This is a genomic window from Streptococcus atopicus, assembly GCF_049166725.1.
In the GTDB taxonomy this organism is placed as follows: Bacteria; Bacillota; Bacilli; order Lactobacillales; family Streptococcaceae; genus Streptococcus; species Streptococcus hominis.
In genome coordinates, this window is the sequence record NZ_JBMHFC010000008.1 from 1 (window position 1) to 96,357 (window position 96,357).

The window sequence follows — 96,357 nt, forward strand, 5'->3', positions numbered from 1 at the left end:
AGTCGCCTGCACATTGGTTCGTCTTGTTCAGTTTTCAAAGGTCTTTGTCGCCCCTCAAGCGACAACTATCTTAGTATATCATCTCCTTTGACTCTTGTCAATACCTTTTTTCATCTTTTTTTATTTTTCTTGTTTTTAAGTTTAAGCTTTTTTAGTTTAAGGTAGCAAAAAAGGATTCCAAATGTTATCAGAATCCTCATTTTTCTTTTATTTCGCAACAATATTCGCCAATTTAGGTGACTTCAATAGCCTGAGAAGCTATTGAAGGTTGGGGTTACGGCTAACAGAACCTATTACTTAACAACAATATTAACAAGTTTGTTAGGGACTACAATCACCTTGATGATTTCTTTGCCAGCGATTTCTGACTTGATTTTTTCGTTGGCAAGAGCAAGTTTTTCAAGTTCTTCACGGCTGGAATCTTTTGCTACAACGAGTTTCGCACGAACTTTGCCCTTGATTTGGAGAACAATTTCAATCTCGTCTTCAACGAGTTTTGCTTCATCCCAGGTTGGCCAAAGAACGTATGAAATAGACTCGCCTGATTGTGTCAATCCTTGCCAAAGTTCTTCTGCCAAGTGCGGTGCAAATGGAGCTAGGAGTTGGATCAAGCCTTTTGCATATTCCACATAGAGACGGTCTTCCTTGTTGGCGCTATTAACAAAGACCATGAGCTGGGCAATGGCTGTATTGAACTTGAGTTCTTCAATCTGCTCAGTTACAGCTTTGACTGTCTGGTTGTAGACTTTATCAAGCGCACCACTGTTTTCTGCCACAATTTTCTTGCTAGTCAGCAAGCGGTAAACGCGGTCGAGGAATTTACGCGAGCCTTCAAGACCCTCTTCAGACCAAGCGATTGACGCATCAAGCGGTCCCATGAACATTTCGTACACGCGCAGCGTATCCGCACCATAACGGTCAACCACATCATCAGGATTCACAACGTTTTTAAGTGATTTAGACATCTTCGCCGGAGCTTGCTCCAGCTCTTCACCTGTTTCGATATTGAAGAAAGAACCGTCACGTTTTTCAACTTTATCACTGGCAATCAGAGCTCCTCTGCTGTCACGATAGCTTGTTCCCAAAATCATCCCTTGGTTAAAGAGCTTTTGGAATGGTTCCTTGGTTGGAACGATACCTAAATCATAAAGGAATTTATGCCAGAAACGAGCGTAAAGAAGGTGAAGCACAGCGTGTTCTGCACCACCGATGTAAATATCAACTGGTAACCAAGCCTTGAGCAATTCCTCATCTGCTAACTTTTCATCGTTGTGTGGATCAATATAGCGCAGATAATACCAGCTGGAACCAGCCCATTGAGGCATAGTATTGGTTTCACGGCGGCCCTTCACCCCGTCTTCACGAGTCACTTCCAGCCAATCGGTCAAGTTAGCAAGTGGGGATTCCCCTGTACCGGAAGGTTTGATGTCTTTGGTTACTGGCAATACAAGTGGTAATTGCTCTTCTGGAACAGCTGTTGTTGTGCCGTCTTCCCAATGGATGATTGGGATTGGTTCACCCCAATAACGTTGACGTGAGAAGAGCCAGTCACGCAAGCGGTAAGTCACTTTCTTGTTACCAACGCCTTCTGCTTCAAGCCATTCAACCATTTTGTCAATAGCTTGCGCTTTATCAAGACCGTCTAGGAAACCAGAATTGATATGAAGTCCGTCTTCTGTGTAAGCTTCTTCTTCAACATTTCCGCCTTCAAGAACTGGAATAATTTCCAAACCGAATTGTTTTGCGAATTCCCAGTCACGTGTATCGTGAGCAGGAACCGCCATGATAGCACCAGTACCGTAGCTTACAAGAACATAATCAGCAATCCAGATTGGCATTTCTTTACCATTTACTGGGTTAATGGCATAGCTACCAGTCCAAACACCTGTTTTTTCTTTAGCAAGGTCTGTACGAGCAAGGTCAGATTTAAGGCTTGCTTGGTGTTTGTAGTCAGCAACTGCTTGCGCTTGTTCTGGTGTTGTAATAGCTTCAACAAGTGGGTGCTCAGGCGCTAAAACAGCGTAAGTCGCACCAAATAATGTATCTGGACGAGTTGTAAATACGCTGAAATCTTTGTCAGTACCCTTAATTTTAAAGGTAACATTAGCACCAGTTGATTTACCAATCCAGTTACGTTGCATGTCCTTGATAGACTCTGGCCAATCAAGGTCTTCTAAATCTTCTAGCAGACGTTCAGCATAAGCTGTGATTTTCAGCATCCATTGACGCATGGGTTTGCGGACAACCGGGTAGCCACCACGTTCAGATGTCCCGTCAGGAAGGACTTCTTCGTTGGCGATGGCTGTACCTAGTTCTTCAACCCAGTTAACTGGCACTTCGGCTTCGTATGCCAAGCCTTTTTCGTATAATTTTGTGAAAATCCACTGAGTCCATTTGTAGTAGTTAGGATCCGTTGTATTCACTTCACGGTCCCAGTCATAAGAGAAGCCCAGTGCATTGATTTGGCGTTTGAAATTGGCAATATTTTCTGCCGTAAACTCAGCTGGGTCATTTCCTGTGTCCATCGCGTATTGCTCAGCAGGAAGCCCAAAAGCATCCCAGCCCATTGGGTGAAGAACGTTGTAGCCTTGAGCACGTTTGAAACGGCTGAGAATATCAGTCGCCGTGTAGCCTTCTGGGTGTCCTACGTGTAGACCTGCTCCAGATGGGTAAGGAAACATATCCAGCGCATAAAAGTTTGGTTTGTCAGCATCTGTTCCTGTCTTGAAGGTATGATTTTCAGCCCAATAATGTTGCCATTTTTTTTCAATTGATTTGTGATTATAAAAAGTCATTGATTCACTCCAATTTTGTGATGTTATTATTATACCATTTTTAGGCGATTTTAAAAGGCATAATTAGGGAAAGAGGAAACATAATCAAAAAAGAATACTTTACTAACTGGATTTGTTTTCTAGCTCATTTTATTGAGAAGTTTTAACTCCATAGCTAAATGGAAAATCCTAAAATATGAAGCCTAGCATTTATTCTACCCTTTTTATTGCAGTCGTTTTAACAGCGATGCGTCCAATTCATAGATTTCACCTGCAAATGCCACTGTTGACGTACGGTGTGAAATCATAAAAATCATTCCTTGGCATTCTTCTTTTACAATAGATAGAAACGCCGCTTCGTTGAGCGAATCAAGATTGCTAGTCGGCTCATCAAAGATATAACAATCCGCCTTTTTCAAGAGTGCCCGCATAAGCTCTAAACACTGTCTTTCTCCAGCTGAAAAGTCACGTTCACCGTCAATAATTGTATCCAATCCATTCGGCAATCTTTCTAGGCACTCTTTTAGTCGGCATCTTTCTGCCAACTTCCAGATACTTTCATCACTAATGTCGTTTCTCCCCAGTAAGAGATTTTCTCTCAAAGATTGATGAAAAAGCTGAGCTATCTGTGGTACATAGGCAAATGAAGCCTGCAAATGCTGACGATTAACTTCTCTGGAGTTTACACCAGTAAGAAAAACTGAACCAGCATTGCTGTCATACCAACGCATAATGAGCTTCATCAGGGTTGATTTACCACTACCACTCTTACCAATCAAGCCAATAATCTTCCCTTTTTCAAAATGTGCAGAGAAATTATTAAACAGCTTTTGCTGATGATTGTCGTAAGCAAAATCCATATTCTCAATCAGAATATCGTCTAAAGTGACAGCTATTTCCTGACCAGTTTGGACGGGCTCTACCTCATCTAAGAGAGCAAAAACAGTACGACCAGCATTCATAGCACGTTTAAATCCTAAAGGCAGGCGGCCTAATTCTAAAAAAGGAGCAAAAGAGCTAGAAAAAGCAACTAAAACGAGAACCGCTCCCTGCCAAGATAACTGATGATTTTCCACTTGATAGAATGCAAAAAGAGCAACGCTTGTAAGAGACAGTCCCACCACCAAAAAGGTTACCGTTTGCTGTAGATATTGTTTCTGAGTAACCTGTCTTTCCAACTGGTTCACAGTCTGACTTTTGCCCGTCAATTCTGCAAATCGTTCGTGACTCTTGCCAAATTGAGACAAATCGCCCATCGCTTTCAGACTTTCCAAGAAAAAAGAAACATAATTCGAGCGTTCCTGATTTTGCTTCTGCAAAATATCTTGTAAACCGAGAGCAAACATTCTCGGTAAAATAATAGCTAAAATCCCATAAGTCATTAAAGTCACTAAAGCAAACCAAAACGAGAAATATGCAAAATACATTCCCATCAAAAGAGCTGTCAAGAACCCTGTACAAATAGGAGCTATCGTATGTGCAAAAAAGATTTCCAGCGCTTCAATATCTTCACCAATCATCTTGAGCAATTTGCCGCTGTCCTGACGATCCAACTTTGCTGGTGCCAAACGACGTAGCTTCGCAAAAATGAGCTTACGTAAATCCGCTAGAGAATGGAAGGCAACAAAATGCCCGAAATAATGCTCGCCATAACGAAAGGCGCCCCGAGCTAGGGCTAGTCCAATCAGTAAAATCAGACTCCACCAAGCAGGCTGCTGACCATTCAAAGCATGAAAACCTGATACAATCACAAGAGTTGGAATTGCCACCGTTGTGACAAAGCCCAGTACCGCAAAGAAAACCGCTAGAGCGATAAAAGGGAGCAAATGGTTCATCACCTGAAAAAGTCTGCTGAGGATAACACGAGTTGTGTAACGTTTTTTAGTTTCCATACGTTAATTCCTCCAACTCTTGCTGGGTATTTGCCAATTGACGGTATTCTTCACTCTGTTCATAGACTTCTGTCGGTGTTCCCAAAACCGTTTTTTCTTTTCCTATAAAGAGAACTTGACTTGCTTTAGCGACTTGTTTCATCTTGTGAGTAATCTCAATGACAAGTGCGTCTTGCGCTACCAAATTTAGCAAATCATAGATAGCCACTTCATTGTCTTTATCTACACTGGATGTCACTTCATCAAACAGATAGAGTGAACGCTTGGCCAAGATAGCTCGCACACAAATGATCTGCTGGCGTTGCCCCGGTGACAATTGACTGCCGTTTTCCCCCACAAGAGTATCGAGACCTTGAGGCAGATCTCTTACAAACGCTAAAACTCCTTTTTCAGCCAGCCAGTCCTCTAATTCAACCCGCGACCAATTTACCGCCAACTGTAAATTCTCAAGAATGGATGCGTTTAAAAGGACACTGTTTGCTGACACATACATGACTTCCTGATAAATAGTTGATTTGGATAGGCTTTCGATTTCTTTTTCTCCTAAGAAAATGGAACCTCTGTCCGCCTGTCGTTTCCCCAACAACAGCTTGGCTAACGTCGTTTTCCCACGGCCGCTTTCTCCTGCAATGGCTAAGATTTGTCCTCGTTTCATTTTAAAACTTAGATTTTCAAATAATTTTCTATCCGCAAAAGCAAAATCCAAGCCATTAACTGTCAATTCACTAAAAGGAGGCAATTCCTGCCGTTCCTCTTTTGCTTCTTTTTCAATCGAATCCAAAAACCCAAAAATTCGATCAGCCATTTTGGTATTCATCATAACTAAATGCATTCCATAACCAGCTTCACGAATCGGCGTGAAAAACTCAGTCGCAATAAAAACAAAGTAAATCATAGCAAACAGTGATAAATGCCCTGCTTGTAACATGGAAGCTGCAACGAATCCTGACACGCCAATCCCCAAGTACATGACTGCATCCATGTAGCCAACTGACTGCAGCTGAAATCCTAGAAGTTCCATAGTTGCATCACGGAAATCCTCTGCCTGCGCTGCAAATTCCTTTTCATATTTTGCATCTGCCTGATAAGAATAAAGAGTGTTCAGCCCCTGAAGATCATCTAAAAAGAGATTGCCAACGTCCATATAAGAAGCCCAGTAACGATTCATAATCCTGCGCGAACGCTTCTGCATGAGAATGATAGACATAGGAATCAAAGGCAGCGAGAGAATAAAAATCAAACCGCCAGCAGGGAACAGAAAAAACACAATCACCAACACTGTCAAGCAATTCAAATACGTTCGTAGATTTAAGGGGAGATAATAAGAATAATACGTATCCAAACTGTCAATTCCTTGTGACGCTACCGTCAAAACATCTGCAGCCGTCTTACTATCCTGAAATTCTCCGTCTTTATCTACGAAAGCCTGAAAAAATGCTGATTTTAGTTTGTTGCGAGCAAACTGCGAAGCTACTCCTTGGAAATTTTTCGCCAGAAGCGAAAGCGCAAAACCTAAACAAGAAAAGAAAAATAGCCAAAAAAGAACCGACAAAAAATCCAATGGTATTCCCTCATATAAATCCGACAAAACTTTTGCTATCAATGCAAAGCTCAAAATCCGCATGATGAATTGAAGCCAAGCTAAAAAAGCCGATAGATAAATCAGTTTCATTTTAGGCTGGATCAGTTCTTTCAAACGAGCAATCAGCACTTTCTTTCTGCCTCGCGATATTTTTTCTTGCTCTTCTGTCATCACTTTCTCCTCATATTCTTTATTCTGTTCTATATTTATTCATTATAACACTCCCAAGCAGAGAAATAAATTAAATTTTCAGTTTTTTTAATTTGTGCAGTCCATGAAAACTTTCCTTCCTTGTGAAATTTATTCATAAGACAAATCAATTAGCCAGCCTCTCTACGCTAAATACACAAAAAACCAGCTGACCATTCCAACTGGTTTTGAATAAAGTGATGCCATTACCAAATAATCACGCGGTCTTCTGGTTTGCGCCACATGCCATCACCTTCTTTAACATCAAAAGTCGTAAAGAAATCATCAAAGTTTGGCAATTGAATATTTGTCCGGAGTTTTCCGGGAGCATGCACGTCCACGCTGGCTAGCATTTGCATGTATTCTGGACGAGCTTTCATGCGCCAGATACGAGCAAAATTAGTAAAGAATTCTTCTGCAGAGAAGTCTGCTTCTTTCTTAGCGGCTTCCAGTGCTGCCGCAATACCACCAAGGTCTGCAATATTTTCTGAAACAGTTAGTTTCCCATTGACTTTAGCACCGTAAGAATCCTGTCCGTCAAATTGCTCAATCACCTTTTGAGTACGTGCTTGGAAGGCCTCGTAATCTTCTGGCTTCCACCAATTGTTCAAACTTCCGTGTTCGTCAAATGAAGCTCCATTTGAGTCAAAGGCATGAGAAATTTCATGAGCAATCACCGCACCGATGCCGCCATAGTTGGCTGATGAAGATTGATGTAAATCATAAAATGGCGCTTGGAGAATAGCTGCTGGGAACACAATTTGATTTTGCTGTGGGTCATAATATGCATTGACCATATGAGCTGGCATGTGCCATTCACTGCGATCCACTTCCTTGTTCCACTTGCTCCATGTATGCGCAATAGAAATTTTTGCTAAGTTTCGAGCATTCTCAACTAAGCTCAAATTCTCATCAATCACTTTTTTCTCATAGGTTTCTGGCAATTTCTCTGGATAGCCGATATGCGGTGTGATGACATTGAGCTTGACAATCGCTTTGTCACGTGTTTCCTTAGCGAGCCAATCCGCCTTTTCCAGACGCGACTTATAAACATCAATCATAGCAGCAACTTTGTGCTCTACATCTGCTTTTGCTTCAGGTGAGAATTTTTCTCCCGCATACCAAAGACCAAGTGCTTGGTTATACGGACCTTGCGCTAGCTGGTAAGCTGCCTTTTCTTTTGGACGGGGTTCTGGGACACCTGAGATAGCGCGTGCATAGGTCCCTGAAAGGACACGAATTTCTTCAGTGAGTAAAGAAGTCCATGCTCCAGCCGCAAACAATTTCAATCCTGCATGGATAGCAGCCCAATTCTTTTCTGAATAATATTCCGCCGCAAACTCTTTCCAGAAGCGCTCTTGCGGAACAATCACCTTGTTCGGGATTTGTCCCAAAATCTCTGTAAAAATCGCATCAAGTGGCAATTCTGGAGCTAGCTTCGTGAAATCTGCCCAATCATAAGGATGATATAATTTCACATATTCTGAGCTTTCTTCATTTGACAGGACATACTTGGCTAATTTAGCATCCAATTCCAGATATTTATCTAAAATATCTTTTGTTTCTTCTTTCGAAAAGCCAAATTTAGGCAGCAGTTCTTCCTGCATTTTCCGCCAGATTGCCAGCAATTCCTTACCTTTTTCATTTCCTTCTTCATAGTAGGTTGTATCTGGCAAAATGATTCCAGGTGCATCAGCCCAGAGAACATTCATTTGCGCATTCATAAAGTCTGGAACAACATCAAAAGTAAAGAAATTTGGCTTTCCAGCCATTTCATATTCAGCAATCTTATCTGCAAATTCCTTAAAAGAGCCAAGCGCTTTATATTCTTCTACCAGCGGCATTGCCGGAGCAACTCCTGCTTGTTCCCGTCCGTCAAAATCTGCTACCAAACGGTGGTATTTCACAAAATTTTGCAAGATTGAATCATCCGGTACATCTTGACCTGCTAACCATTTATCAGTTGTAGCCAGCATCAATTTTTCAATATCTTGATCCAAATCCATAAATCCACCTGTCATAGGTTTATCATCAGGAATAACTGCTGTTTTTTCCCATTCACCATTAACATAATCAAAAAAATCATCTTGTAAACGTGTCATCTTGTTCTCGCTTTCATTGTTTTACCTTAATCCTATCAAAAAAGTTCTGAATAATCAAACTTTTATCAAAAGGGAGTTTTCTGGCAAACCCTGCTTCTGATTTTTCTTAAAAATTCTAAAAATTAACTTGACTTAATTTTTATTTTAAGGTATATTAAAGGTAGGGGTGTATAAAAATGATACGTATCGAAAATTTAAGTGTCTCTTATCAGGAAACGCTTGCTCTCAATCAGATTTCTTTGGAAATCCAAGGCCCAACTATCATGGGAGTTATTGGTCCCAACGGAGCTGGTAAATCAACCCTTTTAAAAGGAATGTTGGGCATCATTGATCATGTTGGACAAACTTATCTTGATGATAAAGAATTCTCAAAGGTACTTAGCCATGTAGCTTATGTGGAACAAAAAGTTCACATTGACTACAACTTCCCTATCAAAGTGAAAGAGTGTGTGTCTCTTGGACTGTATCCAAAAGTGAAACTCTTCCACAGACTAACAAGCACAGACTGGGACAAGGTGACAAATGCGTTACGCATTGTCGGCTTAGAGGATTATGCTGAACGCCAAATCAGCCAATTGTCAGGAGGGCAATTTCAACGGGTCTTGATTGCGCGCTGTCTAGTACAAGAAGCTGACTGTATCTTTCTGGATGAACCATTCGTTGGAATTGATTCAATCAGTGAAGAAATCATCATGACAACGCTACGCAGTCTAAAAGAACAAGGAAAGACGATTCTCATTGTTCACCATGACTTAGGAAAAGTCCCACATTACTTTGATCAAGTTTTAATTTTGAATAAAGAACTCATTGCCATTGGAGAAACTTCATCAACTTTCACAGAAGAAAACTTGAAAAAAGCCTATGGCTCTCAGCTTTTTGTGAATGGAGGTCTTTAATATGTTTTCAGAATTTATTGATGGACTACAAAATTTCCATTTTCTACAAAATGCGCTGATTACAGCCATTGTCATCGGGATTGTTGCTGGAGCAGTTGGTTGCTTCATTATCCTAAGAGGCATGTCTTTGATGGGCGATGCCATTTCACATGCGGTCTTGCCGGGAGTTGCACTCTCCTTTATTTTAGGAATCAACTTCTTTATCGGAGCCATTGTTTTTGGACTTTTAGCTTCGGTCATTATTACTTATATTAAAGGAAATTCAATTATCAAAAGTGATACTGCCATTGGAATAACTTTTAGTTCCTTTTTAGCTCTTGGAGTCATTTTGATTGGAGTTGCTAATAGTTCAACCGACCTTTTCCATATTCTTTTTGGAAATATCTTAGCTGTGCAAGACATTGATATGTGGATTACAATCGGTGTCGGAATCGCTGTTCTAATTATTATTGGACTATTCTTCAAAGAATTATTGATTACATCTTTCGATCCACTTCTGGCAAAAGCGATGGGGATGCCAGTCAATCTTTATCATTATCTCTTAATGATTCTCTTGACGCTGGTTGCAGTTACAGCTATGCAAAGCGTGGGAACAATTTTGATTGTTGCTATGCTGATTACACCTGCTGCTACGGCTTATCTTTACGCTAACAGTCTTAAAACGATGATTATCTTGTCTTCTAGCTTGGGGGCAATTGCATCTGTCTTAGGACTTTTCATTGGCTATACCTTTAATGTTGCGGCTGGCTCAAGTATTGTACTGACATCCGCCATTATCTTTGCCATTAGTTTCTTTATCGCTCCAAAACAACGATTTAACAAACTTAAAAACAAACCCAAGCTAAAATAAAGTTAGTATTAAATTTATCAAAGGAGAACCTTATATGAAAAAATTAGGTTTTGTCGCCGTTCTGTTTTTGGCTGTTGTAGGACTCTTTGCCTGCGCTGGTCAGAAAGGAACATCTACTAAGAATTCAAAATTGAATGTTGTTGCTACCAACTCTATCATTGCTGATATTACAAAAAATATCGCTGGTGATAAAATCAATCTGCACAGCATTGTTCCAGTCGGAAAAGACCCACATGAATACGAACCATTACCAGACGATGTCAAGAAAACTTCTAATGCTGATTTAATCTTCTATAATGGTATCAATCTTGAAACAGGTGGAAATGCTTGGTTTACAAAATTAGTTAAAAATGCGAAAAAGACTGAAAACAAAGATTACTATGCTGTAAGTGACGGTGTTGAGGTCATTTATCTTGAAGGTCAAAGCGAAAAAGGAAAAGAAGACCCACACGCTTGGCTCAATCTTGAAAACGGAGTTATCTATGCTAAAAACATTGCAAAACGTTTGATTGAAAAAGATCCTAAAAACAAAGAAACTTATGAAAAGAATCTGAAAGCTTATACTGCAAAATTAGAAAAATTAGACAAGGAAGCAAAGGAAAAATTCAACAACATTCCTGCTGACAAGAAAATGATTGTTACCAGCGAAGGTTGCTTCAAATACTTCTCTAAAGCCTACGGCGTGCCTTCTGCTTACATTTGGGAAATCAACACCGAAGAAGAAGGAACTCCAGACCAAATCAAAACACTAGTTGAAAAACTTCGTAAAACAAAAGTCCCTTCACTCTTTGTCGAAAGTAGTGTCGATGAACGTCCAATGAAGACCGTTTCAAAAGATACGAAAATTCCAATTTATGCTAAAATTTTCACTGACTCAGTCGCTGAAAAAGGAGAAAAAGGCGATAGCTACTATGACATGATGAAATGGAACTTAGATAAGATTTCAGAAGGTCTTAGCAAATAAGAAATGGAAAAAGGAGCCGGAATTGATTGCCAGTTCCTTTTTACTTAAAATTCTTCTTGAATAATAAGCCTTACATTCTCTGAAACAAGCGGTTATCGGCTGTATTCTTAAGTTATTTTTGATATACTAGTAAGATAAGGAGTAAAAAGACAACATGACCCCAAACAAAGAAGATTACCTCAAATGTATTTATGAGATTGGTACGCATACTCAAAAAATTACAAATAAAGAAATTGCCGCCCAAATGCAGGTATCTCCCCCAGCTGTTACAGAAATGATTAAAAAGATGAAAGCCGAAAAATTGATTGTAAAAGATAAAACAAGTGGTTATTTACTGACAGATCTTGGTTTACATCTTGTTTCTGAGCTATATCGCAAGCACCGACTCATCGAGGCTTTTCTCGTACATGATTTGGGATATACGACTGATCAAATCCATGAAGAAGCGGAAGTCTTAGAACACACCGTTTCAGAATTATTTGTCGAGCGCTTAGAAAAAATGCTGAATTTCCCAGAAACCTGTCCCCACGGCGGAACCATTCCTGCAAAAGGTGAATTATTGGTCGAAAAATACCAATTGACTTTAGATCAAGTCGAAAATGCTGGAACCTATCGTTTAGCACGAGTTCACGATGAATTTGAACTATTAAAATATTTGGAAAAACACGATTTACATCTGGGAGATACGCTGATACTGGAGCAATACGATCCTTACGCTCAACTGTATGCGCTCAAGGTCAATGGAAAAGAGCTGCAAGTCAACTCTGCTATCGCTCAACAGCTTTATGTGGAAAAAATATAAAAGGAAGTCGCAACTGATAACATTAACACATTGGAGACTGCTCAATGCGTATTGAGTTTTATCCTAGAAAGCAAACAAGTCTGGAACAGTTTTGTCCAGACTCGTTTTTATTTATCATTTTCTCAACGATTCTTCGTATCTAACACAATCGTCACCGGTCCGTCATTGACTAACTCAACCTGCATATCAGCTGCGAAAACACCTGTTTTGACAGGTATATCTTGACTTAGCAATTCGTTAAAATCATCATATAACTGACTAGCCAAGTCTGGTTGCGCAGCGCCAGTAAATGCAGGACGATTCCCTTTTTTGGTATCTGCGTAAAGGGTAAATTGAGAAATAGAAAGAATCTCTCCCTTTACGTCTTTAATGGACAAGTTCATCTTGTCTTCATCATCTGAAAAAATCCGCATATTGGCAATTTTTCTCGCTGCATACGCCACATCTTCTTGATCATCATCTGGGGCAACACCGACTAACAACAGCAGTCCTTGCTGAATTTGATTGTAAAGTTTGCTATCAATCGATACCGAAGCCCGCTTCACACGCTGAATCACTATTTTCATTTTGAACTTTCTAATTTCTGTTACATTTTGTGAATAAATTTACAAGAACGCAATTCCAGCAAAACATTTCCGCTCTGTTGTCCTCACTTAGCCGTTTGTCCGTTTGACAGAATAAACTTCTGGCACGCTCTTAATCTTATCTACAACTGTCGTGAGCATAGATAAATTAGCGATTCCGAAAGAAACATGGATGTTTGCAAATTTCATATCCTTCGTTGGCTGTGCATTGACAGTAGAAATATTTTTGGTTGTATTGGACAAGACTTGTAGCACATCGTTCAAAAGACCTGCTCGATTCAAACCATAAATATCAATGTGTGCTGTATATTCTTTCGTAGAGGTATTTTCTTCCCATTCGACATCAATCAAACGCTGCTCATAATTTTCCTGCGCCCGCAGATTCATACAGTCCTTACGGTGAATTGCTACCCCACGACCTTTGGTAATGTACCCGACAATCTCGTCACCAGGAACTGGATTACAGCATTTGGCAATCCGTATCAAAAGCCCCGACGCACCTTGGATAATAACGCCGCCCTCATGCTTGACTTTCAGCGTTTCTTTATTCTCCCGTTTCACTTCGCCGCCCTTGACAAGCTCTTCTGCTTCAGCTCTCGCTTTAGCGCGTTCTTCCTCACGGCGTTCTTTTTCTGTCAAACGATTAAAAATAGAAATCGCACCAATCTCACCAAAACCAATTGCCGCAAAAAGAGCTTCTTCTGTTTTGTAGCTTGTTTTTTGCAGGACTTCTTCCATGTGCTTTTTATCCATGTATTTATTGGCTACACAGCCATGTTCTTGAAATTGTACCTGTAAAAGTTCGCGCCCTTTAGAAATGGACAATTCCTTGTCTTGGTTTTTGAAAAATTGACGAATCTTATTCCGTGCCTTGCTCGTTTTTACAACATTTATCCAGTCACGGCTTGGTCCAAAGGAATTGGAACTGGTGATAATCTCGACCTGATCCCCTGTTTTTAACTTCGTAGTCAGTGGCACCATGCGACCATTTACCTTGGCACCGACCGCTTTTTCACCAACTTTGGTATGGATTTCATATGCAAAATCAATCGGCCCAGAGTCTTTTGGCAACGAGCGGACAGCTCCGTCCGGTGTGAAAACATAGATTTCCTCAGCCAGGTAATTTTCTTTGACAGAATCCACAAAATCTTGCGCATCGTTTGATTGGTCTTGGAGTTCCATCATCTCCTTGATCCAGTTCATTCCAATCGCAGATTCTTTGCTATCAACTTGACCTTTAATGCCTTTTTTATAAGCCCAGTGAGCGGCAACCCCGTATTCAGCCACTTCGTGCATCTCTTTCGTCCGAATTTGAAACTCAATCGGACCTTTAGGTCCATAAACGGTAGTGTGGATAGACTGATAACCGTTCGCTTTACGATTGGCAATATAATCTTTAAAACGTCCGGGCATTGGTCGCCAAAGTTCATGAATGTAACCCAGCATGGCATACACATCACTTTGCGTATCTAAAATGCAGCGAATAGCAATCAAGTCATAAATTTCATCAAAACGCTTTTTCTTGTCCTGCATTTTCCGATAAATGGAATAAATATGTTTTGGACGACCGTAAATTTCCCCATGAAGATTACGCTCAGACGCATAGGTTTCAATCTTATGAACCACTTCGTCCACTAATTCCTCACGTTCCCGACGCTTTTCCTTCATCAGGTGAGAAATCTTATAAAATTCTGTCGGATTCAAATATCGAAAAGCTAAATCTTCCAATTCCCATTTAACACTCGAAATCCCCAAACGATGAGCTAATGGAGCATAAATTTCCATGGTTTCGCGTGAGATGCGTTCCTGTTTGTCTTTGCGCAGGTGCTTAAGTGTTCTCATATTGTGCAAACGGTCTGCTAGTTTTACCAAAATGACACGGATATCCTTGGACATCGCCATTAGCATTTTGCGGTGGTTTTCAGCCAACTGTTCCTCGTGAGACATATACTTGACTTTACCAAGTTTGGTCACACCATCGACAATCACGCGCACATCATGTCCAAATTCGCCTTCCAAATCGTCCAAAGTTGCAGCTGTGTCTTCTACAACATCATGTAAAAAACCGCAAGCGACACTGACCGCATCCAACTTTAGCTTAGCTAAAATCCCTGCCACTTGAATCGGATGGATGATATATGGCTCACCTGATTGGCGAAATTGCCCCCGATGCCGATCTACCGCATAGAATAGAGCTTTTTGCACCAAGGTGACATCTTCTGATGATAAATACTTTCTAGTAAGAGCGACCACTTGATCGCCTGTTAAATTCACTTCTTTTGGCATGTTCTCTCTCCAGTTCTTCCTACCATTTTATCACTTTTAAGGCAATATGAAAACAAGGAAACACAGAAGAATGCAAAGCTTCTGTGAGAAATGACCGATTTTTTTCAAACTGCGATTACATATAAGCCATACCCCGTAAATAGTAATTACTCTAAGTTTAGAAAAAGCCCGCCTTTATATAGGCGGGTTGTGATGGAAGAGGTGATGCTTTTCTGCATGTAGCATATCTCCGATAAATTCAACATAAGCATAAATGAGATAGCAAGCTGATACAACACCTAAAATAGCAATAAACAGCTCAAATAAGGTAGATAAAGATATGATGAACCTCCTCTCCTTACCAAGCAAAAGCGGTTTTCGCAATCTAGCCAGCAGATTTGTTTCCGTGCTTCCATCCTTTCTAGCTAAACTAGATATTTCGCTTATATTATACCAAAGTTAGGAGTTAAGAACAATAGAAATGAGAGCTATTAAAGCTACTTTTTCCTACTGTATCAATTCTGTCAAAACACTAACTGCACTTAATGCGTAAAGTGGAGCTGTCTCTGTCCGCAAGATACGTGGACCTAGCCCTGCAAGTATAGCTCCTGCTTCTTCCAATGTAGTAATTTCTGCTGGAGACAGACCGCCTTCTGGCCCAAAGACAAATAAAATCCGACTTCCTATTTCGAGTCCTGTCACAGCCTTGACTAAAGCAGCAGACTCCCCCTCTTTGGCAGATTCCTCATAAGCTACAATGACGCGGTCAAACTGGCGCAAACAATCTAAAAAGTCAATTTTCTTCTCAAAAAGTCGGACTTCTGGTACCCGATTGCGTTTGCTCTGCTCGGCTGCTCCCAAAACAATCTTTTCAAGTTTTTCTGCCTTTTTGGCTAATTTCTTACCGTCCCACTTGGCTACAGACCAGTCTGCTGGAAAAGCCCAGATAGCAGCTGCTCCCAGTTCTGTCGTTTTCTGAGCCACCCATTCCAGCTTGTCTCCCTTGGGAAAGCCAGAAGCAACCGTCACATGAAGCGGCAGCTCCGCGTTATCTGGAAATGCTTCTACCAGATTCAACACGTGGCGCTCCCTATCCGCAACTCTTGCTAGACGTTTAATGCCATCTTCAAAAACCAGCACCACTTCATCATCTTCTACCAAACGCATGACAGAAAACATATGCTTAAGGGTATCTTTATCTCTGATAATGACAGGATTTTCAACCTGTCCCTTCACAAAATACTGCTGCATCTAGCCTCCTATCACTCCTGAAATCTCCTTGGTTTTCTTAAAGACACAGGCATTCCACTCGCCCTGAATCATGTGGGTCTCAAGGAAAAATCCAGCAGTTTCTGCCGACTCCCGCACCAGATTCCATTTCTCAGAGATAATCCCGCTCATAATCAGATAGCCCTCATCCTTAAGCAAACGGTAAGCATCGTCCGTCAGATTTACCAAAATATCCGCCAGAATATTAGCTACAATGACATCCGCCTCGATGTCAACGCCTTTGAGAAGGTCGCCAGCTGCCACATGAATATTTTCAGTCCCAGCATTCAAGGCAATATTTTCCTGAGCAACACGGACAGCCACATCGTCCAAGTCATAGGCATAGAGATCCTTAGCGCCCAAGAGAGAGCTAGCAATGGAGAGGACACCACTTCCTGTGCCTACATCCAGCACCGTTTCTCCGCCCCGCAAGACCTGCTCCAGAGCAAAGAGGCTCATCTTGGTCGTCGGGTGAGTGCCCGTACCAAAGGCCATGCCAGGATCCAGCTTGATGACTTTCTCACTCGGACCAGCCTCATAGTCCGTCCATGACGGCACGATGGTCAAGTCATGGGTAATGCGAGCTGGCTCAAAGTATTTCTTCCAGTTGTCCGCCCAATCTTCCTCCGTCAGCTGCTGAGTGGTTAGCTGAGTTTTTCCAATCTCCAAACCAAAATCCCTCAGCTGAGCCAACCGCTCTTTCACTTCCTGACGAATCATTTCAAGATTCTCTGTTTCTGGATAATAAGCCGTAATGCCAACCGTATTCAGCTGCTCTACCTGAGGCAACACCTCCCCAAAAGGACCAGCTTCCCCCAGATAATCCGCACTGTCATCAATCGCCACACCTTGACTGCCTAAATCAATCAGAATATTGCTGACTGCTTCTTCCGCCTCACGGCTGACCGTAATGGTTAGTTCTTGCCAAGTGTTCATATGTCATTCCTTTCTTTTAATACTCTTCGTCATATAAACCATATCCATGCCCTCTTGCTCTGGTTCAGTATGCGTTTGATGATAGCCGCATTTTTCATAAAATTTGACCATAGGCTCATCTTGGAAAACCGTACATAAATCCCACTGAGTAATCGTCGAAAATGTTTTCTCAAGCAGGTGAATCCCTTCATAACCATAGCCTTTTCGCTGATACTGAGGTAAAATCGCAGCTGTCCCAAGCCAACCTTCTGTTCGCGCATCGTTGGTCTGCAAGCGAAGAAAGCCAACAATTTCCTCTTCGTCTTTGACAAAATAGTAAAAACTATTAGGACGTTCCACCAACTTCCACTTAATCCGCTCCCTATCTTCCAGATACGGGTCATACTGGTCATGATATTTTTCGTAGACAGCTTTAAAACTAGCACGTTGAATATTGATAATGGTTTCTAAATCTGTAGCTTCTGCTTGTTCTATATGAATCATATCTGCACCTCCAAATAATCTCCCAATCTACTTTTCAACTGCGGGATGACGTTTTCATCCGCTAATAATTCTTCTATATTTACCAATTTGTAGCCCTGTCCTTCGTCACCAAAGACAATCTGATCTATCAGTTCTTGACAGATAGAGGCCACCATGAAAACAGAAACTTTCTCAGGATGAACAAATCCCTGATAACATTTGACCCATGTAATGGAATCCTCCACGAGTTCAATGCCCAGCTCCTCGAAGACTTCTCTTTTGATGCACTCAAAAGGCGTCTCGTCCTTTTCTCTCCCACCGCCGGGAAAATCCCACATATTCGGGTAAGGAATTGTCGGAATATCGTCTCTTAAAATGGTCAAAATTGTATCGCCATACAGCAAAGCAATTTTACAGCCTGAGAAATCAAACGTTTGATGCAAAACAGTCATATCGCTCATTCTTACCTTCCTCCGTACAATTAGTCGTCTTCTTGGACACCCTTGTGTTTTAGTACCTCGGATATGGATAAAATTCCGTCTCCGTCAGCCCTGCTCTGCCTTTTTCAAAAACTTCATTATTCCAGACAATTTCAAAGTCTTCTACCGCTGGATCTGCTAGAAAGTCCATGAGAGCATCTAACCCTTCTTCGGCCGTCTGCTTCAAAAAGTCCACAAAGTAGGTCAGGAATTCACGAGACAAACCTTTCTTTGGCTCATAAGGGACAACTGTTAGATAATCCTCTATTTCAAAGTGAGACTTAGCAGGGTTATAAAAGAGAACGCTTTCTTCAAAGAAAATATCTTCTGCACTACTTTCCCCATCTATATCTAAAAGTTCTATGCTATTTGCATTTTGCACTTCTAAGAGAAATGACAGCTCTACTGCATGGTTTTTCTTGTCCCAATTGATTTCATAGTCAAATGGAAAGCTTTTCTCCATTTCTTTATCTAATATATCCAAAAATCCATACTTCGCCATAGCCAGCCTCTCTCTAATCCTTTAAAATGTGTTAAAATAGATACAACTATAGTAACATAAATCAGAACAGTTGAAAAGAATACCAGTAAGGAGGAAAATGTATGCCAGAAAATTTAGCGATTCGCATGCGACCTAAAAATATCGATCAGGTCATCGGTCAAAAACATCTGGTCGGTGAAGGAAAAATTATTCGTCGCATGGTGGAAGCCAATCGTCTGTCTTCTATGATTCTCTATGGTCCGCCAGGGATTGGCAAGACTTCCATCGCCTCTGCCATTGCAGGAACTACCAAATTTGCTTTTCGGACCTTTAATGCTACCGTTGATAGTAAGAAGCGCCTGCAAGAGATTGCAGAAGAAGCCAAATTCTCTGGTGGTTTGGTGCTGCTTTTAGATGAGATTCACCGTTTGGATAAGACCAAACAAGACTTCCTCCTACCGCTCTTAGAAAACGGTCTGGTCATCATGATTGGCGCCACGACAGAAAATCCTTTCTTCTCTGTCACTCCTGCCATTCGCAGCCGGGTACAGATTTTCGAGCTGGAGCCTCTGACAAATGACGATATTAAACAAGCCATTCAAACAGCCCTGACGGACACCGAACGAGGTTTTGATTTTCCTGTCCAGCTAGATGACGACGCACTGGATTTTATTGCCACTTCCACGAATGGCGACTTGCGCTCAGCCTTTAACTCTCTAGATTTAGCAGCCCTCTCTACCTCAGCGGATAATTCAGGCGTTCGCCATATCACTCTGGATATTATGGAAAACAGTCTGCAAAAGAGCTACATCACTATGGACAAGGACGGAGACGGTCACTATGATGTCCTATCCGCCCTACAAAAGTCTATCCGTGGGTCTGATGTTAATGCCAGTCTCCATTATGCAGCTCGCTTGATTGAAGCTGGAGACCTTTCCAGTCTCGCACGACGTCTGACGGTCATTGCTTATGAAGACATTGGTCTGGCAAATCCCGACGCTCAGATTCATACAGCGACTGCACTTGAAGCCGCTCAGAAAATCGGCTTCCCCGGAGCTCGCATCCTCATTGCCAATATTGTCATTGACCTAGCGCTTTCTCCTAAGTCTAATTCTGCCATAGTAGCTATAGATAAAGCTCTTTCTGATTTGCGACAAAATGGGAACTTGCCTATCCCTCGCCATCTACGAGACGGTCATTACGCTGGCAGCAAGGAGCTGGGAAATGCTCAGGATTACAAATATCCGCATAACTACCCTGGTAATTGGGTTCAGCAAGACTATCTTCCTGAAAAAATAAAAAATGCCGATTATTTCACTCCGAACGAAAACGGCAAGTACGAACGAGCCCTTGGCATGACTAAAAATAAGATTGATCAACTAAAAAATAACTAAAAAATCATGGTATCGTTTGCAAAAAATCAATTTTTCCTCTTGAATTTTTCAAAAATTGTGGTATCATAATTATAGAAACGCTGTGGTGTACGACTTCACACTTAAGTGTTGACCGACTATTTTTTGTATTATTAGGGAAACAAAAGACTTCTAACAGCTTGCAGGCCGTTTCACGCGGAAGCAGCTTCAGTTAGAGCGAGTTGCCCACCTGCTTAATTGTGCGGGTTCAATACAAATCGTGAAGGTCCGGCACCAATACAGCTTTTTCTGTTGCCTCCTTAGCTCAGTTGGTAGAGCAGTGGACTCTTAATCCATGGGTCACAGGTTCGAGCCCTGTAGGGGGCATAATAAAATTTAAGTAGAAAGCCTATATGATAGGCTTTTTTGTTGTTCTCACTTATAATCTTCTAACCTTGTTATAGTTACAAAAAATAATAAAACAGCCTTTTTTGTTCCACAAAAAGCCATACTAAAATTCTCAAACTATCTATTCCCTTTCTTGACATCTCCCATCAAAAAAGTTAAAATGCTTTCATCCTCAAACTATACTATATAGGGGGGTATTGAAATGAAATTTTCTAATCGTTTATTGCTATTCCTTGCAGGAGTTGTTTTTGTCCTTTTAGCACTTTTTCTATTTACAAACCCAGCAGCTAATCTTGTTGCTTACAGCTGGTGGATTGCATTTGGTTTACTGGTTGCTTCTATAGCAACTATTTTAGGCTATTTCTCTGTACCAAAAGAGCTTCGCTCACCTGTTTATCTTTTCCAAGGGTTTGTTAATCTTCTCTTAGCTCTTTACCTCGTTGCTTATGGCTTTGTGACCTTGCCAGTCGTCATCCCAACCATTTTAGGAATTTGGTTAATTGTAGAAGCCATTATTGCTTTCTTTAAAGGCAATCGTCTGGGATTGATTTTCCCTATTATTGGTAGCCATATCATATAGATAGCCTTGCTTGCATTTTTACTAGGTCTAGTGATTCTGTTCAATCCAGTAGCTACAAGTGTCTTTATCGTTTATGTCGTTGCCTTTGCATTTTTAGTTGCTGGCTTCACCTACATTATTGATGCCTTTCGTAAATAATCTAGTTGCTATTTCTATCGCATTCAAAAAAGCTGGGAAATCATATTCTCAGCTTTTTCGTCTCTTTAATTATCACTTTTTCGCATCCCATTCTGCGTAGAATTGCTCTAAGTATTCTTCCAAAAAGTGATGGCGACCTATTGCTATTTGCTTAGCATAGTCTGTATTCATCAAATCTTTTAACTTCAACAACTTTTCATAAAAATGTAGAATTGCTGTTCCTTGATTGCTTCGATATTCTTCTATCGTCATATCTTCTCGTGGTCGCAAGGCAGGGTCATGAATGGGTCTGCCCGTATATCCAGAATAAGCCATAGCTCGCGCTATTCCAATCGCTCCAATCGCATCTAAACGGTCGGCGTCTTGAACAATTTTCCCCTCCAAAGTGCTGACATTCTTCTCTTGATGACCACCTTTAAATGACATCGTTGCAATAATCTCCAGTACATGAGCTGTTTCCTCATCTGAAGCCTGATGATTCTGTAGCCATTGCTTGACCTTTTGCAAGCCCACCCCTTCATTCTCATTTAATTTCCCGTCAGCTATATCATGCAGCAAGGCAGCTAGCTCACAAATAAAAACATCTGCTTGTTCTTGTTTGGCAATTTCTACAGCATTGTTTGTGACACGCACAATATGCCACCAGTCATGCCCACTCATCTCGTCTTTCAATTCAGCATAAACAAAATCTCTTGCTTCTTGAAGAATTTTCGCTTGTCTATCCGTTATCATCTATCTCCCTTTTTATTTATATATACAAAAATCTCGAAGTGATTTCGAGACTTTCTTGATTGAATTTATTTCTCAAGCCCAATTGTTCTCATTTTTTCTTGAATTTGTTGGTAGACTTGATTCCAATCATTTGGATCTGCAATATCCAAATTATCTGTTGCAATTCTCATTTTAGGACTGTAATTGTAATCCTCATACCAATTTTGATAATGCTTGTAAAGCAGTTGATAGTAGTCAGCGAGTCCATTTTCTTCATTTGGTTGCTCATAATCGCGACCACGTTTTTTGATATTGTCCATAATGTGATCGAAGCTACCGTCTAAATAAATCAACAAATCTGGCGCTTTCTTAGGCAGACCTTGGATTTCTTCCATCATATTGTCCAAAAGTTCCAAGTAGATATCATACTCTTGCTCACTGATACTTCCCTTGAGTGTATTGATATAAGTAAACAAAGCGTCTTCATAAATAGAACGATCTAGAATATTGTTGTCATCATGATAAGCCGCTTTGATCATTTTAAAGCGTTTATTTAGAAAATAAATCTGCAAAGCAAAACCATACTTATCAGGGTCTTCATAATACTTATCCAAAATAGGATTTTCTTCTACAGGCTCAAAAAAAGGCTGTGTTCCTAATTCCTCGGCTAATCGATAAGTGTAGGTCGTCTTTCCTACCCCAATCATGCCCGCTAAAATAATCACTATCTTCCTGCACCTCCCAAATCTATCCAATATCAGGTTATCAGCCTCAGCCAAACCACCATATATTGTGCCAAAGAAGATGATAACACAATATATTGATGACGTCAAGATATAAAACTTCTAAATGTATAAACAAAAATAACCTTGTACAAAGAAGCACAATTAGCTCCAATACAAGCGTTATTTTTAGGATTCTCCATTCGTGACAGTAAATTTAATATGCGAATAATCTTTTTCTAAATCTTTCCCTTTCAAAAAAGCTGTCGCATCTTTTTTAATCTGAATGAGGTCAATTCCTTGCGCTTGTGCTGCAAATACACAACCACAATAGCATTGGCGGTAAATGTCGTACTCCTCGCACATTTCGACCGAGCGCTTATAGCCTTGATTTTTCTTGAAATCACTAGGAAGATACTGCGTTGCGTAAACTTTCTGCACTTCAATTCCAACGCTATTGATCGTCTGCGAATTTTTATGAGGGCTGATTGTCAAGGCGCTTCCAAAATAATCAAATCCCAAATCAACCGCCACTTGCGCTGTCTTATCCAAGCGATAATCATAGCAAACTTTACAACGATCGCCACCTTCCGGCTCTTCTTCCAAACCGTGTACTGTTCGGAAAAATTCTTGTGGCTCATAGGGGGCTTCTAAATATTGAACATGATTACCAGTATTTTCATTAAAATCGTGAACAAATTTTTGGGCAACATAGGCACGGCGCTGGTATTCAGCTTTGGGATGAATATTTGAATTAGCAAAATAAACCGTCACGTCCGCATACTGGGTCAAATACTCCAGCGTATAAGTGGAGCAAGGCGCACAGCAGGTGTGCATTAAAACCGTAGGACGCTTCTGGTCCGCCTCCCAAACTTTGACCATTTTTTGCATCACGCGGTCGTAATTGATCTTTTGATTGGGATTCATCTTGCTCAGAATGGCTTCAACATCAATCATCGTTTTCTCCTTAGAAATGTATCACTATTTTACCACAGAAAGAGAGTAGTGACAAATAGACAGAATAGAATATCATTCTCAGGCAACACGAATTTATTCAGCAAGAGAGAATAAATCTCTAATATTCAATGAACAATCATTCTGTTTCGTTTGTCTTCTCTGTACCTACCTTATGTGCCCAAACTAAAAAATAATAAAAAGGGAAGCGAGCTTGGATTTATTGAATCCATCACCACTTCTCTTTTTAATATCCTTGAGGACACGCTTACACTTTAATATAAAAGTAATCTTGTACAAAATTGAACATGATTAAGAACGGTATTTCTTAAACTACATCATGCCGCCCATCATACTTGGATCCATTGCTGGAGCGGGGCTAGCTGGTTCTGGTTGGTTAGCAACAACTGCTTCAGTTGTTAAGATGAGGCTCGCTACTGAAGCTGCATTTTGAAGAGCAGAACGAGTAACCTTGACTGGGTCAATAATTCCTGCATCAATCATATTCACCCATTCACCGGTAGCAGCATTGAAACCAGTCCCTGCTTCCGAATTTTTCAAGCGGTCAATGACGATAGAACCTTCAAATCCTGCATTTAGAGCGATTTGACGAACAGGTTCTTCCAATGCTCGAAGAACGATGTTGCGACCAGTTGCTTCGTCACCTGACAAGTCTAGTGCTTCAACGGCACTTAAAACATTGACAAAGGCTGTTCCACCACCTGAAACAATCCCTTCTTCGACAGCTGCACGAGTTGCATTGAGGGCATCTTCAATACGGAGTTTCATTTCTTTGAGTTCTGTTTCTGTTGCAGCACCAACTTTGATGACAGCCACACCACCTGACAATTTCGCTAAGCGTTCTTGGAGCTTTTCACGGTCAAAGTCAGATGTAGAACTTTCGATTTGTGACTTAATGACAGCCACACGGTTGGCAATCGCTTCTGCATCACCAGATCCTTCAACGATAACAGTGCTATCTTTGTCGACAGTCACTTTTGAGGCTTGACCAAGTGCTTCAATGGTTGCATCTTTCAACTCCAGACCAAGGTCTTCTGTAATCACTGTACCGCCAGTCAAGATAGCAATATCTTCTAGCATCGCTTTACGACGATCCCCAAATCCTGGTGCCTTCACAGCGACTACATTGAAAGTACCGCGGATTTTATTCAACACAAGAGTTGGAAGAGCTTCACCGTCTACATCATCTGCGATAATCAAAAGCGGACGGCTTGTTTTCAAAATATTTTCCAACAAAGGAAGAATTTCTTGGATATTGGAAATCTTCTTATCTGTAATCAAGATATATGGATTATCTAAATCAGCAACCATTTTTTCATTATCTGTTACCATGTATTGAGAAAGATAGCCACGGTCAAACTGCATACCTTCAACAACATCTAGCTCTGTTTCCATTCCTTTTGATTCTTCAATAGTGATGACACCGTCGTTGCCAACTTTTTCCATGGCTTCAGAAATGTATTCTCCGACTTTTTCAGAACGTGATGAGACAGCTGCAACTTGCGCAATGGCTTCTTTATTAGAAACCGGAACAGAGTTTGCTTTTAAGGCTTCAACAGCTGTTGCAACAGCTGTTTCAATACCACGACGAATGCCAATTGGGTTTGCACCAGCCGTTACATTTTTAATCCCTTCGCGGACAATTGCTTGGGTCAACACAGTCGCAGTAGTTGTTCCGTCACCAGCGATATCATTGGTTTTTGATGCAACTTCTGACACCAACTTAGCTCCCATATTTTCAAAATGATCTTCGAGTTCAATTTCTTTTGCAATGGTGACACCGTCATTTGTGATGAGTGGTGAGCCAAATGATTTTTCAAGAACGACATTGCGCCCTTTAGGGCCTAAGGTTACTTTAACGGTATCTGCCAAAATATCAACACCACGCACCATGGCGCTTCTTGCATCCGCTGAAAATTTAATATCTTTTGCCATTTTTACAATTCCTCTTTCTATAAATTTTTATTTATTCAACAATCGCTAGAATATTTGCTTCATTGACAACGAGGTACTTTTCTTCGCCGTCTTTAACATCAATTCCCGCGTGGCTTTCAACGAGAACGGTATCACCAGCTTTTACGCTTGGAGCAACGAGTTCACCGTTGAGTGTACGAATCCCTTCCCCGACAGCCACAACTTTTGCCGTCTTTGTGGCGTCTTGCCCTGCACCTGCAATGACAAAACCACCAACTTTCTGTTCTTTTTCTTCTATTTTTAAGACCACACGGTCACCTAATGGTTTAAGCATTTGTTTACCTCCAATATCTTGTTTTAGCACTCCATTAGTGCGAGTGCTAATATTTACATTTTCTATTGTATCACTTGGTCAGAAATAGTCAAGAAAAAAACTCTGTCAAACGACAAAGTTTTTAGGGGGAAAGCAAATAAATTTTTATCGAACCAATCTTAATTTTTCTTCAAAATCATCAATGACTTTTTTGAGATTCAATCGTCCTTTATAAATACCATAGCCAAAAACGAGCATGGCTAATATTCCCAACACTGCTAGGATTATTCCAAGAACAAAGGCAATGAGATTGATTTGATGGAAAAAATAGACCAGAACAAGACCGATACTAGCAATGGTAAAGAAGAGACTAAACCAACGTCCGAGATTTTCAATCATGTGTTTTTGATATTGAATTTCCGTTTCATATCCTTGAATCAATTCTTGTTCTGTCATAATTTTCTCCTATTTTTAGTATTTCAATCCTGGGTTGAAGAATCCAACCAATACACCAAGGAAGGCTACTACAACAAGAAGCAACATTACTTTGATTGGTGAAAAGTTTTTCTTCGCCATCAACCACCAGCAAAAGACGATAAACAAAGCTGTCAATAGACCTGGATAAACACCATCTAATTGATCTTGCAGTACCAAGAAAGCCTTTCCTGAAGAGTCTTTCAATTTGAAAGCTGTCTTAACAGGTACCCATGTCGCTGCAACAGCACCGATGACCATACCACCAATGATAGACACAGACTTACGGATAGCTTGTCCTTGAGGGCCTACAAGAAATTCAACCGCTTTATCTCCTAGTTCGTACCCTTTAAAGTAGGCGAATTTCATACCAAAGTAGGCGAGCAAGTTCCAAACCACGATATAGAAAATCGCACCAAGTGGCGAACCACCATTTGACAAACCGAGAGCAATACCTAGTATAATCGGAATCAAGGTACCAACAATCAGTGAATCACCAATTCCTGCAACAGGTCCCATCAGACCAGCACGAAGACCGTTGATTGTTTCATCATCTACTCCATCAGCCCCATTCGCACGCGCTTCTTCTAAACCCGCTGTAATCCCTACAATCAATGCACCTAATTGAGGTTCTGTGTTGAAGAATGCAGTGTAAGTGTGCATTGCTTTGGCTTGGTCTTCTTTTTTAGGATATAATTCTTCCACGATTGGCAGCATTGAAGCTAGGTAACCAAATGTTTGCATATGTTCTTGTGAGAAGCAAGTTAAGTTCCCATAATACCAATGATGGAAAGATTTTCCTAATGTTTTTTTCGTTAATTTAACCATTTTAAATATCCTCCTCATCGTCGTCATCATCAAAACTTGCACTTGCGGCTGCTTGTGCTCTTACATTTTTAGCCATTTGAATTTCATAGAATAATACTGCGAAAATCAATGAAATGACTGCACAAGATACAAGGTTAAGTCCTAATGAAGCTGCTAATGTAAATCCAACAAAGAATGGAATGAAATCGACAGCTTTTTCAACAATTTGTTTCAAGAGGATTGCAATTCCGACACATGGAAGGAGAGAACCGACTGTAAAGAGGGTTTTCATTGGAATACCATCCAATGGAAGTGCCGTTTTTAAAGCCGTAACTGCATCTGCACCTAATTTACACATAATGAGGGTTGGCAAGAATGAGAATACCAAGTGTGAAATCCAAGGGAAGCCCCAGTCTACTACATATAAGCGTTTAAACTCACCTTTTTCAACAGCTTTCCAACCAATATGTTGCCAAAGCAAGTTCATGGTAGCTGTACCATAGAAAAGAACTGTACCGACTGTACCAACGAGTGTTCCCATTGATTTAGCCAAGTTAGCAGCATCTGCAGAGTCAAGTGACAGTCCTTGTGATTGAATAGCAACCATTGCCAGAGGAATCCCAATATAAGAAACCGCACGAACGTCAGCTGAAACCGTACCACCAGGTGTTACCAAAGCGATATAAACGAGCTGCATTGCAACCCCACAGATGACACCTAATTTCACATCTCCTAGGATCAGTCCTGAAACTAAGCCACCTACAAGTGGGCGTCCAAGAGTATAGTTACCAATGGAAGTACCACCTAAACCAGGCATAGATGACAGACAGGCAAATAACCCTAGTAAAGCGGCTTGAAACCACGAAATTGTCATAATAAAGCCTCCTTAATGCTTATTATATTTTTTTAAAAACCAAATTTAGATTTGAAATCGTCCCAGTAGCCAATAGACACATCTGGCAAGAGTTGGAATTTCACTTTATAGCCAGCTTTTTGAATCGCTTCAAGCGCTTCCGCTTCCTCTTGTGTGATGGATTGGTTATTTCCTAATTTAATAGCTCCTGGACGGTCATTGGCTGGACCAACAATAATTTCTTTGATATCGCCAGGCACAAAACCTTGATCAACTAGTATTTCTTTCATGTCAATTGGATTTTTAGTAATCAAGAAATAGCGACTATCGGAATCCAATACCTTTTGTGATTTTTCTTTCCATGCTTCTTTTGTCCAAACGAATGTTTTTTTATCAGAAGCTGCTTTGTAGGCTTGTTTCAAAACTGCATTTCCTGCTGCAGCATTATTGACAGCAACCAAGCCGTCACAAGGATATTCTTTTGCCCAACGAGTTACTGTTTGACCGTGAATCATACGGTCATCAATACGTACAAATGAAATTGTCATGATAAATCTCCTTTTATTTCTTCTTAAATGTCATCTTCGTCATCTTCATCACTAGCAATCACATCAAATTCTTGCAGAGCTGCGGATGCTTCTGAGAGAATGGCTTGTGCCAAGCCTTTTCCTTCCAACATATCTTTCATTACTAAGCCTGTGAGTGCCATTGTCAAATTGAGACCACCAAGTACGACTGCCGTGTTTAACTTGCCAAGTTCTGACAAAACGTTGCAAGCTGTCGTCAAAGGGCTTCCTCCGACAATGTCTGCCAACACCAAAACCGTATCTTCTGTTCCCAGATTTGCTAACGCTTGACGAAAATCAAGAGCGAAATCATCAACAGACTTGCCTTCTTTTAGACCTACTGCAATGACTTGGTCGGTCTTATCACCAGCAAACATCTTCAATGAGCTTTGCACACCTTCTGCTAGTCCACCATGACTGACTAGTACTAGATATTTCATGTTCTTTCCTCCTTCATTTCTGTCTTTATTTTACTAAATATGGAACCGGTTTCACATTGTCAAATGTCACTTTGTAAAGATGACATTTGTTAGTTAAAATATGACAAATGTCATATAGTTTTTCAAAAAGAAAAATAGCCAGCTTTGAGCTAAATCTCTCATCTGACTATTTTGATATTTATTCTTCGTTAAATCTCTATTTGCCTGTTTCTTCCATTTCCCTTTGAATACTTGGTAAGATACTGTCTATTTCATTGTTTTTGAGAGCATTTCCCAGTAAATAATCCAGTCGTTCCAAAGAATGATAATCTAAGTCTCTGCTAATATCTAACACCGAATGCTTCATCATATGATCCAGTCGTTGCGATGTCAATGAATCCAACCCAAAATCATCTGCCTGTAAAATCTTTTTCGTCTGACTGCTTTTGACAACTGATGTCAAGACAGAGGTCCCTTGTGATTTTGCAAATAGTTCTTGCTGATTTTTTTGATTTTGACACAGCAATTTCATAAACTCCCAAGCTAATTTATCCTGTTTTGTCTTTGAAGACATAGCAAAAAGAGACGTTTTCACTTGGGTCGCAGGAATGCCCGCTTTAGCGGCTGGCATAGGAATGCAGGTCCAAGAAAATCTAGAATATTTTGCCACATGGTAGGGATAGGGTTTATAGGTTCGATATTGAGCCAAACTCATGGGATAAAAGGCTACCTTACCTTCATCAAAATCATTTGACGTTACCTTGTACCGTTGATTTAATGAATCCAATTTACTGATAAAAGAGAGTGCTTGATGCATTTCTACACTATCAACATTGACACCACTTTGATTTCTCAAATGCCCATTATAAGCTACCAGAGCCTGTTTCCAAGTATAATCCGTAATGCCATACTGGTCAATCAAACCGTCACCATTTGTATCCTTTGTGACTTTTTGACAAATTGCATATAAGTCTTCTAAAGTCCAATTGGAATCAGGAATCGAAATGCCTTCTTTTTCCAGCAAATCCTTATTGACACACATCATGATAGGATTGCTTTCAATCGGTAAAGCATAACTGTGTCCCTGATATTGCCCAGCTTGATAAGCAACTGGATAGTAAGCTGCAGCCTCTTCCTTACTAATCAAAGAATCCAAGGATTTAAAAGCCCCAGAAGCCGCTAACATAGAAAAATCATTTTCAGGCACCATAAATACATCTGCCTGCTCACCTTTTAGAATCTTTTCTGCTAGCCAATTGTCATAGTCTTTTTTAGGAATACCGCTCTCATAGACGACTTTGACGTTTGGATATGACTTTTCAAATTGGCGAATAATATTGTCTAACACTCTATTCTCACGACTATTCGGAACGTCCCAGCTACTGCCTGCATACACTCCAATTCGCAAAATCTTTTTTTGATTGGAAGTCCATAAAACAAAGCTAAGGGTCACTAAAAGGAGAGCCGAGATGAACATCGTCAAATACCTCATCCGCCACTTCATTTGTCATTGTCCTTACTAAAATCACGTTGGGTAACACCTGTCTGCACAGCCCAAATAGCTAATTGCGTGCGATCTCGCAAATTTAATTTCGTCAGAATACCTGACAAGTAATTCCGCACTGTCCCTTCAGACAAGAACAACTTCGCTGCAATTTCCTTGTTTGAAACTCCAAAACCAATTTGTTGGATAATCTTCCACTCAGTCTGACTCATATCTTCTACATTTTCTTCGGCAACAGAAATAGCAAAATTGGACTGTGCCATTTGTGAAAAGATTTTAAACACTTTGGTAGCAATGTTAGGGTTAATCATAGCACCACCTTTGTGAACCGTTTGAATAGCTTGATACAATTCTTCAGTAGAAACTCCTTTTAAAATGTAACCAGAAGCTCCGTATTTCAATGCTGAAAAAATGAAATCATCGTCATCGAAAGTTGTTAGAATAATAATTTTGATATCTGGATAGTGTTCTTTGACTGCCTTTGTACAGAGAACACCGTCCATAACAGGCATTCGAATGTCCATCAAAATCACATCTGGATGTACATGGTGAAGTTTTTCGAGCACTTCCTTGCCGTCACCGACTGTTCCTACCACTTCAATATCTGCATGAGCTGATAAAATAATCTGTAAAGACTCACGAATCAAGGCTTGATCATCTGCTATTAAAACTTTAATCATTTTTTCCTCCTATTTTCGGAATTTCAATATGAGTATAGAAACCGTTGCGATTTTCAAAATGAACATTCCCACCAATAATCGCCAAACGCTCCTGCATTTGTTTGAGACCATAACCATAGTAAAGCTCATCAAAGCCGACTCCATCGTCTTGAATGGTCATGATATAATTCTCTTCTTCTAATAACTCAATCCAAACCGTTTTGGCATGCCCATGCCGTACCGAATTGGTAATGGACTCTTGAATCACCCGAAAGACAATATCTTCTTTTGCAACATCCAAATCAATTGTGGCCCATTCATAGCGAAAATGAATTTCCAAATTAGAAATGGCTTCGTACTCTCGAATAATTTTGAGCAGCGCTTCTTTTAAACTATTGTTTTCTAGAGCGCCGGGACGCATTTTATTGAGCGAGCCTCGCACATCGCGGATACCGTCTCGCACAACCACAGAAACATTTTCCAACTGCTCCTTAGCACGATTTTTGTCAATATCCACCAGTACTTTAACCGCATCAATCCCAGCTGAAATTCCTGTCAAAGCATGCCCTAATGTATCATGAATTTCTCTAGCGATTCGTTTTCTTTCACGGTCTTCCGCAATTTTTTCAGATAAGGCTAAATAACTATTCAACTCGCGATTGGCTTGTGCCGCCATCCGCAGTTCTTCTTCAATATGGTGCTTTTCGGTCATTGCAGATAAAATATAAAAGAGCAAAGAAATCATAAAGACAACTAGATTCAGTGAAAAGAGAAAATTCTTTCCAAAAAGGAGGGCCATGCGAATCGATTCTGGACAAAAGCGAATATAAGTATCTAACGAAGGCAATTTAACAAAAAGCGACATTAAATCATAGTTGGATAAGAGTAACATGGTAAAACTCAAAATGATAAAGGAAAACCAGTATTTCCGATCTTTTGAGGTGTTAAATTCTTTGGAACCATAAAAAATATCTGCAAAAACTAAGAGAATCAGACCATTATAAGAAGAATGCAAGACAGAAAAGATAACTAACATCAGCAAAATCTCAATAATAGTTACTTTATCATAAACGGATAGCTGATTTGGATGCTTCTCACGGTAATAAAAAACCAACAATAAGCAAGCATAAAAAGCAATAGACATCCAAAAGCTAAAACTCGGCGATCCTGGTATAGCATCTAAACGTCCTAACAGTGAATGAGCATATCCTTTTGCCACTACATAATTCGTTGCAAAAAGATAAATAGAGGCATTATAAACAATGGCAATAAAATTGATGACCATCAAAGCAATTTTGCTATAAAAGATACTTCTATTTTGTCTCATTATTGCCACCCTGTAATTGTATATTGCCCAATGTTATCTTTATTCACCAAATGAACAGGAATCAGGTACTCCTTTTTGTAAGATTGATGCTTCATCATGCGCTCAATCACTTCTGTCACCTTTCTGCCCATTTGAATCGGAGACTGGGCAACCGTTCCTTGAATATCATTGGTGTTGGCAAGGAAATTCTTAATATCAGGCGAGCCATCTACGCCATAAATTGCAATCTTGTCTGTCACACCTTGATCTTTTATGGCTGCGAGAGCTCCGATTGCAGCACGATCATTTAAAGACATGACCACATTAAATTGCATTCCTTCGTTCAATGCTTTTTTTACTTGAGGCATACTTTCTTCCGTCTGCCCCAATGTTTCCCGCTTAGAAACCACCTGATAAGCAGGATGCCCTTTAATCGTATCTAAAAATCCTTGAATCCGATCCATCGCAGACACAGCGTTATGATGTTCCAATAGTAAAATCTTCGCACTTGACAATCGTTTCATCATATCGTTTGCTATCAACACACCGGCTTGATAATTGTCTGACACAATAGTAGTATCAACTTTAGCATCTTTGCTAACAGGTGCATCCACAACAATAATCTTGATTCCCGCTTTTCTGGCTTTATTTAAAGAAGTCAGAATCTTTGGACTGTCACTCTTAACTGGGTTTATAACAATCACATTTACTCTTTCTTGAACAAAATAATCAATCTGCTGACTTTGCTTGTCTTCGTCTAATTCTGGGTCCCGCACATAAAGTCGACTTCCTTGTTGATTGGTTTTTTTCTCAATTTCAGCATTTAAGGTTTTATAAAAATCATTGTTCATCGTCATATAGGTCGCTCCTATCTTGACTTGCTTGCTATCTGATGAATTCCCTTTTACATAGAGGAAAACTAAACCAGCCAAGACGAAGACAAACAGAAAAAATAATAGATATTTACGATAATAGGGATATTGCTTTTTTCCTTTACCTGCTCCCATTTTTTCTCCTTATTAACAGCAATCTTAAACAGAAAACTTTGTTTTATCTAGGTTTATTATATTATATTTATACAAAAAAGCAAAACCTCGCCAAGAAAAAGAAGTGTGAAAACTTGAACCCCCCCTAACTTCCTTGTTTTTAAACTCAAGTTGAAATCAAATACAACACCTTCTCAGACTGTTGACTTCTATCTTGCGCATGTTATTCGTACTTTGTTAAAAGTATAAAATGTTGATTATTTTTCACCAACTAAAAATAGCTAAACTGAATTTTATCCAGCCTAGCTTATCTTTATTAAAATGGCAATTCCTCTTCTTCCAGAAGCAAATCTGCCAAGTCTGCACCTGCATTATTTTCACGAAGAGCTCGCTGTGCACGACTTTCTAATAGCTGGAAGCCATTGCAAAGTACTTCTGTAACATAGTGGGTAACATTGTCCTTCTCATAGTGGCGAGTGCGAAGTTCACCGTCTAGCGAAATCAAGCTGCCTTTACTTGCATAACTTGCCAAAGTTTCGGCTAACTTGCCCCAGACAACGACATTTACAAAGTCCGCTTCTCGTTCACCATTTTGCCCTTTGTAGCGACGATTGACAGCAAGGGTTGCACGCGCCACAGATTTATCATTAGCTGTTTTGTTTAACTCTGGTGTATTCACCAAGCGACCAATTAAAATTACTTTATTATACATTTTCTTTTCCTCCTAACTATTTATTCGTAAGAGAAAAGAAAAAATCGTGAAAATTCACGATTAAAACTTAATTTCTATTTTACCCTTGCCAATGCTTAGTTGGATCAAATGCTGTTCCTACCACTTCTGAACTTGCTAATTCAATAATCCCACGTTTTTGCGGAGCATTAGGCAATTGCAATTCGCGAGGACTACACATCATACCAAAACTCTTTTCTCCACGCAACTCACCAGGGAAAATCAAGTTTCCTTTTGGCATCATAGCACCCGGAAGCGCCACAATCGTCTTGAGACCTACTTTAGCATTAGGCGCTCCTGCTACGATTTGAATCACTTTATCTGCTGCTACTTTTACTTGACAAATATTAAGGTGGTCACTATCTGGATGAGCTACCATTTCCACAATTTCACCAACCACAAATTTCGGCTCAAGGTCATTGACCAATTCTGGCTCAAAACCTGCTTGGCTCAATTCTTGATTCAGAATTGAAATTTCTTTATCTGTCAAAAAGACTTGACCGCGTTCGGTAATATTAACAAGATTAGAAATCTGAAAAATATTCCAAGCAACCGTTTCTCCATTGTCCAAACGATAAACACGCGCTACGTTGCCCTTGCGTTCAGCAGCTAACTTAGCAGCTTGACCGTCTTCAACAATCACCATTAGCACGTCACCCACATGCTCTTTATTATATGCAAAAATCATTATTTCTCCTATATCTTCAGTTTAACTGGGCTAAAAATTCATTGATTTGCGTCTGCGTTTTTCGCTCGCGATTAACAAAACGGCCAATTTCTTGTCCATTTTCTAGGACTACTAGGCTAGGAACCCCATACACATCCCACTTTTTGGCAACTTCCATATAAACGTCACGATTGACCTCAACAAAGGTAAAATCAGGATTCTCTGCTTCAATCTCAGGCAAAAAAGGTTTAATAAAACGACAGTCTCCACACCACTCGGCTGTGAAAAAGAACACAGTCTTTCTTTCGCGTTTCACAAATGATGCCAATTCTTCTATATTTGCTGGAATAATCATTGTTCTTCCTCATAGGTCAATTCACCATTTTCATACACAAATGAAATATGGCGATCATCTTCATATACTACACCACCAACCAATCGGTGTTCGTCTGACTTGTATAATTGCACATACAATGTGGCAATCGGACCCCATTCAGACAAACTTTCCCGAATTTCAGCAACTAATTGCTCACGCTGCTCAGCTTCTTTTCGTTCGTCCAATGTTTTTTTAGTCGCATAAGCTGCAATCCCTACTCCTGCAAGTGCAGCTGTTGTTAATAAAATTTTTTTAGCTTTCATGACAATATTTTAACACAAAAGAGAAATTGGGACAAATCGAAACACTATTGTTTTTTATCTTTGAACGCTACCCAACTATGATAGAAAATGATAAAATAAGAATAGAAAGAAGGTTAATGATGTCAGAATTATTTTCAAAAATCAAAGAAGTCACAGAAATTGCTGCTATTTCAGGACACGAAGCACCTGTTCGCAAGTATTTGCGTGAAAAAATCACTCCCCACGTAGATGAAGTTATAACAGACGGCTTAGGAGGCATTTTTGGAGTGAAACATTCAGAGACTGTTGATGCACCGCGTGTCTTAGTAGCTGCCCACATGGATGAAGTTGGCTTCATGGTGAGTGAAATCAAACCCGACGGAACTTTTCGTGTGGTGCAAATTGGTGGCTGGAATCCACTCGTCGTTAGCAGCCAACGCTTTAAACTTTTTACTAGCTCTGGAGTTGCAATTCCTGTCATTTCAGGATCTGTTCCTCCACATTTGACTCGTGGAACAGGTGGACCAAGTCTACCAAGGATTGAAGATATTGTTTTTGACGGTGGATTTGCTGATAAAGCAGAAGCTGAAAGCTACGGCATTCGTCCAGGCGATACGATTGTACCAGATAGCTCTGCTATTCTCACAGCTAATGGGAAAAACGTTATCTCAAAAGCTTGGGACAATCGTTACGGTGTCCTCATGGTAAGTGAACTGGTTCAAGCTCTAGCTGGACAAAAACTTGGCAATGAACTCTATGTTGGAGCCAATGTCCAAGAAGAAGTCGGCTTGCGTGGAGCCCATGTTTCAACGACTAAGTTTGACCCAGAAGTTTTCTTTGCAGTAGACTGTTCGCCTGCTGGCGACATTTACGGAGATCAAGGAGCTATCGGAGAAGGGACTCTGATTCGTTTCTTTGACCCAGGTCACCTCATGTTGCCAAATATGAAAGATTTCCTTTTGACAACCGCAGAAGAAGCAGGTATCAAATACCAATACTACTGTGGTAAAGGCGGAACCGATGCTGGTGCTGCTCATCTCAAAAACGGTGGTGTGCCTTCTACAACTATTGGTGTTTGTGCACGTTACATTCATTCTCATCAAACACTCTACGCAATGGACGACTTTCTACAAGCTCAAGCTTTCTTACAAGCTCTTGTTAAGAAATTGGATCGTTCAACCGTTGATTTGATAAAAAACTATTAATACGTTAGATTAAAAATTCGTATTTGAAAAGGCTGTGGACAGAATGTCTCAGCCTTTTTTCTGCTTTTATCTTTTTTGCTTATTGCTTAATCCCATCAATTTACGTAATTCGGGGATTCGTTGCAACTGTGGGACAATGAGCATTGTCACAAATACTCGTAAAGGAATTTCAAAAACAGACCATGCCCGAGTAGCGTATAGTGCAACAAAGGGTACTCCATATTGTAAATGGAGAGCTAAGGGCGTTAAGGTAAAGGTCCCCACTCCCATAACAGCGACAGTTGCTAGTGTCACCCAAAGCCAGTCTTTCTTCCGTTCAAATCGTAATTCTTTGCCATAAAAGAAATAACCATAGAGAATACCTTGCAAGGCTTCAATCAATGTAAACCAGATAATGAATGGTTGCCCCTGACTCAAAAAGAAAAAGGAAAGCATATCATATACGGCAGAAACCAGACCAGATAAAACCGGACCAGCGACACTTCCCATAAGGGTATAACCGATAAAAGCTGGACTCAGCTTCAGCAAACGAGGGATGACAAAGATTGAAAACTTCTCTAAGACAAAACAAAGAGCCACAATCATTGCGAGGGCAACCAATAGTTGCACCGATAACTTTGGCGAGTTTTTTTTCATATTCGCTCCTTTTCTTTCGGGAGCCGTCAAAATGACAGCGGATGCAATGGCCTACCGCACAAATGTTTCGTTGTATGGCAACATCCCATCCATACACACTTAACGCAGACCACTTACTCTGTGCAAACAAATTGCTCTTTTATTCTATCATATTTTATTTAGTTAGAAAATTATTTTTTATCTATCATTCAGTAGATATTTTCTGACTTCTGCAAGGAAATAGAGGGAGCCTGTGATAAGCAGCAGCTCTTTCTCTCCATGCTTGGCTTTTTTGTATTGCTCCAAATAAGGCAACCACTCTACATATGCTAACTTTTCTCGCTTTGCCAAACATTGCATTTCTCCTGTTGAAAAACTCCGTGAATCCTCAAAAGTTGTCAAAAGTACGCGAGATGTGGGAACCATTTTTAGTAAAGCAAGCATTTCATCCAACGCCTTAGTTTGAATACATGTAAATAAAATCGTTTTTTGATAATCTGGAAAATGGCTTTCTAGGGAAGCAAGCAGAGCTTTCAGTGCATGAGGATTGTGCGCCCCGTCCAGCAAGATCAAGGGTGCTTTTGAAATTTTCTCCAAGCGAGCAGGCCAATACGTTCGTTTCAATGCCCGTCGCACCTCATTTTCACTCAACAATGGTAAACCTTTCAAGCTGCAATATTGATCGCACAGTTCAATTGCCAGTCCCGCATTCTCAACCTGATGAACGCCCAAAAGAACAGTTTGATAGTCCTCTTTTCGTCGAAATGCATTTGAAAAACGAAATTTTTCTCCCTCTTCTAAGCCTTGCACAGACTCCACCTGATAATCTTTCTTATATCGTATGTGGAGTGCCTGATATTGCTGAGCAATAGTGTGAATAACTGCCAGTGCTTCTGAAGAAATCTTCCCTGTCACTACCGGCACACCTTGCTTGATAATCCCCGCTTTTTGCTTGGCAATGTCTTCTAATGTCGTACCTAAAATAGCTGTGTGATCTAGTCCGATTGTCGTAATAGCTGTCAAATCCGGTTGACACACATTGGTACTGTCCAATAAACCACCCAGACCTACTTCCATTATGACCACATCTACCTCTTGCTGGCAGAAATAATCATAAGCCAATGCCGTAATAATCTCAAACTCTGTTATTTCCTGCAATATCGTATCATCTGCCTGCTTTTTTAATAACTCTTGATAAGATTGCAACAAAGAATAAAAGTCTTCGCCTGAAATAGGCAAACCATTGATTGCAATTTGCTCATTATAGTTAAGAAGATAAGGCGATGTAAACGTTCCTACACGCAGTTTCTTTGCTTGCAATAGCTGACGTAAATGTGCAATCGTTGAGCCTTTTCCATTGGTACCTGCCACATGAATGACTGATATTTGTAAATGAGGATTGCCTCGCAGCGATAATAGTCGTCGCACTCTTTCTAAGCCCAAATGTGGCTCTTTTGTTTGGTGCTGTTGCAACCATTCTAACTGTTTTTCTTTTTGTATCATTGCTCTTCTCATCCAATCTATAATGCTCTCATTTTATCATAGAAGTGGGATTTCTACAAAACAATTTACCAAAAAATAATCAAGAAAAGAAGAGAAAAGCTATTGCGCACCAAATGACTGAAAATGGAAAATTCCAAACGAAGAGTTGGCTTGAAAATCAAGAAAGAAAGTAAACTCCCTAAACCTGTATAAACAATAAAACAAGTCAAATCAGCTGGATTTCGTAAAAGGATAAACAACAAACTCCCTATCACAAAACTCGTTCGTGCTTGATCTTTTGACACAAAAAAATGAATAATGAATGACCGCACCTCAGGCACGAGAGCTACTATATCAACACCTAATAAGAAAAGAGACGAGTGGACAAACAGGCTCAGGAGCAGTTGTTGACCTTCTGACGCTGCTGTCATCCCCTCCAATATCATCAGATAAGCTCCTATAGCATTGATAAATACCATCATGAGATAGGATAATCGCAGTAGGGGCCAGTAACGAGCCGTTAAGATCTCTGATTTAAAATTTGTTAATTCTCTGGAAAAATAGCGAAAATAAAGCAAGCCAGCAAAAAATAAAATGAACAAAAACACAAAACTGGACTGCTGAAAAGTTAATGATTTGGACAAGGGTGTCGTCAGCAAGACCAAAGTAATCTGTGTCAAAACGATTAGCAAACTCATTTGAAGAATATTTTTTATCTTTCTCATTTCAACTCCTTTTTCTACCTTTTTAGTATAAAATATTCCAAAGATTTCCTCAGAAGACGCCCTAAAAAGTTATTTTTTATCTTCAAATAGTAAAAAATGAAAGAAAAATAAAACACATTTCCCTTAGCAGTCATTCTTTGTCCCACACCAACAAGTCGACGTAAAGTGACAACTCAAAAAAACAGACAAAATCTCTTTTGGATTATCTCCAATTAAGATTTTGTCTGTTTTTGAATGATAATTTAGTTCTTATTCCAGACCTATTTATTTGTCTTTCTTCGTTAAGATTGCAAGTGTTTCAAGAAGATTGTCAACATGAACTTCAATGGTATCACCTGTCGCTTTGATTTTGACTTCAACGATGCGGTCAGCTGCTTTTTTCCCAACAGTCACACGAATCGGTAAACCAATCAAGTCACTGTCACTGAATTTCACACCAGCACGTTCGTTACGGTCATCTGTCAAAACTTCGTAGCCAGCTTTGACCAGCTCTGCTTCTAGTTGTTCTGTCAAGGCAAGAGCTTCCTCGTCTTTGACATTTACAGGGATTAGATGCACATCAAACGGCGCCAATTCTTTTGGAAAATTGATTCCCCAAGCATAGCGATAGTCTCCTTTTGGCGTTTTATTGACAAAGAGACGTGCATGTTGCTCCATAACAGCTGATAAGAGGCGACTAACACCAATACCATAGCAGCCCATTACGACAGGAACTGCACGACCATTTTCATCTAAAACCGTCGCATTCATGCTTTCTGAATAACGAGTTCCTAATTTAAAGATATGTCCAATTTCAATGCCGCGTGCAAATTTCAAAACGCCTTGTCCGTCTGGTGAAACTTCTCCTTCACGCACCTCGCGAATATCTACATATTCTGCTGTGAAGTCTCGCCCTGGATTGACACCTGTCAAATGATAACCGTCTTCATTCGCACCAGCGACTGCATTGCGGATGTCTTCTACCTTGCGGTCTGCGATGATTTGAACATCTTCTGGAAGATGAACGGGTCCAAGAGATCCAAAGTTTGCTCCAAACAGTTCACGAACTTCTTCTTCGCTTGCCGGTTCAAAGAAATCAGCACCTAGATAATTTTTCAACTTCACTTCATTCAGTTGATCATTTCCGACAAGCAAAGCCACGATAGGCTTTTCGTCAGCAATGTAAACTAAGGTTTTGATTGTTTGACTTTCATCAACATGAAGAAAAGCAGCGACTTCATCAATTGACTTGCAATCTGGGGTTTCTACACGAATCAATTCCTCTTCTGCCACGACACGATTACTTGGTTTGTATTCATTTGTTGCCATTTCAAGGTTTGCAGCATATCCTGACTCACTCGAATAAACAACAGTATCTTCACCAGACACCAACCAGCTCGTCAATTCTTCTTTTATCGCTTCTTGTACATCTGTCGGAATTTCATCAAAACTAGTGACTGACTTATCTAGAACAACCCAGCGCGTAAGGTCGGTACGGTCAGGTGTAATGGCCATAAATTCTTGGCTATCCTTTCCACCCATAGCACCACCGTCACCGATAATCCCTTTGAAATCAACCTCACTTCGGGTAAAAATATTCTCGTAGGCAGTCTTATACTCATCGTAAGTCACATCTAGGCTATCATAATTGGCATGGAAGCTATAACCGTCTTTCATGATAAATTCACGTGTCCGCAATAAGCCATTGCGAGGACGCTTTTCATCACGATATTTAGCCTGAATCTGATAAAGATTGAGCGGTAATTGCTTATAAGATTTTACAGAATCCCGTACAATTGCGGTGAATGTTTCTTCATGAGTGGGCCCCAAGATAAAATCTGAACCTTCGCGATTTTTTAACTTATAGAGATCTTCACCGTAGGTATCGTAACGACCTGATTCACGCCAAAGATCAGCACTAAGGAGGGCTGGAGCTAACATTTCGACCGCACCGATTTTTTCAAATTCTTCCCGCATGATTTTTTTTGCTTTTTCGATCACGCGATTAGCCAATGGTAAGTAAGAGTAAACACCTGCTGAAATTTGGCGGACATAGCCCGCGCGCAGCATAAGTGCATGACTGATGACTTGTGCATCACTAGGCATTTCACGTAGTGTTGGGATTAACATTTTACTTTGTTTCATAAATTCTTCCTTTTATTATTTTAAATGCACCTTTTAAAAGAAGGTTCTCATAATATCATTCCAGGTCACCGCAATCAGCAACACCACCATAATGGCGACACCTGCTAAAGTGACATAGGTTTCTGTTTCCTGTTTCAATGGCTTGCGACGAATGACTTCAAGAAGATTGAGCACAATCTTTCCACCGTCAAGCGCTGGGATAGGAATGAGATTAAAAATACCAATATTTAGAGATAGCATAGCTAATAAAGCGATAACACTTTCAAGACCGCCTTTAGCAGCGTCACTACTGGCTTTGTAAATCGCCACAGGACCGCCTAGTTTATTGATGTCTGGGTGGAAAATTAAATTTTTTAAAGCGTCAAAGATGCGGAAACTAGCGTTCCAAGCCATGCTAAACCCACCCGCGATCATAGACGGAAAATCTGATTTCAAGCCCGGCATCACTCCTAATAGATATCTTCCTTGCTCTTTTTTAGGCTTAACTGTCAGCTCTCGAACTTTATTTCCGCTTTTAACCGTCACATTTAGTTCTGATTGCCCTTTATTGTTTTTCGTCTCAGACTGAACAGCTTGGGTCAAATCCGACCAATTCTTAATTTCGGCTTGACCAACTTTTAAAATCTGGTCGTTATTTTTTACACCAGCTTGTGCCAAGGCTCCGTCCTGTAAGACACGAATGTGATTTGTATTGGGATTGGCAACGCCACCCTGCATGAAAATCAACAACAGAAAAGCTACAATCCCCAAAATGAAATTGTTCATCGGTCCTGCAAAGTTGGTAATGAGGCGCCCGCCTAAACTAGCATTTTGATACTGCACATCAAGCGGAGCAATCCGAACCTCTGTGCCGTCTTCTTCTACGATTGTTGCATCATGGTCAACCGCATAGGTTTTTTGTTCATCTAGTACCAAACCAGTGATTTCAAGCTTGTTTTCTAAATCAAAGCCCGTCACATTCATCGGCAGAGCAGTTTGATCAATTTTCTTGCCCGAAAGATTGATTCGGACGACCTTACCTGCTTCATTTAAAGTCAAACTAGCAGGTGTTCCGGTTTTAATCTCGGTCGAATCTTCGCCCCAACCAGCCATACGAACATAGCCACCCAACGGTAACATTCGAATGGTATAAGCCGTACCGTCTTTTCCGATATGAGCAAAAATTTTCGGGCCCATTCCGATAGCAAACTCCCGCACCAAAATACCCGATTTTTTCGCAAAATAGAAATGTCCAAACTCATGAACGACCACAATAATTCCAAAAACAATGATAAAGGTGATAATTCCTATAATACCTGACTGCATTACACCAACCTTTCTACTTTCTGACACGATCATCTTACTGAATTGCACCCAGCAAATCAAGAATACTTCACTCGGCTTAAGATTTCCTTATAAAGTTCATTCACAAAGAGGCTGGGATGAACGTTCCCCAGACTCTTACAATATATTATTTTTACTACAAAACGCAGTGGTGAGAAACTCTGTTAACTTTAGTCAATTTAGAGTTCCCATGCACAATTGATTAGGTACTTTAGTGCCAATCAATCACTGCTGAGTGGCAGTTCTAATCCCTTGCTACGCAAGGTATGACGACCAACCCCTAGTCAACTGCATAAAGTGAAATGACAAAATCAATTTCTTGCGAAATATTGATTCTTTACGTCATCTTCTCAGATTTCATTTTTCTGTGAGTGACTATAAAACAATCACGTTAGTCTGTCTCACTTCATTTTATCCTTCTCATTAGAACAATCCAAAGAAATGCATCAAGGGAAAGACAAACAGCATGCTGTCAAAACGATCTAACACACCACCATGTCCGGGTATAAATTTACCAGAATCTTTGACTCCAAAATGGCGCTTAATTGCACTTTCTACCAAGTCCCCAAACTGACCTGCAATACTAAAGAATACTGTGAAAAGAAGCATGACAAACATATGATGAGGTGCGGCAACGTTTCTATCAAACAACATAAAAATAAATGTTAGAAGGACTGCTGAAGCAATGCCTCCTAGGCTGCCCTCAACAGTTTTATTTGGTGAAACTCGCGGAGCTAAGCGACGTACGCCATATCTCCGTCCGACCAAGTAAGCTCCGCTATCCGTTGCCCAGACGATAAACAAGGCTAAAAGCACTTTGTCAAAACCAGCCACCCGTGCATCTAGCAAAGCATTGAAGCCAATTCCCACGTAAAAACTCGCAGCGATTGGATAAGCCGCATCTTCAAAACTGTAATTTTTCCCTAGAACAGTTGAGCCTAATAGAAGAAAAACAACTAAACTATAGGCCACAACATTTCCGTCTACCGGCAAAAATTTCAAATAGTTTTCGAGTGGAATCGTCAGCACAAAACCTGCTAACATGGCTAAGACACCTTCTAGTGTGGTACTTCTCAGCCCTTTCATTTGCAGCAATTCATGAACACCCAACATGGCTAGAAGCCCCATTCCAATTTGCAGAAGAGCGCCTCCTATCATCAAAACTGGAATGAAGATAGCAAGTGCCACTCCGCCAAAAATAACACGTCTTTGTAAATCCTTATCCATAAATTCTCCTACACACCACCAAAGCGACGATTTCGTTTACTATATTCTTCAATAGCTGCTTTCAAAGCTTTCTCATCAAAATCCGGCCATAAAATATCTGTAAAATACAGCTCACTATATGCACTTTGCCAAGGCAAAAAATTACTCAAACGCAATTCTCCGCTCGTTCGAATGACCAAATCTGGATCGCGCAATAATCGAGGTAGATTGCTGGTTTGTAGATAATTGGCAATCATCTCTTCATCAATCTCACCCGGACTGAACTTGGCATCTAACACATCTTGAGCAATCATTTTAACCGCCTGAACAATCTCAGCACGGCCACCATAATTCAAGGCAAAATTCAGAATCAAGCCTGTGTTGAGCCGCGTTAATTCTTCTGCTTTGCAAAGCGCATCATACGTTGCCTTAGGTAGCCGCTCTGTATCTCCAATCATTTGAATTTTTACGTTATTTCTATGCAACTCAGGCACATAACGGTCGTAAAATTCAACCGGCAAGTTCATGATAAAGCTGACTTCTTTTTCAGGACGCGACCAATTTTCTGTGGAGAACGCGTAGACTGTCAATACTTGAACCCCCAGCTCTTTAGCTGCAATGGTAACATTTTGCAAAGTTTCCATTCCAGACTTATGCCCGAAAACGCGCGGCTGCATTCTCTTTTTAGCCCAACGACCATTCCCGTCCATAATAATACCGATATGTTTCGGTATTTGTAATGGAACTTCAATTTTTTCTCTTTTCTTAAAACTAAACATCTGCTTGTTTTCCTAATAAAGTTTTACATTTCATTATATCATAAATCCTCTAAAAATGGGATTTATGCTAAATTTCAGATAAAAAAGAAGCCGAAACATAGAAATTTTTGGCTCCAACTTCTTTTTCACATTATTTTACGATAAAAATTAAATGCTTTATCTTTTTAAAATTCCTATTCTGCTAAGGGAATATTTGTTACTTGGTTGGGCTTTGGCATCAAAATAGCTAATTGGCGACGTCAAAGTAGAAAAAGAATTATTCTTATAAATTGTAAAAGAAACCTTTTCAAGCAAAAATAAAAGAACTGGAGAAACTCCAATCCCTTTTTCTAGCTTAAAACACTACTATTCTTCTTCAATAGCTGTATCTTCTGACATATCAACACTTCCGTCTGCACCAGCAACTGCTGTGATTCCCTCTGTGAGAGGCAATACGGTCTTAATAGCTGTTAATTCAAATGTCAAGTAAACACCGTCTACATCAAGGACAACTGTTTTCTTTTCAGTATCAACTTCATCAACCGTACCATACAAGCCACCAATTGTAATGACTTCATACCCTTTTTGTAGTTTGTTCAAACTCTCCATCCGTTTGTCTGCTTGTTTCTTTTGAGAACGTTGCATGAAGAACATCAAGCCCATCATCACAACCAACATGATTAAAATTGAAAAACCGTTACTCATTTTAGTCTCCTTTAGATTTGATATATTATCTACTATAGCAGATTCCTAGAGAATTTACAAGGAGGGGCTGAAATTTCTAAAAGGATTCCTCTTTAAGCCTGACTAGCAGCGAATTCTTTTGACAGTATGCTCTGCTTTTTCCAAAAAACGTAAAAAGTCAGCATAATCGATATTGAGCGTTGTTGTATTGACAAAAGGATGAAAACCCACGGTCGAGTTCGGATCAACCTCCTCGTCCACAATCAGCTGGACTTTCTTTTCCTTATCAAAAAGCAGCCCAAAAGGTGTAACCGCACCTGGCTCTACCTGTAAAAGCTCCTCCAGCTCCTTATCATTGGCAAATGATAATCGTTTTTCATCAAGGATTTCTGCCAAATGCTTGATATCTGCCATTTTTTCGTCCCGCAAAATGACCAAATAAAATTGACGTCCCTTTTTATTTTTCAAAAAGAGATTTTTGACCTGTTGCCCCGGTAAGACGATTCCCTTTTCAGCCACCTCAATAACGGAAGAAATTGGTTCATGATCCAGACGATCATAAGAAATTTTCAATTCATCTAACAGCTGATAAATCATACTTTCCTTTGTCATCTTCACACCTCCGAGATAGAATTTTCTATTTTCATTATAGCATTTCTAGTTAGAAAAACCGAAGCAAAGCAAGCCTCGGTTTTTTCTCTTTATCACCATTATTTCAAGTTTTTCACAACTTCTGCGATATGAGCAACGGTGAAGCCATATTCTTCCATCACCTTAGCAGCTGGGGCAGAAGCACCGAATTTGTCAATACCGATAACAGCTCCGTCAAGTCCGACATATTTGTACCAAGACTGGGTTGCAGCCATTTCGATTGCAACACGGCGACGAACTGCATTTGGTAAAATTTCTTCTTTGTAAGCAGCATCTTGTACATCAAAGATGTCTGTTGACGGTACGCTGACAACGCGAACTTTCTCTCCTTGTGCTTCCAACTCTTTAGCAGCTGCAACAGCTAAGTTGACTTCAGAACCAGATGCCAGAAGAATTGTATCAAAGCCACCTGCTGTCTCATATACAACATAAGCTCCTTTCGCCACCTTATCAAAGTCAGTTCCAGCTTCAACTGTCAAGTTTTGACGTGTGAGAACCAAAGCTGTTGGAGTTGATTGACTCTTGAGTGCCAAGTACCAAGCAGCCTGTGTTTCACGTGCATCTGCTGGGCGCAAAACATTGAGGTTTGGAATGGCACGAAGTCCAGCCAAATGCTCAATCGGCTCATGAGTTGGTCCGTCTTCACCAACTGCGATTGAGTCATGTGTAAAGACATAGGTCACAGGTAAGCCTTGAAGAGCTGACAAGCGAACAGCCGCTTTAACATAGTCTGAAAAGACAAAGAATGTACCACCATAAACACGAAGTCCCCCGTGAAGTGCCATACCATTCAAAATAGTTCCCATAGCAAATTCACGCACACCGAATTGAATATTGCGGTTAAGGCGGTGAGCATCGTCTTGCAAGCCGTCTTCTTTGATGTAAGTCATATTAGAATGAGCGAGGTCAGCAGAGCCGCCAAGGAAAGTTGGGAGAACTTTTGCTGCGGCATTTAAAGCATCTTGGCTAGAATTACGAGTAGCTTGTGAGAGACCTGTTTCTACTACTGGGAAATCTTCTGGCTTGATCTCAACTGGATCTTGTCCAGCAATAATGGCAGCAACTTCATCAGCTAAGTCAGGATAGGCTTGTTTGTATTCTTCAACGAGTTTTTCCCAAGCATCATAGGCAGCTTTGCCACGTTCTGCAACATTGACCCGATAATCTTCGTAGACTTCTTCAGGAATTTCGAATGGTGCGTAATCCCAAGCAAGAGCTTTGCGAGTAGCGGCTGCTTCTTCTGCACCAAGAGGAGCTCCATGAACAGCATTTGTCCCTTGTTTATTTGGCGAGCCATAACCAATCACCGTTTTGACTTCAATCAATGACGGTTTGCCAGAAACTTTTGCAGCTTCAATCGCCGCATTGATTGCTTCTAAGTCTGTTCCATCTTTAACCAAAGCTGTGTGCCAACCGTAAGCATTGTAACGGTCACGAACGCTTTCTGTAAAGGAATCCTTCGTTTCTCCGTCCAAATTGATGTCGTTTGAATCATAAAGAACGATGAGCTTATCTAGCTTTTGCAGTCCAGCATAAGAAGCCGCTTCAGCAGACACACCTTCCATTAAGTCCCCGTCACCACAGATGACATACGTATAGTGGTCAAAGATCGTATAGCCTTCACGGTTATACTTAGCAGCTAGGAAACGTTCTGCTTGCGCAAAACCAGTTGCCATCGAAATTCCTTGACCGAGGGGGCCAGTTGTCGCATCTACGCCAGCCGTGTGTCCAAATTCTGGATGTCCAGGCGTCTTAGAACCCCATTGACGGAAGTTCTTGATTTCGTCCATAGTGACATCTTGAAAACCAGACAAGTGAAGAAGTGCATAGAGCAACATAGACCCGTGACCTGCTGATAAGACAAAACGATCGCGATTAATCCAATTTGGCACTTCTGGATTCACACGCATTTGCTTGGTAAACAAGTCATAAGCCATCGGTGCTGCTCCCATGACAACACCTGGATGCCCAGATTTTGATTTTTCAATAGCATCAATTCCCAAAAAACGAATGGCATTGACAGATAAATTTGACATTGAATTCTCCTTTTATAATACTACCCTTTCAGTAGCAGTTATTCTACACTATCATTATATGAAAATTATCCGCATATCGCAATGTATACGGATAATTCCCACTTAATTTTTTATAGTAAAGCCTTAAATTGAATATTTGAATCGTGCTCGAAGCAATCATCAAAACCACGTGGATGGTGGTATTCAATTCTGTCTTTGTCTTGCGGATAAGTGTATTTACCGCCAACTTCCCAAATGAATGGATGGAATTGATATTGCAAGCGCTCTTTGCGCATTTTCCAGAGGGCTAAAATCTCGTCCGTTGAAGCCATGAAGTTAGACCAGATATCATAATGAACCGGAATAATAACTTTGGCACGAAGGTTTTCAGCCATACGAAGCAAATCAATCGAAGTCATCTTATCTTGAATACCGATTGGGTTATCACCGTAGTTATTAATAGCCACATCAATCTTGAAATCTTTTCCGTGTTTAGCAAAATAATTTGAGAAGTGAGAATCTGCACCATGATAAATCGTACCGCCCGGTGTTTCAAAGACGTAGTTGACTGCTTTACGCGCCATTTCTTCGTCAGTTACAGCAAGCCCCTTCAGCTCACCGTCTTGAGCATCCGCACCATCAACTGGAAGTGTCACTAAGCAGGTTCGGTCAAAGGATTCCACAGCTGTAACCTTTATATCTTTAAACTCAAAGCTTTCACCCGGTTTGATAATCATAATGCGTTCTTCTGGAACACCCCATTTTTTCCAAATTTCGCCACATTCGTAAGGACCGACAAATTTCACATGATTTAATTTTGGATTATTGACGATAGCTGCAGCAGTATTGATGTCAATATGGTCGCTGTGGAAATGCGATACCAGATAATAGTCCAGTTCATTAATCGCAAATGGGTCAATCACCATTGGTTGCACACGGAGATTTGGTTGCAATTTGCAGACACCAGCCATATTGGCCATTTGGTGACCACGCACCATGTCTTTGACCCTTTTGGTTGATTTTCCGCGGTTGGACCAGAGATCCATGACCACATTAGCACCACCTGGGGTCTTAATCCAAACACCACAATTCCCTAACCACCACATAGCAAAGTTACCTTCTGGCACAACTTCTTCTTCAATTTCTTCATTGAGCCATGTTCCCCATTCTGGGAAAGTGGATAAAATCCAAGATTCTCTTGTGATTTCTTTTACATTTGGCATTGCTTATCCTCCTCAAGATATTTTATTCTACATTCTTAGTATAGCTCCCTTCAATAGATTAAAAAAGACCAAATAAAGCACATGTCTGTGTTCAAGATTGGACTATTTTTCACAACTAAAAAAGCCGGGAATTTTATCCCTAGCCAGTCATCTTATTCTTTCATTCTTCCGTTGAAGTTGATAATAATTCTTCGTTGACAAGTTTTTGAATTTTATTTTTCAGCTCTTGTGTACGCGTTGAATCCTTGAGGTATTGTGACAAAAGTCGTTCTAAATCTTGACTAAATCGCACGCCTTTAGTAGAAAGAGTTTGATCTTTCACAAAAGAAGTAATATTCAATACGTCCTCGTAGTCCAAAATGGGCTGAACCTGGATCGTTGGCAGAGTGGTTTCCAATCCGTCATTTGTCGTAATTAATAAATCCACATTTAAAATGTCTTCAACACTTTTGAATTGCTCTGTCGTAAAAACAGCACTTAAATTTTCATTTGGTAAATGATACAAGCACTGTTTGAGTAGCAATTTCTGCACAGCTACTCCTTCATCACAGACTAAATAAATCCGTTTGGCATCTTGTTTTTCAGCACGATTATGTTTTAAGAATCCACCCATATGAAGAGCAAGATAAGCAACTTCATCATCAGTTAGTGAAATAAGCCATGCTTCCTCCAAAATCACAGAGCAAGACTTGGTGACTGCAAACAAATCTGCATATTTTTCCTTGATCTGTCGTGTCAATGGATTTTTAGACAGAATACCGTAGGTTTTACGAAACAGCAAAGCCTTGCAGTGCGTCAATAAATTTCGCAACAAATCTTCTTTATTTTCAATTTCAAAGTGCGAACTAACTTCAAAACGCCAGATAAACTCATCAATCGCTTCTTTTAATTGGACAAAATCTTGACTGGTTGCATGAATATCCCTGTCCTTTCGGTAAGAAAGCAAAAGAACGGCTAAGAGAGAAATTTCAATATCATTTAATTGCAAGCCAAATATTGCCTGTAAATTACTATTCAAATTCTTGGCTGCTTGGTATTCTATCCGCTTGCGAATCAAGGTAAACTCACGCTTCAAGTCTTCCTGCTCTTCCTCATTTAAAGCCATATTGCGACAGCTCAACAGCAGATAGGGCAAAACTTGTAGCATGAATTTGATTTCATGACGATTGATTTTCTTGCCTAAATCCTGCTCCACATCTTGCACTCTTTGATTGAGAAAATCTTGCAATTCATCGGACAAAAGTAAATCTTCTCCGATAAATTCTTTTATCTTTTCTGTCAAAATCATCACAAAGCTATGATTCCCCTCTACGAAAATGTGATACAAGAGAGAATGAACATATTGGATTTTATTGAGTGGATGACATTTTAAAAAATATCCTTGCGCTTTCGTGGAAGCGAGATTGACTTGATACTGCTCCGAAGCCAACTGATTGCGGATTTCATTCAAATCATTGAGAACCGTATTCCGAGATACCTCTGTCAATTCCATCAGTTTTTCAATAGTCACACGCTCCTTAGCAATACAGATATAAAGCACAGTCAGCTGCATGCGCTCGGTCATGCTCATGACATAACTATAAGAATCGACTCCTTCCAGCAAGGATTGGCATAATTCCTTTTGCTGTGCAGTTAAGACAATCCCTACTCTCGGACGGCTGCTAATGACTTCGCCAGCATCAGCTAAGGCATCATTGATTTTTTCTAAATGATAATAGATTTTCCTCCGCGATTGATTGGTTGCCCGTGAAATGGTCATAATCGTTTCTGGCTCTTCCAACTGAATGAGGTATTTTAGTAAGTCACAACTTGTTTGATCCAATAATATCATCATTTACTCCTTGAAAGGGATTGCAAACCATTATAACATCTTTTCACACATCATTCACATGAAATCGAAAGAATTTATTCGTTATTTTGGTCATTTTTAGCGCTTTTTCATAGCAAAATGAGAAAAGCAAGGCGAGGAACCGGCATCATGACTGCTCTCAATCATGGTAGTCGTCCTTCTCCTTGATTTTTCATAATTATTTTTTCTGTCCGTAGTAAGCATTCTTTCCATGTTTTCGCAGGTAATGCTTATCTTTAAGATCTTGCGGCACTTCCATCACTTCTGGATTGATAGCTTCTGTGTAGCGTGCCATACGAGCGGCTTCTTCAAGGACAACTGCATTATAGACGGCCGCTTTTTCGTCCTTGCCCCAAGCAAATGGTCCGTGATTGCGGACGGTTACACCTGCTACTGCGAGCGGATCTAAGCCACGTTTGGCAAATTCTTCGATAATGACTTTCCCAGTTTCTTTTTCGTACTCGCCATTGATTTCCTCTGGTGTCAAGGCACGAGCGCATGGAATTGGACCGTAGAAAGTATCAGCATGCGTGGTGCCATAGCATGGAATATCGCGTCCCGCCTGCGCCCAAGCCACTCCTTCTGTCGAGTGCGTATGAACAATGCCACCCACTTCTTGAAATGCTTTGTACAGCTCCACATGCGTTGGCAAATCTGACGACGGATTCAGGTCTCCTTCGACAATATTACCGTCCAAATCAGTCACAACCATATTTTCTGGAGATAATTTTTCATACGCTACACCAGAAGGTTTGATGGCAATCAAGCCCTTCTCACGGTCAATCGCCGAAACATTTCCCCAAGTAAACTTCACCAAACCATGCTCTGGAAGCGCCATATTGGCTTTATAAACACGTTCTCGTAATTCTGGTACTAACATTTCATAACCCCGCTTTCTTAATGAGTGGATAAAGGAAATCTTGCGCTTCTTTGATAGCAGCTTTGGTTTCTTCCACCGTTTCGCAATTCTCAGACCACATTTCAATCAAGAACGGTCCTTGGTAGTTAGTTTTTTTCAAAATGGCAAACATTTCTTCCCAATTGACACAACCTTTGCCAAAAGGTACATCTCGAAATTGCCCTTTAGAATGCTCCGTCACGGCATAGGTATCTTTTAAGTGCAGCGCAGCAATTGCCTGATGACCAAGGTAAAATTCACTCCTAAGGTCATTGTGCCAAGCAGAAACATTGCCTGTATCTGGATAGACAAAGAGATAAGGTGAATTGATTTCTTTTTCCACAGTCAAATACTTCTCAATGCTGTTGATAAATGGATCATCCATGATTTCAATCGCCAACATAACTTGTGCCTGTTCAGCCCAATCACATGCTAGACGCAGATTTTTTAAGAAACGAGCACGCGTTTCAGGTGATTTCTCTTCGTAATAAACATCATAACCCGCTAATTGAATGACCCGCACACCTAAATCCTGTGCTAACTCGATACATTGTTTCATCGTTTCAAGCGATTTGGCTTCTAGTTCAGGATTGTTTGAGCCTAATGGATAACGCCGATGACCGCTAAAGCATATGCTGGGAATCCGCACACCGGTATCATAGATGGCTTTGACAAGCTCTAGACGTTCTTTTTTGGACCAAGTGAGACGTGCCAGCCGAGCATCTGACTCATCAACCGACATTTCCACAAAATCAAAGCCCATTTCTTTGGCAAATTCTAACCGTTCTTGCCAAGAAAAATGTTTCGGTGTCGCCTTTTCATAAATTCCAATTGGACGTGCCATGACTTACCCCCAGATTCGCTTGATTTCGTCTTTGAAAGCACGCGCAGCTGCTGCTGGATTTTCAGCTTCTGTTATTCCGCGTCCAGCAATAAAGGTAAAGACATCCACTCCTTCAAAAAGTTTGAGTGTGTCTACATTAAGCCCACCTGTCACAGACACACGGAAACCCATTTCAATCAATTTCTTAACTTTATTGAGATCTTTTTCACCCCAAGTTTCGCCGGCAAGAAGGGCATCGCGTGATTGGTGATAAATGGCTTGTGAAATGCCAGCATCAAGCCAAGTCTGAGCTTGCTCATAAGTCCAATCGCCGTAAAGTTCAATTTGAATCTCACCGCGCTCGCCACGTTCTTCTTGAATCGCTTTTAGAGCGGCTTTCATAGTTGGAATTGTTGCACAGCAAATGCAAGTCATCCAGTCCGCTCCGCGAACGGCATTATTTTTGGCAACCGTACCACCAGCGTCAGCACACTTGGTATCTGCAACGATGATTTTATCCGGAAATAAACTGCGCAACACTTCTACTAGCTCACTGCCGACTTGCAAGAGACAAACCGTTCCTGCTTCAATAACATCTACTTCATGACCTACCGAGACAGCTGCTTTAATAGCTCCTTGCAAATCAGAATGATCCAGTGCTACTTGTAAATTCGGTAATCGTTTTGTCATAATTTTTCTCTTTCTATTTTCTAATGGCTTAAATCAAACCAGTTACTAACTATCTAAATCTAATCCTTCTAAATATGGACTATTTTTTGACTCATCAATCAAAGCTAGAACTTCTGCTTCTGTTTGACATGCTAATAGGCGGTCAATAGAATTTTCCAATTCAAACAGGGCGATAATCTGCGGAATGGCAACACTCGTATGAATTTTTGAACTCGTTGCCGCAAGAGCTAACAAGACACTCACATCTTTTCCGTCTGAGAAGGTTACAGGTTCTTTCAAAGTCACTAAAGAAAAGGCATCTCTTTGCACACCAGCTTCTGGACGAGCATGCGGCATCGCCATACCTGGCATCAAAATATAGTAAGGCCCATAGCCTTCTGTGGATTCGATAATGGCATTATAATATTCAGGTTTGACAGCCCCACTTTCAATCAATGGGTCAACAGAAAGTTTAATTGCTTCTTGCCAAGTCGAAGCAGAAAGACCCAACCGAATGGACTTGTTTTCAATCAATGCTTGCTTTAAATTCATTGTTTCTTCCTTTCGTTGGAAATGGAAGCTCAAAACAGGTGGTGCGCATGAAATTCTGTACTATTTGACGAGCACAACGAATTCCAAGCTTTTCCACGTTTTTAGCTTCACACATCCTTTTAAGCGAATGGGAGTGGGACAGAACTTATCTTGAAAATTTTAAGTTCGTAGTCCCACCCCCGCAAAGGTGCTTAAACACTTATCAAGCTGTTTAAGATTGTAGATGAAGAAAACTTCGTTTTCTTCAAAGGTGCTCTTCCGAGCTTGAAAAGTGAATGAAGAGTCCAATCACCTACTGCGTCATTCGTTTAATATTAAATGAGATAGAGAATAAAATACTTTTTGCTCAGCCTCTATATCAATTTCTTAAGCGACGAGGCTGAGACGAACCTCTAACCGCATCATTCCAATACTTGTGATAATTTTTCAGTAATTTCTTTGTCGTCCATCAGATTATCCAGACCAATCAATTTACCATTTGTCCGTCCATCCAATTCATGAATCAAATGAAGAGAGGCAATGACAATATCATAACCAGAAGCTAAACTTTTAGCTTCGCCCACACTGCATGAATTGACAGTAAAATCTGTTTGCCCTAGTTTACGTAGAGCGTTTTCTACTTTCATCTTAATCACCATAGATGAACCCATACCATTTCCGCATGCTGTTAATACCTTAACCATATTATTTTCCTCCGTTAATTAAATCTATTTTTATTCTTCTTCCGCTTGAACATCACCACGGTAGTATGCTTCCTTATCTTTTGCTTTGGCAAATTGCAACTGCGGAATAATCAGCAAGAATACACAAACAAGAATGTAACCTACAATACCAAGATATTTGAAAAGATAACCAAAACCAAGCCAAGGGAATTCAAAGTCAATATTTCCATGGTAACCACCGTAAGAAGCTAGACCAAGAAGTGCCACACAGAGAGCACCAAGCGCTACTTGTAATACACCTGAAATAAAGGACAGGATAACCGCCGCTTTCCAGCCGCCGCGCTTATCTGCATAAACTGCAATCGCTGCATTATCAAAGAATACTGGAACGAAACCAGTGATAATCAGAATTGGATTCTTAAAGATAATTAAGAGCATAATGGTAATCAACTGACCAATTAAACCAAAAGCAAATCCTGAAAGCACCGCGTTTGGAGAACCAAATCCATAAGAAGCCGCAACGTCCACAGCTGGGAATGAACCAGGAAGTAATTTGTTAGAGATACCTTGGAAGGCATTCGTCAATTCTGTTACAAACATCCGCACCCCTTGCATCAAGACAAAGAGATAAACTGAGAAAGTAAAGGCTGTTTGAATGATATACATGTAAAAATCTTGCTTAGCAGGGTTGTAAACTGTACCTGATGTAATGACTTTTGCATTGGACATGATATCCGGACCCAAGATTAGGAGGATTGATCCAAAGAAGACTAGCATCAAAGTTGCAGATGCAACCACTGTATCATGGAAAATAGACAGGAATTTTGGTAATTTCAAGTTATCAAGATTTTCTTCCTTCTTACCAAATTTACCTGCAACTTTATCCACAAACCAAATCGCAAATTGTTGTTGGTGACCAATCGCAAAACCACCGCCACCTGTCAGACGTTGAGTAGCTTCTACTGTCATATTGGAGCTGACTGCCCAGTAAAGTCCACAGATGACACCAATTGCCAGCACACCCCAGCTATTCCGCAATTGAGGAACAAGGAGAAGAACCATCAATGAAACAGTCGCTGCTTGTTGAACCATGATATGACCTGTAATGAACAGCGTCCGCACTTTTGTAATTTTCCGAAGAGCAACGAGCAAGATATTGACACCAAAACCAATCAACAGCGCCGTTGTTGCTGCTCCGACAAAGTTCGGAAATTCCTCTGCAATCTTTGTATTTGCCGCTGTTAATCCAAAGTAAGGGTCAATTACCGCTGCACCAATCTTAAACTTAAAGTTCAGAGCCGCTAAAATCGGACGGAAAGTTGTTACCAAACCTCCAGCCCCAACGTTCAGCAGCATATAACCAACTGTCGCTTTGATGAAACCAGCATAGACATCATGCGCTGGTTTTTTCAATAACGCATAGCCAATGAGAACCAAGAGACCTACAAAGAAGGCCGGATTCTGCAAAATATTTTGCGAGAACCAGTTCAGAATATTTAAAATGATGTTCATTTTAACTCTCCTTTTTCTATTTTATTTATTCTTTATAAACTTATTATAAACCGTGTAAGCGGTAACAAAAAGACCAAGAATTACACAAGCAACTGTTCACTCTTGGACTGTGAAAAATATGGGGAATAAAAAAAGAAGCTGAACAGCTTCTACGATTGTTCTACAATCATAGGAAACTGCCCACTTCTCTGGAGAATTATGCTTTTGTAGCTGAATCATCTGTTGCTTCCTCAATGACTAATTCACCATCTTTCAGGTCAGCTAAGAGATGTTTCACATCCAAATGATCCAGATGATAATCTGTTACTTTGTCACGAATTTGTTGTTCAATCACACGGCGAAGCGGACGAACACCCATGACTTCATCATAACCTTCTTCTGCTAGATAAGCTTTTGCGGCATCCGTTACCGTCAGAGTGATGCTTTTTTTATCAAGCGTTTGGTTGACTTCAGCCAGCATCAATTCTACAATTTCAGCCAAGTCTTCCTTACCAAGATGTGAGAATTCAATAACCGCATTGAACCGGTTCAAGAATTCTGGACGGAAGTATGGTTTCAATCGATCCATAATTTTCATATCTTTTTCTTCGTCACCTGTAAAGCTTTCGTAGCCAAATCCTGCGTTAGAAGTAGCGATAATAACCGTATTCTTAAAGTTGACAGTATTTCCTTGTCCATCTGTCAAACGACCATCATCTAAGACTTGCAGTAACAGCGTGATGACTTGTGGATCGGCCTTTTCAATTTCGTCTAGTAAAATGATTGAGTATGGATTCCGACGAACACGTTCTGTCAAGGTATTGCTGTTGTCATCATATCCCACATAACCAGCTGTTGTACCAATCAACTTCGACACAGCCGTGCGGTCAGAGTATTCAGACATGTCCAAACGGATAATGGCTTCTTTAGTACCAAACATATCAAGCGCTAATTGCTTCGCTAGCTCTGTTTTTCCAACACCAGTCGGGCCGACAAAGAGGAAGCTACCAATTGGACGGTTTCCTTCATCAAAACCTGCACGATTCCGACGAATAGCGCGCGCCACCGCTTCAACTGCTTCATTTTGTCCAATGACTTTTGTCTTCAAGCGCGCATTCATTTCTTTCAAGCGCTCAATATCGCTGCTGCCCATTTGAGAAACAGGAATACCCGTCATGCGCTCTACAGATTCTGCCACATCATTGACAGTTGCTGTCACTTTCATATCTTCCGTATGATTTTCAATCTTCTTTTCCAACTCTTCAATGCGCATCTTAGCATTCAAAGCTGTTTCAAAATCTTCTTTTTCAACCGCAGCTTCTTGTTTGGCCTTTTGTTCTGCGATCTCATGTTCTACTGCATGTACATCTGTAACGGGGTGTTGAGCTGCCAAGTGAGCCGCTGTCACATCCACTAGGTCAATCGCTTTATCTGGTAAACTGCGTTGCGGAATGTATTGAATCGAATAATCCACAGCTGCTTTTAACACTTCATCTGGCAAGATGACATTGTGGTGTTTTTCGTACAAATCACGAATCCCTTGCAAAATCTTATAAGTATCTTCTGCAGACGGAGCATTTACTTTTACTTCATTGAAACGACGAGCCAAAGCCGCATTTTTCAAAATGGTATTGCGGTATTCATCTTGCGTCGTCGCACCAATCACCGTTAAATCTCCACGAGATAAAGCTGGTTTCAAAATATCTGCTAGACCTTTTGATCCACTATCACCGCCTGTGCTTCCAGCACCGAGAATTTGATGAATTTCATCAAAGAAGAGAATGATATTGCCGGCCTCTTTCACTTCAGATACTAAATTTTGAATATTTTCTTCAAAGCTACCGCGATATTGCGTACCTGCTTCTAAGCCAGAAATATCTACAGAAATAATTTCCTTATTTTTAATAGCAGCAGGGACATCGCCGTTGACAATCGCTTGTGCCAAACCTTCGACAACTGCGGTCTTACCAACCCCAGCATCTCCGACTAGCACTGGATTATTCTTCGTCCGACGAGACAGAATTTCTGCTGTTTCTTGAATTTCCTTATTGCGTCCAATAACGGGATCCAGCATATTCTGGCGCGCTTCTTCTGTCAAATTGCGACCCAATTTTGCTAAAATGCCATCTTGCTTTGGAGCACCTGCTTGTCCTTGCATTTGTGATGTCTGACCTTCCGCTACTTGCTTCGGTAATTTACCTGTTGCACGATATTGTGCAAATTCTTCTGGTGTTACTTCACGTCCATTGATGAGATAACGTCGATTTTCACTATTAAAACCGCCCATTCTTCCCATCAATTGGTTGAAAAGATCATCCATGTTATCAAAGTTGTTGTAGTTGTTGTTCATATCTGTACCTCACTTGTTATTTTACATAATTTTTGCAACTGCTTAAAATATAAGACAAAGTGAGCAACTCTATCTTTTGGATTTATATTTATAAAAGGCAGTCAATAGTTTACATAATTTTAATCCTCTCCCAAAATAGAGATGAAATCCTTTTAACTGAACACAGCTAATAATTTCATCTTGTTTGAGCGAGTGTAACGGACTTTATTCCCGTTTACAAATGTAATTATATACTATAACAACAAAAAAGTCAATAGATTTTTAGAAAAAATTTACATAATTTTGGTTTTTCTTTTCTGACTGATTTACTTTAATATTAGTCTTTCTAGTTTAATTTCTAGTTTAAAATTTTATGTTTTACATAATTTTTTAAATCAGACTTCCACTTTATCTCAATGGGAAAAAAATCACCAAGCCAACACTTGATGATTCTTCATAGGTATTATTCAACTGTTACAGATTTAGCCAAGTTCCGTGGCTTATCCACATCAAGTCCACGATGTAGGGTTGCGAAGTAAGCAATCAACTGCGTCGGCACAACCATAGAAATTGGTGATAAATATGGATGAACAGACATCAAAACAATATCGTCCCCTTCTTTTGCCACGTTTTCTTCCACAATGGTCAAGACATTTGCACCACGTGCTACGACCTCTGACACATTTCCACGAGTATGGCTGGCCAATTGCTCATCAGAAGAAATCAAGGCTAATACCGGCGTACCGTCTTCAATCAAGGAAATGGTACCGTGTTTTAACTCTCCCGCAGCAAATCCTTCACACTGGATATAGGAAATTTCCTTTAACTTTAGACTAGCTTCCATAGCAACATAATAATCTTGACCACGACCGATATAGAAAGCATTGCGTGTTGTAGCGAGCAGATCGCGTACTTTTTCGTCAATACCGTCTTTTTCAGATAGTGTAGCTTCAATTGCTTGCGCTACAATGGATAATTCATGCACTAAATCAAACGTTTTCGCTTTTTCATTGCCATTAGCATCTCCAACTGCTTTCGCAAGGAATGCAAGAGTCGCGATTTGTGCTGTGTAGGCTTTTGTAGAAGCAACCGCAATCTCTGGTCCTGCATGAAGTAGCATCGTGTGAGTCGCTTCACGAGACAACGTTGAACCCGGTACATTGGTCACCGTCAAGCTTGGAATTCCCATAGCATTGGCTTTGACCAAGACCTGACGGCTGTCGGCTGTTTCGCCAGATTGGCTAATCAAGATAAACATTGGTTTCTTGCTAAGCAATGGCCATCTGTAGCCCCACTCAGAAGAAATTCCCAATTCGACCGGTGTATCCGTTAATTCTTCTAGCATGCGCTTGGTCGCAAAACCAGCATGGTAAGATGTCCCAGCCGCAAGAATGTACAAACGGTCCGCTTCTTGAACAGCTTTGATAATGGCTGGATCTACTGAAACTTGATCATTTTCATCGGTGTAAGCTTGAATGAGTTTGCGCATCACAGTTGGCTGCTCATCAATCTCCTTCAACATGTAGTAAGGATAAGTGCCTTTACCAATGTCAGACAAATCAAGCTCTGCCGTGTAGCTTTCACGCTCAATAGGATTACCGTCATAGTCTTGCACTTGGACATTGTCTTTTGTCACAATGACCAATTCTTTGTCGTGAATTTCCATAAATTCACTTGTTTCACGAATCATTGCCATAGCATCTGAGCAGACCATATTGTAGCCTTCTCCTAAGCCAACCAAAAGAGGGGATTTATTTTTGGCAACATAAACTGTATCTGCATCTTTTGCATCAATCAAAGCAAAAGCATAAGAGCCTTCGATAATATGAAGAGCTTTTTTGAATGCTTCAAGAACTGATAAATCCTCTTCCTCAACGAATTTTCCAATCAAGTGAACCGCAATTTCTGTATCCGTTTGACCTTTTAAATCATGTCCAGCGAGATAAGTGTTCTTGATGTCAAGGTAATTTTCAATCACACCATTATGCACCAAAACAAAGCGTCCAGTTTGAGAAGTATGTGGATGCGCATTGCTTTCGCTTGGTTTTCCATGCGTTGCCCAGCGTGTATGCCCAATACCAGCAGTTCCAGCCACGTCAATCCCGATTTTTGCACGAAGATCAGCTATGCGACCAACTGATTTCACCAAACTAGATGTTTTCCCATTGGTCACAAAAATCCCAGCCGAATCATAACCCCGGTATTCTAATTTTTCTAGACCTTGCATTAAAATATCTGTTGCATTTCGATTTCCAACAACTCCAACGATTCCACACATACTATTATTTATAGCAAACAACTTTCAGAAGTCTGCTATTTCCTCCTTCGTTTTATAAATTGGTATAGTCTAATAACAACTATCCAAAATAAGCGAAATCAGTATATAATTTTATTGTGAATTTGTCAACAAGAAAATTGGTATAGTTCAAAAAGAAAGTATAGAGGAAATCAAAAGACTTTTAAACAGCTCATTCTCCCACCTGCACGGTTGATTCAGATATCTGTATCCACATTTTATGTTTCAGGAGCATTAGGTAATCACTTCAACAATCTTTTTTTCACACAAAAATGAAAGAGAGTGAGACAGACATTCATGAGGGTGGCGCCCTCATGAATGTCTGTCTCAGCTTCTCTTCATAAATATTATGACTTGTAAATTAAACGTTTTATTTTTGGTTTTTGAAGCGCTCAACATCACGTGCAATAACTAATTCTTCATCTGTAGGAATAACAAGTACTTTCACCTTAGCAGCATCACTTGAAATGATACCTTCAGCTCCACGTACATTTTTTTCCGGTAAAATATCACAACCAAACCACGATAGACCTGAAATAACAGCTTCGCGCACCTCATCAGAATTTTCTCCGATGCCAGCTGTGAAAATAATCGCATCCGCACCATTTAAAACAGCAAAATATTGACCGATATGTTTTTGAATGCGATCAACAAAAATGTCAAAAGCCAGTTTACAATTATGATTGCCTTCATGCATTCCTGCAATAATGTCGCGCATATCACTTGATGTTTCAGATACTCCTAGAAGCCCAGACTGTTTGTTTAAAATATAATTGATGTCTTCTGGTGTATTAAAATCTTCTGTATGCTCTATCAAATAAGGAATAATCGCCGGATCAATATCCCCTGTGCGAGTTCCCATCATCACGCCACCTAGCGGAGTAAAGCCCATTGAAGTATCTACAGAAATTCCTCGATCAACCGCTGTAATGGAAGCACCATTCCCAATATGGCAAGTAATTAGCTTCAACTCTTCAAGTGGCTTTCCAAGCGCCTTTGCTGCTTCCTTGGCAACATACTGATGACTTGTACCATGAGCGCCATATTTCCGGACTTTGTTTTCTATATAATATTTGGTTGGCAATGGATAGCGGTAGGCTTTTTCTGGCATTGTTGTATGGAAAGATGTGTCAAATACAACAACACTTGTAATATCCGGCAACAATTCTTTAAAAGCACGAATTCCTGCTGCATTCGCTTTGTTATGAAGTGGTGCAAGAAGTGCTAATTCTTCTACTTTTTGAATCACCTCTTCGCTATCAACAAGTGCAGATTCTTTAAAGTATTCACCACCTGCAACGACACGATGTCCAACACCTGTGATTTCTTCATAGGATTTGATAATACCAAAGCGCATCAAGTCATCTAACAAAATTTTTACAGCTTGCGTATGGTCATCAATATCCAAAATTTGCTTTTCTGCACGACTGCCAAATTTTACTGTTGAAATGGAGTCTTTGAGACCAATCCGTTCAATCAGTCCTTTGGCAATGACCTTTTCAGCTGGCATTTCGTATAATTGCCATTTTAAACTAGAACTTCCGGCATTGATTGAAATTGTTTTTGACATAAATTACCTCTTTTAAGCGTTTTCATTTATTATATCAAAAACTTGTTTAAATTTCACTTTCTCTGCTCCAATTTTGAAACTTTTCGCTAAATTCCAATAAATCGTTCTGATCTTGCAAATCAGACAAAGCATAAACAAACGGTTGAACAGCTTGTTCTTCTTGCTTTTTCAGCACAAAAATTGTCTTGGCATAAGCGGCATTTCCAAAGAGTGCTTCTGGCAATGCAATCATCGCAACTATCTGGGCATGCTTTTGTAGCCATTTCTTCAATAAATCACTTTGTGAGCTGCTCAATAAATCATTGGGGGCAAGGAAAATAGCATAGCCATCTGGTTTGAGATACTTGAGCGATTGCTCCATTAACAGATGATGAGCATAGGTATGCTCTTGTGTACTAGCCACTTCATAGCGCGCCGCAATGTTATCATCAGGATAAAAGCCAACTGGTAAATCACTGATAATCACATCGCTTTCTTTCAATACTTGCGGGCGCACCGCATCACCTTGCACAAAACTAACTTTTGCATCCATCACATCTGCGATACTGGCTGATATATCAATTAACAGATCGTCCAATTCCAGCCCTAGATAATCCACGTTTTTTTGTGTATTATTGAGAATCGTCTCAGCTAAATTCCCCATTCCACTACCAATTTCTAAAATATCAATGTGTTCTTTTTTACTCAATTGATCAATGAGAAAGGCTAAGATAAATCCAATAGAATCTGGAGTGAATTGATGATTGGCTTGCAAAGGCTCTGTTTGAGCCGCTTTCATCAGCAAAAATTGGTATGCTCGTCGCCATTCTTCTTTGTTTAATTTCAACGCTTTCAGTTTTTCATTATTCTGTCGAACACTATCTAGTTCGATATTCCCGTCCAGATAGCTGCCATTTTGCTCTACCAAAGCATCATAAAAGCTCGTTAAAAGCTCATTTTGGATTTCTTGGACATTTTCTAACAAGAGCGCATAGGCCTGTTCAATTTTTTCAAAATTCATAGCATCCTCCGCTCCCTATCATACCAAAATTTAGCTTTTTTTGCGAGTTTACTCTGTTGCACGCACATCATTTATTCAATTCTTTACCCGTCTGCTTTACTTTTTCAGTCGGAAAGGAAAATTGATAACGGCGACCAGACTTCATTGTTACTGTCAGGATGAGCTCTTTCTCACCCTTTTGGTCTTGGACATGCCCTTTATCAAATTCTCTTTGCTTAGAATTTTCGTTGGCTAGAAGAGCCATTGCATAAGCCTGTGTTCGTTCTCGGTTTAGGGTGAAATTCCTGTGATTAGCAGTTTGACGATGAAGGTAAAATTGCAAAAGCAAGCTAAAAACTGCCGCTATAAAGAGGGCATAGAGCATAATGCCCGCTTTAACTTTCTGTTTCCACACGATAGACAAACTCCCTTTCTAATCCTCGCCTAAACGTCAGTCTGACATGAATCAGCTCATTTTTCTGTGAGATTTCTGCTTTTTTCACATCATAAACCATCGGCTGGTAACCTTTCCCATTCGCATTGGTTTTTCTAAAATCACGTCCACTTGACTTTCCAAATGCAATCACCTTGCCGTCCTGTTTCATATATAAACGATTATTCTCCACCTTTTCAAATGAAGAACGAGCCAACTCTGCTTCTAGTTGATCAGCAAACAAAAGCCATTCTCGTTGTTCACTATGTTGCCGGGCTTGAACTTCAAAAGCCAGAAGACGCGTCATTGACTGAAAAAGCAGCACACTTCCGCTGAGTACAAATAAGGCAATCAGAGCCTCTAAAAGGGTAAAAGCTTTCACTTTATTTGCCTTGAACACCGAGAATCAGCTCCTTCCCATGATAAATTTGAATACCTTGTTGACTTGTTTCAACACGCACTTCAATACCGTTCATTGTCAAATGGCTTTGCTTTGTCTGCAAAGCCATTTTAGCTACCCTTAAAACTTCTTCTTCTCTAAGCAAGTCATTTTCTGCTTTTCGAGACTGGTGAATTTGTCCCAACAACAGGGTCACAATTGTCGCAAAAACAGCCAAAGCCAGCAGCGCCTCTAATAAAATTGTTCCTCTAACGCATTGTTTTCTTAAATTTTCCATTTCCTAGATATAATTGATACATAACTGTCTGCTTTTTTGTCTGAAAGACAATCTTTCCGAGCGATGAATTACCACCTGCCTTATCAAAATGAAGCGTCAAATCTTCTGGCGCTTGAATCGAACGAGGAACCGCCAAACGGTTGTAACCATTGGAAATCCTCTCGCGAGAAAAATTCATGTCCAATTGACTTTGAGCTGAACTGCTCAACTTCTGACTTTCCCGATAAAAATGCTCAAACTCCAGAAAGAAAATCTGCTCTTCCACCTGTTCAAAAGAAGAACGAACAGAGCCCGATACAGCAAGCAATAAGAAACTCGTTATAAATAAAGTCAGCAAACTTTCCAAAAGCGTAAATCCCTTAATCTGCAACGGAACGAGCTTCTTTTGTATGTTTCGCATAGTAAGCCTTATAAGATGCCGCTTGCTTGTCTGTAATCGTACCTTCGTTGACTAATTTTGAGAGTGTCGCTTTTTCATTAGTGTGATTGACCTCAAACAGCTCCGCTTGGCTTTCCACAACTTTTACCACCGCTGCATTTCCTTTTTCCGTCACCGCTTCTTTTTGCTTGGTCAAATTCGGTACAAATAAGAGCATCAAAACACTGATGATAAGAAGCACGACTAACATCTCTACTAAAGTAAAACCTTTAACCTTCAAACTTTTTAATTTTTTCATAATTGAACCTCCATATTTTGATAAATTGGCAGCAACATGGCTGCATACAACAATACAATCATTAAAGCCACAAAGACAAACACTAGTGGTTGGATGACATTCATCGCTTGGTGAACACGTTTAAAAAATGTCTCCCATGTTTTTTGAGCATAAACTTCTAATTCACGCCCCAATCTAGACTTCACTTCGCCGTATTCGATCATCAAGCCCAATTCCTTTTTAAAAAATGGGTATGTTTTAACCCTTTGCGAAAATTCCTGACCATTTTGCAGTGCAACTTCTAAATCTTTCCCAATTTCTTGAAACATAGCAGAGCGTTGTCCTTGCATCATCTGAAAAATCTGACTAAGTTCTAAACCTTGACCAATCATATTTCCCCATTCTCTCGCATAATAAGCTGTCAAATACGTTTGAATAAAAGCGCCAAAAAAGGGAAGGCGAGCTAACAAGCCAAATGTTGTTATTTTTGAGTTTTTTTGGAACCAATAAAAACCTATCGCTAACAAAACAAAGACTACTCCTAATGAACCCAGAAAAAGTTGCGGCAAATTACTGATAATCTGCGTTGCTACATTTTGACGATCGAGTTGCGGGAGTAAATAATTACGTAACCCCAGCATAATGAATATCAAAAAGACAAACAAAATAAAGGGATAAGTCGCCACTTCAACCAACTTTTTCTTAATTTTTGAGACATTTTCCAAGTATTCCTCAATCTTACTCAGGCTGAGTGAGAGATTTCCGTGTAATTCTGCCAGCGAAAGTTGTGTTACTACATTATCTGAAAAACCTAAGCTTGCCATGATGTCCGAAAAAGGCTTTCCTGTTGACAACCCCTCTTTCATCCTGTCCACATAGACTTCTTCTAACAAGGCACTTCGCTTCAAAAAGTCGATAATTTCTGCCAAATGAAAGCCACTAGAAAAAAGATTATTCAGTAACTCTACGACCTTTTTCTGCTTAACTGTGGATAATTTTTTCCGCTTCTGCTTGTTCAAGATTGATATGTCCTGCTGCATGAAGCTGATCAATCTGTCGATTCCAGTCGCTTGGCTCGTGTTCTTGATACTTTTCACTGACAAAATCCACTATTCCTCCTTTTGCAATTAAACGTTGGTAACAAATCCCTTGCAAGACAATTTTCAGCTCGGCTTCTGTCACTCCCAATTCCAACAACCGTTCATAGACACCTCGTACGCTTTTAGCATGAATGGTTGAAAAGACAGTCACTCCTGTCAAGCTAGCTCGGACAACAGCCCGTGCTGTCTCCCCATCTCGAATTTCTCCGATGATTAGCAAATCCGGTCGGTGCCGTAGAGAAAGTTTAATCAAATTTTCATAAGTCAAACCAATCGCTTCATTTAATTGCAACTGTAACATGCTAGGCTGCTTGATTTCAACAGGGTCTTCAATGGACATGATTTGCTGACCAGCAAAGCGCTCTTGGGCAAGTTGGTGCATGAGAGTCGTTTTTCCACTCCCTACTGGTCCCGAAAAAAGATAAAGTCCGCGTTGTTTGAATCGTTCTTTGAGCTCTGGGATTTGAGCAAACCAAAACTTCAACTCTGACTCTTCATCATGTAATAAACGAATCACCAGACTTTCATATCCACGATAATCCCCTACTGTTGACAGTCGTAATGACGTTTTCTTATCACCATATTGATAATCACAAGATCCTAGCTGGCTTCTACGTTTTTCGCCGACATTCATCCCAGCGGTAAACTTGAAATGACTAATTACTGCTGCCATCTCTTCAAATGCATACTGTTGGATAAAACGCCGTTCATCGCCAATTCGCATGTATAGCTTATACATATTCTCCTTTGGAACAACGTAAATATCCTGTGCCTGCTCTTTTTTAGCTTGGCAAATAATAGCCTGTGCAATGTTTTGAACCATATCTCCTCCTCACTTTATACTATTCGCAGAAGAAAATAAAAAATGGTGAAAAAATCACCATTTTGCAAATTATTTAAATGTTAGAGAGCAGGCACGATGTTCCTCTTCACTATTTTGTTTATTGTAACCCGGTTGCATTTTTTCTTTGGAAATAACAGTATCATTTTCTAACAAAGCGAGAGAATGATACTGCTGAACAGAGTCGCCACATTCCTCGCACCAACGCAAATCCCCTGCATCCCAAAAAATAGACATCAAATCACTTCGACTTTTATAGAAAGGAAAAGCATCTGCCAACTTCAGCCATTGGCGTTTATAATATTTTAAAGCAGCATAATAGTTATCAAAATGCTGTACTGATACGATATTAGCTTCCCAGCCGTCGAAAAACCACCACGGTTCATCTTTGCCATACATTTCAATAACACGATACACCTGCTTCACCTCCCTTTGTTCTGTTTATTATACCGAAAATGTCATAATTTTCAATAAATATGCTCCATTATACAAGTTTTTTCGCCATTTGCTCAAAACTGTAGAAAAAAGTGGCATTATTCTGATTAGTCGTTTTTCATTCATCAAGAAAACGAGACTTTTTCTAAGCCTCGCTCCCAATTTATTAATACAAATCAAGATAGTTGTCTACTTCCCATTGGGAAACAAAAGTAGCATAGCTTGCCCATTCGATGCGTTTTGCTTCTACAAAACTTGTATAAATATGGTTCCCAAGTGCAGCTTTTACAACTTCATCTTCTGTCAGTGCTTTCACTGCATTATGTAGAGTAGAAGGAAGGTCTGTAATACCCGCTTCTTTGCGCTCTTCTGCTGTCATGACATAGATATTTTCTTCAATCGGAGCAGGGGCTTCAATTTTATTTTCAACCCCATGAAGTCCAACTTCAAGAAGAACCGCCATAGCGATATAAGGGTTGGCCATTGGGTCAACAGAGCGCAATTCCAAACGAGTTCCCATACCGCGTGAAGCTGGCACACGAACAAGCGGAGAACGGTTACGTCCTGCCCAAGCAATATACACAGGAGCTTCATACCCCGGAACCAAACGTTTGTAAGAATTGACAGTTGGGTTCATGATAGCTGTATAATTGTAAGCATGCTTAATTAAGCCACCAAGAAAATAGTACGCTGTTTCTGATAATTGCATACCATTTGGATCTTCCGGATCAAAAAATGCATTCTGACCATCTTGATTAAAGAGTGACATATTACAGTGCATACCTGAACCGGCAATACCAAATTTTGGTTTTGCCATAAAAGTAGCGTACAAACCATGCTTGCGGGCAATTGTCTTAACAACTAGCTTAAACAACTGAATCTTATCACAGGCACGGAGCACTTCATCGTATTTAAAGTCAATTTCGTGCTGACCGATTGCTACTTCATGGTGACTGGCTTCTACTTCAAATCCCATCGTTGTAAGGACATTGACGATTTCACGGCGAGTATTGTCAGCCAAATCAGTCGGCGCAAGGTCAAAATAGCCGCCCTTATCATTTACCTCAAGAGTTGGATCGCCATTCTCATCAAGTTTAAATAAGAAAAATTCTGGCTCAGGGCCTAAATTAAAGGATTTGAATCCTAATTCTTCCATGTGACGTAAAGCGCGTTTCAAATTTCCACGCGGATCCCCTTTAAAAGGCGTTCCTTCTGTCGTATAGACATCGCAAATCAGTCCTGCGACACTTCCGTTTTCGTCTCCCCAAGGGAAAACCGTCCATGTATCCAAGTCAGGATAAAGGTACATATCTGACTCATTGATACGCACAAAACCCTCGATAGAAGAACCATCGAACATCACTTTGTTGGACAAAACTTTATTCAGCTGTTCATCTGTCGCCGGAATTTCAACGTTTTTCATTGTTCCCAGAACGTCTGAAAACATCAAACGGATAAAGGTAACATTTTTTTCTTTCACTTCGCGACGAATGTCAGCTACTGTAATTGACATGAGTATCTCCTTATAAAATTTTAAAAATTAATATTGGTCAATGCATACGACCAAATGGTGGAAGGGAAGAAGCAAAGCGACCTTGTTGTAAAATATCTTTATGAAGGGCTCGACGAACGTCTTTCTCACTCACCGGCTTCTTGTATTTCGCTTCGCGCTCGGCGTATTTTCGCTTAATCGCAGCAATATTGTAACCTTCTGAAATGTAATCTTTAATCTCCAACAAGCGATCCATATCATTTAATGAATACATGCGGCGATTTCCTTCATTTCGATCAGGTTTAATCAATGCTTGATCTTCATAATAACGAATCTGACGTGCTGTTAAATCCGTCAATTTCATAACGCTACCAATGGGAAAAACAGCCATATTGCGACGAAATTCTTTTTCCTTCATTGCAAATTCCTTTCTTATGCTCTATTATAATCTGAAAAAATTTCTATGTCAAGAACTCATGTTATATTTTCTAACATTATTCTTCGCTTTTTAATTTCAATACTTTCCGCAAGCGATCCACATCAGAATTGACCAGCATGGCAACGAAAACCCCCATGAAAGTCTCAAAGACACGTGCAAATACATACAAAACTGTCTCTCCTGTGGGAATAGATAAAGTAATAATCAGCATGGCAGAAACACCACCAATCACTCCCGCTTTGTTGTTCATAGCGACATTTGTCATAATCGTTAACATCGTACAAAGAGGAACGACCAGTAAGGTCACCCAAAACTGCTCATGAAACAGGTTATTGATGAGAAAGAAGAGCAAGGCATACAAACCACCAATGCTATTTCCTAAAATACGAGAGGTTCCAAAATGGACGCTCTTATCAAAGTCTTCACGCAAACTGAAAACAGCCGTCAAAGCACCAATCTGTAATCCTTTCCAGCCAAAAAGCCCAAAGACAAGCAGAACAATAAAAACCGCGACCCCCGTTTTAAAGGTTCGCATTCCTAATTTAAATTTCGACTTATCAAACTTATACTTCTTAAAATAACCCATTCACGCATTTCCTTTTATCTTTATTCTAACATATTTTAGAGAAAAGATAATGAACTTTCTTATGGAATTATCTTTTTCCAACCTAAAAAAGTGGAACAACTAACTATTCCACTTTCATTATTTAATGATTTCTATGTATAGGAAAAGTTTATCAATAAGGGTAAATATAAGTTACCTTTCCATAAAATGTTGTAGGGTCAAACCAACCACGGTAATTGTTAACTTGTTTTTGACCTTTGTAATTTGACTCCAGCACTTGAATTGCGCGATTATTTGCCACAGCTGTTACATAGGCTACATGTCCAAATTGACCGCCATCCCAAACAGCAATGGCTCCAACTTGAGGGAGTTGTTCCTATACGAAAGCCTGAGTATGCAGCATTGGCAGCCCAATCTTTTGTATTTCTCCACCAATTACTAGCCCAAGGTGCCAATGTTTTAACACCCCAAGTGCATTGACCAACTGGATAAGAGTTTCCTGTTGCTGTAGGCGTATTTAGTACCACATCCTCTGCATCAGAACTTGGACCTGCACTTGTAGCAGTTGGTTGTGCTACTGCATTTGTCTGACTAACAGTAGTAGCCGTTGGGCCATTTACTTGTAACGTATCTCCAGGAAGGATAGTATCGTAAATTGTTTTTCCATTTTTTGCCGCTAAATCATAGGGACTCATTCCAAATTTTGTCGCAATAGCATAAAATGAATCACCATATTGAACTGTATAGGCATCTGCTTTAGCCATATTTTGACTCACCATCAACAATAAAACAGCTGCTGAGAGCCCAACTGTAAACTTGTCTACGTGGGGATACTTAGATAATTGACTGACTTTCATAACCTTCTCCTTTTTCTATTTCCCATCCTATATTACTATCTAATTATTGCATGGATTTTAATTCTATATTTTAAACTAATTACAAAAAAATAAGGTTAAAAGACAGAAGCTTAAAATCTATCTTTTAGCCTTATTAAAATAGCCATAAATTAACGGAAAATCTCAAGTCAATCCGACCAAAACTTAGTCATTCTCCTCTGTTTTCCGTTTTAACTGTCCTAAGCCTAAAACACTTAACAATGCAGCCACTCCCAAGTAAGGCATATAGCTCGCACTCGTTCCTGTTCTTGGAAGGCTTGGAACAGCTAATGCATGAAGTGCCTGCTTCGGTTTAGCTGGAGTTGATGGAGTTGGAGTTTTCGGTTTTGGTGTCGTTGTACGAACTGTATTAGATGCGTAAGTCACACCATTAACCGTATTTACATAGGTATTTTCAAAAGTACCAACTGCAATCCGTTTCATTTGGACATAGCTTTCGGCTTGGAAGGCTGAATCAACTGAAACAGAGCGTAAGAAATCTTCCTTGAATTTAATCGTAATGATTCCTTTAACTGAATCAACTTCTGCTTCCGTATACTTCGTTAAATCATCACCTGATTTGATAACTGTTCCATCTTTAAGAGTCATATCAACCTTGGCAAAGACCTTATACTGACCAGTATATTGATCGCCTGTTTGATCATAATCATCAGAGAAACTGTATTCAAAGAGCTCTTCTGAATGATTTGAAGGAATGATACCACCGATTAAACGGTAATTAAAGACTGTATTTAACGGAAGTGTTTGACCATCCACATTGTTGGTGTCTGCGGGATCCAATGTTAAAGTGACATCCTTTTTAGGATCAATTTTAGGAACATTATTCGTGACAATATTGGATTCATAACCATTACCAAAGTCAATTTGGTAAGCTCGGTTTTCATAGCTGCCACCTGTTTGACCCATTTGTGCTTTCACCACCATTGGAGAGACAAGCGTCAAATTGATGCCTGTTTTAACATAAGTATCATAAAACGCTTGTGGATCATCTGCCGTAAAGACTTGGAAAGCACCTTTAGGATGAATACGGGCTTTGGTAAGCATATCTTTAACTGCTTGAGGTGCAGTCTCCACACTCTTATAATGAGCGACGCTGACACCTGTTACAGGATTTCCATTAGCATCTTTCATCGCCACTAAATCCTGACGTAAATCCAGTGCTTCTTCTGGATAATCATCAACATAATAGAACCCTTTTTGAATGGTATCCGCTGACGATTTGTCTCCTTTGTATTGATCCAAATCCCAAGTCAGCTCATAATAATTAGTTGATCCTGCAAGAACAGTCTTCCCATCAATCACCACACCGTCTTTGTTCTTGTTTACCTTGTTTGGTTTGATGTAGTTGTTACTTGGATTATCCGAATCGTTTGGTTTACCCGGTGTTGTCACACGAACGATATTGGATTTAATTCCATAAGCATCATTGACTGTCAGCGTGAAGTTATTCTTATAAGTTGCACCATCATTAAGGACTTGTCCCACTACGGTCGGATAAACCGTTGCTACTGACTTGGTCAGATCCGCATTAAAAGAAGCTAAAGTTTGTGCAGTTGCTTTGAAGGTAACTGTATTCGTCGCTGAATCATAGCTAACATCAAAGCCAGGACTAGCTACTTTCGTTGCCTCAAGATCCAATTGATAGCCAGAGGGTAATGGATCGGCTAAAACAAAGGAAGTCGTCTTATCCCGTCCAGCTGGTAGATCAGCCGTCTTCAACTGAAACTTAACGATAGACTGTTTAGCTACCAACGTTTTATCAATATTCGCATCATTATTATTTTTAATTTCTTTATTGACTTGTGGCTGTACGGCTAACTTAAAGTAATGGTAGTGAACAGTCGGTACAGCCAGAGCCGGAGGCGTCTTCTTATAGACAGGATTTGCTGGCGGTGTTGGTAACACCTCATAAGTTGGTTCAGCAGGTTTGTTTGGTTCTGGTTGATCTGGTGTTGGGGTTGGCGGTGTTGGCTCTGCTTCATAACTTGGCGCAACAGGAGCCGGCTCTAATGGTTTTTTAGTCTCATAGGTTGGTTGATCGGGAGATGTTGGTTCCACCGGTGGTGTTGGTTTTTCCTTGGTCACCTTAGGAACATTAACCGCACGAATCTTACCATTGAGGGAGTACCAAATATTTGGTTTTTTCCCTTCTGTATTGTCTTTTCCGTTGACTTTAGGCATTTCAGAAACGGACATTACATTTGTTGCGGAGGTTGCACCTACTGTAACTTTGTTATTAGACCCAGACATCTTAATAGCACCTGCACCATACTAGGAGTTAGGGGCATCTGAAGTATCCCAACCAGAACCTGATTGACTGTTCTTATACATAGTCCAACGGGCACCGCCTTCACCCTGTTTAAAGTTTAGGGTATCTGTTGCATAAATCATACCATTTTTCTCACCAATGGATGACCCTGAAATTTTAACGAATTTACCTGTATAATCTTTAGCCATCTCAATAGAATGCAGAAGGTTCAGTTAAGTTCCCATCTTCATTTTTATGTTTTTCTAGTTCAGCTAGCGCTGCTTTAATAGCAGCCTGTTCATCTTCATAAGCTTTGAGCTTGCTTGGATATTCGGCTAGATCTTTTTGATACTTAGCCAGATCAGCTTGATATTGAGCTAACTTAGCTTCATAATCTGCTTTAGCGGAGGCATTGGCAACATTAATGCGTTCAACCTCTGCTTTATGAGCAGCCATGTCTTTTTCATATTGTTCTTTAATTGCTTGATTTTCAGCGTTGATCTTAGAAACTTCTGCTTCATGAGCGGCTACATCCGACTTATATTGATCTGTCGTTTTCTTGATGTCTTCAGCTTGTTTGGCATAGGCTTCTTTAATTTCAGTTTCTTTTTGATCCGCCTCCTGAGCTGTCTTTACCGTCCCTTTATCAACCGTTTCATCTTGGACAACATTAACACCAGCAGCTTGAGCATTATTTATTGCTTGATTAACATCAGTTTTAGGCACTTCTACTGGCATGGAGCCATTTAACTCTCCAGCTTGTTTTTGACTCTGTTCTGCTTCATTGCTCGCATTTCCTTGAGCATCTGGCAAATTAGTGGCTGGATTGCCTATTTGGGTTCCAACCACAGCTGTGGTATCTACTTTACTTGTCGTTGTTGTCGTTTCATCAGCAAAAACATTTTGTCCTGCCATAGAAACCGCTGCTACGGTCCCTAGAACAGCACCGCAAAGCGTTTTGCTAATTTTATTTTTACGAAAACCAAATACTTCTCTTTTTTGTATTTTTCTTCCTTATTTCAAATTATTAGACCATTCAAATTACTTTAAATTTGACACTTACTATATTTTGGCAACTTTTCAAAACATTTACAAGTATATAGCATATTTTTTCAATTCTTTACTTCTTTTATTTCATGAAAGCTGTGAATACAATAAATTGAAATACCGAAACGAGCTAGTTAATTTACAAAACATAAAAAAGGCGGAAAAACCGCCTTCTGTTAAAATTATTTTTCAGTAAGTGCTGCAAGCCCTGGCAACTCTTTACCTTCGAGAAGCTCCATACTTGCGCCTCCGCCTGTAGAAATCCATGAAAACTTGTCTGCACGGCCAAGGTTAATAGCTGCTGCTGCTGAGTCACCACCACCGATGATAGATTTCACGCCTGGTTGTTTCACGATAGCATCCATAACGCCGATTGTACCAGCTTGGAAGTCAGGATTTTCAAAGACACCCATTGGACCATTCCAAACAACTGTTTTCGCACCAGTCAATTCTTGGTCAAATTTAGCGATTGATTTAGGACCGATATCAAGTCCAAGGAAACCAGGGTCTACTGCTTCACCTTCAGTATCTTTTACTTCAGTGTAGTCCGCAAAAGCATTGGCTTCTTTCGAGTCAACTGGCAAAATCAATTTACCGTTTGCTTTTTCAAGCAGAGCTTTCGCAACCTCCAACTTATCTTCTTCTACAAGTGAGTTACCGATTTCGATACCTTGTGCTTTGTAGAAAGTATAAGTCATACCACCACCGATAAGGACTTTATCAGCTTTTTCAAGAAGATTTTCGATAACACCAATCTTGTCTGATACTTTAGAACCACCTAGGATTGCTACGAATGGACGAACTGGATTTTCAACAGCTTCTTTGATATAAGCAATTTCGTTTTCAAGAAGGAAACCTGCAACTGCTTTGTCCACATTAGCAGAAATACCAACATTTGAAGCGTGAGCACGGTGAGCTGTACCAAATGCATCATTTACAAAGATACCGTCTCCAAGGCTTGCCCAATATTTACCAAGTTCTGGATCGTTTTTAGATTCTTTCTTGCCGTCAACATCTTCAAAACGAGTGTTTTCAACAAGAAGAACTTCACCGTCTTTAAGGGCATTAATCGCTGCTTCAAGCTCTGCTCCACGAGTTACTCCTGGAAGGAAAGCAACATCTTGACCTAATTTTTTAGCTAAATCAGCCGCAACTGGTGCAAGAGATTTTCCTTCTTTATCAGCTTCTTCTTTCACACGTCCAAGGTGAGAAAAAAGAATAGCACGTCCACCATGTTCAAGGATATACTTGATTGTTGGAAGAGCAGCTGAGATACGGTTGTCATTTGTGATAGCTCCGTCTTTAAGCGGCACATTGAAATCAACGCGAACAAGGACTTTTTTGCCTTTCAATTCAACGTCTTTAACAGTAAGTTTTGCCATGTTACAAAAACTCCTTTTTCTATTTTATACGAAACTATTATATCATATTTTCTAAAAGTTTTCTTGATATAAGGAAAGTTTTCACAAAATAATTTTGAACATGAAAAGAGCCGAGAAGGCTCGACTCTTTATTATTCTACTGGAGTGGTTTCTTCCACAGGTTCTGTTACAGTTGTATCTTCGATAATTTCGACTTCATTGACAGCTTGTGGTTCAAGGTTACGGTAACGAGCCATACCTGTACCAGCTGGGATGATTTTACCAATGATAACATTTTCTTTGAGACCAAGCAAGTGGTCTTTCTTACCACGGATAGCCGCATCTGTGAGGACACGAGTGGTTTCTTGGAAGGAAGCCGCTGACAAGAAACTATTTGTTTCAAGAGATGCTTTAGTAATTCCCATGAGGACTGGGCGAGCAGTCGCAGGAACTCCTCCAGAGATAACCACATCGCGGTTAGCATCGGTAAAGTCTGTGATATCCATGAGTGTACCCATAAGAAGGTCGGTATCTCCTGGATCCATAACACGCACTTTGCGAATCATCTGGCGAACCATTACCTCGATGTGCTTGTCACCGATTTCTACCCCTTGGCTGCGGTAAACTTTTTGTACTTCAGCAAGCAAGTAAGTTTCAACAGACAAGACATCACGAACAGCCAGCAAGTGCTTAGGCTGGATAGAACCTTCTGTCAGAGCAGCGCCACGAGAGATTTTATCCCCTACTACTACTTTCATACGAGCTGTAAATGGTACTACATATTCCCCTTCACCAGTTGCCCCTTTAACAAAGACTTTCTTAGTCCGAGTAGAAGCGTCTTCTTCAATCGCGGTCACTTCACCTTTGACTTCAGTAATAACTGCTTCCCCTTTCGGATTGCGGGCTTCAAAGATTTCTTGGACACGAGGAAGACCTTGTGTGATATCGGTATTAGACGCAACACCACCCGTGTGGAAAGTACGCATTGTAAGCTGTGTACCAGGTTCACCGATAGATTGGGCGGCAATCGTTCCGACTGCTTCACCGACTTCAACCGCATCGCCCGTTGCCAAGTTGATACCGTAACAACGACGGCAAACCCCATGACGTGTATTACATGTAAAGACAGAGCGAATAGTGACTTCTTCGACACCAGCGCTAACAATCTCATGCGCCATATCTTCTGTAATCAATACATCTGGACCAACGATGATTTCGCCTGTTTCAGGATGTTTAACCGATTTCTTCGTATAACGACCAATCAAGCGTTCTTCTAATGGCTCAATCATTTCTTTACCATCAGTAATTGAGCGGATAACAAGACCACGATCGGTTCCACAGTCGTCTTCACGGATAATCACATCTTGCGCCACATCAACCAAACGGCGAGTCAGATAACCTGAGTCAGCTGTTTTAAGGGCTGTATCAGTCATCCCTTTACGAGCACCGTGAGTAGAGAAGAACATTTCCAAAACAGACAAACCTTCACGGAAGTTAGATAGAATAGGCAATTCCATGATGCGGCCATTAGGAGCAGCCATCAAGCCACGCATACCAGCAAGTTGTGAGAAGTTAGAAATGTTACCACGGGCTCCAGAATCCATCATCATAACGATTGGATTCTTAGGATCTTGGTTGGCAACCAAACGTTTTTCCAATTTTTCACGAGCTGCACGCCATTCAGCAGTAACTGCATTGTAGCGTTCATCGTCTGTAATCATACCACGACGGAATTGTTTGGTGATTTGTTCTACACGTTTGTGGGACTCTTCGATAATTTCTGCCTTATCTTCAACGACCGGAATATCAGCAATCCCTACTGTCAAGCCTGCTAACGTTGAATGATGATAGCCGAGATCTTTCAGACGGTCAAGGAAAGCAGATGTTTCAGTTGTACGGAAACGTTTGAAGATTTCAGCAATGATATTCCCAAGATTTTTCTTCTTGAATGGTACATTTAATTCTAGCTTACTGATAGCTTCTTTGACATCTTGACCAGGTTCTAAGAAATACTTAGCTGGCACACCTTCTGCCATGTTTGAAGCATTTGGTTCTTGCAAATATGGCAACTCATCTGGCATGATATCATTGAAAAGAATCTTACCCACTGTTGTCAAGAGAATCTTGTGTTTTTGGTCTTCTGTCCATGGTTTGTTTAAACTATCCGTCGCAATCCCAACACGCGTATGTAAGTGAACATAGCCATTACGGAGAGCCATTACAGCTTCATCACGGTCTTTAAAGACCATTCCTTCTCCTTCACGACCAGCTTCTTCCATAGTCAGATAGTAGTTCCCCAAGACCATATCCTGTGAAGGGGTTACTACTGGCTTCCCGTCTTTTGGATTGAGGATGTGCTCAGCTGCCAGCATGAGAATCCGTGCTTCTGCTTGAGCCTCTTCTGACAAGGGCACGTGGATCGCCATTTGGTCTCCATCAAAGTCGGCATTATAAGCTTCACACACAAGTGGGTGCAAACGAAGAGCTTTTCCGTCAATCAAAACTGGCTCAAACGCTTGAATTCCTAATCTGTGAAGCGTCGGTGCGCGGTTAAGGAGCACTGGGTGTTCTTTAATCACATCTTCTAAAATATCCCAGATGCGTTCATCATTCCGTTCTACCAAGCGCTTAGCAGCTTTGACATTTTGCACAATATCACGCGCGACAATTTCACGCATGACAAATGGCTTGAAAAGCTCAATAGCCATTTCACGTGGCACACCACATTGGTACATCTTGAGTGTCGGACCAACTGCAATAACCGAACGTCCTGAGAAATCAACCCGTTTACCCAGCAAGTTTTGACGGAAACGACCTTGTTTCCCTTTGAGCATGTGACTCAATGATTTGAGCGGGCGGCTACCTGGTCCAGTAATAGGACGACCACGACGACCATTGTCAATCAAAGCATCAACCGCTTCTTGCAACATCCGCTTTTCATTTTGCACGATGATTCCAGGAGCATTTAGTTCCAAAAGACGTGCCAAACGATTATTCCGATTGATAACACGACGGTAAAGGTCATTCAGGTCAGAAGAGGCAAAGCGTCCACCATCCAACTGAAGCATTGGACGTAAGTCTGGCGGAATAACTGGCAAGATGTTTAAGACCATCCATTCTGGCTTGTTACCAGATTTTTGGAACGCATCTAAAACATCCAAACGACGAATAGCCTTGACACGTTTTTGTCCAGTTGCCGTTTTTAATTCATCTTTGAGCTCTGCAATTTCTTTTTCCAAATCTACTTGTTTCAAGAGATCTTGAATTGCTTCAGCACCCATTTTTGCAACAAAGGAACCTTGACCATATTCACGTAAGCGTTCACGATATTCCCGCTCCGTCATAATGGATTTGTGCTCAAGTGGTGTATCTTTAGGATCAATCACCACATAAGCTGCAAAATAGATGACTTCTTCAAGAGCACGAGGGCTCATGTCCAAGGTCAAGCCCATTCGGCTTGGGATTCCTTTAAAATACCAAATATGAGAGACAGGTGCTTTCAACTCAATATGTCCCATACGTTCACGACGAACTTTAGTACGAGTTACTTCAACACCACAACGGTCACAAATGATTCCTTTATAACGAATCCGTTTATATTTTCCACACGCACATTCCCAGTCTTTCGTAGGACCAAAGATGACTTCATCAAAAAGCCCTTCGCGTTCTGGTTTTAGTGTGCGGTAGTTAATTGTTTCAGGTTTCTTCACTTCCCCATAAGACCAAGAGCGGACTTTACTAGGAGAAGCTAGGGTGATTTGCATACTTTGAAAACGATTTACATCAACCACTATTTCTTACCTTTCTTTATTATCTATTGAATCAGTTCTTATTCTTTCCCTTCAGCATCAAAAGCGGCTTTTGCTTCTTGCGCTGCTTTTTCACGTGCTTTTTCAAGATCGTCTACATGAATCACATCATCATCCATACCTTCATCCAAGTCACGAAGTTCGACTTCATTGTCGTCTTCATCAAGGACACGCATGTCAAGACCAAGTGATTGCAATTCTTTCACAAGGACACGGAAGGATTCTGGAACACCTGGTTTTGGAATTGGCTTACCTTTGGTAATGGCTTCATAAGCTCTCAAACGACCATTGATATCATCTGACTTGTAAGTCAAGATTTCTTGAAGGACGTTAGAAGCACCGTAGGCTTCAAGAGCCCAAACTTCCATTTCTCCAAAACGTTGTCCACCGAACTGCGCTTTACCACCAAGAGGTTGTTGCGTAACGGTTGAATAAGGACCAACTGAACGGGCATGGAGCTTGTCATCGACCATGTGGTGAAGTTTGATCATGTACATGACACCAACGGACACACGATTATCAAATGGCTCACCAGTACGTCCATCATAAAGAATCGTCTTGGCGTCACTATCCATGCCAGCTTCACGAACGGTTTCCCAAAGATCATCTGAGCTAGCCCCGTCAAATACTGGTGTTGCAATGTGAATGCCAAGGTTGCGAGCAGCCATACCGAGGTGAAGCTCCATAACCTGTCCGATATTCATACGTGATGGCACCCCAAGTGGGTTCAACATGATGTCTACTGGTGTTCCGTCTGGAAGATACGGCATATCCTCAACTGGAACGATACGGGAAACAACCCCTTTATTTCCGTGGCGTCCGGCCATCTTATCCCCAACGCGGATCTTTCGTTTTTGAGCAATGTAAACACGCACCAACATGTTGACACCAGATTGCAATTCATCACCGTTCGCACGAGTAAAGATTTTCACATCACGGACAACCCCTGCACCACCATGTGGTACACGAAGAGATGTGTCACGTACTTCACGAGATTTATCACCGAAAATTGCATGAAGCAGGCGTTCTTCAGCAGATAAGTCTTTTTCACCTTTCGGCGTTACTTTACCGACAAGAATGTCGCCTTCTTTTACCTCAGCACCAATGCGGATAATTCCCATTTCGTCAAGGTCTCTCAAAGCATCTTCACCGACGTTTGGAATTTCGCGCGTAATTTCTTCAGGTCCAAGCTTTGTATCACGTGTTTCTGATTCAAATTCCTCCAAGTGAACAGATGTGTAAACATCGTCTTTCACTAAACGCTCACTCATGATAACGGCATCTTCAAAGTTGTAACCTTCCCATGTCATATAAGCAACGATTGGATTTTGTCCAAGTGCCATTTCACCTTTTTCCATAGAAGGTCCGTCTGCGATAAAGTCACCTTTTTCAACTGTATCGCCAACTTTTACCAGCGTACGTTGGTTGTAAGAAGTACCAGAGTTTGAACGGCGGAATTTCGTAATATGATAGACATCAAGTGAGCCATCTTCACGACGAACTTCAACTTTGGCTGCATCAGAATATACAACTTTACCGTCGTGTTGGGCAATAATCGCCGCACCAGAGTCGTGAGCTGCTTGGTATTCCATACCAGTACCAACATATGGTGCATGCGGATCAATCAACGGTACTGCTTGACGTTGCATGTTGGCACCCATGAGAGCACGGTTTGAGTCGTCATTTTCAAGGAAAGGAATACAAGCCGTCGCAACCGCAACTACCTGCTTAGGCGATACATCCATGAAGTCTACTTGATCTGAAGGAAATTCTTGGTTGTTCCCTTGGTGACGTCCCATGACAATCGCTTCTGCAAAACGACCATCTTCTGTTAATTTAGAATTTGCTTGCGCTACGATAAATTCATCTTCTTCATCCGCTGTCAACCAAACGATTTCATTAGTGACCAGACCTGTTTCACGATTCACTTTACGGTAAGGCGTTTGGATAAAACCATATTTATTCAAATGACCATAAGAAGACAAGTTATTGATCAAACCAATGTTTGGTCCTTCAGGTGTTTCAATCGGACACATACGTCCATAGTGGGTGTAGTGCACGTCACGCACTTCATATCCAGCACGGTCACGAGTCAAACCACCAGGTCCCAAGGCTGACAAACGACGTTTGTGAGACAATTCAGACAGTGGGTTATGTTGATCCATAAATTGAGACAATTGAGAGGAACCAAAGAATTCTTTAATCGCCGCTGTGACTGGGCGGATGTTAATGATTTGTTGCGGTGTCAACACTTCATTATCTTGCACACTCATGCGCTCGCGAACATTACGCTCCATACGAGACAATCCAAGACGTACTTGGTTAGCAAGCAATTCACCAACGGCACGAATCCGACGATTTCCCAAGTGGTCAATATCATCCACACGACCCAGCCCTTCAGCGAGGTTCAAGAAGTAATTCATCTCAGCCAAAATATCTGCTGGCGTAATCGTATGAACTCGATCACCTGGGTTAGCATTACCAATAATAGTCACCACGCGATCTGGATCAGTTGGCGCCACCACTTTGAATTTTTGAAGAACGACTGGATCCGTCAATACAGCTGCATCATTTGGAATATAAGTAATTTTATTCAAATCACCGTCCAAGTATTCTGCAATGCTATCAATGACACTACGTGTCATAACAGTTCCAGCTTCAACCAAGATTTCACCTGTTTCTGGATCTACCAAAGGTTCTGCAATCGTTTGATTTAACAAACGTGTTTTAATGTTTAATTTTTTATTGATTTTATAACGACCAACTGCCGCCAAGTCGTAACGATGTGGATCAAAGAAACGAGCGACCAATAAACTACGTGAGCTATCAGCTGTTTTAGGCTCACCTGGACGAAGACGTTCATAGATTTCTTTAAGCGCTTCATCCGTACGTGAATCCATTGGATTTTTATGAATATCCTTTTCAATCGTGTTGCGAACGAGATCGCTGTCGCCGAAAATGTCAAAGATTTCATCATCGCCAGAAAAACCAAGCGCACGAACAAGTGTCGTAAACGGAATCTTACGAGTACGGTCAATCCGAGTATAAGCAATATCTTTTGAGTCTGTTTCCAGCTCTAACCAAGCTCCACGGTTAGGAATGACAGTTGAACCATAACCAACTTTACCATTTTTGTCTACTTTATCGTTGAAGTAAACACCCGGAGAACGAACGAGCTGTGATACGATAATCCGCTCACCACCATTGATAATAAAGGTCCCCATTTCGGTCATGATTGGGAAATCGCCAAAGAACACTTCTTGGGTCTTGATTTCACCAGTTTCTTTGTTAATCAAACGGAAAGTCACAAAAATAGGTGCTGAATAGCTGGCATCATGGATACGTGCTTCCTCTAAGGTATATTTGGATTCTTTGATTTCATAACCAACAAACTCTAGCTCCATTGTATCTGTAAAGTTTGAGATAGGAAGTACATCTTCAAATACTTCTTTCAAACCATGGTCAAGAAAATCTTTGAACGAATCCGTTTGGATTTCAATCAAATTTGGTAAATCAAGAACTTCCTTGATTCTTGAAAAACTACGACGAGTACGGTGTTTCCCGTATTGAACTTCATGTCCTGCCAAGTTTTTTACTCCTTCTTCTTTCTACATTCTCTATTACATGATAGAGTAGCAACTTCATTTGTCCTTTTTGAGTAATTTTCAGAATCTTTAAGTTTTGATGACAAACGACAAAAATCCCCAAAACAGACACAAAAAGAGCAGCTAAATCTGACTTTAAAAGTATGATTTAACTGCTGTAAGCTTTATATGGACAATATTTCAAATAAAGCAGACGACAAATTATTAGTAATATTATACCTTATTTAACTCTGCTTTTCAAGTTTTTTACTTATGAAAGTGTTTTTATTTAGCGTCCACCTAAAAGTGCTGCCCAAGCTTTTTGATAATCACTATCTGTACCACCGATTCCAAATTTATAGGTGGTCATCGGAGCACCGTTTTTCGCCCAATAGCTAGTAACTGTCTGTCCGGCCAGGTTCATACTGCGACCATTGACTGTTACTGTGCCAGCTCGTTCACCTGTTGCTTTAAGAACATTGGACTTAATGACACTAGAATCTAGATTGAACTTGTCACCAACTCCCCAGAGACTTGGGTCGGCTTGATAAATTGCATTTACTAGTTGAGCCATATACTGAGCATTGTTGTTGTAACCCGTCAAAGCTGCCATTGAAGCATTATTGTCATGACCAATCCAGCCACCCAACGTTAATTTAGGAGTGGATACCATGAGCCACATGTCACCATTGCTGTTAGTCGTACCCGTTTTTCCAATCCAATCAGCACTAGCTAAACCGCTATTGATCTGCGTTAAACGAGATTTGAAGGTCGTCGTAGCACCCGAACTCAATACCCCACGCATAAGACTTTGCATAATCGTCGCCGTTGCCTTAGAGTAAACCTGAACAGGTTTTGCTTTGTGTTCATAGACAACTTTCCCGTTTTTTGTCGTAATCTTTTCAATCATATAGCGCTCTTGGTATGCCCCATTATTGGCTAAAGTTTGGAAACCATTGGTGTGTTGGGCGACAGATACTTCAATACCTCCTCCCATTGGCAGACTTTCAATATCATAATTTTCAATTTGATAGCCCATTTTCTCCATGTACCCTTGGACATTAACTCCTTTGTCACGAAGCAATTTATAAGTCCAATAAGCTGGAATGTTCCAAGAAGTATTCAAAGCTTCCTGCAAATCCATCATGGCTGTACCACGGCTATCTACGTGCATAATTGGCTCACCGCTAGAGAAATTTGCAGGGTAGTTAGACAGCATGCTGGCACTTCCCATAAGCCCTTGGTCTATAGCAATACCATAGGCTAAAATCGGCTTAATGGTTGAGCCTGGTGAGCGCTCTGTATCAAATGCATGGTTGTTCTGGTTAGAAGCATAATCACGTCCTCCCACAAACCCCAAAATAGCTCCTGTACGATTATCCATGAGGACATTTCCAGCTTCGACTGCACCTGTTCCATCATCTAAGACACTACCAAAATTAGCTACTGCATTTTGCATTGCATTATGCACATTCTTATTAATAGTTGTGGTGACAGTGTAGCCGCCTTCACTCAACTCTTTCGCAGCTAGTTCTCTGTAAGCTTTCACTGTTGCATCATTTTTCAACTCTTGCTGTGAAACATTGTCACGTTTGATTAAGTAATCATACATTGCTTTTTGAGCTTCTTTCATAGCAACGTAATATAGATAGTCATGTGTTCTTGCCGAAGTCGTATCTCTTGGTAAAAAGTCTCGTTTTAAATCATAATCTTTATACAATTGGTACTCGTCTTTACTAATCGCACCTGTCCGATACATATTATAAATAACATTTTTCGCACGATTGAGACCAAAAGTCATATCTTTAGCACTTTTCAGGCTACCGTCAGCTGCATAAGGAGAGTAAACAATTGGACTTTGTGGTAAACCAGCAATAAAAGCTGCTTGAGGAATTGTCAATTTGCTGGCAGGAACTCCAAAAATTCCTTGTGCAGCTTCTTCCACACCAGCAATATTTTGCCCTTTGTTATTTCTCCCAAACGGTGCCACATTCAAATAAGTCGTTAAAATATCATCTTTGCTCATGTAGCGTTCTAAAGCCAGCGCATCAATGATTTCTGATGCTTTACGACTAAAGGTTGGAGCATCGCCGACAACTTGTTGCTTGATTAACTGTTGAGTTAAGGTAGAACCTCCACTTGAGGAACCAATCCCTGCAACAGAGCCTAGCATCGCCCGTAAAACAGCTTTTGTGACAACCCCATTGTGCTGCCTAAAATTCTCATCTTCTGTCGCAATGACCGCTTTTTTCACATTGTCAGAAATATCTTTACTCTTAATTGGCACTCGCAATAAATCACTATCAATGGCTGAAATGGAGCTGCCGTCAGCATATTTTAATTCAGAAATAGTTGAAATATCTTGAATTTTTTTAATGAGCTCTTCTTTTTTAGGAGTTTCAACGTTGTTAAAGATTCTAGCACCATAACCTAATGCAATACCTCCACCAAACAAGCAACCTAAAAAAACAAGCACAAAAAAGATATTTGACAATAACTTTAGAGTACGAAGGACAGTCCCACCAATACTCCAAATTGTCCAGCTTTCTTTTTCATTTTTGCTAGGACGATTCGTTTGAAAAAGTTTTTCAAACAATCGTTTGATCTTTTCAAAAACTTGTTTACTCATTCTTTCTCCTTGAACTTTCTCTGCCTATTATAGCAAATTTATGAAACTTCTGACAACAGGAAAGGCAATCCTTGGCTGGAATCATTGTTTTTTTAAATTATTTTTGCAATTTCACTACATTCTAATGGCTGTTTGTGATACAATGTTACAATAACTAGAAATTTTATAAAGGAGAGACAGATATGCACATTTTTGATGAGCTAAAAGAACGTGGTTTAGTTTTTCAGACAACTGACGAAGACGCGTTGCGCAAAGCCTTAGCGGAAGGAAATGTTAGTTTTTATTCTGGCTACGATCCAACAGCTGACAGCCTGCACCTCGGTCATCTTGTACCAATCCTTGTCATGAAACATTTACAGTTGGCAGGTCACAAACCCTACGCTCTCGTCGGCGGTGCAACTGGCTTAATTGGCGACCCATCATTTAAAGATACAGAGCGGAGTTTACAAACAAAAGACACCGTTGAGGGCTGGGTACGAAGCATTCAAGCGCAAGTATCTCGTTTTCTTGATTTTGAAAATGGCGACAACAAGGCTGAAATGGTCAACAACTACGACTGGTTCTCCGATATTAGCTTTATTGATTTTCTACGCGATGTTGGAAAATATTTCACCGTCAACTACATGATGAGTAAAGAGTCCGTAAAAAAACGAATTGAAACAGGGATTTCTTATACTGAGTTCGCTTACCAAATCATGCAAGGCTATGACTTTTTTGAGCTAAATCGGCAATACGGTGTCACTTTGCAAATCGGCGGTTCTGACCAATGGGGCAATATGACTGCTGGTACTGAATTGCTTCGTCGGAAGGCAGACAAAACAGCTCACGTTATTACAGTGCCCCTTATCACAGACGCAACCGGTAAGAAATTTGGTAAGTCAGAAGGCAACGCTGTATGGCTCAATGCTGATAAGACCAGTCCTTACGAAATGTACCAATTCTGGATGAATGTCATGGACGCTGATGCCGTTCGTTTCCTCAAAATTTTCACCCTTCTTCCGCTTGATGAAATCGAAGAAATTGGGAAACAATTTGAAGCAGCTCCACATGAACGTTTGGCGCAAAAAATCTTAGCGCGAGAAGTCGTTACATTTGTGCATGGCGAAAAAGCCTACAAAGAAGCACTCAATATTACCGAGCAGCTTTTTGCTGGAAACATTAAAAATCTTTCTGTCAAAGAATTGAAACAAGGACTTCGAGGCGTGCCAAATTATCAAGTGAAAGCAGATGACAATCTCAACATCGTAGAACTTTTGGTAACGGCTGGCATTGTTAATTCTAAACGCCAAGCGCGTGAAGATGTCCAAAACGGTGCTATTTATGTCAATGGCGAGCGTATTCAAGACCTTGACTACAGATTAACGGACGCTGACAAATTGGAAAACGAACTCACCGTTATCCGTCGTGGTAAGAAAAAATATTTTGTTTTGACTTACTAAATAGGAAAGAGAGCAATCAACTACTACATCGTTGGTTTATTACGCTATATACTTTGAAGTTGGAGACTTTTCGCTCCAGCTTCTTTTCATTCTCACTTAGCAAAAAGCATATTGCCATAGTGCTTGCTTTAGCTCCAACCGCTTTAAAAGTGTGGTTCATTTTAAATGTCCCTTTCTTTATCTGCTTGCCAAAGCATTTCTCACATGTTACACTAGACACAGAAATTGATGAAAGAGAAAACGCATGAATCCCAAACTTAAACGCTTTGAAACAGCTACTTTCTTTGCTTGCCCTTTTTGCCAGCAAGCCTTGTTTTTATCAGAAAATAGCCTCAAATGCAAAAATAAGCATTCCTTTGATCTGGCAAAACTCGGCTATGTCAACTTGGCTCCACAGGTAAAGCAATCAAAAGCCTACGATAAATCCAACTTTCAAAATCGACAATTGATTCTCGAAGCAGGATTTTACCAACCAATTTTGAAGAAATTACTAGAAATTTTATCATCTTTGCCACAACACGACAATCTGCTGGACATTGGCTGCGGAGAGGGTTATTATGCTCGAAATTTGCAAGCACAATTGCCAGCTAAACATATCTATGCATTCGATTTGTCAAAAGAGTCTATTCAACTAGCAGCCAAAAGTGACCACAGCCTGACGGTAAGTTGGTTTGTTGGAGATCTGGCACACATCCCTATTCAAGATGCTAGCATGGATGTGATTTTAGACATTTTCTCTCCCGCCAATTACCAAGAATTTCAGCGCGTCTTGCAGAAAAACGGCTTGCTCATTAAGGTTATTCCTAGCAGCCAACATTTGCAAGAAATTCGTGGTATCGTTGCCGAGCAATTAACAAACACAAATTATTCCAATCACAAAATCATTGAGCATTTTGAAGAAGCCTTTACCATTACGAATTCTTATGACGTTGCAGCCACTTTCAGCTTGAGAGAAAACGAGAAAGCGGCACTTCTTCACATGACACCGCTTCTTTTTAATATTGACATTGATAAAATAGATTGGTCACCATTAACTGACATCACGATTGCTGCAAAGATTTTAGTTGGTCAACAAATATAAAGCAAAAAGAGGTGAAAACAGATTGCTGCGAGATACAGCAGTCTATTCAACCTCTTTTTATACGCCTCGATTAAAAGCTAACCAAATCATTCCCAAAGCTAAAACAATATAAGCAATCAACGCCAATAACCGTTGCCCCACTTGATAAGCTCTTCTTTCCCCACGGACTGGAAAAATAACCGCACACAAAGCGCCTCCGACTGCACCACCTAAGTGTCCTGCCAGACTAATTCCCGGTGTCAAACTCAACACTAAGTTCATAACTAGAAGAACTAAGTACGATTGACCGAGTTGCTGAATGTAAGGATTTCGCACCGCATAGCGCAAAGTAATAATAGCACCAAAAATCCCAAACAAAGATGTAGAGGCACCTGCAGCCACAGCACTTGAAGTGAAAAAGAAGACAAAGACATTTCCTAAAATACCAGACATCAGATAAAGAAACAGAAAATTCCACGAGCCAAAAATATCCTCAGCTTGTCGTCCGATAAAATACAGCGTAATCATATTCATCACAAAATGCTCCAAGCCGATATGAACAAAAATCGCCGATACCAAGCGCCAAATCTGACTTGGAAAATATTGAATCGTTCGACCATTCATTGCCCCAAATTCATAAATCGTTTGGGTACTAGCATAATTAAAGCCGCGCAACAGAAACATTGCTAGGAAAACTCCTGCCGTGATAAACAACAATAAGCTCGTTACTGGATAACGTTTATCATAAATTTTATTCACAAATCAATACCTCCTGAACGGGAATATCACAATCATCTGGTTGAAAATCAACTAACTGGTAAGGATAAATTGTACTGACTGTCATCCCTTTAAAATCAGCCAAATAGCGGTCATAATAGCCACCTCCATAGCCAATACGATAGCCTTTTTTGTTAAAAGCAACACCTGGAACATGAATCAAATCAATATGAGATTTTTCCACCGCTCGTTCACTTCTTGGTTCCCAGATACCAAAAACAGTCAATTCCAAGTCATTTGGATTATAATCTACAAAAGTCATGCGCCCTTGGGGATAAGTCTTAGGGACCAAAACCCGCTTGCCATCTGCTTGAGCCTGCCTGATGAAAAGACCTGTGTCAAACTCGTGTGGCAAAGATAAATAAACCGCAACTGTTCTAGCTTGTTGATAAGTAGAAGATTCCAGCAAGTACTGAGTGAGCAAAGCATCTCTCTGCTGTTTTACTATCAATTCCTGCTCTTTCATTTTTCTGACTATAGTTTTGCGCAAATCTGCCTTCATTTATCTTCTCCTCAATCAGAAACATTATCAACATTCCCAGCCCATCATTCATTAACTTTTGAACTTAAAAACTTCCCAAATTTTTCAATAGCAAAAGGCAAGGCTGCTTCATCTGGCGCCATTTTAGGATGATGAAGTGCATAAGGACTATCAATTCCCAACCAGAACATCACACCCTTGACTTTACTGAGCAGATAACCAAAGTCCTCACCGGTCATTGCGGGTGAAATATCAATCATGTGCACGTCACTCTCTTTTTGGAAAAAGTTCATACATTGAGCAGCTAATTCAGGATGATTTTCCACAGGAAGATAACCACCTTGTTTCAGCTCCAAATCAAGCTCTACACCAAAAGACTGGGCTACTCCTTCAGCGATTTCCCGCAGGCGTTTTTGAGTGAGCAAATTCATCTCCTGCGTCAATGTTCGAATGGTTCCGTGCAGAAAGGCAGTTTCAGCAATCACATTATTCGTTGTTCCAGCATGGAATTCACCAAAGGTAACGACAGCTCCTTCAATCGGATCTACATTGCGACTCACAATGGTCTGAACCTGAGTGATAAAATAGCTAGCTGCTACCAAAGCGTCATTAGCATTATGTGGAAATGCAGCATGACCACCCTTGCCCTTAAAAATTAATTTAACTTCACAAGTCCCTGCAAAAAGTGTACTAGTATTCGTAGCAATATCTCCTACCTTGAGGTCAGGTCGCACATGAAGCCCATAAAATTCATCTGGCAACCAATCGCCAAAGGCTCCATCTTCATACATCAGCATACCCCCAGCTTCATTTTCCTCAGCTGGCTGGAAAAGAAAAAGTAGATTATTCTTAGGCTGCTCAGTAGTTAATTTCTCCAACAAACCCAGAGCGATTGTCATGTGCATATCATGCCCACAGGCATGCATACGTCCCTCATGTTGACTAGCAAAGGCAAACCCTGTCTCCTCAACAATCGGCAAACCGTCAATATCTGTCCGCCAGCCAATCGTCTTAGCAGGTGTACTGCCTTTGACAAAGACCAAAATTCCCGTACGCCAGGTCCGAATCTCAACAAAATCCAAGCCAGCAGTCAACTCATCAATTATTCTCATCAGATAGGCATGAGTCTTATACTCTTCCAGCCCAATTTCCGGAATTTGATGCAAGTCTCGGCGAATTTTTTGATAATCAATCATACATTTCCCTCTTTAAAGTGTCCGAAGAGCGTCTTCCAATGCTGTTTTCTGCTGGGTTTGTTCATCAATTTTCTTAATCACACGCGCTGGCACACCAGCTACAACAACATTTTCTGGCACATCTGTCGTCACAATAGCCCCTGCAGCGACGACAGAACCATTGCCAATCTGCACTCCTTCAATAACGACAGCATTGGCTCCAATCAAAACATTATCTCCCACGCGAACTGGCTCAGCACTGGCTGGCTCAATAACACCGGCAAGAACAGTCCCAGCACCCACATGACTGTTTTTTCCAACAATAGCTCGACCACCTAAAACGGCTCCCATATCAATCATCGTTCCAGCACCAATTTCAGCTCCGATATTGATAACGGCTCCCATCATAATCACAGCATTATCACCGATTTCCACCTGGTCACGGATAATAGCTCCTGGCTCAATCCGAGCATTGACCTCGCGCTTGTCTAACAGCGGCACGGCAGAATTCCGAGCATCCTGCTCCACCACATAGGTTTTATTCTCTTCTAGGTTAACCAAAAGAGGTTTAATTTCTTCCCAGTCACCAAATAGAACATTGCCCAATTTGACAACAGAATCCGGCACTTCGCCCGCTAATTTTCCTTCAAAAGTCACTTTTACATTTGTCTTTTTCTTAGCATCCGCTATAAACTGAATAATTTCCTGTGCGGTCATTTTAGTAGCTGGCATAAGCATTCCTCACTTCGATTTAGTATTAAGAGTTATTATAACATAAAATCAAGCATTTCATCATATAAAGCAAAAACACCACAAGTTTAACACATGTGATGTTTTCGTTAAATTTATTGGATGTTTTTCAACATATTTTCGATGTGCTCAATAGATTTTTCACGTCCAAGCAGGTAAATGGTGTCTGGTAATTCTGGACCGTGCATTTCGCCTGAAACAGCAATACGAATTGGCATAAAGAGATTTTTGCCTTTGATACCCGTTTCTTTTTGCACTGCCTTGATTTGTGGGAAGATATTTTCTGACTTGAAGTCTTCATCACTCATAGCTTCCAATTTTTCTTTGAATGCTTTCAAAACAGTTGGTACTGTTTCGCCTGCCATAAACTCTTTTTCTTCTGCCGTTAGCTCTGGAAATTCTTCAAAGAAAAGGTCTGTGAGCGGTACGATTTCATCTACAGACTTCATTTGTGGCTTGTAAAGTTCAACCAATTTTTCAGCTTTGTTAGTCAAACGACCAGCCGCTTCCAAGTAAGGTTTCGCCATATCAAAAATAGTTTCAAAATCCGCATTTTTAATGTATTCATTACTCATCCAGTCTAATTTCTTTTGGTCAAAAGCTGCTGGTGACTTGCTGAGACGATGTTCATCAAAGAGTTGGATCAATTCTTCGCGAGAGAAGATTTCATTTTCACCGCCAGGATTCCAGCCAAGCAGAGCGATAAAGTTAAAAACAGCTTCAGGCAAGTAGCCTTTCTTACGGTAATCCTCGATAAATTGAAGGGTGTTTGTATCACGTTTGGACAATTTCTTACCCGTTTCAGAGTTGATAATCAAGGTCATGTGACCAAATTGTGGCGCTTCCCAACCAAGTGCTTCATATACCATGAGCTGCTTAGGTGTATTAGCAATGTGGTCATCTCCACGGATAACGTGAGAAATTTTCATCAGGTGGTCATCCACCACAACCGCAAAATTATAAGTTGGATAACCGTCTTTTTTCTGGATAACCCAGTCACCACCGATGTTACCACCTTCAAATTCAATCTCACCTTTGACAAGATCGTTCCACTTGTAAATACCAGATTCATTGACTGCAAGACGGACTGTTGGAACAATGCCTGCTGCTTCACGCTCTGCGATATAAGCCGCTTTTTCATCTTCAGACATTCCCAGATATTCATTGATGTAACGAGGTGTTTCTCCAGCAGCTTCCTGACGTTCACGCTCTGTTGCCAACTCTTCCTCCGTCACGTATGACTTGTAAGCCAAGCCTTTTTCAAGTAACTCATTGATATAACCTTGGTAAATGTCCAAGCGTTCAGATTGGCGATATTTTTCATGCGTTTCTGGACTCTCATCCCAATCAATTCCTAACCAACGCAGATTTTCCAACTGCGAACGCTCCCCGTCTTCCACATGACGTTTACGGTCAGTATCTTCAATCCGAATGATAAAAGTTCCGCCGTAGTGACGAGCGTAAAGATAATTAAAGAGCGCAGTCCGCGCATTCCCGATGTGTAACAGTCCCGTTGGACTTGGTGCATAACGCACACGAATTTGATTCGCCAATTTTATGTCTCCTAATTTTTATCTTATATTTTCAACAGGAAAAACCTGTTTTTATTTCAAACGTTACTATTATACCACATAGTTGTCGAAAAGAAATAACAGAAACGATGAAACTTTATTATTCTTCCAATCATTTACAGAATTTTCTTAGCAATGTAGAGTCCGTTGTCTGGCTCACCTATCAATTCAATGCTCAGTTACACTGACTTACCCAAACACCTTCTTCAATACTTCACCAATCGTTGTTACACCAATAACTTCAATAGTTTCGGGAATGTTCAATCCGTTCAGAGAGTTTTTAGGAGCATAAACTTTGGTGAAGCCCAGCTTAGCAGCTTCATTGATGCGCTGCTCAATGCGATTGACACGGCGGATTTCACCCGTCAGACCGATTTCACCAATAAAACATTCTTGTGGATTCGTTGGCAAATCTTTATAACTCGAAGCAATTGCAACGGCAACAGCTAAGTCAATAGCTGGCTCATCTAATTTGACACCGCCTGCTGACTTGAGGTAGGCATCTTGATTTTGCAATAATAACCCTGCTCGCTTTTCCAAAACAGCCATAATCAGACTGGCGCGATTAAAGTCCAATCCTGTCGTTGTCCGCTTGGCATTGCCAAACATGGTCGGCGTCACCAAAGCCTGCACTTCCGCAAGGATTGGACGCGTCCCCTCCATAGTCACCACGATAGAAGAGCCTGTCGCTCCATCTAAACGCTCCTCTAAGAAAACCTGGCTAGGATTGAGTACTTCAACCAGACCACCTGACTGCATTTCAAAAATACCGATTTCATTCGTAGAGCCGAAGCGGTTTTTAACCGCCCGCAAAATACGAAAAGTATGTTGACGCTCACCCTCAAAATAAAGTACTGTATCCACCATATGTTCCAAAGTTCTAGGTCCAGCCAGAGTGCCCTCTTTCGTCATATGACCGACGATAAAGGTGGCAATATTGTTGGTTTTTGCCAGCTGCATCAGCTCCGCTGTCACTTCTCGCACTTGCGAAACCGACCCTTGCACGCTGGAAATTTCTGGCGATAGAATCGTCTGAATGGAATCTATAATCAAAAAATCTGGTTTGATTTTTTCAATCTCAGCACGAATACTCTGCATATTGGTCTCAGCATAGAGATAAAACTCACTGTCAATATCGCCTAAACGTTCCGCGCGCAGCTTAATCTGCTCGGCAGACTCTTCCCCACTGACATACAAGACCGTTCCTTTGTGAGAGAGTTGGGTCGAAACCTGCAATAAAAGGGTAGATTTCCCAATACCTGGGTCTCCTCCGATTAGAACTAAACTTCCTGGCACCACGCCACCGCCCAAGACGCGGTTAAACTCTTCCATATCTGTCTTGGTACGGTTGACATTGATAGAAGTCACCTCTGCTAACTTCATCGGTCGACTTTTTTCCCCTGTCAGAGAAACACGCGCATTCTTAACCTCCGTAACTTCGACCTCTTCGACAAAGGACGACCAAGCCCCACAGTTAGGACAGCGCCCTAAATACTTGGGGGAATGATATTCACAATTTTGACAAACAAATGTTGCTTTTTTCTTGGCTATGATAGATTCCTCTTTCTTAATGCCCCGTGCTTCCAAAACCACCTGTCCGCACACCATCTGCTTCATCATTATCAGCAAGCAAGAACGGCGCAAAGACAGCTTGAACGATACGATCTTCTTCTTCTAAGACCACTTCTTGATCTGTAATGTTCTGCATTTGCGCAAAAATGTGCCCTTCATTTCCCGGATTACCATAGTAATCCCCGTCGATAACACCCACAGAGTTAATCAAAACCAATCCTTTTTTACGCGGATTAGATGAACGATCATAAAGATAAAGCACCTCACCAGCCTGCATATAGGCCTTGACACCTGTAGGCACCAATTTAATCTCTTTGGGCGCAATGACTGTACGCTCTGCTACCTTCAAATCATAGCCTGCTGCATGAGCCGTCTCACGCTTTGGCAGTAAATTCTCATTTTTAAAGCTTGAAACAAGCTCAAAACCACGAATTCTCATATTTTTCTCTTTTCTACTTTTGCTTCCCCTATTATACTAAATTCGTAAACAACACGCAAAATGCAGGTCATTCTTCAACCTGCACTTTTAAAGTTATTTCAGTTCATTCAAAAATCGAATGACTTGCTCGTTGGCGTCTACTTGAGCTTTCACCCCAAAAGGAACAATTGCTCTTGGGGTAGCATGTCCAACATTTAAATTATACAAAATAGGAATATCCGTATCAATGACATCCAGCAAGATTTGCTTATACTCATCATAGTAAGTTTCATCCATTGGTTTTCCAACAAGCACACCATTTAAAACAGCAAAAATCCCTGTCGCTTTCAAGGCTTCTAGCATTTTTCGATATAAAGTTGGTTCTGGTTTTTCCTCACTGGTTTCTAACAAAAGAATTTTTTCTGCCCACTCTGAAAGACTAGAAAAGAGCTGATAGTGAGCACACAGTTCAATCGTATCCTCATGTCTTGTATTATCAAATATCTGATAAAGCGACTCCAAACAGCCTCCTAAAATTTCCCCTTCAAATGTTGCTTTTCCTTTCAGCAATTCAAATCTCTGATTTTCATGGCGAGTCCGCTTCGTTCCTAAGGCTTTTTCACTAAAATCCATCCTCTCATCATACCAGACATTGCTCGGTCTGATTTCAGAGATAGTCCCTGTTCCAATCAGTTCCTTAAAATATGAAAGCGTATAAGGCAGCATTTCTTCCTCTAACTCACAAACATCAGCAAGAAATGACTGACCATAAAAAGTCTTCACTCCCAACTTATGGAGCATGAGGTGATTCATAGTAGTGTCTGAAAAGCCTAAAAATACTTTCTGATTCACAACCTTTTTTAATTGGTTATCTTCAAACAAATAGGGTAGCAATCGATACGTATCATCTCCACCAATAGCACATAAAATCATATCAATTGAAGGATCTTCAAAAGCTTGAATCAAATCTTGCGCTCTCGATTCAGGATGGTCTTTCAGATAATCCATTCCTCTTTGTGCGTGCTCTAAAAACGTCACTTCAAGTCCCAAGTCTTTCAAGCGCTTCAATCCCAGCTCAACCTCATGTCTAACGAAACTTTCTCCTATAATCCCGCTTGATAGACTAACGATTCCAACCGTCTTTATCATCTAATCTCCTCCCTTACTGATAATTTGAATCATTATATCACAAAATACAATCAACTAAAATGCTAAATGGCCAATATTCACAAAACAAAACATACTAAAATTAGTAGTGGTGAAATCTCCGACGGGAGAGAGTACTCACTGCTTTTTCTTTATGTTAAAGTAGAGGTGTCTTGTTAAGTCGTGGGTGTTTTTGACGCTAGACGTCGTACAAAAAACTAGCAAGACACCTGTTTTAGTGGGAATCTGTTCAAAGTATGTGGGACGTTCAACGTCGAGTATTGAAAATGACATCACTAAAACAAGGTATCATTCAAGACAAAGAGGGAATTATCATGCGGACTGTGTTTGGAATTGATGTGAGCAAGGCAAGTTCAGAGGTGGCTATTTTAGTCAAC

At 40.5% G+C, this 96,357-nt stretch carries 82 protein-coding genes, 1 tRNA gene, 3 pseudogenes and 1 riboswitch; of the genes and pseudogenes, 10 read left to right on the top strand and 76 right to left on the bottom strand.

Going from position 1 to position 96,357, the window contains the following annotated elements:
• Nucleotides 1–293: 293 nt before the first annotated feature.
• The 4 genes from leuS to ACOMA9_RS06305 all read right to left on the bottom strand — a co-directional run bounded on the left by leuS (nt 294) and on the right by ACOMA9_RS06305 (nt 8,539).
• Nucleotides 294–2,795: a leucine--tRNA ligase gene (leuS, locus tag ACOMA9_RS06290; protein ID WP_330945436.1), complete on the bottom strand. Its 2,502-nt coding sequence runs from the start codon at nt 2,793–2,795 to the stop codon at nt 294–296.
• A gap of 203 nt (nt 2,796–2,998) precedes the next feature.
• Nucleotides 2,999–4,666 (bottom strand): amino acid ABC transporter ATP-binding/permease protein, encoded by a 1,668-nt coding sequence (locus tag ACOMA9_RS06295; protein ID WP_421424936.1) that lies wholly within the window; start codon nt 4,664–4,666, stop codon nt 2,999–3,001.
• A complete protein-coding gene (locus ACOMA9_RS06300) occupies nt 4,656–6,419 on the bottom strand; it encodes an ABC transporter ATP-binding protein/permease (protein WP_330945437.1) in 1,764 nt (587 codons plus the stop codon). Before ACOMA9_RS06300 ends, ACOMA9_RS06295 begins: the two co-directional genes overlap by 11 nt.
• Before the next feature lie 224 nt (nt 6,420–6,643).
• Nucleotides 6,644–8,539, bottom strand: coding sequence for a M13 family metallopeptidase (locus tag ACOMA9_RS06305; protein ID WP_421424938.1), 1,896 nt, complete (start codon nt 8,537–8,539; stop codon nt 6,644–6,646).
• A gap of 176 nt (nt 8,540–8,715) precedes the next feature.
• Here ACOMA9_RS06305 and ACOMA9_RS06310 point away from each other — a divergent pair, with 176 nt between their 5' ends.
• From ACOMA9_RS06310 to ACOMA9_RS06325, 4 genes are all read left to right on the top strand, one after another.
• Nucleotides 8,716–9,435 carry a metal ABC transporter ATP-binding protein gene (locus ACOMA9_RS06310; protein WP_421424940.1) on the top strand — a complete coding sequence of 240 codons (720 nt, stop codon included), beginning with the start codon at nt 8,716–8,718 and terminating at the stop codon, nt 9,433–9,435.
• A 1-nt stretch (nt 9,436) separates the two neighbouring features.
• Nucleotides 9,437–10,285, top strand: a complete 849-nt coding sequence (locus ACOMA9_RS06315) for a metal ABC transporter permease (RefSeq protein WP_022525271.1) — start codon at nt 9,437–9,439, stop codon at nt 10,283–10,285.
• A gap of 34 nt (nt 10,286–10,319) precedes the next feature.
• Complete coding sequence (locus ACOMA9_RS06320) at nt 10,320–11,249, top strand: metal ABC transporter substrate-binding protein (RefSeq protein WP_330945439.1); 930 nt, start codon at nt 10,320–10,322, stop codon at nt 11,247–11,249.
• A 154-nt stretch (nt 11,250–11,403) separates the two neighbouring features.
• Entirely contained in the window at nt 11,404–12,051 is a 648-nt protein-coding gene (locus ACOMA9_RS06325) for a metal-dependent transcriptional regulator (protein WP_003026873.1), read from the top strand.
• 122 nt (nt 12,052–12,173) lie between these two features.
• Here the strand turns inward: ACOMA9_RS06325 and dtd are convergent, their stop codons facing one another.
• From dtd to ACOMA9_RS06360, 7 genes are all read right to left on the bottom strand, one after another.
• The gene (gene dtd, locus ACOMA9_RS06330) at nt 12,174–12,617 is read right to left on the bottom strand and encodes a D-aminoacyl-tRNA deacylase (protein WP_003028895.1); all 444 of its coding nucleotides are present in this window, start codon (nt 12,615–12,617) and stop codon (nt 12,174–12,176) included.
• Between the two features lie 87 nt (nt 12,618–12,704).
• Nucleotides 12,705–14,921, bottom strand: coding sequence for a RelA/SpoT family protein (locus ACOMA9_RS06335; protein ID WP_330945440.1), 2,217 nt, complete (start codon nt 14,919–14,921; stop codon nt 12,705–12,707).
• Nucleotides 14,922–15,407: 486 nt separating this feature from the next.
• Nucleotides 15,408–16,151: a 16S rRNA (uracil(1498)-N(3))-methyltransferase gene (locus tag ACOMA9_RS06340; RefSeq protein WP_003039154.1), complete on the bottom strand. Its 744-nt coding sequence runs from the start codon at nt 16,149–16,151 to the stop codon at nt 15,408–15,410.
• A complete protein-coding gene (prmA, locus tag ACOMA9_RS06345) occupies nt 16,152–17,105 on the bottom strand; it encodes a 50S ribosomal protein L11 methyltransferase (RefSeq protein ID WP_106083467.1) in 954 nt (317 codons plus the stop codon). It lies immediately after the preceding gene.
• 3 nt (nt 17,106–17,108) lie between these two features.
• Entirely contained in the window at nt 17,109–17,588 is a 480-nt protein-coding gene (locus ACOMA9_RS06350) for a GNAT family N-acetyltransferase (protein ID WP_003028902.1), read from the bottom strand.
• Entirely contained in the window at nt 17,585–18,028 is a 444-nt protein-coding gene (locus ACOMA9_RS06355; protein WP_151379927.1) for an NUDIX hydrolase, read from the bottom strand. The genes ACOMA9_RS06350 and ACOMA9_RS06355 overlap by 4 nt, the downstream gene beginning before the upstream one ends.
• Nucleotides 18,029–18,077: 49 nt before the next feature.
• A complete protein-coding gene (locus ACOMA9_RS06360; protein ID WP_151379928.1) occupies nt 18,078–18,548 on the bottom strand; it encodes a DUF3013 family protein in 471 nt (156 codons plus the stop codon).
• 101 nt (nt 18,549–18,649) lie between these two features.
• Between ACOMA9_RS06360 and ACOMA9_RS06365 the strand changes: the two genes are divergently transcribed.
• The 3 genes and pseudogenes from ACOMA9_RS06365 to ACOMA9_RS06375 all read left to right on the top strand — a co-directional run bounded on the left by ACOMA9_RS06365 (nt 18,650) and on the right by ACOMA9_RS06375 (nt 21,005).
• On the top strand, nt 18,650–19,921 hold the full coding sequence (locus ACOMA9_RS06365; protein ID WP_421424944.1) for a replication-associated recombination protein A: 1,272 nt from the start codon (nt 18,650–18,652) through the stop codon (nt 19,919–19,921).
• Between the two features lie 272 nt (nt 19,922–20,193).
• A tRNA-Lys gene (locus tag ACOMA9_RS06370) sits at nt 20,194–20,266 on the top strand.
• A gap of 223 nt (nt 20,267–20,489) precedes the next feature.
• Nucleotides 20,490–21,005: pseudogene (locus tag ACOMA9_RS06375) on the top strand (DUF308 domain-containing protein).
• 72 nt (nt 21,006–21,077) lie between these two features.
• On the opposite strand, the gene ACOMA9_RS06380 reads toward ACOMA9_RS06375, so the two are convergent.
• The 18 genes from ACOMA9_RS06380 to ACOMA9_RS06465 all read right to left on the bottom strand — a co-directional run bounded on the left by ACOMA9_RS06380 (nt 21,078) and on the right by ACOMA9_RS06465 (nt 35,250).
• Complete coding sequence (locus ACOMA9_RS06380) at nt 21,078–21,737, bottom strand: HD domain-containing protein (protein WP_151379930.1); 660 nt, start codon at nt 21,735–21,737, stop codon at nt 21,078–21,080.
• Between the two features lie 65 nt (nt 21,738–21,802).
• Nucleotides 21,803–22,441 (bottom strand): deoxynucleoside kinase, encoded by a 639-nt coding sequence (locus ACOMA9_RS06385; RefSeq protein ID WP_126406302.1) that lies wholly within the window; start codon nt 22,439–22,441, stop codon nt 21,803–21,805.
• A 186-nt stretch (nt 22,442–22,627) separates the two neighbouring features.
• On the bottom strand, nt 22,628–23,395 hold the full coding sequence (locus ACOMA9_RS06390; RefSeq protein WP_106083475.1) for an epoxyqueuosine reductase QueH: 768 nt from the start codon (nt 23,393–23,395) through the stop codon (nt 22,628–22,630).
• Between the two features lie 330 nt (nt 23,396–23,725).
• Nucleotides 23,726–25,348 carry a chaperonin GroEL gene (groL, locus tag ACOMA9_RS06395; RefSeq protein WP_049513151.1) on the bottom strand — a complete coding sequence of 541 codons (1,623 nt, stop codon included), beginning with the start codon at nt 25,346–25,348 and terminating at the stop codon, nt 23,726–23,728.
• A gap of 31 nt (nt 25,349–25,379) precedes the next feature.
• Complete coding sequence (gene groES / locus ACOMA9_RS06400) at nt 25,380–25,661, bottom strand: co-chaperone GroES (protein ID WP_049533301.1); 282 nt, start codon at nt 25,659–25,661, stop codon at nt 25,380–25,382.
• 144 nt (nt 25,662–25,805) lie between these two features.
• Complete coding sequence (locus ACOMA9_RS06405) at nt 25,806–26,096, bottom strand: hypothetical protein (RefSeq protein ID WP_057489563.1); 291 nt, start codon at nt 26,094–26,096, stop codon at nt 25,806–25,808.
• Nucleotides 26,097–26,111: 15 nt separating this feature from the next.
• Entirely contained in the window at nt 26,112–26,942 is an 831-nt protein-coding gene (locus tag ACOMA9_RS06410; RefSeq protein ID WP_106083476.1) for a PTS system mannose/fructose/sorbose family transporter subunit IID, read from the bottom strand.
• Nucleotide 26,943: 1 nt separating this feature from the next.
• Entirely contained in the window at nt 26,944–27,795 is an 852-nt protein-coding gene (locus ACOMA9_RS06415; protein ID WP_247906660.1) for a PTS mannose/fructose/sorbose/N-acetylgalactosamine transporter subunit IIC, read from the bottom strand.
• Nucleotides 27,796–27,827: 32 nt separating this feature from the next.
• Entirely contained in the window at nt 27,828–28,322 is a 495-nt protein-coding gene (locus ACOMA9_RS06420; RefSeq protein WP_003030874.1) for a PTS sugar transporter subunit IIB, read from the bottom strand.
• A gap of 23 nt (nt 28,323–28,345) precedes the next feature.
• Entirely contained in the window at nt 28,346–28,780 is a 435-nt protein-coding gene (locus tag ACOMA9_RS06425) for a PTS sugar transporter subunit IIA (protein WP_126406291.1), read from the bottom strand.
• A gap of 196 nt (nt 28,781–28,976) precedes the next feature.
• Nucleotides 28,977–30,263, bottom strand: coding sequence for an ABC transporter substrate-binding protein (locus ACOMA9_RS06430; RefSeq protein ID WP_421424951.1), 1,287 nt, complete (start codon nt 30,261–30,263; stop codon nt 28,977–28,979).
• Complete coding sequence (locus ACOMA9_RS06435; protein WP_421424952.1) at nt 30,260–30,943, bottom strand: response regulator; 684 nt, start codon at nt 30,941–30,943, stop codon at nt 30,260–30,262. The genes ACOMA9_RS06430 and ACOMA9_RS06435 overlap by 4 nt, the downstream gene beginning before the upstream one ends.
• Complete coding sequence (locus tag ACOMA9_RS06440; RefSeq protein WP_421424955.1) at nt 30,936–32,249, bottom strand: sensor histidine kinase; 1,314 nt, start codon at nt 32,247–32,249, stop codon at nt 30,936–30,938. The genes ACOMA9_RS06435 and ACOMA9_RS06440 overlap by 8 nt, the downstream gene beginning before the upstream one ends.
• Nucleotides 32,249–33,235 carry a sugar ABC transporter substrate-binding protein gene (locus tag ACOMA9_RS06445; RefSeq protein WP_421424957.1) on the bottom strand — a complete coding sequence of 329 codons (987 nt, stop codon included), beginning with the start codon at nt 33,233–33,235 and terminating at the stop codon, nt 32,249–32,251. The genes ACOMA9_RS06440 and ACOMA9_RS06445 overlap by 1 nt, the downstream gene beginning before the upstream one ends.
• Nucleotides 33,236–33,530: 295 nt before the next feature.
• Nucleotides 33,531–33,926, bottom strand: a complete 396-nt coding sequence (locus ACOMA9_RS06450) for a single-stranded DNA-binding protein (protein WP_421424958.1) — start codon at nt 33,924–33,926, stop codon at nt 33,531–33,533.
• Between the two features lie 79 nt (nt 33,927–34,005).
• Nucleotides 34,006–34,632: a YtpR family tRNA-binding protein gene (ytpR, locus tag ACOMA9_RS06455; protein ID WP_421424961.1), complete on the bottom strand. Its 627-nt coding sequence runs from the start codon at nt 34,630–34,632 to the stop codon at nt 34,006–34,008.
• Between the two features lie 16 nt (nt 34,633–34,648).
• Nucleotides 34,649–34,966: a thioredoxin family protein gene (locus ACOMA9_RS06460; RefSeq protein ID WP_151379938.1), complete on the bottom strand. Its 318-nt coding sequence runs from the start codon at nt 34,964–34,966 to the stop codon at nt 34,649–34,651.
• On the bottom strand, nt 34,963–35,250 hold the full coding sequence (locus ACOMA9_RS06465) for a DUF4651 domain-containing protein (protein WP_003028519.1): 288 nt from the start codon (nt 35,248–35,250) through the stop codon (nt 34,963–34,965). Before ACOMA9_RS06465 ends, ACOMA9_RS06460 begins: the two co-directional genes overlap by 4 nt.
• A 119-nt stretch (nt 35,251–35,369) precedes the next feature.
• Between ACOMA9_RS06465 and pepA the strand changes: the two genes are divergently transcribed.
• A complete protein-coding gene (pepA, locus tag ACOMA9_RS06470) occupies nt 35,370–36,434 on the top strand; it encodes a glutamyl aminopeptidase (protein ID WP_330945265.1) in 1,065 nt (354 codons plus the stop codon).
• A 66-nt stretch (nt 36,435–36,500) separates the two neighbouring features.
• Here the strand turns inward: pepA and ACOMA9_RS06475 are convergent, their stop codons facing one another.
• From ACOMA9_RS06475 to pbp1b, 39 genes and pseudogenes are all read right to left on the bottom strand, one after another.
• The gene (locus ACOMA9_RS06475; RefSeq protein WP_151379940.1) at nt 36,501–37,070 is read right to left on the bottom strand and encodes a folate family ECF transporter S component; all 570 of its coding nucleotides are present in this window, start codon (nt 37,068–37,070) and stop codon (nt 36,501–36,503) included.
• Between the two features lie 33 nt (nt 37,071–37,103).
• A riboswitch (THF riboswitch) is annotated at nt 37,104–37,193 on the bottom strand.
• A 54-nt stretch (nt 37,194–37,247) separates the two neighbouring features.
• Nucleotides 37,248–38,552 carry a bifunctional folylpolyglutamate synthase/dihydrofolate synthase gene (locus ACOMA9_RS06480; RefSeq protein ID WP_151379941.1) on the bottom strand — a complete coding sequence of 435 codons (1,305 nt, stop codon included), beginning with the start codon at nt 38,550–38,552 and terminating at the stop codon, nt 37,248–37,250.
• Between the two features lie 65 nt (nt 38,553–38,617).
• Nucleotides 38,618–39,256: a CPBP family intramembrane metalloprotease gene (locus ACOMA9_RS06485; protein ID WP_151379942.1), complete on the bottom strand. Its 639-nt coding sequence runs from the start codon at nt 39,254–39,256 to the stop codon at nt 38,618–38,620.
• A gap of 264 nt (nt 39,257–39,520) precedes the next feature.
• The gene (locus tag ACOMA9_RS06490; RefSeq protein WP_151379943.1) at nt 39,521–41,380 is read right to left on the bottom strand and encodes a proline--tRNA ligase; all 1,860 of its coding nucleotides are present in this window, start codon (nt 41,378–41,380) and stop codon (nt 39,521–39,523) included.
• A gap of 33 nt (nt 41,381–41,413) precedes the next feature.
• Complete coding sequence (locus ACOMA9_RS06495) at nt 41,414–42,685, bottom strand: M50 family metallopeptidase (protein WP_330945266.1); 1,272 nt, start codon at nt 42,683–42,685, stop codon at nt 41,414–41,416.
• A 441-nt stretch (nt 42,686–43,126) separates the two neighbouring features.
• The gene (locus tag ACOMA9_RS06500; RefSeq protein WP_049507653.1) at nt 43,127–43,930 is read right to left on the bottom strand and encodes a phosphatidate cytidylyltransferase; all 804 of its coding nucleotides are present in this window, start codon (nt 43,928–43,930) and stop codon (nt 43,127–43,129) included.
• A gap of 8 nt (nt 43,931–43,938) precedes the next feature.
• Nucleotides 43,939–44,688, bottom strand: coding sequence for an isoprenyl transferase (locus tag ACOMA9_RS06505; RefSeq protein ID WP_330945253.1), 750 nt, complete (start codon nt 44,686–44,688; stop codon nt 43,939–43,941).
• 345 nt (nt 44,689–45,033) lie between these two features.
• Nucleotides 45,034–45,372 carry a preprotein translocase subunit YajC gene (gene yajC / locus ACOMA9_RS06510; protein ID WP_330945254.1) on the bottom strand — a complete coding sequence of 113 codons (339 nt, stop codon included), beginning with the start codon at nt 45,370–45,372 and terminating at the stop codon, nt 45,034–45,036.
• 102 nt (nt 45,373–45,474) lie between these two features.
• A complete protein-coding gene (locus ACOMA9_RS06515) occupies nt 45,475–45,963 on the bottom strand; it encodes a prolyl-tRNA synthetase associated domain-containing protein (RefSeq protein ID WP_151379945.1) in 489 nt (162 codons plus the stop codon).
• Between the two features lie 98 nt (nt 45,964–46,061).
• Nucleotides 46,062–48,038 (bottom strand): transketolase, encoded by a 1,977-nt coding sequence (tkt, locus tag ACOMA9_RS06520; protein WP_151379946.1) that lies wholly within the window; start codon nt 48,036–48,038, stop codon nt 46,062–46,064.
• Nucleotides 48,039–48,148: 110 nt separating this feature from the next.
• Nucleotides 48,149–49,240, bottom strand: a complete 1,092-nt coding sequence (ulaG, locus tag ACOMA9_RS06525; RefSeq protein ID WP_421424968.1) for an L-ascorbate 6-phosphate lactonase — start codon at nt 49,238–49,240, stop codon at nt 48,149–48,151.
• Between the two features lie 160 nt (nt 49,241–49,400).
• Nucleotides 49,401–51,071 (bottom strand): BglG family transcription antiterminator, encoded by a 1,671-nt coding sequence (locus ACOMA9_RS06530; RefSeq protein WP_330945267.1) that lies wholly within the window; start codon nt 51,069–51,071, stop codon nt 49,401–49,403.
• Between the two features lie 196 nt (nt 51,072–51,267).
• Nucleotides 51,268–51,969, bottom strand: coding sequence for an L-ribulose-5-phosphate 4-epimerase (locus ACOMA9_RS06535; RefSeq protein ID WP_247906657.1), 702 nt, complete (start codon nt 51,967–51,969; stop codon nt 51,268–51,270).
• 1 nt (nt 51,970) lies between these two features.
• Nucleotides 51,971–52,831, bottom strand: a complete 861-nt coding sequence (locus ACOMA9_RS06540; RefSeq protein WP_151379947.1) for an L-ribulose-5-phosphate 3-epimerase — start codon at nt 52,829–52,831, stop codon at nt 51,971–51,973.
• 3 nt (nt 52,832–52,834) lie between these two features.
• Nucleotides 52,835–53,500 (bottom strand): 3-keto-L-gulonate-6-phosphate decarboxylase UlaD, encoded by a 666-nt coding sequence (locus ACOMA9_RS06545; protein ID WP_151379948.1) that lies wholly within the window; start codon nt 53,498–53,500, stop codon nt 52,835–52,837.
• Between the two features lie 45 nt (nt 53,501–53,545).
• Nucleotides 53,546–54,031: a PTS sugar transporter subunit IIA gene (locus ACOMA9_RS06550; RefSeq protein WP_106083497.1), complete on the bottom strand. Its 486-nt coding sequence runs from the start codon at nt 54,029–54,031 to the stop codon at nt 53,546–53,548.
• 401 nt (nt 54,032–54,432) lie between these two features.
• Nucleotides 54,433–54,714: a PTS sugar transporter subunit IIB gene (locus ACOMA9_RS06555; RefSeq protein ID WP_003032305.1), complete on the bottom strand. Its 282-nt coding sequence runs from the start codon at nt 54,712–54,714 to the stop codon at nt 54,433–54,435.
• A gap of 30 nt (nt 54,715–54,744) precedes the next feature.
• Nucleotides 54,745–56,205 carry a PTS ascorbate transporter subunit IIC gene (locus ACOMA9_RS06560; protein ID WP_421424971.1) on the bottom strand — a complete coding sequence of 487 codons (1,461 nt, stop codon included), beginning with the start codon at nt 56,203–56,205 and terminating at the stop codon, nt 54,745–54,747.
• A 196-nt stretch (nt 56,206–56,401) separates the two neighbouring features.
• Nucleotides 56,402–58,534, bottom strand: coding sequence for an AAA family ATPase (locus ACOMA9_RS06565; RefSeq protein ID WP_421424972.1), 2,133 nt, complete (start codon nt 58,532–58,534; stop codon nt 56,402–56,404).
• Nucleotides 58,535–58,976: 442 nt separating this feature from the next.
• Nucleotides 58,977–60,791, bottom strand: coding sequence for a glutamine--fructose-6-phosphate transaminase (isomerizing) (gene glmS / locus ACOMA9_RS06570; protein ID WP_151380188.1), 1,815 nt, complete (start codon nt 60,789–60,791; stop codon nt 58,977–58,979).
• Between the two features lie 388 nt (nt 60,792–61,179).
• Nucleotides 61,180–62,379 carry an acetate kinase gene (locus ACOMA9_RS06575; protein WP_151380179.1) on the bottom strand — a complete coding sequence of 400 codons (1,200 nt, stop codon included), beginning with the start codon at nt 62,377–62,379 and terminating at the stop codon, nt 61,180–61,182.
• Nucleotides 62,380–62,425: 46 nt separating this feature from the next.
• Nucleotides 62,426–63,379: a class I SAM-dependent methyltransferase gene (locus ACOMA9_RS06580; RefSeq protein ID WP_330945256.1), complete on the bottom strand. Its 954-nt coding sequence runs from the start codon at nt 63,377–63,379 to the stop codon at nt 62,426–62,428.
• A gap of 67 nt (nt 63,380–63,446) precedes the next feature.
• A complete protein-coding gene (comGG, locus tag ACOMA9_RS06585) occupies nt 63,447–63,773 on the bottom strand; it encodes a competence type IV pilus minor pilin ComGG (RefSeq protein WP_003028477.1) in 327 nt (108 codons plus the stop codon).
• Complete coding sequence (gene comGF, locus ACOMA9_RS06590; protein ID WP_003028476.1) at nt 63,754–64,191, bottom strand: competence type IV pilus minor pilin ComGF; 438 nt, start codon at nt 64,189–64,191, stop codon at nt 63,754–63,756. The genes comGG and comGF overlap by 20 nt, the downstream gene beginning before the upstream one ends.
• Nucleotides 64,175–64,468 (bottom strand): competence type IV pilus minor pilin ComGE, encoded by a 294-nt coding sequence (gene comGE, locus ACOMA9_RS06595; protein ID WP_003028475.1) that lies wholly within the window; start codon nt 64,466–64,468, stop codon nt 64,175–64,177. The genes comGF and comGE overlap by 17 nt, the downstream gene beginning before the upstream one ends.
• On the bottom strand, nt 64,440–64,868 hold the full coding sequence (comGD, locus tag ACOMA9_RS06600) for a competence type IV pilus minor pilin ComGD (RefSeq protein WP_037582611.1): 429 nt from the start codon (nt 64,866–64,868) through the stop codon (nt 64,440–64,442). The genes comGE and comGD overlap by 29 nt, the downstream gene beginning before the upstream one ends.
• Nucleotides 64,828–65,145 (bottom strand): competence type IV pilus major pilin ComGC, encoded by a 318-nt coding sequence (comGC, locus tag ACOMA9_RS06605; RefSeq protein WP_003028473.1) that lies wholly within the window; start codon nt 65,143–65,145, stop codon nt 64,828–64,830. Before comGC ends, comGD begins: the two co-directional genes overlap by 41 nt.
• Entirely contained in the window at nt 65,142–66,164 is a 1,023-nt protein-coding gene (gene comGB / locus ACOMA9_RS06610; protein ID WP_247906654.1) for a competence type IV pilus assembly protein ComGB, read from the bottom strand. Before comGB ends, comGC begins: the two co-directional genes overlap by 4 nt.
• A complete protein-coding gene (comGA, locus tag ACOMA9_RS06615; protein ID WP_151380181.1) occupies nt 66,106–67,047 on the bottom strand; it encodes a competence type IV pilus ATPase ComGA in 942 nt (313 codons plus the stop codon). The genes comGB and comGA overlap by 59 nt, the downstream gene beginning before the upstream one ends.
• A gap of 69 nt (nt 67,048–67,116) precedes the next feature.
• Nucleotides 67,117–67,482, bottom strand: coding sequence for a DUF1033 family protein (locus tag ACOMA9_RS06620; protein ID WP_049507022.1), 366 nt, complete (start codon nt 67,480–67,482; stop codon nt 67,117–67,119).
• A gap of 184 nt (nt 67,483–67,666) precedes the next feature.
• Nucleotides 67,667–69,013: a type I glutamate--ammonia ligase gene (gene glnA / locus ACOMA9_RS06625; RefSeq protein WP_003039195.1), complete on the bottom strand. Its 1,347-nt coding sequence runs from the start codon at nt 69,011–69,013 to the stop codon at nt 67,667–67,669.
• A gap of 37 nt (nt 69,014–69,050) precedes the next feature.
• Nucleotides 69,051–69,410 (bottom strand): MerR family transcriptional regulator, encoded by a 360-nt coding sequence (locus ACOMA9_RS06630; protein ID WP_270736912.1) that lies wholly within the window; start codon nt 69,408–69,410, stop codon nt 69,051–69,053.
• A 76-nt stretch (nt 69,411–69,486) separates the two neighbouring features.
• Nucleotides 69,487–70,017, bottom strand: a complete 531-nt coding sequence (locus ACOMA9_RS06635; RefSeq protein ID WP_003028466.1) for an FUSC family protein — start codon at nt 70,015–70,017, stop codon at nt 69,487–69,489.
• 151 nt (nt 70,018–70,168) lie between these two features.
• Nucleotides 70,169–70,853, bottom strand: a pseudogene (locus ACOMA9_RS06640) (COG3942 and LysM peptidoglycan-binding domain-containing protein).
• A 183-nt stretch (nt 70,854–71,036) separates the two neighbouring features.
• A pseudogene (locus ACOMA9_RS06645) lies at nt 71,037–74,145 on the bottom strand (antigen I/II family LPXTG-anchored adhesin).
• A gap of 224 nt (nt 74,146–74,369) precedes the next feature.
• Nucleotides 74,370–75,569 (bottom strand): phosphoglycerate kinase, encoded by a 1,200-nt coding sequence (locus ACOMA9_RS06650; protein WP_049533568.1) that lies wholly within the window; start codon nt 75,567–75,569, stop codon nt 74,370–74,372.
• 131 nt (nt 75,570–75,700) lie between these two features.
• Nucleotides 75,701–79,339, bottom strand: coding sequence for a DNA-directed RNA polymerase subunit beta' (gene rpoC / locus ACOMA9_RS06655; protein ID WP_247906653.1), 3,639 nt, complete (start codon nt 79,337–79,339; stop codon nt 75,701–75,703).
• A gap of 38 nt (nt 79,340–79,377) precedes the next feature.
• Nucleotides 79,378–82,944, bottom strand: coding sequence for a DNA-directed RNA polymerase subunit beta (rpoB, locus tag ACOMA9_RS06660; RefSeq protein ID WP_049533566.1), 3,567 nt, complete (start codon nt 82,942–82,944; stop codon nt 79,378–79,380).
• A 286-nt stretch (nt 82,945–83,230) separates the two neighbouring features.
• Nucleotides 83,231–85,570 carry a penicillin-binding protein PBP1B gene (gene pbp1b / locus ACOMA9_RS06665; protein ID WP_421424980.1) on the bottom strand — a complete coding sequence of 780 codons (2,340 nt, stop codon included), beginning with the start codon at nt 85,568–85,570 and terminating at the stop codon, nt 83,231–83,233.
• A 182-nt stretch (nt 85,571–85,752) separates the two neighbouring features.
• On the opposite strand from pbp1b, the gene tyrS reads away from it, so the two are divergent.
• Both tyrS and ACOMA9_RS06675 read left to right on the top strand, forming a co-directional pair.
• Entirely contained in the window at nt 85,753–87,009 is a 1,257-nt protein-coding gene (tyrS, locus tag ACOMA9_RS06670) for a tyrosine--tRNA ligase (RefSeq protein WP_247906651.1), read from the top strand.
• Nucleotides 87,010–87,253: 244 nt separating this feature from the next.
• Entirely contained in the window at nt 87,254–88,090 is an 837-nt protein-coding gene (locus ACOMA9_RS06675; RefSeq protein WP_330945258.1) for a putative RNA methyltransferase, read from the top strand.
• A gap of 57 nt (nt 88,091–88,147) precedes the next feature.
• On the opposite strand, the gene ACOMA9_RS06680 is transcribed toward ACOMA9_RS06675, so the two are convergent.
• The 8 genes from ACOMA9_RS06680 to ACOMA9_RS06715 form a co-directional block, all read right to left on the bottom strand.
• Nucleotides 88,148–88,828 (bottom strand): rhomboid family intramembrane serine protease, encoded by a 681-nt coding sequence (locus tag ACOMA9_RS06680; RefSeq protein ID WP_330945259.1) that lies wholly within the window; start codon nt 88,826–88,828, stop codon nt 88,148–88,150.
• Entirely contained in the window at nt 88,821–89,348 is a 528-nt protein-coding gene (locus ACOMA9_RS06685) for a 5-formyltetrahydrofolate cyclo-ligase (RefSeq protein WP_174721335.1), read from the bottom strand. The genes ACOMA9_RS06680 and ACOMA9_RS06685 overlap by 8 nt, the downstream gene beginning before the upstream one ends.
• Nucleotides 89,349–89,392: 44 nt before the next feature.
• Nucleotides 89,393–90,523, bottom strand: coding sequence for an N-acetyldiaminopimelate deacetylase (locus ACOMA9_RS06690; RefSeq protein WP_330945260.1), 1,131 nt, complete (start codon nt 90,521–90,523; stop codon nt 89,393–89,395).
• A gap of 12 nt (nt 90,524–90,535) precedes the next feature.
• On the bottom strand, nt 90,536–91,234 hold the full coding sequence (dapD, locus tag ACOMA9_RS06695; protein WP_330945261.1) for a 2,3,4,5-tetrahydropyridine-2,6-dicarboxylate N-acetyltransferase: 699 nt from the start codon (nt 91,232–91,234) through the stop codon (nt 90,536–90,538).
• A gap of 113 nt (nt 91,235–91,347) precedes the next feature.
• On the bottom strand, nt 91,348–92,805 hold the full coding sequence (gltX, locus tag ACOMA9_RS06700) for a glutamate--tRNA ligase (protein ID WP_204982490.1): 1,458 nt from the start codon (nt 92,803–92,805) through the stop codon (nt 91,348–91,350).
• 207 nt (nt 92,806–93,012) lie between these two features.
• Nucleotides 93,013–94,431: a DNA repair protein RadA gene (gene radA, locus ACOMA9_RS06705; RefSeq protein WP_247905863.1), complete on the bottom strand. Its 1,419-nt coding sequence runs from the start codon at nt 94,429–94,431 to the stop codon at nt 93,013–93,015.
• Complete coding sequence (locus ACOMA9_RS06710; protein WP_247905862.1) at nt 94,391–94,834, bottom strand: dUTP diphosphatase; 444 nt, start codon at nt 94,832–94,834, stop codon at nt 94,391–94,393. Before ACOMA9_RS06710 ends, radA begins: the two co-directional genes overlap by 41 nt.
• Nucleotides 94,835–94,927: 93 nt before the next feature.
• A complete protein-coding gene (locus ACOMA9_RS06715; protein WP_330945264.1) occupies nt 94,928–95,962 on the bottom strand; it encodes a S66 family peptidase in 1,035 nt (344 codons plus the stop codon).
• Between the last annotated feature and the right edge of the window lie 395 nt (nt 95,963–96,357).

What these genes read in the sequence shown, in the direction of transcription:
- ACOMA9_RS06295 (WP_421424936.1), bottom strand. Translation starts at nt 4,666, where the DNA reads ATGGAAACTAAAAAACGTTACACAACTCGTGTTATCCTCAGCAGACTT.
- ACOMA9_RS06305 (WP_421424938.1), bottom strand. Translation starts at nt 8,539, where the DNA reads ATGACACGTTTACAAGATGATTTTTTTGATTATGTTAATGGTGAATGG.
- groES (WP_049533301.1), bottom strand. Translation starts at nt 25,661, where the DNA reads ATGCTTAAACCATTAGGTGACCGTGTGGTCTTAAAAATAGAAGAAAAA.
- ACOMA9_RS06535 (WP_247906657.1), bottom strand. Translation starts at nt 51,969, where the DNA reads ATGTTAGTACCAGAATTACGAGAACGTGTTTATAAAGCCAATATGGCG.
- yajC (WP_330945254.1), bottom strand. Translation starts at nt 45,372, where the DNA reads ATGAGTAACGGTTTTTCAATTTTAATCATGTTGGTTGTGATGATGGGC.
- ACOMA9_RS06550 (WP_106083497.1), bottom strand. Translation starts at nt 54,031, where the DNA reads ATGAATTTAAAGCAAGCATTGATTGAAAACAAGTCCATTCGGTTGGGT.
- ACOMA9_RS06380 (WP_151379930.1), bottom strand. Translation starts at nt 21,737, where the DNA reads ATGATAACGGATAGACAAGCGAAAATTCTTCAAGAAGCAAGAGATTTT.
- ACOMA9_RS06420 (WP_003030874.1), bottom strand. Translation starts at nt 28,322, where the DNA reads ATGACAATTTCATTTGTACGTATTGATGACCGTATGATTCACGGTCAA.
- ACOMA9_RS06500 (WP_049507653.1), bottom strand. Translation starts at nt 43,930, where the DNA reads ATGGATAAGGATTTACAAAGACGTGTTATTTTTGGCGGAGTGGCACTT.
- ACOMA9_RS06545 (WP_151379948.1), bottom strand. Translation starts at nt 53,500, where the DNA reads ATGACAAAACGATTACCGAATTTACAAGTAGCACTGGATCATTCTGAT.
- ACOMA9_RS06355 (WP_151379927.1), bottom strand. Translation starts at nt 18,028, where the DNA reads ATGAGCGATATGACTGTTTTGCATCAAACGTTTGATTTCTCAGGCTGT.
- ACOMA9_RS06650 (WP_049533568.1), bottom strand. Translation starts at nt 75,569, where the DNA reads ATGGCAAAACTTACTGTTAAAGACGTTGAATTGAAAGGCAAAAAAGTC.
- ACOMA9_RS06425 (WP_126406291.1), bottom strand. Translation starts at nt 28,780, where the DNA reads ATGAAATATCTAGTACTAGTCAGTCATGGTGGACTAGCAGAAGGTGTG.
- ACOMA9_RS06430 (WP_421424951.1), bottom strand. Translation starts at nt 30,263, where the DNA reads ATGAAGTGGCGGATGAGGTATTTGACGATGTTCATCTCGGCTCTCCTT.
- ACOMA9_RS06315 (WP_022525271.1), top strand. Translation starts at nt 9,437, where the DNA reads ATGTTTTCAGAATTTATTGATGGACTACAAAATTTCCATTTTCTACAA.
- ACOMA9_RS06490 (WP_151379943.1), bottom strand. Translation starts at nt 41,380, where the DNA reads ATGAAACAAAGTAAAATGTTAATCCCAACACTACGTGAAATGCCTAGT.
- ACOMA9_RS06515 (WP_151379945.1), bottom strand. Translation starts at nt 45,963, where the DNA reads ATGACAAAGGAAAGTATGATTTATCAGCTGTTAGATGAATTGAAAATT.
- ACOMA9_RS06505 (WP_330945253.1), bottom strand. Translation starts at nt 44,688, where the DNA reads ATGTTTAGTTTTAAGAAAAGAGAAAAAATTGAAGTTCCATTACAAATA.
- ACOMA9_RS06465 (WP_003028519.1), bottom strand. Translation starts at nt 35,250, where the DNA reads ATGAAAGCTAAAAAAATTTTATTAACAACAGCTGCACTTGCAGGAGTA.
- ACOMA9_RS06325 (WP_003026873.1), top strand. Translation starts at nt 11,404, where the DNA reads ATGACCCCAAACAAAGAAGATTACCTCAAATGTATTTATGAGATTGGT.
- ACOMA9_RS06360 (WP_151379928.1), bottom strand. Translation starts at nt 18,548, where the DNA reads ATGGCGAAGTATGGATTTTTGGATATATTAGATAAAGAAATGGAGAAA.
- ACOMA9_RS06575 (WP_151380179.1), bottom strand. Translation starts at nt 62,379, where the DNA reads ATGTCAAAAACAATTTCAATCAATGCCGGAAGTTCTAGTTTAAAATGG.
- ACOMA9_RS06530 (WP_330945267.1), bottom strand. Translation starts at nt 51,071, where the DNA reads ATGATATTATTGGATCAAACAAGTTGTGACTTACTAAAATACCTCATT.
- ACOMA9_RS06405 (WP_057489563.1), bottom strand. Translation starts at nt 26,096, where the DNA reads ATGACAGAACAAGAATTGATTCAAGGATATGAAACGGAAATTCAATAT.
- ACOMA9_RS06335 (WP_330945440.1), bottom strand. Translation starts at nt 14,921, where the DNA reads ATGCCAAAAGAAGTGAATTTAACAGGCGATCAAGTGGTCGCTCTTACT.
- ACOMA9_RS06565 (WP_421424972.1), bottom strand. Translation starts at nt 58,534, where the DNA reads ATGAACAACAACTACAACAACTTTGATAACATGGATGATCTTTTCAAC.
- ACOMA9_RS06450 (WP_421424958.1), bottom strand. Translation starts at nt 33,926, where the DNA reads ATGTATAATAAAGTAATTTTAATTGGTCGCTTGGTGAATACACCAGAG.
- ACOMA9_RS06560 (WP_421424971.1), bottom strand. Translation starts at nt 56,205, where the DNA reads ATGAACATCATTTTAAATATTCTGAACTGGTTCTCGCAAAATATTTTG.
- tyrS (WP_247906651.1), top strand. Translation starts at nt 85,753, where the DNA reads ATGCACATTTTTGATGAGCTAAAAGAACGTGGTTTAGTTTTTCAGACA.
- ACOMA9_RS06555 (WP_003032305.1), bottom strand. Translation starts at nt 54,714, where the DNA reads ATGGTTAAGGTATTAACAGCATGCGGAAATGGTATGGGTTCATCTATG.
- ytpR (WP_421424961.1), bottom strand. Translation starts at nt 34,632, where the DNA reads ATGATTTTTGCATATAATAAAGAGCATGTGGGTGACGTGCTAATGGTG.
- ACOMA9_RS06675 (WP_330945258.1), top strand. Translation starts at nt 87,254, where the DNA reads ATGAATCCCAAACTTAAACGCTTTGAAACAGCTACTTTCTTTGCTTGC.
- ACOMA9_RS06415 (WP_247906660.1), bottom strand. Translation starts at nt 27,795, where the DNA reads ATGACAATTTCGTGGTTTCAAGCCGCTTTACTAGGGTTATTTGCCTGT.
- comGE (WP_003028475.1), bottom strand. Translation starts at nt 64,468, where the DNA reads ATGGAAAATTTAAGAAAACAATGCGTTAGAGGAACAATTTTATTAGAG.
- radA (WP_247905863.1), bottom strand. Translation starts at nt 94,431, where the DNA reads ATGGTGTGCGGACAGGTGGTTTTGGAAGCACGGGGCATTAAGAAAGAG.
- dapD (WP_330945261.1), bottom strand. Translation starts at nt 91,234, where the DNA reads ATGCCAGCTACTAAAATGACCGCACAGGAAATTATTCAGTTTATAGCG.
- ACOMA9_RS06435 (WP_421424952.1), bottom strand. Translation starts at nt 30,943, where the DNA reads ATGATTAAAGTTTTAATAGCAGATGATCAAGCCTTGATTCGTGAGTCT.
- ACOMA9_RS06540 (WP_151379947.1), bottom strand. Translation starts at nt 52,831, where the DNA reads ATGGCACGTCCAATTGGAATTTATGAAAAGGCGACACCGAAACATTTT.
- pbp1b (WP_421424980.1), bottom strand. Translation starts at nt 85,570, where the DNA reads ATGAGTAAACAAGTTTTTGAAAAGATCAAACGATTGTTTGAAAAACTT.
- ACOMA9_RS06630 (WP_270736912.1), bottom strand. Translation starts at nt 69,410, where the DNA reads ATGAAGGAAAAAGAATTTCGTCGCAATATGGCTGTTTTTCCCATTGGT.
- comGB (WP_247906654.1), bottom strand. Translation starts at nt 66,164, where the DNA reads ATGCAGCAGGACATATCAATCTTGAACAAGCAGAAGCGGAAAAAATTA.
- comGD (WP_037582611.1), bottom strand. Translation starts at nt 64,868, where the DNA reads ATGCGAAACATACAAAAGAAGCTCGTTCCGTTGCAGATTAAGGGATTT.
- ACOMA9_RS06350 (WP_003028902.1), bottom strand. Translation starts at nt 17,588, where the DNA reads ATGATTCATATAGAACAAGCAGAAGCTACAGATTTAGAAACCATTATC.
- ACOMA9_RS06410 (WP_106083476.1), bottom strand. Translation starts at nt 26,942, where the DNA reads ATGGTTAAATTAACGAAAAAAACATTAGGAAAATCTTTCCATCATTGG.
- groL (WP_049513151.1), bottom strand. Translation starts at nt 25,348, where the DNA reads ATGGCAAAAGATATTAAATTTTCAGCGGATGCAAGAAGCGCCATGGTG.
- ACOMA9_RS06320 (WP_330945439.1), top strand. Translation starts at nt 10,320, where the DNA reads ATGAAAAAATTAGGTTTTGTCGCCGTTCTGTTTTTGGCTGTTGTAGGA.
- ACOMA9_RS06475 (WP_151379940.1), bottom strand. Translation starts at nt 37,070, where the DNA reads ATGAAAAAAAACTCGCCAAAGTTATCGGTGCAACTATTGGTTGCCCTC.
- ACOMA9_RS06365 (WP_421424944.1), top strand. Translation starts at nt 18,650, where the DNA reads ATGCCAGAAAATTTAGCGATTCGCATGCGACCTAAAAATATCGATCAG.
- comGC (WP_003028473.1), bottom strand. Translation starts at nt 65,145, where the DNA reads ATGAAAAAATTAAAAAGTTTGAAGGTTAAAGGTTTTACTTTAGTAGAG.
- ACOMA9_RS06715 (WP_330945264.1), bottom strand. Translation starts at nt 95,962, where the DNA reads ATGATAAAGACGGTTGGAATCGTTAGTCTATCAAGCGGGATTATAGGA.
- comGA (WP_151380181.1), bottom strand. Translation starts at nt 67,047, where the DNA reads ATGGTTCAAAACATTGCACAGGCTATTATTTGCCAAGCTAAAAAAGAG.
- ACOMA9_RS06690 (WP_330945260.1), bottom strand. Translation starts at nt 90,523, where the DNA reads ATGATTGATTATCAAAAAATTCGCCGAGACTTGCATCAAATTCCGGAA.
- ACOMA9_RS06340 (WP_003039154.1), bottom strand. Translation starts at nt 16,151, where the DNA reads ATGCAGCAGTATTTTGTGAAGGGACAGGTTGAAAATCCTGTCATTATC.
- ACOMA9_RS06485 (WP_151379942.1), bottom strand. Translation starts at nt 39,256, where the DNA reads ATGAGAAAGATAAAAAATATTCTTCAAATGAGTTTGCTAATCGTTTTG.
- ACOMA9_RS06310 (WP_421424940.1), top strand. Translation starts at nt 8,716, where the DNA reads ATGATACGTATCGAAAATTTAAGTGTCTCTTATCAGGAAACGCTTGCT.
- ACOMA9_RS06460 (WP_151379938.1), bottom strand. Translation starts at nt 34,966, where the DNA reads ATGATTATTCCAGCAAATATAGAAGAATTGGCATCATTTGTGAAACGC.
- prmA (WP_106083467.1), bottom strand. Translation starts at nt 17,105, where the DNA reads ATGAACACTTGGCAAGAACTAACCATTACGGTCAGCCGTGAGGCGGAA.
- ACOMA9_RS06635 (WP_003028466.1), bottom strand. Translation starts at nt 70,017, where the DNA reads ATGGGTTATTTTAAGAAGTATAAGTTTGATAAGTCGAAATTTAAATTA.
- ACOMA9_RS06480 (WP_151379941.1), bottom strand. Translation starts at nt 38,552, where the DNA reads ATGATACAAAAAGAAAAACAGTTAGAATGGTTGCAACAGCACCAAACA.
- pepA (WP_330945265.1), top strand. Translation starts at nt 35,370, where the DNA reads ATGTCAGAATTATTTTCAAAAATCAAAGAAGTCACAGAAATTGCTGCT.
- ACOMA9_RS06580 (WP_330945256.1), bottom strand. Translation starts at nt 63,379, where the DNA reads ATGAATTTTGAAAAAATTGAACAGGCCTATGCGCTCTTGTTAGAAAAT.
- ACOMA9_RS06445 (WP_421424957.1), bottom strand. Translation starts at nt 33,235, where the DNA reads ATGGGAGCAGGTAAAGGAAAAAAGCAATATCCCTATTATCGTAAATAT.
- glnA (WP_003039195.1), bottom strand. Translation starts at nt 69,013, where the DNA reads ATGTCAATTACAGTAGCTGACATTCGTCGCGAAGTGAAAGAAAAAAAT.
- tkt (WP_151379946.1), bottom strand. Translation starts at nt 48,038, where the DNA reads ATGTCAAATTTATCTGTCAATGCCATTCGTTTTTTGGGAATTGATGCT.
- ACOMA9_RS06390 (WP_106083475.1), bottom strand. Translation starts at nt 23,395, where the DNA reads ATGATTGATGTTGAAGCCATTCTGAGCAAGATGAATCCCAATCAAAAG.
- dtd (WP_003028895.1), bottom strand. Translation starts at nt 12,617, where the DNA reads ATGAAAATAGTGATTCAGCGTGTGAAGCGGGCTTCGGTATCGATTGAT.
- ACOMA9_RS06495 (WP_330945266.1), bottom strand. Translation starts at nt 42,685, where the DNA reads ATGCAGTCAGGTATTATAGGAATTATCACCTTTATCATTGTTTTTGGA.
- glmS (WP_151380188.1), bottom strand. Translation starts at nt 60,791, where the DNA reads ATGTGTGGAATCGTTGGAGTTGTTGGAAATCGAAATGCAACAGATATT.
- ACOMA9_RS06685 (WP_174721335.1), bottom strand. Translation starts at nt 89,348, where the DNA reads ATGAAGGCAGATTTGCGCAAAACTATAGTCAGAAAAATGAAAGAGCAG.
- ulaG (WP_421424968.1), bottom strand. Translation starts at nt 49,240, where the DNA reads ATGCCAAATGTAAAAGAAATCACAAGAGAATCTTGGATTTTATCCACT.
- leuS (WP_330945436.1), bottom strand. Translation starts at nt 2,795, where the DNA reads ATGACTTTTTATAATCACAAATCAATTGAAAAAAAATGGCAACATTAT.
- ACOMA9_RS06300 (WP_330945437.1), bottom strand. Translation starts at nt 6,419, where the DNA reads ATGACAGAAGAGCAAGAAAAAATATCGCGAGGCAGAAAGAAAGTGCTG.
- ACOMA9_RS06710 (WP_247905862.1), bottom strand. Translation starts at nt 94,834, where the DNA reads ATGAGAATTCGTGGTTTTGAGCTTGTTTCAAGCTTTAAAAATGAGAAT.
- ACOMA9_RS06440 (WP_421424955.1), bottom strand. Translation starts at nt 32,249, where the DNA reads ATGAGACAAAATAGAAGTATCTTTTATAGCAAAATTGCTTTGATGGTC.